The organism is Pedobacter petrophilus, assembly GCF_009674725.1.
In the GTDB taxonomy this organism is placed as follows: Bacteria; Bacteroidota; Bacteroidia; order Sphingobacteriales; family Sphingobacteriaceae; genus Pedobacter; species Pedobacter petrophilus.
The window spans coordinates 1-90,870 of the sequence record NZ_WKKH01000018.1 but is presented as its reverse complement, the minus strand read 5'-3'; the positions used below and the strand labels follow the sequence as shown (position 1 = coordinate 90,870).

Annotated in this window: 59 protein-coding genes; 43 read left to right on the top strand and 16 right to left on the bottom strand. The window is 37.3% G+C overall.

Features of this window, described 5'->3' with window-relative positions; all coding sequences use genetic code 11:
* The 4 genes from GJU39_RS24295 to GJU39_RS12955 form a co-directional block, all read right to left on the bottom strand.
* Positions 1–155 (bottom strand): transposase (locus tag GJU39_RS24295; protein WP_154281226.1); only part of this gene is annotated, 155 nt, incomplete at its 3' end.
* A gap of 37 nt (positions 156–192) precedes the next feature.
* The gene (locus tag GJU39_RS12965) at positions 193–498 is read right to left on the bottom strand and encodes a hypothetical protein (protein ID WP_154281225.1); all 306 of its coding nucleotides are present in this window, start codon (positions 496–498) and stop codon (positions 193–195) included.
* Between the two features lie 4 nt (positions 499–502).
* Positions 503–937, bottom strand: coding sequence for a carboxymuconolactone decarboxylase family protein (locus GJU39_RS12960; protein ID WP_245227866.1), 435 nt, complete (start codon positions 935–937; stop codon positions 503–505).
* A 29-nt stretch (positions 938–966) separates the two neighbouring features.
* Positions 967–1,413: a DoxX family membrane protein gene (locus GJU39_RS12955; RefSeq protein WP_167515689.1), complete on the bottom strand. Its 447-nt coding sequence runs from the start codon at positions 1,411–1,413 to the stop codon at positions 967–969.
* 355 nt (positions 1,414–1,768) lie between these two features.
* Here GJU39_RS12955 and pdxR point away from each other — a divergent pair, with 355 nt between their 5' ends.
* Positions 1,769–3,235 carry a MocR-like pyridoxine biosynthesis transcription factor PdxR gene (pdxR, locus tag GJU39_RS12950; protein ID WP_154281222.1) on the top strand — a complete coding sequence of 489 codons (1,467 nt, stop codon included), beginning with the start codon at positions 1,769–1,771 and terminating at the stop codon, positions 3,233–3,235.
* A gap of 23 nt (positions 3,236–3,258) precedes the next feature.
* On the opposite strand, the gene GJU39_RS12945 is transcribed toward pdxR, so the two are convergent.
* Positions 3,259–3,678, bottom strand: a complete 420-nt coding sequence (locus tag GJU39_RS12945) for a cupin domain-containing protein (protein ID WP_154281221.1) — start codon at positions 3,676–3,678, stop codon at positions 3,259–3,261.
* A 120-nt stretch (positions 3,679–3,798) separates the two neighbouring features.
* Between GJU39_RS12945 and GJU39_RS12940 the strand changes: the two genes are divergently transcribed.
* The 4 genes from GJU39_RS12940 (at position 3,799) to GJU39_RS12925 (ending at position 6,786) form a co-directional block, all read left to right on the top strand.
* Positions 3,799–3,945, top strand: coding sequence for a hypothetical protein (locus tag GJU39_RS12940; protein ID WP_154281220.1), 147 nt, complete (start codon positions 3,799–3,801; stop codon positions 3,943–3,945).
* Positions 3,946–4,160: 215 nt separating this feature from the next.
* Positions 4,161–4,553, top strand: a complete 393-nt coding sequence (locus GJU39_RS12935) for a transposase (RefSeq protein WP_209437642.1) — start codon at positions 4,161–4,163, stop codon at positions 4,551–4,553.
* Between the two features lie 305 nt (positions 4,554–4,858).
* Positions 4,859–5,026: a hypothetical protein gene (locus tag GJU39_RS12930; protein WP_154281219.1), complete on the top strand. Its 168-nt coding sequence runs from the start codon at positions 4,859–4,861 to the stop codon at positions 5,024–5,026.
* A 737-nt stretch (positions 5,027–5,763) separates the two neighbouring features.
* On the top strand, positions 5,764–6,786 hold the full coding sequence (locus GJU39_RS12925; protein ID WP_154281218.1) for a LacI family DNA-binding transcriptional regulator: 1,023 nt from the start codon (positions 5,764–5,766) through the stop codon (positions 6,784–6,786).
* Between the two features lie 222 nt (positions 6,787–7,008).
* Here GJU39_RS12925 and GJU39_RS12920 read toward each other — a convergent pair whose 3' ends face one another.
* The 3 genes from GJU39_RS12920 to GJU39_RS12910 all read right to left on the bottom strand — a co-directional run bounded on the left by GJU39_RS12920 (position 7,009) and on the right by GJU39_RS12910 (position 12,910).
* Complete coding sequence (locus GJU39_RS12920) at positions 7,009–10,347, bottom strand: DUF5107 domain-containing protein (RefSeq protein ID WP_154281217.1); 3,339 nt, start codon at positions 10,345–10,347, stop codon at positions 7,009–7,011.
* A gap of 12 nt (positions 10,348–10,359) precedes the next feature.
* Positions 10,360–11,703, bottom strand: coding sequence for a sugar porter family MFS transporter (locus GJU39_RS12915; protein ID WP_154281216.1), 1,344 nt, complete (start codon positions 11,701–11,703; stop codon positions 10,360–10,362).
* A gap of 304 nt (positions 11,704–12,007) precedes the next feature.
* Positions 12,008–12,910 carry an AraC family transcriptional regulator gene (locus GJU39_RS12910; protein WP_154281215.1) on the bottom strand — a complete coding sequence of 301 codons (903 nt, stop codon included), beginning with the start codon at positions 12,908–12,910 and terminating at the stop codon, positions 12,008–12,010.
* Positions 12,911–13,233: 323 nt separating this feature from the next.
* On the opposite strand from GJU39_RS12910, the gene GJU39_RS12905 reads away from it, so the two are divergent.
* From GJU39_RS12905 to GJU39_RS12870, 8 genes are all read left to right on the top strand, one after another.
* Positions 13,234–14,547: a Gfo/Idh/MocA family protein gene (locus GJU39_RS12905; protein ID WP_154281214.1), complete on the top strand. Its 1,314-nt coding sequence runs from the start codon at positions 13,234–13,236 to the stop codon at positions 14,545–14,547.
* Between the two features lie 116 nt (positions 14,548–14,663).
* Positions 14,664–15,626, top strand: coding sequence for a hypothetical protein (locus GJU39_RS12900; RefSeq protein ID WP_154281213.1), 963 nt, complete (start codon positions 14,664–14,666; stop codon positions 15,624–15,626).
* 122 nt (positions 15,627–15,748) lie between these two features.
* Positions 15,749–16,591 carry an alpha/beta hydrolase gene (locus GJU39_RS12895; protein ID WP_245227864.1) on the top strand — a complete coding sequence of 281 codons (843 nt, stop codon included), beginning with the start codon at positions 15,749–15,751 and terminating at the stop codon, positions 16,589–16,591.
* A gap of 42 nt (positions 16,592–16,633) precedes the next feature.
* Positions 16,634–19,189 (top strand): glycoside hydrolase family 38 C-terminal domain-containing protein, encoded by a 2,556-nt coding sequence (locus GJU39_RS12890; RefSeq protein WP_154281211.1) that lies wholly within the window; start codon positions 16,634–16,636, stop codon positions 19,187–19,189.
* 99 nt (positions 19,190–19,288) lie between these two features.
* Positions 19,289–21,868, top strand: coding sequence for a beta-L-arabinofuranosidase domain-containing protein (locus GJU39_RS12885; protein ID WP_154281210.1), 2,580 nt, complete (start codon positions 19,289–19,291; stop codon positions 21,866–21,868).
* A gap of 506 nt (positions 21,869–22,374) precedes the next feature.
* Positions 22,375–24,573 carry a GH92 family glycosyl hydrolase gene (locus GJU39_RS12880; RefSeq protein ID WP_154281209.1) on the top strand — a complete coding sequence of 733 codons (2,199 nt, stop codon included), beginning with the start codon at positions 22,375–22,377 and terminating at the stop codon, positions 24,571–24,573.
* 253 nt (positions 24,574–24,826) lie between these two features.
* Entirely contained in the window at positions 24,827–25,999 is a 1,173-nt protein-coding gene (locus GJU39_RS12875) for a hypothetical protein (protein WP_154281208.1), read from the top strand.
* Between the two features lie 98 nt (positions 26,000–26,097).
* A complete protein-coding gene (locus GJU39_RS12870) occupies positions 26,098–27,237 on the top strand; it encodes a hypothetical protein (RefSeq protein ID WP_154281207.1) in 1,140 nt (379 codons plus the stop codon).
* 109 nt (positions 27,238–27,346) lie between these two features.
* Here GJU39_RS12870 and GJU39_RS12865 read toward each other — a convergent pair whose 3' ends face one another.
* The 4 genes from GJU39_RS12865 to GJU39_RS12850 form a co-directional block, all read right to left on the bottom strand.
* Positions 27,347–28,312, bottom strand: coding sequence for a hypothetical protein (locus GJU39_RS12865; protein ID WP_154281206.1), 966 nt, complete (start codon positions 28,310–28,312; stop codon positions 27,347–27,349).
* A gap of 152 nt (positions 28,313–28,464) precedes the next feature.
* On the bottom strand, positions 28,465–29,526 hold the full coding sequence (locus GJU39_RS12860) for a hypothetical protein (RefSeq protein WP_154281205.1): 1,062 nt from the start codon (positions 29,524–29,526) through the stop codon (positions 28,465–28,467).
* Between the two features lie 105 nt (positions 29,527–29,631).
* Entirely contained in the window at positions 29,632–31,677 is a 2,046-nt protein-coding gene (locus tag GJU39_RS12855) for a glycoside hydrolase family 31 protein (RefSeq protein WP_209437641.1), read from the bottom strand.
* A gap of 217 nt (positions 31,678–31,894) precedes the next feature.
* Positions 31,895–32,839: a hypothetical protein gene (locus GJU39_RS12850; RefSeq protein WP_154281204.1), complete on the bottom strand. Its 945-nt coding sequence runs from the start codon at positions 32,837–32,839 to the stop codon at positions 31,895–31,897.
* A gap of 355 nt (positions 32,840–33,194) precedes the next feature.
* Between GJU39_RS12850 and GJU39_RS12845 the strand changes: the two genes are divergently transcribed.
* From GJU39_RS12845 to GJU39_RS12770, 16 genes are all read left to right on the top strand, one after another.
* Positions 33,195–37,385: a hybrid sensor histidine kinase/response regulator transcription factor gene (locus GJU39_RS12845; RefSeq protein WP_167515687.1), complete on the top strand. Its 4,191-nt coding sequence runs from the start codon at positions 33,195–33,197 to the stop codon at positions 37,383–37,385.
* Positions 37,386–37,496: 111 nt separating this feature from the next.
* Entirely contained in the window at positions 37,497–38,318 is an 822-nt protein-coding gene (locus GJU39_RS12840) for a sugar phosphate isomerase/epimerase family protein (RefSeq protein WP_154281202.1), read from the top strand.
* 69 nt (positions 38,319–38,387) lie between these two features.
* The gene (gene rbsK, locus GJU39_RS12835) at positions 38,388–39,299 is read left to right on the top strand and encodes a ribokinase (RefSeq protein ID WP_154281201.1); all 912 of its coding nucleotides are present in this window, start codon (positions 38,388–38,390) and stop codon (positions 39,297–39,299) included.
* 11 nt (positions 39,300–39,310) lie between these two features.
* Positions 39,311–40,096 carry a phytanoyl-CoA dioxygenase family protein gene (locus GJU39_RS12830; RefSeq protein ID WP_154281200.1) on the top strand — a complete coding sequence of 262 codons (786 nt, stop codon included), beginning with the start codon at positions 39,311–39,313 and terminating at the stop codon, positions 40,094–40,096.
* A gap of 112 nt (positions 40,097–40,208) precedes the next feature.
* Positions 40,209–41,210: a multidrug DMT transporter permease gene (locus GJU39_RS12825; protein WP_154281199.1), complete on the top strand. Its 1,002-nt coding sequence runs from the start codon at positions 40,209–40,211 to the stop codon at positions 41,208–41,210.
* Between the two features lie 344 nt (positions 41,211–41,554).
* On the top strand, positions 41,555–43,855 hold the full coding sequence (locus GJU39_RS23905; RefSeq protein WP_167515686.1) for an SUMF1/EgtB/PvdO family nonheme iron enzyme: 2,301 nt from the start codon (positions 41,555–41,557) through the stop codon (positions 43,853–43,855).
* Positions 43,856–43,881: 26 nt separating this feature from the next.
* Entirely contained in the window at positions 43,882–44,607 is a 726-nt protein-coding gene (locus tag GJU39_RS12815; RefSeq protein WP_154281197.1) for a GntR family transcriptional regulator, read from the top strand.
* Positions 44,608–45,145: 538 nt separating this feature from the next.
* On the top strand, positions 45,146–46,441 hold the full coding sequence (locus tag GJU39_RS12810) for a DUF4861 family protein (RefSeq protein ID WP_154281196.1): 1,296 nt from the start codon (positions 45,146–45,148) through the stop codon (positions 46,439–46,441).
* A complete protein-coding gene (locus GJU39_RS12805) occupies positions 46,438–47,646 on the top strand; it encodes a glycoside hydrolase family 88 protein (protein WP_154281195.1) in 1,209 nt (402 codons plus the stop codon). The genes GJU39_RS12810 and GJU39_RS12805 overlap by 4 nt, the downstream gene beginning before the upstream one ends.
* A gap of 28 nt (positions 47,647–47,674) precedes the next feature.
* A complete protein-coding gene (locus GJU39_RS12800) occupies positions 47,675–48,124 on the top strand; it encodes a GlcG/HbpS family heme-binding protein (protein WP_154281194.1) in 450 nt (149 codons plus the stop codon).
* Positions 48,125–48,204: 80 nt separating this feature from the next.
* Positions 48,205–50,577, top strand: coding sequence for a heparin/heparin-sulfate lyase HepB (gene hepB, locus GJU39_RS12795; RefSeq protein WP_154281193.1), 2,373 nt, complete (start codon positions 48,205–48,207; stop codon positions 50,575–50,577).
* Between the two features lie 86 nt (positions 50,578–50,663).
* Complete coding sequence (locus GJU39_RS12790) at positions 50,664–51,656, top strand: aldo/keto reductase (RefSeq protein WP_154281192.1); 993 nt, start codon at positions 50,664–50,666, stop codon at positions 51,654–51,656.
* Between the two features lie 3 nt (positions 51,657–51,659).
* On the top strand, positions 51,660–52,760 hold the full coding sequence (locus GJU39_RS12785) for a bile acid:sodium symporter family protein (protein WP_154281191.1): 1,101 nt from the start codon (positions 51,660–51,662) through the stop codon (positions 52,758–52,760).
* A gap of 209 nt (positions 52,761–52,969) precedes the next feature.
* Complete coding sequence (locus GJU39_RS12780; protein ID WP_154281190.1) at positions 52,970–56,179, top strand: SusC/RagA family TonB-linked outer membrane protein; 3,210 nt, start codon at positions 52,970–52,972, stop codon at positions 56,177–56,179.
* Between the two features lie 25 nt (positions 56,180–56,204).
* A complete protein-coding gene (locus tag GJU39_RS12775) occupies positions 56,205–57,677 on the top strand; it encodes a RagB/SusD family nutrient uptake outer membrane protein (RefSeq protein ID WP_154281189.1) in 1,473 nt (490 codons plus the stop codon).
* A gap of 208 nt (positions 57,678–57,885) precedes the next feature.
* Complete coding sequence (locus tag GJU39_RS12770; RefSeq protein WP_167515685.1) at positions 57,886–59,700, top strand: endo-1,4-beta-xylanase; 1,815 nt, start codon at positions 57,886–57,888, stop codon at positions 59,698–59,700.
* Between the two features lie 99 nt (positions 59,701–59,799).
* Here GJU39_RS12770 and GJU39_RS12765 read toward each other — a convergent pair whose 3' ends face one another.
* Positions 59,800–60,651 carry an AraC family transcriptional regulator gene (locus GJU39_RS12765; RefSeq protein ID WP_154281187.1) on the bottom strand — a complete coding sequence of 284 codons (852 nt, stop codon included), beginning with the start codon at positions 60,649–60,651 and terminating at the stop codon, positions 59,800–59,802.
* Positions 60,652–60,926: 275 nt separating this feature from the next.
* Here GJU39_RS12765 and GJU39_RS12760 point away from each other — a divergent pair, with 275 nt between their 5' ends.
* The 10 genes from GJU39_RS12760 (at position 60,927) to GJU39_RS12715 (ending at position 74,448) form a co-directional block, all read left to right on the top strand.
* Positions 60,927–62,786 (top strand): heparinase II/III domain-containing protein, encoded by a 1,860-nt coding sequence (locus tag GJU39_RS12760; protein ID WP_167515684.1) that lies wholly within the window; start codon positions 60,927–60,929, stop codon positions 62,784–62,786.
* Between the two features lies 1 nt (position 62,787).
* Positions 62,788–63,318: a gluconate 2-dehydrogenase subunit 3 family protein gene (locus tag GJU39_RS12755; protein ID WP_154281185.1), complete on the top strand. Its 531-nt coding sequence runs from the start codon at positions 62,788–62,790 to the stop codon at positions 63,316–63,318.
* Between the two features lie 14 nt (positions 63,319–63,332).
* Complete coding sequence (locus GJU39_RS12750) at positions 63,333–65,009, top strand: GMC oxidoreductase (RefSeq protein ID WP_154281184.1); 1,677 nt, start codon at positions 63,333–63,335, stop codon at positions 65,007–65,009.
* Between the two features lie 15 nt (positions 65,010–65,024).
* The gene (locus GJU39_RS12745) at positions 65,025–65,930 is read left to right on the top strand and encodes a sugar phosphate isomerase/epimerase family protein (protein WP_154281183.1); all 906 of its coding nucleotides are present in this window, start codon (positions 65,025–65,027) and stop codon (positions 65,928–65,930) included.
* 248 nt (positions 65,931–66,178) lie between these two features.
* Positions 66,179–67,387, top strand: coding sequence for a glycoside hydrolase family 88 protein (locus GJU39_RS12740; protein ID WP_154281182.1), 1,209 nt, complete (start codon positions 66,179–66,181; stop codon positions 67,385–67,387).
* Positions 67,388–67,423: 36 nt separating this feature from the next.
* On the top strand, positions 67,424–68,242 hold the full coding sequence (locus GJU39_RS12735; protein WP_154281181.1) for a sugar phosphate isomerase/epimerase family protein: 819 nt from the start codon (positions 67,424–67,426) through the stop codon (positions 68,240–68,242).
* Positions 68,243–68,266: 24 nt separating this feature from the next.
* Complete coding sequence (locus GJU39_RS12730; RefSeq protein WP_154281180.1) at positions 68,267–70,045, top strand: endo-1,4-beta-xylanase; 1,779 nt, start codon at positions 68,267–68,269, stop codon at positions 70,043–70,045.
* 14 nt (positions 70,046–70,059) lie between these two features.
* Entirely contained in the window at positions 70,060–71,451 is a 1,392-nt protein-coding gene (locus GJU39_RS12725) for a sugar porter family MFS transporter (RefSeq protein ID WP_154281179.1), read from the top strand.
* Between the two features lie 183 nt (positions 71,452–71,634).
* Positions 71,635–72,516: a phytanoyl-CoA dioxygenase family protein gene (locus tag GJU39_RS12720; protein WP_154281178.1), complete on the top strand. Its 882-nt coding sequence runs from the start codon at positions 71,635–71,637 to the stop codon at positions 72,514–72,516.
* Between the two features lie 27 nt (positions 72,517–72,543).
* The gene (locus GJU39_RS12715) at positions 72,544–74,448 is read left to right on the top strand and encodes a right-handed parallel beta-helix repeat-containing protein (RefSeq protein ID WP_154281177.1); all 1,905 of its coding nucleotides are present in this window, start codon (positions 72,544–72,546) and stop codon (positions 74,446–74,448) included.
* Between the two features lie 120 nt (positions 74,449–74,568).
* On the opposite strand, the gene GJU39_RS12710 is transcribed toward GJU39_RS12715, so the two are convergent.
* Positions 74,569–75,024: a hypothetical protein gene (locus GJU39_RS12710; protein WP_154281176.1), complete on the bottom strand. Its 456-nt coding sequence runs from the start codon at positions 75,022–75,024 to the stop codon at positions 74,569–74,571.
* Positions 75,025–75,138: 114 nt separating this feature from the next.
* Positions 75,139–77,250, bottom strand: a complete 2,112-nt coding sequence (locus GJU39_RS12705) for an alpha-galactosidase (protein ID WP_154281175.1) — start codon at positions 77,248–77,250, stop codon at positions 75,139–75,141.
* A gap of 441 nt (positions 77,251–77,691) precedes the next feature.
* Between GJU39_RS12705 and GJU39_RS12700 the strand changes: the two genes are divergently transcribed.
* Together GJU39_RS12700 and GJU39_RS12695 are read left to right on the top strand one after the other, a co-directional pair.
* Positions 77,692–78,411 (top strand): FadR/GntR family transcriptional regulator, encoded by a 720-nt coding sequence (locus tag GJU39_RS12700; protein WP_154281174.1) that lies wholly within the window; start codon positions 77,692–77,694, stop codon positions 78,409–78,411.
* A 701-nt stretch (positions 78,412–79,112) separates the two neighbouring features.
* Positions 79,113–81,662, top strand: coding sequence for a glycoside hydrolase family 3 C-terminal domain-containing protein (locus GJU39_RS12695; protein ID WP_209437640.1), 2,550 nt, complete (start codon positions 79,113–79,115; stop codon positions 81,660–81,662).
* A 614-nt stretch (positions 81,663–82,276) separates the two neighbouring features.
* Here GJU39_RS12695 and GJU39_RS12690 read toward each other — a convergent pair.
* Complete coding sequence (locus tag GJU39_RS12690) at positions 82,277–86,452, bottom strand: two-component regulator propeller domain-containing protein (protein WP_154281172.1); 4,176 nt, start codon at positions 86,450–86,452, stop codon at positions 82,277–82,279.
* Positions 86,453–86,644: 192 nt separating this feature from the next.
* On the opposite strand from GJU39_RS12690, the gene GJU39_RS12685 reads away from it, so the two are divergent.
* Together GJU39_RS12685 and GJU39_RS12680 are read left to right on the top strand one after the other, a co-directional pair.
* A complete protein-coding gene (locus GJU39_RS12685; RefSeq protein WP_154281171.1) occupies positions 86,645–88,468 on the top strand; it encodes a hypothetical protein in 1,824 nt (607 codons plus the stop codon).
* A 155-nt stretch (positions 88,469–88,623) separates the two neighbouring features.
* Entirely contained in the window at positions 88,624–90,720 is a 2,097-nt protein-coding gene (locus GJU39_RS12680; RefSeq protein ID WP_154281170.1) for a glycoside hydrolase family 2 TIM barrel-domain containing protein, read from the top strand.
* The last annotated feature ends 150 nt before the right edge of the window (positions 90,721–90,870 follow it).

Genomic DNA, 90,870 nt, shown 5'->3' with positions numbered 1-90,870 from the left:
GGACTCTGTTTGGGCTCCGACTCACGCTGTCTCCATTTACTCAGAAGGCTATCGTTTATTCCAAGCTCATCTGCAACCTCTTTCACCGATCCTCGGCTATTAGATAAATCTATAGCCATTTTTTTGAAGGAATCATCAAATACTCGTTTGCTCATATAATCAAATTTAAAAGTTTCTAGTTAAATCTGACAACTAAATTCCTCCAGTCAAATGTAGCAACTCCACTTTACCCCGGCATTCGGAAAAGGTAAATAGATCGTCAACATAGATTACCGGTCCAGTACGTAATAAATTCATAATACGGTAACCGATAAATGCCCCGGCTTTAGTATTGTCTGCATTAGGAATAAAAACTAATTCAAAACCTTCCTGAGTAATCATTTGATAAACATGATCAACCACTTTTTCTGGATCTAAGCTTTTACGGAATTCCAGGATTGCTTCCTTACAAAATTCAATATCCGCTTTAGTTTGCGCTTTGAGGCATGTTAAGGTCATGTGCTTAAGATTTATTATTTACCGGGTGCATATTCAGACCGACGCCAAGCCTGTTCCATGAATTAATATTGATCGCTGCCGTGATCAGATAGACTGTTTTTTGCTCACCGAATAGTTCGATGGACTTATTGTAAACCTCGTCACTGATACCATGGTTTCTGATTTGCGTAATTTCTTCAGTGAGCTGCAAAATGACTTGTTCTTCTTCGGTAAACCACTCCTTTGCCTCGCGCCAAGCGCTTAGCACATAAATACGCTTGGGATCTTCTCCATATTTTATGGCATCATTGCTATGAATATTTAAGCAATAGGCGCAGCCGTTCAATTGGGATGCTCGGAGTTTGATCAATTCCAAATACAGCGGTGGTATCCCTGTCTTTTTGATTAAGGTATCTATTTCCCGCAACAACTTGTAGCTTTCAGGAAATGCTTCGTTCATTTTTAACCTGTTCATATAATTGTTTTAATTTATGCGTTTTTAACTGCGATATAATCATCTATGCTCCATTTATAATGGCCGATTCCCGAAAGGACAAGGGCGGCTCCCGTGAAAACAAATACAGGGTAAGTGAAAGGCGCGCCAATGTTTAAAAATATGGCCATGCATAGGCCAAAACCAAGAGTCAGGATAGCTGCCCCTAAAGCGATCTGCTTGATCTTTAAGCCGACAATCAGACATATGCCAAACACTACTTCAGAAACTGTAGCGGTCAATCCCATTATATTAGCATATGGTCTGTTTAGAAAGGGCATTAAAATATTGGAATAATCAATAAAATGTTTCCAGTCGCCCCAGGCAACTCCACTCGAACCATGAGCACCCATCCAGCCTAATCTGTCCATCACAGGCAGTAAAAAGCCAAGGCTAAGCGCAATGCGTAAAAATAACTGGGCGATCCCTGAAGAATTTTTCATTTGTTCTATTTTTAGAAATAGCAAAGTTAAAGGACGTAAATTCATGTTTGGGGTACCAGTCGATTGGAATCAGGTGGTCCAGTTAATAAATCCGATAACTGGAACATCGGGATTGCTCGTTAATTGAATTTTAAACGCCTGCTTTTAGAATGAATACGGTAACTGGCTCAGAAGGGGATCACCAAAAGCCGAACCAAACTTTAGTATACATTGGACTCTTTTCTAAAGAACAATTAAAACACAATTGATTCAGTCTTTGCAAAGGATATTTAAGAAATCAATAAACGTTTAGGACAGTATTGATATAAATTGTATTTTTATTGCATACCTGCCAACCAGTTACCTGAAAGTTAATATGCTGCCTTTCCAAAATCTGATCCTTCCTGACAGAGACAAGATTTTTCCTATTTACAAGCAGATCACCAACAGATTGATCAGCCTGATACAAGAGGGAACTATTCAGCCAGGAACCTATTTCCCAGGGACCCGGCAAATGGCACATCTACTGAATGTAAACCGTAAAACAGTGATCAATGCATATGAGGAACTTTTATCTCAGGAATGGATCGAGGCCGTACCCAGAAAAGGCTATCGGGTAATTCCCGAATTACCCGTGATTAAACCAAGATCGTTTCAACCTAGAAATCATTTTATTCCAACTGTACCTAGAGATTTAAAGTATACCAGCTTAGTCTCTCCAGCAGTTGAAGCAAGAAAAATAACTAGTAAAGATATTGTGGTTAATGACGGTTTCCCGGATGTCAGACTGGCTCCCTTTAAAGAAATCAGCGAGGTATACCGCGATCCTGTGAGCAGTAAAAAAATAAAAATGCTGATAGCCCTGCGCGATGACGGTGGCTTAGAGCTGCTTCGGGAAGCAACCAGTATTTTTCTCAACGAAACAAGGGGACTTAATATAAGCAAATCAGATATCATAATAACCCGCGGGGCGCAAATGGCCATTTATATTGCCGCGATGGTGCTATTGAAACCCGGAGACAATGTCGTTGTCAGTGACCCTAATTATTTATTTGCCACCGAGATCATGACAAATGCCGGTGCGAACATTATCACCATTCCTGTAGACCAGGACGGAATTAATGTAGATCAGTTGGAAAAGGTCTTAGAAAAACAGCCGATTAAGCTGTTATATATTGTTCCACACCATCATCATCCGACCACAGTAACCATGTCTGCTAACCGAAGACTGAGATTGCTCCAATTGATTGATGAACATAATCTCTTTTTAATGGAGGATGACTACGATTATGATTTTCATTATAAGAACAGTCCCATCCTTCCTTTGGCCAGTGCCAGTCATAATGGCAAAATTATTTATATAGGGTCATTTACTAAACTAATTGCCCCGTCAGTAAGATTGGGATACTTAATCGCTGCACCCGAAATATTAAAAAAAGCTATCCACCTTAAGCGGCTTATTGACCTGCGGGGCGATACCTTTATGGAATATATGCTTGCGCAGATGATCATTAAGGGAGACCTCAGTCGCCATATCAACAAATCCAACAAATTGTATGCACAACGATGTGATCTTATTTGTGATCTTTTAACCCGGAAACTGAGTCATGCTGTCGAATTTACCAAACCACAAGGCGGTATGTCCGTATGGCTACGATTCAGAGATAAATATCAGATCAACAAGGTGCTTGCTGATGCAGCCCGCAATGGCCTATTGTTGATCGGAACAACTTTTCAAAAAAAAGGTGATGTCAACGATAACGGCTTACGTTTTGGGTTTGCATCTCTGAGCGAAGAAGACATGGAATGTGCTGTTAATATCTTGTCGAAGATCACCAAATAAGCCATAGTTAACCCTTCACCTTATTAATGGGCGGGAGCTATAAATGGCTTCCCTTTAGGTCCAATAAAATATACCAATAGCTTTGCATCTTTTGTTGAATTTAGGTTCTTTGTCCCTTTATGGATTTGATTGGGAACTTCGTAGAAGGCATCTCCCTGCTTGAAACGATGGGTCTTACCATTAAAGTTCATTTCCACTTCGCCTTCCAATACATAGCCAACCGTAGGGATCGGGTGTATGTGCGCTCCAGAAACTTCACCTGGTGCGATGGTTACCACTATTACCGTAATTTCCTGGTTTTTCAAATCCGTGGTATTGATCAATTGTTTGAAAATCACCTTGGCCGGTGTTTTAGTTACGTTTACTGATTTTGAATCATGTTGTGCATGTGCTGTTACAAATCCTGCGCACATTGCTAAAATGATTAATGCGATCTTTTTCATAGTTAATGATTTAATGTAAACTCAATTATTTGAATGTGGCAGCAAAGTTAAAGCACTGCATGATGTCTGAATGGGTCCAGTAACGACGATGGCTAGGGTCCAAGAATCCAGAACCAAACTTTGGGAGCTGTAGAAGGGATGGGTGCATTTTCCGCTGAATGGCCCGATGGAGAGGAGCTAACAGATATGCTATTTTTCTATAATCAATTGGCGGAATTGCTTAACCTAAGCTATGTATTTACCCAAAAATTTGAGCAGGATAAATAGCGTCTTTAATCCCTCATGAGGATCAAATAGAATTTTGTTAGTGATTCGATTATCTAGGATTGTTGTTAAAAGCAAGTAACTAAGAGCCTGTTTAAAAATAGTTTGATTTTTTTGTTTATGAGCATAAGTTGATAAAAAAGCTACCGCTAAGTTGGGGAAAACATATTAATTGTGAATCACTACAAACTCAATTAGATATGACTTATCCGACCAACATGAGCGATAGCCAATGGCAATTTATAAAAAAGACCTTGAATTTGTGTAGTCGCAAGCGGAAGTACAGCCTTAGGATAATATGGAATGCCATCCACTACCTTGTGAAAACAGGTTGTCAATGGCGGATGCTGCCCAGCGATTTTCCAAATTGGCAACTTGTTTATTATTATTACAAAAAATGGTCTGACCTGTGCCAATTGGACATTCTCTTAGAAAAACTATGTGAAAAGGTAAGGTTCGGGCTGGGCCAGAATGCAGAGCCAAGTTTGGGCATTCTTGACAGCCAAAGTGTTCGTTGGGGGAACAACAAGGCGCTAAATAGTTTTGACGGCAACAAAAAAGTAAAAGGGATAAAAAGACATGTGGTGGTTGATAAGAAAGGTTTTTTATAGCCATAATGGTTACGGTAGCGCATGTACATGATAGTAAGGCGGTTATGTTATTGATGCGGGTGCTTAGGGATTTTCTTTGTAGCATCAAGATCATAATTGCCGATGGCGGTTATAGAGGAGAAATTGGACAAACCGATTAATTTACCCCCTTTGCACCAATTTTAATTATTTGTAAGCTCATTAAGAAATAACCTTTTACGACAAGAATATTTTCGGCAAGATAGGGTCAATTGACAGCGGTTTATCCATTTACAGGGGACTCACTACTTGAAACAAAAGAAATAAACGGTTATGTGAAATATAACATGGTCGATAAGGAGCAGAATAAAAATTACAATAGCAAACGCCCGTTTTCAGCAAGCAACCTATATTACAATGATCAAAAAGATACCTATAACTTTCCGATGGGACAGCCAATGAATACACTGGGGATACCAAAAGAATTACAGCAAGTGGTTTTGAGCAGATCCTAAGAAAATAATATGCAAAAAATTGCATGGGCTGCCCGCTGAATTAGTCACTAGTCTTACGTAACACGTTGCTCAATAAATTTTTCTACAATTGGAGTACAAAATTGCAGTAGATGGTTCATGAAAATAAATCGATGTCATGTACTCCGTATATGTTTCTAATATGTATTTAAACGGTATGCTAAAATGAAAGCACAGAAAGAGAGATGAGGATTTAAATTTTATTAAAGTAATTACAGTGCAGTTTATCCTGAGCATTTTTGGCTTCATCATGCAGAATGCTTGAGGGTTTATTGAAACTAATATGGGTATTAGCATTGAGAAAAAAAATGTTTTGGTGTAATTACATATCTCTAAACATACCAGTTCAATATAGAATATGTTTAAAGTTAATCAATTAGATATGATCTGAGCTTCAGTAAACTGATCGAACTTCGTTCTTATAAACAGTTTGTTGTTAATTAGCGAGACTGACTTGGAACAGGTTAATATACGCTGCTCAATGATTAGATGGTATATTGCTCTCACCAATTAAAAGGCTTTGTAAGTAAAACCTTCTAAAGTAGCTATCCCATCTATTGTCTATATATAAACCTTCGCAGAAACACGAACTAAGTCGATTAATAATGATATTAGTATCTAAAAAAACTAACTGGCATTCTTAAATTTGAGCCAACCAATGAGCGCTTTCAGGTCTGCCGTTCTTTTAAAAAAAATGATATATAAAAATTTAGCGCAACATGGTTAATAAAATTTCGATGAAAGATATTGCGATAAAATGTGGGACATCAATAACGACTGTATCTTTTGTCATCAATGGAAGAGCAAACGAGAAAAAAATTAGCGAAACGATGACTGCCAAAGTAAAGAAGGTAATCACGGAATTGGGCTATCAGCCACATTCCATGGCGCAGGGACTTAGGACGGGGAAAAGTAAAACTATAGGATTTCTGGTTGACGATATCTCCGAGCCATTTTTTAGTGGAATCGCTAAATATTTAGATGAAAAGGCAACGGCTAGCGGCTATAAAATACTTTTCTGTTGCACAGGAAATGACCCTAAAAAGGCCTCTGAGCTTATTTCCATGCTTAACGATAGGAGTGTAGATGGCTATATAATTGCTCTTGCGGAAGGGGTAGAGCAGGAAATAAGTAAACTACTCGAAAAAAACATCCCCATGGTACTCTTTGACCGATATTTATTGGACCTTAATACCGATTATGTTATTGTAAATAATATAGATAGCACGTATGCCGCAACAATCCATCTTATTAAAAATGGTTATTCACGAATAGCGTTTGTCGGGCCTCAAACTACTCAGCAGCAAATGATCGATCGTTGCACGGGCTATCAACGTGCAATAAAAGATTATGGCATGGTTGAAAGGGTTATATACCTTTCCAGTCCAATAGAACACGGAGGAGGGTTTTGGGATATAATTAAAGGAAATGACAAACCAGATGCATTTCTTTTTGCAGCCAATTATATTACCATGCAAGCTCTGCGTCTCCTCATATCAATAGACCCAAAACTTTTAGAGCAATTTGCTATGATATCCTTTGATGATATCGAGATCCTCCAATTTTTGCCAGTACCAATTACCGCTATCGTGCAACCTCTCGAAGAGATTGCCGTAGGGATAATGGACATTCTGTTGACCCGACTGGGTGAGTCCACTCAAGAAGCTAAAATACACAAAATTATATCTACTAAGATGATAGTTCGGAAGTCTTCCGTTAATAGGAATGTTGTCAGAGCATAGTCGTAAATTCATATTGAATAACATTCTGCTTGGCCAATATGCTAGACAGAATAGCAAGTTCCATTAAAAAAGTAAATATTAAATGTTTAAAAATTACTACTTACAGCTTTTCCTTTCTTAATTATCTTTAAGAATATGGTCCGCACGGAGACAGTAGCTTGACCATGTGAATAGTTAGTAACAGTCGTTTTCTATTTTGATGGTGATTAGGTTTTCCTGACCTTACAGCTCATTTTTTGTGACAGATAAATTTGTGAGTAAATTATAATGTGATTTTGCACCACTGTTCATTTCGTCAATGGCTAATATGTTTTCAAAAAATTCTTCAGCCTTTTTGTTTTCGCCTATTCCATAATACCCTAAACCAGCAATATATAGACAGTGAATTTTGTTATTGATATTCAAATCGGTTTCAAAAATCAATAAATCAGGTAGCGAAACCGCGAAATAATCTAAAGTTACTTCCTGTGCCATATTTCGCTCTCCATAATTAACTAATTTGTTAAATATATTCTCAGCTTTAGCTAATTGCCCTAGTTTAACCCATGCACAACCTTGATAAAATATTTTATCTGGCCGCTGATCATTATAAAACAAGGCAATCCCTGGTTCGTCTTGACCGATAGTGGCTTTTCCCCAAAATTGCTTAGCTTTTTCTTTCTCCTCCAAACCTAGGTAAGCACAGCCTAGCCAATAAAAAATATCGTTTTCTTGTGCTCCAGGAAGTTTCCCTTCTCCCAAGTTTTCTGGATAAAACTGTGCCTTTTCTAAAAGACCAATGGCTTTGCTATAATTTTTTTCAGTAATATTTTGCTTGGCTATTTCTACCAAAGCAAAAATATATTGTTCAGCAACTTTTCCTTCGCCGCCTTCCCAAGGATGAAATTTACGACCCTTGAGTAAATCATAAGCTTTTTCATAGTTGCCCAAAATGTTTTGGATACTTACTATTTCTAAATAAAGATCATCTCTCTGCTCAGCAACTACTTGATTTTTCATTAAAAATTCTAATCTTGATTTTGGAGTTCTATTCAGTCTTTTATAAAGCGAATCTAATTCCATCAACACCCTCGGATCTTTAACATTTAATGCAAAGGCTTTTTCATAATAACTAAGGGCATCAATTTCATTATGCATTTTGTTATAATAAGCCAGACCTAAATTCCGGTTTACAGTAGCAAATTCAGGATCTAATTCTGCTGCTCTTTCCCATAAAGAAATTGCTAAATCATATTGTTGCTTATCGTAATATAAATTTCCTAAATAGTATAAAGCTTTACCATCTTTTGGGTTGTTTTCAATTGCTGCATTTAAAACTAAAATATCCTGTAGGCGATTAGGGAAGCAATAAGCACTAGCTGCATTAGCGGCCTTCTGAAGGTGCTTAACCACTAATTCTTTATCATTTAACTGCAAATAAGCAAAAGCAATATAATAATTAATCAGAGGTTCATCCCAGTTTTTAAATGCAACTAATTCCATAAAATCAATGGCTTTTTGATATTCACCCATACCAAAATAATCAATGGCATACTCAATGGCATTATGCGATGTTTGTCCACTTAATTTGATAAGCTCTGCTTTTGTTTCACTGGCATTTTGATCTTCCCCAGCTTCTTTTGCCAATAAGTAACGCTCATAGCGGGCAGTCAAGTTAAATAAATCTTTTTTTAAAGCTTGTTCAATTAATTCGAGCGCTTGTTTTTTAAATCCTAGTTTATTTAAAGCAGCAGTTTTTATCACATAAGCTTTACCGTTTCGGGCATTTCTATCAATAGCCCAATTAATATGTGGTAAACAATCCTCAAAATTGCCTTTTACGAAATCAATTTGGGCAATATAGTAATAGGCTGAATCTTGATAAGCCTTATCCCAACTAGCCTTAAAGAAATTAGCGTAAGCTGCATCCGTTTCATTAAGGAACAATTGTGCTAGGCCTAAATTATAATAGGGTTCGCAATTGTAAGGATTTGGGTTTCGACTGGTAATTGTTGCAACAGCATTTTTAAAATAAGGAACACTTTCTGCAAATAATCCTTTTTTAAAATACCAAAGGCCAACTGCATTATTGTTTCTAATGTCACTTGGATTTCTTTTCAAAGCTTCCAAATAATATGGCATTGGCCTAAAAGTAGCGTGGCGATATTGCTCTAAATGTTGACCCGTTAAAAATAGTTCTTCTGCACTTTCTATTTCGTCTGGTTGCAATGCCGGCTTTGCAGCTTCAGGCAATTTCTCTGAGCTTTCATCATCGCTAGGGTTGTGTTTTAATATTTCTTTACCATCTTTTTTAAAGATATAAACCTTAAACTCTTTAATATCTACTTGGTTTAAAAATTCAATTTCCTCTATAAATACGTTTTCAGGAGATAATTCCAGTTTTTTGCTTAAACATATTTCCTCACCCTTAATCAGGTTAATTTTTAATTCCTGTGTTGAGGTAACGAATATTTTTACTGTTACTATATTTCCTACGGCATCAATACTTAGCAAAATATCTTTAGAGGCATTTTTAACTACGCCCAGCTCGCGGTATGGCAGAAAATACTGGGTAAATATTTTCTCTTCAAAAGGTTTTAACCAAGTAAAATCTGGTTGGTTATCGGTAAAAACTCCCGCCATGAGTTCGATATAGGGCCCATCTTCATCAGTTAAATTTCTATCCCAAGCAAGCCCAAAATCTCCATTTCCCCATGTCCATTGCTTTTTGCCTGGGGATACATGGTGATCTGCGATATGGAGCATGCCTGCCTCAATATCATGCTCATAGCCTCCTAAAAAATTATACTTGGAATTTACCGCCATGTAAGATGTTGGCACTGGAATATTCTTATAGTTAGAAATATCAGTTCCTGGAGAATAATCTACTTTGTAATAAGTACCTGTTGCGATTGGAAAGCTAGAAACATCTCTTTTTCCATGATCGAAAACTGCGTTCACATCAGGAGGAAATACCGACTGGTAGTCATCATGAACTTTAACTGCAGGATTTGCCCACCACAAAAAGGTTTGAGGTGTACTTGTTAAATTGCTCAATTTGGCATTAATTTCTAAATATGCCTTATCAGGATGTAGTGTAAATCCTGCCATACCTTTTGTGTGGAACATTTTTTCTATTTCATTTACCCAAATTGTTTTGCTTCCATCTTCATTTTCTTCAATAGCATATCCTACAGCCTCATAAGTGCTCGGCCTATGATGTTGTGGCCAGTTAAATTCTATACCACCAGAAATCCAAGGGCCACACAATCCCACCAACGCAGGTTTAATTACTTGATTATAATAAACAAAATGTCTATTCTTGATTTTATCAAATGCCATTTGAACCCTACCTCCAAGTTCAGGCAAAATCATTATTTTCAAATATTTGTTCTCTAGGTAAACAGCATTGTATTCTTTATCAGCTTTTTCATCGAAAATTTTTTCTATCACTGGGTTTGGATAAACCACCCCACTACTTCCCTGATATACACGTTTTTCAAAAAACATAGGGTTCTTATCAGGTTCGCCAACCTCGTATGTCGGAATGTTAACTTTTTCAGTCCAAGCCTTTACGTTCATATTAAATCTTAATTAATGTCCGATGAAATTATTCTCCAGTTCTTCCAATGTCTGCCCTTTGGTTTCTTTTACTTTACTACGCACAAACAAAAACCCGATTACACAAATGCCAGCATAGATGTAAAAAGGAGTATAGGCACCTAACTTACTGGCCAAAATTGGAAATGTAAAAACAAGTAAAGCATAAGACAACCATAATGAGATTACTGCCACTGATGTAGCCGCACCCCGAATTTGTGTCGGAAATATTTCGGAAATTAGCACCCATGTAACTGGGCCTATTGTCATAGCGTAAACTCCAATTGCAGCCAATAGTGGCCAAGCTGCTAGTGGAGATTTTGTTTGTAGCAAAAAGCCACTTATGATATATAAAATTGCCAATCCTAAGCAACCTAATATCATTAATGGCTTACGACCCAACTTATCTACTTGCCACATGGCTAAAAGCGTAAAAACCAAGTTAACTATGCCTATAAAAACGGTTTGTTTTAATTGGTCGTCAGTAGTAAAACCTACACTTTCAAAAATAGTGGTCGTAAAATTAAATACTACGTTTATACCACAAAACTGTTGAAATACTGCCAATCCAATTCCTACAAATACCGCTGGCAAAACCGCTTTCTTAAAAACGGCAGCATAGCTGAATTTTACGGAGACGCCTTTTAAAGAATTTTTAATGTTGGTTTCTGTTTCCTTTACAAAATCGCTATTGCCTATTTTAGCTAAAATAGCTGCTGCTTTTTCATTTTTACCTTCTTTAAGCAACCATCGTGGGCTTTCTGGCAGCCTAATGATTCCCAATAAAAATATACCTGATGGTACTGCTCCAAGCCCAACCATCCATCTCCAAGCGTCTGGTCCGTTATTTCTTAGAGCGTAATTAACTAAATTAGTAATTAAGATGCCAATAACTATAGTAAGCTGATTGATGGCCACCATACGCCCTCTTGTACTTGCAGGAGCTACTTCTGCTATGTATATTGGCGATAACATGGAAGCCATTCCTACACCTATGCCCGCAACAAAACGTGCAAAGACAAACAGGTCCCTATTATGTGAAAACGCCATTGCCAAGGAAGAAATAAAAAAAATTGATGCAGCTAGCATTAAGCCTGGCCTACGGCCATATTTATCTGAAAATGATCCAGCAACTAGGCAGCCAATTACACAACCTAATGCCAATGAAGCAGTTGCAAAACCTTCCCAATAGGCGTTAAAGGAAAATTGTTCTTTTAAAAAGGGAAGCGCACCGGCAATAACTGCAAAATCAAATCCAAAGAGATAACCTCCAAGTGCCGAAATAAAGGAAATGAAAATGATATAACGAGTGTTAAACATGGGGTTGCTTTTGTTCATAACAATAAATTAATAGATGGTTCTTGATACAATAGTAAAGATATAAAGGTGCTTAATCAATGGACTTAAATCTTAACATAATAGACAAAATTATCATTCAGGTTATTTCCAAAACCCATATAATATCAATGTAAGTACACGACAAAAATTAAACCACGTAGATATGAGTATTGATATATGAGTATTGAGACAAGATGCAATTTACATCAAGCTAACATAGGAGGCTAATACTAAAAATTGCCATTAACAAAAATGTTCGATATATCTTTTAAGCGATCAATTAACATCAATTAAGTATTTCAGGTCATCTAACAGCTGTTTTTTGTTCTCGATATGTTGATGGAGAACAGCTCATTATTTTTGTAAATAAGCGAGAAAAATAATATTGATCTTCAATGCCTAACCTTAATGCTATTTCTTTGATCCTGAGATCCGTAAATTGTAAAAACTGACAAGCTTTCTGTATTTTAAGGTGATTAAAATATGCTACAGGCGGAAAACCAGTTTTCTTTCTAAAAACTGCAGAATAATTGCTTGGTGAACTGTTTACGTGTTCTGCTAGTTCCTTTAGGGACAGTGACTTGAAAATATTTTCTTGCATCAGTTGAATTGATAAGTCAATAATGTCGGGCGTGTCAAGCGCTAGATTAGGTGTAAATTTTTGGTTGAATAAAAAAGAGCCTAAAAATTGAGGGAATAATAGATTCACATAGCTAATATTTTCGAAACTATAACCTTTCTCCAAGTTTTGGTATAACTTGTTAAACAACTCAATTCTACTATCCGTGAAAGGAACACTCGCTTTAAAAGACCCAAATTTATTATAGATCTGCTTTATAATTTCATCTGTTTGTTCACCTTTAAAATGGCACCAATATATGGTCCATGGGTTTTCAATGTCTGTCTGATAGGCGTGAGGTTTTCCAAAAGGGATTACAAAAAAATCTCCTGGGTTAATGGTGTACTTGTTTTTATCAAGTGTTACCTGGCCCTTGCCTTCCACACAATAAATTAAAATATTTTGTTCAACTCCAGCTCTCTTTCTATAATGAAATTTGGCTTTCGGATAATATCCAATATCTGTAATGAAAGCCTTATCTATGATCTTGTTCTTAATGCAGAATTGGTTGATTATGGATTTTGGAAGAACGATGGCCATTTGACCTTCAAAACCATCCTTTTTAAAATTCCCATGTATATTCTTCATCTATCAATGTTAGAAAAATGTTTTAACAAATCAAGTTTTTGTTATACCCTATATTCTAGCTTTTGTTCATTTTTTTTAGACTGTTTGAGCTTCGAATAAGCTAATACAAATTAAAAATTGCAACCATATACTCCCATGCAATTTTTAATTTGTATTAGTTCATGTATAAGCTGTGTAACAATATGTAGTTCACGTACCTTATGTAATACAAAAGAAATTGAATTTCAGAAAGATGGAATTACAATAAAAGGATTATTTTTGGTTTACCAATTATTTGGGGCGCCAATTATAAACTTTAATAACCAAATTAGAATCAAACTACGATGAACAGGAGAAAATTTGTAAAAGATACAGCTATAGCAACAGCTGGAATAACTATTCTTAATTTCCCTGTTTTTGGGAAAAACGCACCCAGTAACAAAGTACAGTTAGCAGTAATGGGTTTAAACGGAAGGGGCTCTTTCTTGGCAAGCAGTTATGCTAAGCTTGAAAATGTGGAGATCGCCTACATTTGTGATGTCGAAGAAAAAGCGATACAAAAAGGCTTCAACGCGCTTGTTAATGAGAAAAGAAAGCCAACTTTGGTAAGGGATATTCATGACTTGGTTAAAAAGACAGATTTCGATGCTTTAATTGTAGCGGCTCCAGATCATTGGCATGCGCCAGCTGCACTTCTTGGTGTTGCGAACAATAAACATGTTTATGTAGAAAAACCATGTGGCCATAATGCGCATGAGGGCGAATTGCTCGTACAGGCAATGTCAAAACACAAAAAATTAATTCAAATGGGCAACCAGCGCCGTTCGTTCCCTACAGTGATGGAAGCGGCTAATCTATTGAAATCCGGAATTATCGGGAAACCTTATCTTGGGAAAGCATGGTATGTAAATAATCGTAAATCTATTGGTCATGGTGATATTATTCCTGTGCCAGCTACTTTGGATTTCAACTTATGGCAAGGACCTGCACCACGATCTGCCTATAAAAGTAATTTAGTTCATTATAACTGGCATTGGTTCTGGAACTGGGGAACGGGCGAAGCTTGCAACAATGGTACCCATGAAATTGATGTTTGCAGATGGTTTTTGGGCGTAGATTTTCCAACAAAAGTTACTTCTGCTGGCGGACGCTATGCATTTAAAGATGACTGGGAAACACCAGATACGCAAATTGCCACTTTTGAATTCGGCAAAGAAAAGGCAATAACTTGGGAAAGCAGAAGTTGTAATCAATACCCAGTAGAAAAAAATAGTCGGGGTGCAACAATTTATGCCGAAAACGGAACATTAGTTTATGATGGGGCGGCGGGAAGCAAATTTTACGATGCTGATAATAAACTGATTAAAGAAATTAAATCTGATAGTAAGGCTGACGCTAACAATCTTTTAAGCTCAACTGCGAGTTTAGACCTTTATCATTTTCAAAATTTTGTTGATTCAATCAGGGGTAATGCTCAGCTTAATTCACCGGTTTCGGAAGCTTATAAAAGTGTGCTCTTGTGTCATTTGGCAAATATATCGCAAAGAACAGGTGATACCTTGCACTGTAATGCTGCAAATGGCCATATTATTAATAATAAGGCCGCGGAAAACCTGTGGTCTAGAAAATATGAAAAAGGCTGGGAGCCTAAAGTTTAAGGTATAGAAACTAAGCGTATTATTAATTTAAAAAGTATAAAAAATAAAAAATGATTTCAATAAATAAACCCGTTTTTAAGCAAAAAATAGTATACATAGCGGTAATAATATCAGTTATGTTCACCTTTAATAATTCTTATGGGCAGGGAGCTAAAGGAAGTTCAAAAGGGAAGCCCGCCAAACCCGAACTTATTTTTCAATCAGGATTTGAGGGCACCTCGAAAGTTATACCTTTTAAAGGGTCTGATAATGATATTATTGGAAAAGATACCAAGCTAAATGGAAAAAATGATTGGGTAGCAGACTTGGAGAAGATTGGTGGAGGACAATTTAACTTACAATACACTGGTGGCGATTCTACCAAAAGGATTGCCCAGATTATCCCCGAACCTGGAAACATTAAAAACAAGGTGTTGATGTTTAGTATTAATGATAGTTGGTTAGCTTCTGAAGGGCAGCAAAAAGCAAGGGTACAAGCCAATATTTACGGTATTAAAAAAGGATATAAAGAATTTTACCAATCTGTTAGGATGTTTATTCCGGCCGATTTTAATGTACTTAGAAGCTTTCCTGAGCCAATAAAATGGTTAACCATTTCAGAATTCTGGAATAACGAATGGTGGGTAAGCACAGAAAAATACGGTTTCAGGGTAACATTGGGCATAGGTAAGCCTAAAGCTGAAGAAAGTGATTTTAACTTTATTCTCAATGGCGAAAATGCTGGTCAGAAAGAAGTTTGGAAGGCTGATAACACAGCCATTAAAGTACCTGTGGGAAAATGGTTTACCATGGAATATTATTTTAAAGACGGAGATGCTCAAAATGGAAGATTTTATATGGCCATAACGCCTCAAAATGGTAAAAAACAAGTAGTATTTGATGTTCACAACTTTACACATAACACTACTGATATGAATTCTGATGGACTTACTGGTTATAATCCAATGAAATTATACACGTCTAAAGAGTTGGTTGCTTTTGGTAAGGCACACAACACCCCACTACGCATTTATTGGGATGATTTTAAATTATGGAAAAATAAAACACCAGAGAGTCAAATGGCTAACGGTAAAGATTAATCCCCATCTATCCAGTAATCAATTGATAAGTCTCTAAAATATAACCAATCATGCTAAAGCACTGTACGTTTTTCCTCTTACTTTTAACATCGTTTGCAGCAAATAGCCAAGCAATTATTCCCTTGTATACAAGCAGTATACCCGGTGCTAAAAGTTCATCAGTAATAGAAAAAATCGAAACTACAGCTGATGGTAAAGTGCAAGTTACGGGAGTTACCGTTCCCACGTTAACGATGTATCTTCCAGAGAAAGAAAAAGCTAATGGTGCTGCTATAATTATTTGTCCGGGTGGTGGTTACGGTTTTTTGGCCATGTCTTTAGAAGGATATAGCTCGGCGCAAGAATTTCAAAAAATGGGTATAGCCGCTTTTGTGTTAAAGTACCGTTTGCCGAATGATAACATCATGGAAAATAAAGAAACTGGTCCTTTGCAAGATGCCCAACAAGCAATAAAACTTATTCGCAGCCAGGCTAAAAAATGGAATATTGATACCGCAAAGGTAGGAGTAATCGGTTTTTCTGCAGGCGGACATCTGGCATCTACTTTGGGTACACACTTTGACCGTCCGGTAGTTCCAAATTTATCAAGTGTTAGTTTAAGGCCAAATTTCATGATGCTACTTTATCCCGTTATCAGCTTTGATCAAACTATCGCCCATTTAGGTTCTCGCACTAAATTAATAGGAAATTCGCCTACGGCAGCTATGATTAATACTTACTCAAACGAAACGCAGGTTACTCCACAAACCCCGCCTACTTTTATCGTGCATGCGAGTAATGACGGTTGGGTGAAGGTAGACAATAGCCTAATTTTTTATCAGGCACTGCTCAAAAACAAGGTGCCAGTAGAAATGCACTTATACACTAAAGGTGGCCACGGTTTTGGACTTAACAATAATAGTACAAAAGACCTTTGGATAGACAGATGCCACAACTGGTTGTTGGCAAGCGGTTTTATTAAATAAGTTCAGCTATCGTTATAATTTACATCCACATCTTTATTTGAAATGAAATATACCCTTCTACTTTGTTTTTTGTCAACCATTGCTTTTGGTCAGCAAAAAAAGATTTATATCGCCTTAGATGATCATACCGACTATGTGTGGACAGGTGATGAAGAAAAATATAAAAACACTTTTTTAGAAACACTCGATTATTATATCAAGCTTAATGATTCTACTGCTAAACAGCCCTACGCTTATCAAAATAAATGGAATTGCGATGGCTCTTACTGGGTGTATACGTATCAGAAAAACAAAAGCCCCGAGCAGTTTAACAAGCTAATTACCCAAATAAAGGCAGGCCAGATTACCGTGCCGTTAAATTCGATGATTGTTTTAATGGGTGCTGCACCAGCAGAAGCGACGTTAAGAGACATGTACTATGCAGGATCATTAAAGCGCAAATACGGCCTTGATATGCCTTTGGTATTAAATATGGAAGATCAAGTGCTGCCCTTGGGCTTGTCGTCTTTATGGGCAGGATCAGGGGCCAAATATTCCTGGAGGGGAGTTTGTGCATGTGCATCAAAAGTAACTGGGCTCGAGACCAGAAAAAATCAGATGTATTGGTATAAAGGGCTCGATGATCAGCAGGTTTTGATGAAATGGTATGCCGTTAACCCAGCTATAATTACAAAAAGAAAGGATCATCGCTACTTTATGGGTACTTATCTTGAAGCCTTTAATCCAGAACACGCAGTAGAAGATTGTAAAGATTTAATGCGCGATACCAAAAATTACCCGTATTCAATTTCAGGAGCTTTTGGCAAAGGAGGCGACAGTCTTAAAACCCTTACTAATACCTTCCCTAAAATAGCCAGAGCAAAAACTGATGCCGATTATCAGGTTATTGTATCTAACGAGATAGATTTTTTTAAGGATTTTGAAAAACAATATGGTAACAAACTACCGTCTGAAACTTTTTCTTATGGCACTACCGAGTGGGGAAACAGTTTTGCTTCTCTGGCCGAAGTTTCGGCTTCAGTAAAACGGTCAGTTGAAAAGTTAAGGGCCGCGGAAGCTTTGTACACCCTTGTTGCTTTAAAAGACAAAAAGTTTGCCTCAAATCTGGAGGACATGAAGGAGAAAGCATGGTTTGCCTGTGGAATGTATTTTGAACACGACTGGACAGCCGACGGCCCATACATTACCCGCAAACAACGTGCAGACTGGCAGCGCAAAGTTGCGGCACAGTTAAACAGTTATGTAGATACGCTGTATAGCCAATCTAGTAAAAGACTAGGGGAGTTAGTTACTAAGCAAGCCAACGGAAATGAAGCGTTTTATGTATTTAATCCGCTAAGCTGGAAAAGAACAGATTATAGTGACTATTTATATCGAGGTAATGCCAATGTAACCGTAATTGACAAAACGAGCATGAAAGCGGTGCCTTCGCAAATCATTATGAAAAAGAATCAATCTTATTTACGGATCCTGGCTTCAGATGTGCCTTCGCTCGGCTATAAAGTTTTTGAAATTAGAAAAAATACAACCACAACCTGGAAAAATGGCTTAAGTGCAGCTGGTAATACCATTGAAAACGAATATTATAAAATTACCCTGACTGCCCAGGGGGTTGTAACCAGATTATGGGATAAGCAGAACAAAAAGGAATGCATTAAGCCTTTTAAGAAAATGTATTTTAACGATCTGGGGTCAGGTTTAGCGGACGAAGGCGAGCCGATAAGGATTGAAAACAGAGGCCCAGTTTCTGTTACGCTAGTGGCATCATCTTACAAACCCATTAAGCATACCTCTAAAATAACGTTATTTGCAGGCAACGAGCGGGTTGAAATAGAAAACTACATCACCCAAAACCTAGATGCCAAACCAGTTACCTATTCATTCGCATTAAATATTGATAAACCAGAAACCTGGCATGAAGAAGCTGGTGCTATTTTAAAAGCGCAAACAGTAGCTAAAGGCGGGCATTATGCCGATAGTATTTGTCGGTTAGACTGGTTGGCGATGAACCATTTTGCGGATATGTCTGATAAAAATTATGGAATGGTGTTATCAAACCGCGAGGCCTATTTTATGAAAACGGGAGAGAGTAGCGTAAGTAATTTTGATGATAGTACCGCATTAATCAAGGTATTGGCCGCTGGACAAATAGATGAGGGCCTAGGCATCATAAATCAGGATGGAGATTCGTATTTTGAAAACTTTCTCGCTTTAAAGCCTCATACAGGAAGTTTTAAGGCTGCTGATGCGATGCGTTTTTCTCTTCAACATCAAAATCCTTTAGTGTCACATCAAATTACTGGTGGCTCTGCTTATCCTGAAAAACAATTCTCTCTTTTTTCTATATCAGACCCAAATGTACTGGTATGGGCATTAAAACCCGCGGAAGAAGGGATTGATAAAGGCATTGTAATGCGGGTATGGAACCTGGCAAATGAAGAAATAAATTACGCGATAAAAGGTAATACTTCAATTTTAAAAGCGAGTAAGATTACCCATATTGAAACAGATGACGAGCCGATTAAAACAGGTGAAAATGACTTGAAAACTGTAATTGGGCATAACCGAATACAAACATACAAGCTGTTTTTAAAGTAAAAAAAGGTGGCTGAACAAAATTAGTACCAATAGCTAAACGCAAAATTTAATAAATAGCTAGACGTTAAAGATATTACGTCTAATAACCTTAATTCACAAATGAAAAAATATACGCTACTGCTTTTTGTAATTTCTATTTTCATCCTACAAGCACACGGTCAGGGGCTGTTACTGAATGGTAAATGGAAGTACAATTTTGCCGATAAAAAGAATTACTCGGATGCTGATTTTGATGACAAAGCCTGGAAGGAAATTAGCGGAAAACTGTCTTGGACAATGGCTGAACTACCAAAAGAAAGTCCGATAGTGTGGCTAAGAAAAACGGTAGTAATACCATCAAGCCTTAAAAAGGAACTCAATAAAACAGGTGCATTGGCCTTTTTTATTGGACAGACCGACCAAACCTATGATGCTTTCTTTAACGGCAAGCTTATAGGAACCACCAAATCTGGCGATACCAGAAAAGGGTATTTGGTTAATCCTGCACAAATTAAATGGGATGAAGAAAATACATTCGCCATACGGATGAAGCACTGGTGGAGCTATAATACCTTAGAAGGAATGCCGGAGTTTGGGGCTGCGCCGCCTGCTCAAATGTTTGTTTTTACGGTTGGTGCAAAAGGTATAACCAACAAGCAACAGGTGAGTAATAAGGAGATCACCTTCACCTGTACTGTTCAAAATAAATCAGAAAAGGCTGTTGATGGGATAATAAAAGCAGATTTTTTTGATCTGGATCATGTAAAACTCAGTTCTTTAGAAAAAAAGGTAAAACTGAACAGTGGCAGTAATACCGTTGATTTTGTTTTTAAATCTACATCTCCATTTCTTAAAATAGAATACGCTGTAGTGGTGCCAGAATATCAATATACCGGACTATGGAACGATGAATATGGCTATAAAAATATCCCATACCATGTCGCGTTTCCTGTAATTGCAAATAAAGTAGGCGAAGAGTTTAAACCGGCCGCGTTAAATAACCAGAAACTAACAGGCTGGTTAGGCGACAAAATGAAGGTCAATATAGAAAAGCGATTATATCGGATTGACGAAGATAAAATACTAGGATCATTTATTAACCGGCCAGGCAACCATCCATGGATAGGAGAGCATATTGGCAAATTTTTGGAAGCTGCCTGTAACTCCTATGAAAATACCATGGATCCTGCTTTGAAAATACAGATAGACCGTAGTGCACAAAAATTGATCGCAGCGCAGTTAAGCGACGGCTACCTGGGTACTTATGCCATGGATAATCATTGGACAGGATGGGATGTTTGGTCACACAAGTACGATCTTATCGGGCTTTTGAAGTATTATGAAATTTCAGGTTTTAAACCAGCATTAAAGGCTGCCGACAAAATAGGCGATTTACTATGCCAAAAATTCGGCACTGCAAAGGGACAGAAAAATATCTTAAATGCAGGTGGGCACGTTGGCATGGCAGCTACCTGCATTTTAGATCCAATGACAGACCTTTACCGTTTTACCGGGAATAAAAAATACCTGGATTTCTGCTATTATATTATCAAAAGTTTCGATGAACCAAAAGGGCCACGAATAATTTCGACGCTCGGAACCTTGGGTCGGGTAGATAAAACAGCTAATGGTAAAGCTTACGAAATGCTTTCAAATTTAGTTGGTGTTATAAAACTGTATAAAATTACAGGCGACACCTATTATTTAACACCAATATTAAATGCTTGGAAAGACATTGTGGCTAATCGCTTGTACATTACAGGTACATCTAGCTCTAAAGAACACTTTATGGATAACCATTTGCTGCCTGCCGAAACTGAAGACAATATGGGAGAAGGCTGTGTTACTACTACTTGGGTGCAACTAAACTACCAGCTCTTCTGCCTAACAGGTAAAATAGAGTACCTAAACGAATTGGAACGTTCTGTTTATAACCACTTAATTGGGGCTCAAGATCCACATACTGGTTTTGTAAGCTATTACACACCTCTTATGGGTAAAAAAGCTTGTATTGATTATCAGTCCTGCTGCGCTTCTAGTGTGCCTCGCGGCATAGCCATGATCCCGCTTTTCGCAAACGGAAAGATTAAAGGTGCACCTTCTTTCTTTTTATATCAGCCAGGTGTTTTTAAAACTAACTTGGATAATAAAGAAAAAACCTCGGTTGAGTTTACTACCCAAACCCAGTTTCCTACAAACGGAAAGGTAAGCATTGTTGTAAATCCTGCCATAGCCAGACAGTTTGCTGTTCAATTGCGTAAGCCATATTGGGCAGATGATTTTACTGTTTGGGTAAATAATAAGAAACATAAAACTACCTCAACCGATTTTGCAACGCTTGACCGAGTGTGGAAGAAGGGCGACAAGATTGACATCACTTTTAACATTGCAACCAAGGTGTTAAGCGGAAGCATTAGTTATCCCGGAAAAATTGCCATTCAGCGAGGCCCGCAAGTTTTGGTAGTAGATAACATGCTTAATCAGAAGGCTTCAGCAGATATTCTACTAAATGGAAAACAAATTAAGTTAAATGCGGTGAGTTCAGTTTTGCCAGCAGATTGGGCAGGCAATCAGGCTTATGAGGTCTTAGGAGCAGCGAACGGTAAAGAACAAAAATTAATACTAGTGCCATTTGCAGATGCAGGCCAAACGGGTGGAACTATAACTACATGGCTTTCTGATAGAAGTAAAATGAAATAGTATTTCAGTTATATGACCTGTAAACATAATACTACTGTCATATTGGCGGCAGTATTATGTTTACAGGTATTCTATTCTTCTTAATCTTATTGTGATTTTTCTTACCTAAAATTTTGCGCCTTTATTACAGAGAGGACATCAATGTCATAGAACCGTAGTGAAAAGAAATTTGGCTTTTGACTAATTACAGCAAAAAAAATATCCATATCAGCAAATTTACCTCAAAGCAAGTGCCGTAATTTGAGATTAATAAGTCTCTATTTAATAGTATAGACTTAAAAAATTAAATCGGTATAGCCTATAACTATAGCCGTAATTGTAACCAAATATCAATCATGCATAATTATCCAAGTGCTAAGCTAATAGAAATATTCCCTATGTACTTATTTACAAGAATGAATTTGAGCGTACAACGCCATCATTTCTAAACGTAGCTACAGTCAGCATTTTACCATCTCAAAAAAATATAAAGATAATAACAAGCAACAATTAATTGACTACAAATTATGATGATTAAAAAGTTAAGCACTATGGGTATTGGGTTGTTAATATCCATTCAAAGCTTTTCACAAACTAAACTGGTAAACTATATTGACACCAAAATAGGAGTGATTGATACTCGAGGAAGCAATTGTATCATTGGTCCGCAACTACCTTATGCAAGTATCAGCCCATCTCCGCAAACTATAGACGGAGATCATGATGGTTACCATCCAAATCGACCTATCAGAGGGTTTGGTCAATTGCATGTAAGCGGTACAGGCTGGGGAAAGTACGGCCATTTCCTGATTTCTCCTCAAGTAGGACTTGCTGTAGCTCCAGATAAGCACGATTCTCCTAAATCAAAAGAAATTACCACGGCATACTACTACCAAACTAATTTAGACCGTTATAACATTGTTGCTGGCGTTGCGCCCACACATCATGCTGCATTATACCAGTTTACATACCCTAAAACAGATAGTGCTTACATAGTTTTGGATGCTACCCAAAGCATTGCAGATTTTATACCCAAGCTAGGTTATAAGTTTAGAAAATGCGACGTAGAAATACTGCCTGAAAAAAATCAAATTCGTGCATCCATAGAATGTTCAGGAGGTTGGGCTTATGGCTATTATAAACTTTATTTTATTGCACAGTTTAACAAGTCATTTTCTGAAAGTGGCGTATGGAAAGACAATACATTGAAAAAAGGTGAATATGCCATGTCTTTAGATAAGGATGAAGGGCAACGTGTTGGAACATTCTGCCGCTTCAAAACTCAACAGGATGATAAAATTTTGATGAAAGCTTCTATTTCCTTTTCGGGATTTGAAAATGCTGAAAAGTACCTCAATAATGAAATTAAAGGATGGAATATAGAAGATGTGGAAAAAGCGGGTATGCTTGCTTGGGAGAACAAGCTGCAGCATATTAAAATTGAAACCAACTCTGAAGCACAAAAAAAGATTTTTTATACCGCAATGTATCATACCATGATTCAACCCCGTGATCGTACCGGCGACAATCCAAATTGGAAAAGTAACGCTCCTTATTGGGATGATAATTACGCCTTATGGGATACCTGGCGTTCGGCCTTCCCCTTGTTCATGTTAATTGATCAAGATATGGTTCGTGGTAACATTCAATGCTTTGTAGATCGCTATAAACATAATGGTGCTGTACGTGATGGCTTTGTAGCTGGCATTGAAATGGAGGAAGAGCAAGGTGGGAATGATGTAGACAATGTAATTGCCGATGCCTATGTTAAAGGCCTTAAAGGTGTAAACTGGCAAGAAGTTTATGGGTTGGTAAAATATAATGCAGAAAAAGAACGTAAGGGTTTAGTTGCCCGCAATCAACAAAATCCGGAATATAAGGCCAACAATGGCCGCTATAAAGAATTGGGCTGGATTCCTGAATGCTTTAACAGTAACTCTAACACGCTTGAATATGCGTATAACGATTTTTGCGTAGCACAATTAGCCAAAGGTTTAGGGGAAACCGCCGATTATGAAAAATTCATTAAAAGAAGTAAGGGATGGACAAATCTGTGGAACCCTAACCTAGAAAGTGATGGCTTTAAAGGTTTCATTGATGCTAAAAAAGCCGATGGATCATTCATCAATCAAGATGCTAAAATGTGGGGGAAATCATGGGTAAACCCATTTTATGAGGGTACATCATGGACCTATAGCTATTTCGTTCCGCATGATATAAACCGTTTGATAAAATTGGTTGGTGGAAAGGAAATGTATGCTAAACGACTTGAATATGGAATGAATAACAAGCTTATTGACTATGGAAATGAACCTTCATTTTGGGCTTTGCGTTCGTTTAACCACGCTGGGCGACCAGATCTAACCTCTAAATGGGTACACTGGATATTAAATAAAAATTACGACACTACCGGCTATACCGGCAATGATGACACCGGGGCGATGACTTCGTGGTATATTTTGTCTGCCGTGGGTTTATTCCCTAATGCTGGTCAGGATATTTACTACCTGAACGCACCACTTTACAAAAAATCGGTGATAACGTTAAGCAATGGAAAAAAGTTAAGTATAAGTGCAAATAATTTATCGGCTAAAAATATCTACATCAAATCATGTAAGGTAAATGGAAAGCCATGGAACAGTTCTGTTATTAGGCATAAAGATATTGCAAATGGCGCTACTATAGAATTTGAATTGGCAGCACAGGCGGGTAATTGGGGCAAATAGTATAAAATTTAATAATTAACAGGATATAACTATGCAAAGAGAAAGATGCAAATAGATTGTCTTGAACACATCAATAAGCAGATAAACATTGATAATTAAAGAATTTCGGTCTTTTTTAATCTATGAATTTTAAGTTAATAGTCATTTGCTTTTTATTGATAACATTTCATTCAATATTCTGATTTAAGTTAGGATAGAATGAATATGATAACAATTTACTAATAACAACCTAACCAATTATAAACCAAAAATTATGAAAAAGAAATTCTTTTTTAGCAGAATTTACGCTGTAATATTGCCAATGGCATTATTGAGTGCTTGTTCAAAAAATGCAGATCCTGAGGCAAGTTTAGCTTCTGAAGGTAGTAAATCTGCAAAAATAGTTGCCTTGGGTAGTAATGCTACAGAAATAGCTGCTACCCCTTCTCTCGTGTTTCAGTCGGGTTTTGAGCCTGGCAGTGGTAATACCAATTACCCCCAAATAGCTGCAAACCCGACTGGCCAAGGTGAGGATATTTTAGGTAATACCCTAGGCTTAACATCAAGCGATTGGACTTATCATTTAGAACTCAAAACGCCGGTGAAATATAAGCTCTTCCGAATTAATTATGAAGGGGGAACGTATACCGATCGCCAAGCGCAAATAATAACCAACCCTGTAAAAAATGTAAACAGCAACAACAGCAACACGGTATTGAGATATCGGCTTACTAATGCTACAATACCCGAAGGTAATTATATGAAAGGACGTGTGGCAGCCGAATTATTTTCTCAATCACTTGCACCTGGTGCTACAACTGCAGATAAAGCAGTAGCTTCTAATGTCACGGAATATTATCAAAAGGTTAAGTTTTACTTACCAACTGATTTTGATCTCTTACAGTCTTCCACGTTTCCTTTACCTTATACAGGCGATTGGTTATTATTATGGGAATTCAGAAACCATATACCAACAACTACTGGCAAAGATTCTCGAGTAGCAATATATGTCACACGAGCCAATAATACCAGTACAACAAAGTTTCACTTTATTATGACTTGTGATGAAATGGGTGTGGGCGGGCCACCTGTAAATATTTGGAAAGATGAGAATTTCAATTATACAATAAATTCTGGCAGATGGCTAGAAGCGGAAATTTACCTGAAACAGGGTGTAGGTAGTGCAGGTAGAAACTACTTTGCAATGCGCAATGTAAATGCGAATAATACTGGTACTTGGTACAAACTCACCGATAAATATGCTACCAATATTCATCACAATAATACAAACCCACAGGGCTGGAATGGATGGAATCCAATGAAGGTATATTGCAGTGCGCCTGTTCTTCAACCTTTTCAAAGTGCTGGCAAATCATTTGTAATGTATTGGGATGATCTTGAAATTCAAGAAAACAAACTTCCTACCCCTGGCGCTATAGCACCTTAAAATGTATGGTGTTAAATAATAAGAAGGTGACTTGCTTAAAGAAACTTTCTTTTATTAATGGTATAGTAAACTTAAAAAATAGATTACGATCTAATATTATGACAAAAAAACCTTTACTTTTTGCTATTCTTTTACTTACAATGGTATATTCATGTAAGAAAGGAACAAAAACGGCTATTGTTGTTACACCACCAATTGTTACGCAACCTCCTGCAGTATCTAAAGCAGAGGAATTTATATTTCAGTCTGGATTTGAGCCAGGAAGCACTGCCAATACTAACTATCCACAAATAGTGGCTAACCCAACTGCTCAAGGAGAGGATATTAAAGGTAATACCACAGGCTTGATGAATAGTGATTGGATCTATGATTTAGAAACAAAAACGCCAGTAAAATACAAGCTTTTCCGTATGAATTATGAAATGGGAACTTATACCGATCGAAGAGCCGAAATAATTCCAAATTCTGCTAAGGATGTGGGTAGCAACAATAGCGACAACATATTAAGTTTTAGGCTTACTAATGCTGTAATACCGGCAGGGTACACAAATAAAGGTCGTGTGGCTGCAGAACTATTCTCACAATCGCTTGCTCCTGGTGCCACAACGGCAGATTTGGCCGTATCATCAAACATCAGGGAATACTATCAAAAAGTTAAGTTTTATTTACCAAACGATTTCAATCTTCTTCAAGCCTCTACTTTTCCAGTGCCAAACGCAGGTGATTGGTTGCTATTGTGGGAATTTAGAGATCATGTACCCACCACCACAGGGAAAGACTCAAGAATAACGATTGATATTACTAGGCCAAACAATTTAAGCACAACAAAATTTAATTTTGTAGTTAGCTGTGATGAAATGGGTGTAAATGGTGCACAACCACTAAATATATGGAGTGTGCAGAACACCAATTATAAAATACCAACTGGCAAATGGTTGGAAGCAGAAATTTATATTAAAGAAGGTGATGCTGGTACAGGCAGAACTTATTTCGCAGTTCGTGAGGTAAATGCTACCAATACAGGTGTTTGGAATAAGTTGTGTGATAAATATGCAACTAATATCCATCGCAATAATACCAGTCCTACGGGTTATAATGGCTTTAACCCGATGAAATTATACTGCAGCGAGGCTGTGGTTAAACCTTTTCAAGTTGCAGGTAAATCTCTACAGGTATATTGGGATGACTTGGAAATGTACGAAAACAAACTTCCTAGCGTGGGCGCTATAACGCCATAGCAGTAGGTAAATCGGCTGAAAGGTATAAATTCCCGGTTGCGCAAGTTGCCGGGAATTTTATTGTTTAATCGCTGTTCTATTATGAAGCGGATTCTTCGATTGAAGAAAATTATGGCCTTTTATTTTTCCAAAACTTAAAATCATCCCAATACACTTGGAAGATGCCATTTCTAGCGTTCATCTGATTTACCATGTTATTAGAGGTATAAAGTTTAATTGGATTGATGTCTCCAAGCCCGTCCGGATTGGGGTCATCTGGATGGCAGGTATCTTCTTTAAGGTCATAAACTACCGTTTTAGTGCCACCATCTGGTGTAACTGCAAAATAAAAGCGTCCGTTTCCTTTGTTACCATCTTTGATATAATACTCTATGGTCATCCATTTACCAATAGGAGCTTGAAAACCGGTGTTAGATTTTTCCCATACGGTTACAAATCCGCTTACTAATTTCTGGGCTTCAACTTTGAAAAAGAATGGAGAGCCAACGGTGCCAGGAGCAATTTTGCTAAGCGTAACACCAAAACGGAAAGGATAGGTAGCCCCAGGATTCCATTGCGCATTATTCCAAAACTCAAATAGGGTAATCCAATCTCCACTTGCTGGGTATGCAGAATTAACAAGCTTGTTAAAGTCTGTAGGTATAAATAGGCGTACAGATTGGTATACTTCCTTCAAATCGGTATTGCCGTAAATATCCATTTGTATTCTGGCTTTTTTATCGAAAACAATTCCATTTACCGTATACTGAGAGCTTGCCGGAATGGCAATATGAGGTGTAAGTAATTTATAATTAAGCACTTTGTTGCTCGGGTTTAATGGTTCTGCTACAATTCTGGCCCTACGCTGGGTACTATCACCTTCTTCATAGTAATTTCTTACATAACCAACGTTCGGATGGTTTGCGAAATCAGTTACCCAATCATTCTTTGTAGAGAACGTAAGATCTTTACCTCTAAATTCATCCATCTGCGCATTAGTTTGTATGATGGTAGTGTTTTCAAAACCAGAGTTAAATATCAACTCTGAAGTTGGTACAGGACTGATGTCAATTGGATTAATAGGTGGTGAGGACACTAGTGGACTGTTTTTTTTGCTGCATGCAAAGAAGAAGCACATGGATACTAACAAAAAAGAATATTTTTTCATGATATATTTGGTTTTTTATAGCTGATCATATTTATTGTTTACTAAGCTTTATTAAAAAAGTACAAGCAATTTTTAAATTATTAAGGTTGCTTATCTCTCCAAATTCTAAAATTATCCCAAGATACTTGTAACGATTGAGGATTAGTACCTGCTTTTACAGCGTCTATAATAGTTTTAGAAGTATATAGTTTCATGGCGTTCCAACTTTGCACACCGTCTGGATTAGGATCACCTGGGTGCTGTGTCCAATTGTGATTAGTGCCGGTTGCATAATCAAATATTACTGTTTTAGTACCGCCATCTGGCGTAACAGCCATATAAAACTTACCATTATTACTGCCTGCTGTACCTTCTTTAAAATAGATGTCAACAGTCATCCAGGTGCCTAGTGGTACAACAAATGTAGAGGAAGAATTTTTCCAAACGTCTTGAAACGAACCGCTAACATCTTTTTGAGCACCTGCTTCAAAGTTAAAATTTTGCAAGTTTGCAGATTTCTTTAAAGTTATCCCTATTCTAAAAGGAAAATCATCTCCCCAGGTATTATTGTTCCAAAGTTCAAATAAGGTAAGCCAATCATGTGGATCGTATGTTGGGGTAGGTGGGACTAGTCGGTTTGGGTCATCTAAAATTTTCTTGAATGAGCTGTAATGAAGTTTCATTCTTACGCTTTGGTAAAACTCTTTGAAATATCCGCCAGTAACTGGGTCCTTAAAGCCATCAATTTCTACCTGTACTCTGGCTTTTGGCGGGTTTGCCGCAATGGTGCCGTTAGTAATAATGTATTTTAGAATGTTATTGGTACTGTTATCATCTGTTGTTATTACAGCTTTGCGGTCTGTAGATGTTCCCCCTTCGTAATAAAAGCGAAAGCTTTTTCCAAAATTTGAAGTTGTCCAGTCGTAGGGACTAACATTAATGCCGGTAAGGTCATCACGTTGTGGATCTACATAAGAAATAGCTGAATTGTTAAAATCTGATGACGCAACCAGTGTGCCTGTGGTGCTTAGCAACTGAAGCTGGTTTTCTGAAGTGCTGGATGAAGAGGCAGTGGTATTTGCTACCTCTTGGTTTTTCTTGCAACTGCCCATACATAATATTAATGCAGGAATAGTTAGCACTATTAAAAAAGAATTTTTCATACTTTGGTTTAATTAATAATTATTTGGTTAAAAAAATATTTTTAAATTGCTTGTACTCGTAACTTTCTTTTTATAAATTTTTTTATCGAACTCAGTGTAATACTTTTATTGAAATAAATTAACGGTAATCACTTGCTTTATCGTTGTACTTGGAATAGTAACAACGCTTGCATTTAAATCTTTTCGCCATACTACTTTCCTACTTTTCCCATTTACTTTGGCACCTTTCATCACTACACCAAGTAGCTCTATTTGATAGGCCCTTTTTAGCGGTTGGTCTTTATAACCTTGGCCGGCAACAGCATCAATGGTTATATCCGCTCCGTTCTTCGCTTGCAAATAATACAGGTTATTAAATGCATTTTTGCCCTTTAAATAATCGGTAGAAACACCATCATCTTCATAAAGCGTAAACATGTTCTTTTTACCCTCTGTTCCTGGATAGCATCGTATAACCAGGGTATCAAGCTTTGCGGTTGCCATTCGTTGGCGATAAGGTTGCATTGGCAAAGGGTAACCGCCTTTAACAAATAAGGGAGACTCATTAATATCTGCACTTACATCTTGTGTTGTACCTCCTTCGTATTTTTTATGGTTAAAGATATTAAACCAAGTATCACCTTCTGGAAACCAAACTTTTTGGTTAGCAATTAAATCTTTTCCTGTTCCGGGAGATACTATCGGGGCAGAGAGTAACAAGTCGCCAAATAGGTATTGTTGCGGATTATTGTACGCCTCTTCCTTGTCGGGATACTCGATATACATTCCTCGGTTTAAGGGGATTGTTTGACTATGGCATTGCCAAACGCTTGAATAGATGTACGGCATTAATTGCGAGCGAAGATGATAGACCTTTCTCATTGCTATCTCAGCCTGTTCGCCCCAAAGCCAAGGACGCCTGTCTAATTTTGAATCATAAGTAGAATGTATTCTTAATGATGAATTGGTAAGTCCGAATTGTGTCCACCTCACGTATTGTTCCGGATTACGGTCGCCAAAAAAGCCACCAATATCATGCGCCCAAAAAAAGCATCCAACGTTACCGCTATTGGTGGTAAAAGGCACTTCAAATTTCAGCAATTCCCAGGTTGATTTTGCATCACCAGAAAATTGTATAGGTGTACGGTGGCTTCCCCATCCCGCCCAACGGCTAAACAGAAGTCCTCGTTTGTTATCACGTTCTGAATTTTTAAAGTAAAGGTTGTTAAGCCAAGGTAAGTGTCGTAAGGTGCGGTAGCCCAACACATAAGGCATTTCCATATCTTGTTGCCAGTCTAGCCACCAAAAATCTACCCCCATATTCTCTAAAGGCTGCTGAGCATACTTAAAAAAGTTTTCCGTGTACTTTTTATTTCCGGCATTAAACAACAATTCTTTTTTACCCGTAGTGTCTTCGCCCATAGCTTTCATAAAATTAGGGTATTGATCTTCGTGATGGCGGATCCCATCATGAGGGTGATCATTCAGGGCAATAGCCAGACCGTCGTCTTTTAACTTATTCAGCAGACCTTGAGGATTGGGAAATAGTTTTTTGTTCCAGCTGTAGCCCGTCCATCCGTAAGAATCTGTATTGCCCAATCCAGTTGTGGCATCTTTTTGAGTATGCCAGCCCATATCCAATACCATTACATCAAGCGGGAAATCATGTTCCTTATATCCCTTAACTATTTCTAAAAACTCATCTGCCGAGTAATCCCACCAGCGGCAATACCAGCTTCCATGAATATATTTACGATTCATAGGCACTTCACCACTTATGGTAGACAAGGCCTTGAGTGCCGTTTTATAATCATTGCCATAGGCGAAAAAGTAAAAATCGGACAGGTGATTTACAGAACGTTCGGCAATCCATCCATCTACAAAAATTTCTTTTCGGCTATCATCAATTAACTGACAACCGTTTCTGGATAATAAACCATTGCTAGTAGGAACTTCGCCCGTAATCTGATCAAGCGTAATCAGGGTTCCACCAAGGTTTTTATTATCCTTTTTATGCATCGCCCATTCATAATTTTTTGGCTTATTAAAAACGGTAATACGGATGTTAAGGTTGCTGAGCGGGTAGCCATCATCTATAAATTTTACTACCATTCTTTTGGTAGTAATGGTATACTTGTTTCCGTCTTGTTTAATCTGAAACTCATTGCTCAAGGCTGAGCGATTATGTGCAAAAAAAGAGTATTGTCTACAAATTTGTCATCCAAGGCATATTCCATTCGGATAAGTTCGGGGGTAATAACCGTGAATCTAGTTTTACCGATAACGATGGGATTAGTGCTTTGGGCAGTAACCTGGCTACCCATAAAAAATAGAAGTAAAAACAAAAACCTGTTTTTCATAAAGTTTATTTGTAAATTTTAAAGTGTATTTATTGTGGGCGTTTATTCTTCCAGAGTTTAAAATCGTCCCAATAAATCTGGAGTGTTTTCCCCTTAGATTTCACATAGGCAACAATTTCTGGTGAAGTATATAATTTCATCGGGTTATATCCTGTTAATCCGTTTGGAGCTGGATCAGTGGTCATGTGCGTAAAATTATGCACATCATAAACCACTTTTTTCGGCTCACCATCTGGGGTTATGGCTAGATAAAAACGGCCGGTTTCTTTATTGCCTTCTTTAAAGTAGTATTCCATGGTAAACCATTTTCCTATGGGTACTTTTACGTTTGTATTGTTATACCGCCAAACTTCTTTTTGGCCTGGGTCTTCGGCATTTAATAAAAAGTTTAAATCTGTTTCATTAGGATCTAGTTTGCCAATACACAAGCCATTCCTGAAACCATATTTCTCTTCTTTTACCCACCATTCGTTATTCCAAAATTCTGAAAGTGTAAGCCATGTTATTCTTTTAGGGTAATCTCGAAGCACTGCAAAATCGTTAGAAAGAAATACTCTTACCGACTGATAAAATTCTTTGAAACCTCCCTTGATGCCATATAGATTTGTTTGTACCCTTGCTTTTTGAAGTCCCAAATCTGCTGTCCATGAACCATCCAGCCAAAACTTAAGTACATGGTTGTTAGGGTTGCCTGGCTCTGGTACAACTTTAGCGTAGCGTTTAGAAGAATCGCCACCAGTGTATTGAACCTCCAGTATGCCACTTTTAATTACTGGTATAAGATCTTTATCCCAGTCGCTATTCCTTAGTTTTGCTCCCTTGCCAGCTAACCGTTCTATTGAAGCGCCATAATCTTTAGTACCAGGTATTGGCACAACTCGGGTTGTCCCTTCAAAATTTGATTGAATGATTAACTGGGGTTTCAGCTGTTTATTTTTTACCTCCTGCGCCCATGATGTGATTGAGATCATCATACCAATAGTTAAGCTGCAACTCGTTAAGAAAAGGGTTTTTTTCTGGGATGTATGTTCGCTGCTTTTGGCAAAAAGCCCTGAAAGACAGCAATCTAAATACTTGAGGTTAGTTGTCCCAGCACTCGATTGAGCTGAGGTTAATGCCTCCGGTTTTTGTATCATGTTTAGGTTTATAATTTTTATAAATGGTTATACTACAAATGACCAAATTTAAAATTATACCTTGTTGCTTGATTGGTCATTTTTGTAACTGTATTAGCTTATAACGTTCAAAAAACACGACGAGTGGTTTGTATATGGGCATCGCACCAAGTTATTTTCAGTATTTTAGCCTTAAAATCTGTTTAAAATGTTAATGAGCAAAAAGGTCCTTTGCAAAACAATTTCACTGGTATATAGTAGGCTCGTTTTCCATATATATATTATACTGTTCTTTTTTGCCAATGCAGGTATTGCTTCAGCTTCCTATCCTGAACTTAAATTTAGAGTGATTGAAAAAGGGCTGTCAAATAGTAAAATAAGATGTGTTTTTCAAGACAGTAAAGGTTATATATGGATAGGAACGAGTTATGGCTTGAGCCGATATGATGGCTATCAGGTTATAAATTACCTACCGGATGTAAACAATAAAGGCTCCATAAGCAATAGCTTTATTAATGGCATTTGCGAAGATAAAGACCATAATATTTGGGTTGCAACAGGTTTTGGACTAAATAGGTTTAACAGAAACTCAAATACATTTACTCGTTTTTTGTACAATACCAAGAATGCAGGCCGATTAAGCAATAATAACATCCGAACTGTCTTTGTAGATGATAAAGGAAATTTATGGATAGGTACTGCGGGTGGTTTGAACCTTATACAATTTGGAAAAAAGCGAATAGACAATTATAGCGCTTACACTAAAGAGGCAAAGAACCTTAATGGCATAAATTGTATTTATCAAGCTAGCAATAAAACGCTTTGGGTAGGCACGGATGGAAATGGGCTGTATCAATTATTTGGCCGTACTTGGAAGTTGTTTAATAGAAGTAATGGCATTTCCAGTAATTTCATTACTGCAATTTGTGAAGATAAAAACCGCGATCTATGGGTAGGGACAAAAGAGGAAGGAATATCAGTTATTAATAGTACAAAAGGATCTGTCAGGCAGTTTAAAAAAAATGAAAACAAGCTAATCGGTTTGCCAGAAAATGAAGTTCTATGTCTATTTAAAGATAGTAAAGGTGATTTTTGGGTTGGAACAGTAAATGGTGGGCTCAGTGTATATAGTTTTACGACCAATAGCTTTACCCATTACAAAAGTGATCCGTTTTCTAAAACAAGTCTTCCTCAAAAAAGTGTATCCGCTGTATTGGAAGACAAGCAGCATAATTTTTGGGTGGCTACAGGTGGGGGGCTATGCGTTTACAGTCCCGAACGGTATAAATTCAATCTGGTTACGGCCCTTCCGCAATCGAACAGTTTATCTCATAAAAACGTAAAAACTTTTTATGAAGATAAAGACGGTTTAATTTGGATAGGGACAGACGGTGGAGGCATCAACATTTGGAATCGAAAGGATAACACGTATAGGGTATATCGTAATAAATTGGGTAATTCAAGTACTCTAGGGTCCGATGCGGTACTTCATGTCTATAAGGATAAACAAGGAACTATTTGGGTTGCAACATGGGGAGGGGGGCTTAATCGGTTTAACCCTAAAACAAACAACTTTTCTCGTTTTGTTCACCAGCCCGCAGATACAAACTCCATCGGTTCTGATGACGTATGCCAGCTATTTGAAGATAGCAGGGGGCAATTATGGGTGGGTACTGCGTACGGCGGCTTATCGGTTTTAGATAGAAAAAAAGGCATATTTAGGCTTTTTAAGGGGCCAATTAATCAAAAAACAAAATTTGAAGGCAAAAGTATCAGCCGGATACAGGAAGATAAAAATGGGGATTTATGGATAGGAACAGACGATGCAGGTTTATATTGCTATTCTGAAAAAAATAAATCGTTAACTAGTTATTTTAATCCGAACTCTAATACCAAAATTTCGTTCTATGAACCTGTTGATGTGGTTTTTAACGATTCTAAAGGACGATTATGGATAGGGCAAAACAGTTTAATGCTGTTTGATTTTAAAACCAGAACATTTAAGCAACCTGCATTAAGCGCTAAATTCGGTAAAATCATAATTTTAGAAATTATGGAAGATTTGAAGGGAAATTTTTGGATCAGTACAAATAACGGCCTTATCAAATACAACCCTGATCAGCTTTTCTTTAAACGATATTCTGAAGCAGATGGATTGCAAGGTCTTGAGTTTTCTAGAAATTCTAGCTTAAAAACCCGAGATGGCAAAATGCTTTTCGGAGGAACTCAGGGCTTTAATATTTTCCATCCCGATAGTATTTCTAACAGCAGTAATGTAGCACCTGTATATTTTACCGATTTCCAAATATTTAACAAAAGTGTAATAGCATTTGGCGATAATTCGGTTTTAAAAAGTCCAATTAGTGAAGCGAAGGAAGTCAAACTAGCCTACGATCAATCATTATTTTCTTTCGACTATGCATCTCTCAATTATATCGACCCAGAAAAAACGCAATATGCTTATTATCTTGAAGGCTTTGACAGGGCATGGAACTTTGTGGGAAATCAGCGAAAAGCAACGTATACGAATTTAGATCCAGGAAAATATGTTTTCAAGGTAAAAGCAAGAAATGCCGATGGTGTTTGGGGTACAAACGAGGCATCTATAAATGTTATTATTGTTCCACCATTCTGGATGACCTGGTGGTTTAAGTTGTCGGGAGTATTGGTTTTGATGGCAACACTGATTTTCTTGCTTCAACAAAGAAGGAAAGTAGAGCTTAAAAAAATAGATGAAGTAAAAAAGGAAGAGATTCATCAATCTCAGCTTCAATTTTTTACCAATATATCTCACGAATTACGCACCCCGCTTACCTTAATACTAGGGCCACTTCAACGAATAATGAAAGAGGGAGGTTCTGAAACGTTGAAGAACTCAACTCAAATTATGTACAGAAACGGCATGCGCCTGATGGGTTTGATCAACGAAATTATCGATTTCCGTAAAGCAGAAACAGGTGTTTTAAACCTAAAGGTTACAAAGGGAAATTTAGCTCAATTGATTAATGATTTAGCTGCAGACTTTTCTGAAAAAGCAATTGAGTTAGGGATCAATTTTAAAGTAAATATTCCTGTAATAAACGAAGATTTATGGTTTGATAAACAGATCATAGAAAAAATCATCATCAACCTGTTGCATAATTCTTTTAAATACACTCCGGCTGGAGAAACAGTAACAATTGAAATCTTTTTTGCTATTGCAGACTTAAAGCCATCGTTTGAAAATGAACTGATTTTAAAAAGCAATTATAAAGCAGCCGAATATGTTTACATCCGTGTGGCCGATAACGGGATAGGCATTTCCAAACAATCTATGAACCATTTGTTTGAGCGATATTTCCGGATTACTCAATCGCACTTAGGCTCTGGCCTTGGCCTAGCTTTTGTTAAAACCCTTACGTTTTTGCACAAAGGGGAAATTTATGTATACAGTGAAAAGCTTAAGGGTACGGAAATTAGCATAGCAATCCCAATTGGTAAAAAAGAGTATAAATTATCAGAACTGTGGGACGAAAATAATGAAGAAAGTACCGTTAAACTAGAAAGCCTGGAGTATAAAAACGAATTGTATTTTAAAAAAGATATCCTAATAAAAGGAAACCTAGATTTAGCGCTGCCAAGGGAAGCAAAAACCTTACTTATTGTAGAAGATAATGATGAAATAAGGGCTTTTTTAAGGGAGTGCTTAGCATTGCATTATCATATTTATGAAGCTGTTGATGGTCTGGAAGGACTTATTAAAGCAAAAGAGCAAAGTCCGGATCTTATTCTTAGCGATGTGATGATGCCCAAAATGGATGGGATTGAACTTTGCCGTTTGCTAAAAGAAGATTTGGAAACGAGTCATATCCCTATTATTTTATTAACAGCCAACGATACTCCCGATACAAAGATTAGCGGTGTAGGGTTTGGCGCCGACCATTATTTTAGTAAGCCGATTGATATAGATCTTTTATCGCTCACTATTAAAAATCTTTTTGATCAGCGACAAAAAATAAAGCAGCGTTACTTGAAAGACTATAAGGTGGAGGTAAGGGAACTTGTACACTCTGCTAAAGATAAGGAATTGATGGACAAACTTTTGGCTATTATAGAACTACACATGGAAAACCCAGATTTGAGTGTGGATATGATTTGCAAGGAGATAGGAATGAGCAAAACTAAACTTGGTACAAAAATTAAAGAAATAACAGGACTTGCCATTATTGAGTTTGTAAAAAATGTACGCCTAAAAAAAGCAGTTGAGATTATGACCTGTGAAGCAGTTTCGGTAGGAGAAGTAATGTATCGGGTGGGTATTTTATCGAAATCATATTTTTCTACTGTTTTTAAAAAGGAATATGGGGTTAGTCCTAGTCAATTTTTGCTTGATATAGACCATAGCATTAAGAAAGGAAAAGGTTAAATTTGTTATTTATAATCTTGTAAATCAATAATTTAATTATTCTTATTATAATAAGTGTTGTATGTTTCATTAAATATATATAGCTTTGACTTATTATAATAAGCTAACCAAATGCAGTTAAAGACCTTTCGCCATTTATGGGGAGTTACAGAACCATTTGAATCGGCATTTTCGAAAATCAAAGAAAATGGCTACAACGGGGTAGAGTTTAAAAGCGTTCGAGCATTGGAGCATGTAGGCTTTAAAAAACTACTTTCCAAGTATGACTTTGAATTTATTGCCCAGATTCACACGTATGGCGAAACCGTAACAGAGCACGTAGCCTCTTTTAAAGAATTGATACAACAGTCATTACCTTTAAACCCTGTTCTTATCAATAGCCAAAGTGGAAAAGACAGTTGGACAATGAGCCAAAAACACGAGTTTTTAGCACAAGCTTTAGCATACGAAAAAGAAATAGGAATACCTGTTGCACATGAAACGCATAGGGGCAGGATAACTTATAATCCATGGGATACCAGAGAGCTATTGCTGTCATTTGCTGAGCTAAACATTTGCTGCGATTTTAGTCATTGGGTTTGTGTTTGTGAGCGTTTAATTGAATCAGAAATAGAAATTATACAGCTTTGTGCAGAGCGATGCATACACATCCATGCACGTGTAGGATATGAACAAGGGCCACAAGTACCCGATCCACGAGCACCAGAATACCAGCAGCATGTTGAAGCGCATGAAAAATGGTGGGATATGATCTGGCAAAAACAATTAGCTAAAGGGATGAGGCAAAGTACCATTGCTCCCGAATTCGGCCCTCCAGGTTATCATCATACATTGCCCTTTTCTAATACTCCAGTATCTAATTTATGGGAAATTTGCGAATGGATGAACGAAAGGCAAAAAGAACGATTTAAAAAAGTAACAAATATATTTTAAAGGTAGAAAGGTATAAATCTTAGCAAGATCTAATATCTCATTTCTCAAATCTTATATCTAATTAATTAAATGAAGAAAATATTAGTGATAGGTAGTTACAACGTGGGTTTAAGCGTAATCGGAGATAAAATTCCATCGCTTGGAGAAACAATTATGGGCAGTAGGTTTGATATGGGACCAGGTGGAAAGGGATCTAACCAGGCTTTAGCGCTGGCCAGACTTGGAGCCGACTTAAAATTTATGTGTTGTATTGGCGACGATACATTTGGCAAGGACGCCTTAGCGCTGTTTAAAAAAGAAAACTTAGCGACAGATGCTGTAAAAGTGATTGACGATTGCCATACTGGTGTAGGACTTATACTCATTGATAATAAAGGCCATAATGCCATAGGTGTGGTTGCGGGTGCAAATTCTCATTTAACCATTGCAGATTTGCACGCCAATAAACAACTGTTTGAAGAAGCTGATTTTTTACTGATCCAGTTGGAAAACAATTTAGACGTTGTGGAAGAAGCGATCAGGATTGGCCATTCAACAAATACAACTGTAGTGTTTAACCCAGCTCCAGCTCAGGCCATTAAGCCTGAAATACTCGCTTTAGTGGATTATATTACGCCCAACGAAACCGAAGCTAGTATCATTTCTGGAATAGCAGTTACCGATCTAGAATCGGCCTATGCCGCAGCAGATGCGCTAATCAGTAAAGGGTCTAAAAATGTAATTATTACACTGGCGGAATGTGGCAGTATTCTGCTTTCGCAAGATAAAAAGCAACATTTCCCAGCTAAAAAAGTAAAATCAATCGATTCTACGGGTGCTGGCGATGCCTTTAACGGTGGACTAGTTTATGCATTGTCAACTAATCAGCCTATTGAAGATGCGATTGATTTCGCTTCAAAAGTGGCTGCGCTAGCTGTAACAAAAATAGGCACGGTAGCTGGTCTACCTACTTTAACCGAAGTAAACAATTTCAATAGCTAAAATTTATCATCATGTTACAATCACCAGAAGTAATCGCAGATCCTAATTTTAAATTATTCAGTCCAGCCGATAAAAAGATATTTAAAGAAAGTGGATTTATACTGGTTAAATCTTTGTTTAGTGCAGTAGAAGTGGCTAAATTAAAAACCATTGCGCAAGCAGATATTAATCCAGAAGAAGTACTGGTTAAAGGTGACCAAACCGGAAACCTTACCAAACTTAAAATGTGGGATAAGCCTGGAGAAGATATTTACGGCATGTTTTCAAGAAACGAAAGGGTTGTTGAAAACGCAGAAATTTTGCTTGGCGAATCAATTTACGTGTATAGTGCGAAAATGATACTCAAAAATGCCAAAGAAGGTGGGGCTTGGGAGTGGCATCAGGATTATGGATATTGGTACAACTACGGTTGCTTATTGCCAGATATGTTAAGCTGTACCATTGCAGTAGATAAAGCAACTAGGGAGAATGGATGCCTTCAGGTGTTAAGAGGTTCGCAAAAAATTGGCCGTATAAATCACGATCGCATCAACGAACAAACTGTGGTAGACGAAGAAAGATTACAAGAAGCAATTAGTAAATATGAATTGGAATATATGGAGATGGAACCTGGCGATGCCTTGTTTTTTGACGGAAATATTCTTCATCGCTCCGATAGTAATAATTCTGATCATGACCGATGGAGCCTTATCGCCTCATACAACACAGTTGCAAACAAACCCTATAAAAAAGTGAGGGATTATGGGAATTTTGAACCTTTGCTAAAGGTATCCCGCAAAGCGATTATGGAATTTTAAACAAATGCCTAATTACATTATAGAATTAAACCAAGCAGATATGAGTATTGAGACAGGATGCAATTTACATCAAGCTCACCTCAATAATTAACCAAATTTAAACCTAAACCAAATGTATACTCCAGAAAGTTATACCATCTCTGTTATTTTATGTTTTGTTGCCATGTTTGCCTGGGGATCCTGGGCAAACACTCAAAAACTCGCTTCAAAAACTTGGCGTTTTGAGCTTTTCTATTGGGATTACACCATCGGTATTTTATTGTTTTCCTTGGTCTTGGCCCTAACGCTGGGTAGTTCAGGCAGCCATGGGCGGTCTTTCGCCGATGATTTCGCTCAGGCAGGCTCAGGCAGTATTGGGTCTGCCATGTTGGGAGGACTGATTTTTAATATTGCAAATATTTTATTAGTGGCCGCTATTGCTATTGCAGGCATGTCCATTGCTATAACTATTTGCGTGGGTATCGCTTTAGTATTAGGTGTGTTTATCAATTACATGGCATCCCCGGTCGGCGATCCGGTTTATCTCGCAGTTGGCGTATTTTTAGTTGCACTGGCTATTATAACCAGCGCTTTCGCTTACCGTAAAATGAATAATGGCTCGCATCAAACTTCTGCCAAAGGCATTGTATTAGCGGTAATTAGTGGTGTTTTAATGAGTTTTTTTTATCGGTTTGTAGCCAAATCAATGGCAGTAAATCTAATTACTCCAGAAGCGGGACTTCTTAGCCCTTATACTGCTATATTCTTTTTTTCACTAGGAATCTTCGTCAGTAATTTTATTTTAAACACAGTGATTATGAAAAAGCCCTTTGTGGGCCAACCTGTAAGTTATAGCCAATATTTTGAAGGCACTTTAAAAACTCATTTAATAGGTGTGCTTGGAGGTTCGATATGGTGTATAGGCATGTCTGCTAGTATTTTAGCAGCAGGAAAGGCAGGTTTCGCTATCTCTTACGGTTTGGGACAGGGTGCAACAGTGGTCGCCATTTTATGGGGTATTTTTGTATGGAAAGAATTTAAAAATCCTCCGAAAGGAACTTTAACCTTATTAAGCCTTACCATTGCTTTTTATGTGTTTGGACTTATCGCTATAATCGTTTCTAAAATAGTCTAATAATATATCATCTCATTCCCTTTTTAATAATCTTTACGATGGAACATAAAAATCTAACATTTAAACTGCTTATATGCTTTATTTTGCTTATTGCAGCCACTGAACTCCATGCACAAAATAAGCAATCAGATTACCTCCGTTTCCCTTTCTCTCAATATGTAATAAATGCCGATATGTGGGATGGTACAGCTAACTGGAAGTACTCAGAAACCTTAGAACATAGCGAATCTGTTATCTTACCTCCTAAACCAGGCGAAAATTGGAACGATTGGTACAAAAAAATGAAAGATTATCAATCATTTGTAAGGGCACATACCAATGATACAACGGCTTATTTTATCGAGTTGATTCTTGATAAAACCAGACAGACCACCATAAACTTTAATAAGGTAGCTTTCGATATGAAGCTAGTGCCTTCAGAAAAAATAGTGATAGATGGAATGATAGATGCTAAGGCAGGTAAGGCCAAGATATTTATCGATTTCGCATTAAAGAACAAAGGGGAAGAAATTTCAAATCCAGTTAGGCGGGTATTCCATGGGACCGAATATTTTATGGCGGATAAGAAAATGGCAAGGTTTAGCCAAACACTTTCAGTGCCCAAATTTAACACTGATAGTTTTTCTATAGTGCCCTTTGTACGTGTAGAAGCGCTTGATGATATGATTGCAAAGGTAAATATACGTTCATTGAATTTGTCGCTGCCATCTAATCCAGACCGTGTAAAAAGATATAATGAACTGGCTATAATGTTTAATCCTAAATCAATTGCATTAGACAGGCAATTGTATGACCGGCCTGAAATGCAATGGCTCAAAAAGAATTTTATTATGGGGTTTGCATTTATGTGGGACAAGGATTTTTATGATAACGAAACCGGCAAGTATAAGGTAAAAGAGTACTGCGATAAGATGAAAAAGGAATTTGGAGGTTTCCAATCGGTAATGATATGGCATAGCTATCCTAATATCGGTATCGACGAAAAAAACCAGTTTGATTATTTTTACAATATGCCCGGCGGTATACCTGCTTTAGCCAATATTGTAAAGGAATTTCATGATAACGGAGTAAAAGCAATTCTTATCTATAATCCTTGGGACGTAGATACCAGGCAAGCTGACAAAACTGATTTCAAAATTTTTCCGGAAATAATTGGTAAAACCGATGCCGATGGGTTGTTTATGGATGTTGGCACCTATGGGATGGAGTTTCAGCAAGAGCTGGATAAGTATAAAAGAGGTGTTACGGTTGGCCCTGAATTGAGTCCGCTGTTGCAATGCGCACAAGGGCCTAACGCCGTTACCTCTTCATGGGCACAAACCGTAAAGCCAATCAATAATCAAGGGGTGCTTGCCTTGAAATGGATCATTCCAGATCATTTGCAGTTAAGGATCAATCGTGGTAAAACCGACCGCCAGAACGACCTTGCTTTTACATGGTTAAACGGCCAAGGGGCGATAGTTTGGGAAAACCTATTTGGAATAATGAATAAATGGAACGCCACAGATCGTCAGACCATCCGTAAAATGAACGCCATTTGGCAACAATACTATCCTTTATACACCTCTGATTCATGGAAACCATATTTGCCTACAAACAATAAATCGGTAAATATATCATCCTGGGAAAACAGCGAAACTCGAATTTGGAATGTCGTTGCCGATGCTCCATTAAAAGGTGTTAAGGTAGAATTTGATGCAGATGAGCATCACATGCAGTATTATGATTTATGGACAGGAAAAAAATTAGCCTTGGTTAATGGTAAAATCAGTGTAAGTATAAATCGATTAGGTTGCGTGTTAGGTCTTAAAGGTAAAATGCCTTCTAAAGAAATTTTTGCTTTGCTAGCTAAGCAAAAGGCGGAAGATGCAAAACCGCTTCCTGTAAATGATAATTATGCTAAAGTCTTGTTCTTAAAGAAAGCAAAAACGCCTAGTGCTGTAGTTGCAAATAAAAATTATATCGCCAATTTATTGAAGGTTAAGGGTGCTAATTACCACTTTACCGTTAAACATGCACAGCGTGAAGGTGATTGTTACCCAGATGAGGACGCAGTGAATGAAACCGAATATAAATTTGTGAAAGAGAATGGTTTCAGCTTTATTATTCATCACCAAAATCAGGTATTGCCCAATTACCAAATCATGCCTAAGGTGGTTACTAATGGAGAGTTTGAAAATTTCATAAACAAATCAGGCTATACGCCAACAAATACTGATAACTATTTGAAACATTGGAAAGGCACTAAATGCCCAGATGCCATTAAAAACGAACCCGTTGTGTATGTTTCTTTGGAAGATGCAAGGGCATACGCCGCATGGGCTGGTATGCGCTTACCCACAGAATGGGAATGGCAAGCTGCAGCTGAAACCCACGGGACAAGCTTTGTATTTAATAAAGTATGGGAATGGAATGAGAGCGAAAGGTTTGACGGTAATAATCGCTTTGTAACCCTCCGCGGCGGCTGTGAAACTTGGCAGTTGAGCACATCTAGGTGGTACTTTGGCGGTGGAACAAGTTATTTTAAAGCTGCTCCAGGGGGTAAACAGCCCATTGATTTTCATTGCAAATATTTTTTGATGTACCCAGGTTTAGATCGAGCTGGTACACTTGGTTTTAGATGTATGATGAACGCTAACCAATAGCTCTTTAATTTTTGTTAATATTGTAAATGGCTGATAAAAATATTAGGATTCCACAATATCGCCAGCTTTATGAAACCCTGCGTAAACAAATCAGTAATGGGGTTTATAAAGCTGGCGACTTGCTTCCGTCAGAAAGTGAACTCAATATCGCTCACTCGGTAACACAACCAACTATTAGACAGGCTTTGGCCTTATTGGTTAATGATGGCTATATAAAAAAACATCATGGCAAGGGAAGCATTGTACAAGAATTGCCAACCGGGCTGGGTATTCTATCCATAGAAGGCCGCTTAGCTAATTCAAACAGTAATGTAGAAAACTTATTGACAAAAATTATCGACGGCCCTAGAATTACATCATGGCCAGATGTTATGCCTTTTACTCCAACTCAGCAAGAATTGGAAGACTCTTGTTTCTACATTGAAAGGCAGAGAAGTGTAGCGGATACCGTTGTCTTTTATGAGTTTCTCCATATCCCAAATCATAATTTGCCACGCTTTGCTTCCAGATCCTTAGCAAACAAATCTTTATACGAGCTATTACGAACGCATTATAAAATTGAGATAAAAGGTGGAGAGCAAAAAATTTGGGCAATTTTAGCAGATGATTTGGTGAGCCATTACCTAGAAATTGATGCCGGTAGCCCTGTATTACGCCTGGAAAGAAGAATTGATACCAATAGAACCGATTTTAGCATTTATACTTCATTATATGCAAATACCGAGAAATATATTTTGCAAGGTTTAATTTAACTCAGGCAAAACACAAGTGTTGATTTTTTAAGCTAGCGGGTTCAACAATATTTTTATAAATCGATTTAATAGTCTCCAATAAATCAATTCTTAGCTGCTCAAGCAAATAACAGAACTGATAATTTTGGCCATTTTAAACCATAATCTGGTTTTCGAATAAACGTTTCTTGGCAGAAGAACGGGCGCGGCTTATAACTTACCCATCGTTAACAAGCACTCTGCTATTCCACTTACCTATGATATGGCCTTAACTACTTTTGGGCTAAACTTCAAAAACATGCCTTCTATAAGTCTTATGATGTCTCTTTAGAAAAAAGAAGCATTATAGCTATGTTAAAAAAGAAAATAATTTTCTTGAATTGTTTAAAATTGTTTTTATATTTGGTTAACAAAAAATTGGTTAACCAAATATAATAGACTTCATTTTTTGCCAACCCAATTTTTTAAGCAAAATACTTTTGTACTCCAAATAAGAGACGCAAATGTATTTGCTTAATAAGTGATTAGGTAAAACCAATGGAATCAAAAACCGAAAAACATGAAAGGTTACAAGTTTCGTTTGCTGATATTTTATAAGCTGATATTTCAGGATTTTTTTATAAAACGTGTTTGTTTACCAATTTTGATCATTTTGGTAGCCACTCAGGCTTGGTCACAAGCCAAAATACCTCAACACTTAATCATTATTGAAAATGACCAAAGCTTTAAAAGAGAAGGTGAAATTATCTGTATCGAAAAAAGTAAACTAAAAAATATGCCTTCGGGCTTTTATCCGCTAATAAAGAAAGCAAATAAAACTTTAACAAGCCAATTGATAGATAAAGATGAGGACGGAAGATGGGATTGCTTATTAATAGAAGTGAATCTCAATGCTAACTCAAAAGATACATTGAAGATGGAATGGGTAAAAACGATTGATGAAATCTCTTTTCCGCAAGTAACGAATATCCGCTTTAGCAAAAAAAGTAAAAATGCACTTCCTGAAAAGGAAATTGAGTATTTAGAAAGAAGTCGGGGGTTTACACAGAACATCGCTGATCCGGTTTATCAGCTAGAAGGTCCGGGAATTGAAAATGATAAAGTGGCTTTCAGAAGTTTTTTTGATAAACGAAATGGTAAAGATATCTATGGTAAAGTCTTATCAGAACCTATTTTAAACCGCGTAGGTTTGGTTGGTAGTTGGCATAAGCTTCAAGATTGGGGTATGGATATTTTACGTACTGGCAATTCATTAGGGGCAGGTGGTTTAGCGGTACAAAAAAACGGAAACCTTTATCGTCTGGCTGATGCTGATAAAACCACTTTTCGAGCGATTGCTGAAGGATCTTTATACGCAGCATTTAAACTAAATTTTAAGAAATGGGACGCTGCTGGCAGATTAAAAAATGGCTTTGAAAAAGTCTCCATCATAAAAAGAGATTATTTTTATAAGAATGAAATTAAGTTGAGCCTTGCTGACAATGAATATCTGGTTACCGGAATAGCTAATTTTGAAGGTGGCGAGGCGGTATTAAAAAACCATAATTCCGAATACAGTTCTGTGTTTACTTATGGGGATCAGGCCGATGGCACTAAAACCAAATTGGGACTGGCCATTTTATTTCCGGCAAGTCAATATGCAAGTCATGCCACCACCAGCTCATCAGATAGTATCCCAAATACTTCCTATGTAGCACTTAAACCTCAAAAAAATAAAACTTATAACATCTATTTTATCGCCTGTTGGGAAAAAACGGACCCTCGTTTCTCTACCAAAGCAGGATTTGAAAGCTATATCCAAGAAGTTGCAGACAAGTTGAATAACCCAATAAAAACAAAAATTTTATATAAATGAAAAGAAAAGAGTTTACAGAATTAGCCTTGGGTTTAACTCTAGGCGGCCTCCTATCGCCGCTTTTAAGTGTAGGCAAGCAAACCGAAAATTTTTATGATAAGTCTGTATTGAGTGCGGATGGTTTACCGAATATGCTTCCAGCTAACCTGAAACAAATGGTGAAAAATACCCTAAAGGCAGAGTTTAAAACGGTTAATACCGACTGGGATGGCACCATACAGATAGAAGGCTTGCTCCGGTTTGCTAATCGAGGTTATAAGGAAGGGTTAGACTACTCCAAAAAGTGGTTTAATTTTCATGTAGAGCATGATTCTAAATTAACCGACGAGCAATATTACAAACAATATGAAGGACCAAAGGCAAGGATACTGCGAGACGGCCCGTTAACATTTGTTATTTATTCGGCTAACCTCGGCGTAGCATTTCCAGTACATGAACTGTATAAACAAACCCGCGATTTAAAAGCCAAGCAAGTTTGCTTCGATGTAGCCGATGCCATTTTACATTATGCTGCCAGAGATAGGTTTGGAATGCTTGCTCATGACGACTATAATTATATGGATTTCGCCATACCTGATACTGCTTACTGGGCAACAAGGGCTAACGCAATTGCTGCATCGCTATGTACTGATATAGCTGTGGCCAATATGTATTGGAAACAATCTATCTATCAGTTAAACCAAGGTATCGAGTATTTTTTAGACGTTAAAAAAGGAATTGTACGTACCGGTTTATTTAAGGGAGAGCCTGCTAAAACCTATTGGTGCCGCTCTCAGGGTTGGTTAATATGGGCTATAAGTGGGTTATTGCGCTATCTGCCAAAAACACATCCAGAGTTTAAAAGAGCTGCAGCAGCAATGAAGGTTATTGCAGATGGGACTGTAAAATATCAAAGTAAAAACGGTGGCTTGCATGTATTGGTTGATGATCCTTCTTCTCCTGAAGAAGTTACCGGTATCGCAATGGTTGTGGCATCTGTAAAAGAAGGAATGAGAAATGGTTGGTTGCCGCCTATATATAATGATATGTGTAATAAGGGTTGGGAGTTTATTAAAAAGAGTGTGGATGAAAAAGGAGTGGTGCATAATACCTATACAGGTTGGGCCGTAACCGCCGAAGAGAAAAAGGTGAATTTGATGGATGAAAAATTCCGTGGCTTTGTGCCTGGCATTATCATGCTTGCCGCAGACGAAATGACCCGATAAGCAAAACCTCAATATTTAGAAATAAAACATGCCATTCAATATTTTATCTGTAACACTAGAAGAAGCCATGCAAGGCGTCAATCAAATCATAACCAACGCCAGCAAGGATGGAGGTAACCCCGTAGCGGTTGCGGTAGTTAACGCCTCTGGGCATTTAATAGCATTTCAGGCGATGGATCATGTGGTGCCCGCAAGTATCAAGCTAGCCCAAAGCAAAGCGTATTCTGCGGTAGTAGGCCAAAAAGATACCATCAACTGGGCATCCTTTCCCAAAAATGAAAAAACAGTTGATTTTGATATGCGCAATTGGACGGATGAAAATTTTACTGGATTTACAGGTGGTGTGGTCATTATGCATAACGGGCAGGTAATTGGCGGCATAGGCGTAAGCGGCAGAAAAGGTAAGAAGGGCGATGGTGATTTGATGATGCAAGACAACGAATTAGCGGAATATGGAAGAGACAGTTTCTTTTTGTAATAGAAAACAATAATTAATATCCTCACTATAACCGCCGTACCATAAAAACATCAATAAAAAAATCAAAATGAAACCTGCTAATGCATAATATTAAAATACTACTAACTGCAGTTGCTTTTGCCATCGGATTAGCTGCGCATGCACAGAAAGTATTAGACGCACATCCAGGATATGTGGATCCCTATATTCATGCTATTGATACAAATAAAATTGTTCAAGTTAAATATCCACCCTTAACCAAAAGGGATGGCTTGGGCTTGGATATCCCCAAGCCACCCCACGAACACCCTCGTTTGTATTTTAGAAAATCAGACATTGCGAAGCTAAAAGAAAATGCGGCAAACCCTTTGTTGTCGGGTTGTTTAGATAGCATCAGGAAACAGGCTCTTAGGCCTACCGATGGTGAGCTAAAACAAGGTGTAAGGCACAACATAGATTTTAAAGTGTTAAGTGCAATTGAATCAAAAGCTTTTTTGTATGCGTTTGACCATCATGTTCCATCGGGAGAAGCAGCCGTGGTTGCCATACAAAACCTGAATAAGACCATCATCATTGATTATAATAAAGCCGACGTTTGCAGAGACATCGGTAATGCCATACATACCATGGCTGTAGTATATGATTGGTGCTATGATTTAATAGGCGATAAAGAAAAAAAAGTCCTCATCACACAAATGGAATCTTTGGCAACAAAACTAGAAGTAGTTTGGCCAAAATTAGTGCAAGGATCCATTGTGGGACATGGGGTAGAGGCACAGTTATCAAGAGATATGCTTTCTTGCGGCATTGCTACTTATGATGAAAAACCCGAGATATACAACTTGGTAGCGGGTAGGATATTTGCTGAATTTATCCCGATTAGAAATTTGTTTTACCCAGCTTCTTACCACCACCAGGGAAGTGCTTATGGACCTTACCGGTTTAAGTACGATTTGCTTTTTACCCTCCTTTTTGATAGGATGGGGTATCCAAACGTGGTAAGCAAGTCTCAAGCTAACGTGCCGTATAAATGGTTTTATACCCGCAGACCCGATGGACAGGTATTTAGAGATGGCGACGATTTTAACGAGTTGTTCATCAAATTCGGCGACTATTGGAGCATGGCATCCGATGCGCTTACGGCAAGTTATTTCAAAGACCCCGTTCTTATGAGTGCGGCTATTAAAGGAAAACTGATTGGCAAAGACCCCCTATACGATCTCTTACTCATAGACCCCAATGTATTGCCAAAAGAAGACATGCGTTCTACGCCCCTAACAAAATACTTTAAAGAGCCCTTGGGCACCATGGTGGCAAGAACAGGTTGGGAAGCTGGCATAAACTCAAATGCAGTAGTGGCTGAGATGAAGATAGGTGCCTATAATTTTACCAACCATCAACATTTGGATGCGGGCAGTTTTCAACTTTATTATAAAGGGCCTCTTGCGGTTAACTCGGGCATTTACCAAGGCACCACAGGAGCCTATGGCTCAGCGCATTTTAAAAACTATTATCAACGTACAATTGCTCATAATTCAATGCTTATCTACAAGTCTGATGAAAAGTTCACCTGGCATGATAATGAGGTAGTGAACGATGGTGGGCAGCAGTTTCCCAATGGTGCGGCAGAACCCAAAAACCTCTCAGATTTTCTTGCAAAAGATTATAAAACAGGTGAAGTACTGGCACATGCTTTTGGCCCTGATACCATAGCCCCCGAATATACTTACCTAAAAGGAGAACTTGCAGAAGCTTATAGTAATAAAGTAAAAAGCTTTAAGCGCTCTTTTGTGTTTTTGAACCTTAAAAATATAGGTGTACCTGCAGCTTTGATTGTTTTTGATCGCGTAGATGCTTCCGATAAAAGCTATAAAAAATCTTGCTTATTGCACTGCGTGGAAGAGCCTGTAATCCAAGGGAATATTACCATGGTAAAACGGAGCGACAAAGGGTACAATGGTCAAATGATCAACACTACTTTATTGCCATTGATTCAAAACCTTAGTATACAGAAAGTTGGTGGCAAGGGAAATGAATACAACGTGAACGGAAAAAATTTCCCTCAGCAAATTGTTGCGGCAAATAACTCTGGAGATAATGCCGCATGGCGAATAGAGATTTCGCCTAAGGATGGCAACAAGGTGGATAATTTTTTGAATGTGATGCAGGTGATGGATTATGGAAATGCCAAGCCACTGTTGGCCGAAAGGGTAGAAACAGATCGATTTGTAGGCACTACAATCGGTGATAGGATGGTACTGTTCAATAAAAACGGAGACCTGGCTGCAACTGCCATCAATTTAAAAATAACTGCTAAGGGAACAACCAAGGTGTTAATTGCCGATTTGGCAAAAGGCAATTGGAGTATCAAGTGCCTAAGCAATAGTAAAAATTCTATAAATGACCTGTACAATAAAGATGGCTTGCTGTATTTTAATGCAGGGCAGGGTGAGTACATAATCAAAAGAAAATAAAAATTGAGTAGGTGAGGCTAACCTAAAAACGCCAGCTCTATTTATCTCAACTAAATATTAAAGCATCAATATAAAAAAATAATAAAATGGATAAGAAGCAATTACCGGGCACAAACATTATGCTTTCGCCTATTACTTATGGCGCGTTCGCAATAGGAGGCTGGTTTTGGGGCGGAGCCGATGAAGGCGATGCAATTAAGGCAATTGAAGCTGCTATAGAAAACGGAGTAACCACCATTGATACCGCTCCCGTTTATGGCATGGGGCATAGCGAAATTGTGGTTGGAAATACCATTAAGGGCAAGCGTGACAAAGTGCAGCTGCTTACAAAATTTGGGATGATATGGGACGCCGAGAAAGGTGATTTTGCTTTTGAGAGCAAAGACAATCAGGACAAACCTGTTAAAATATATAAGTTTAATGGTAAGCAAAGTGTTATCGACGAATGTGAACGAAGCCTTAAGCGTTTACAAACCGATTATATCGACCTTTTCCAGATGCATTGGCCAGAAAGCACCACGCCTATAGAAGAGACCATGGAAGCATTGGAAATATTGAAAACGCAAGGTAAAATTCTGGCGGCTGGAGTATGTAACTGCCCAGTAGATTTACTGGAAAGAGCCAATGCTGTTTTGCCAATAGCTACAAATCAGGTAGCGTATAGTATGGTTAATCGGGGTATTGAAAAAGACCTGGTACCTTTTTGCCTAAAGAATGGTATTGGTATTTTACCACATACATCCTTACAAAAAGGACTTTTAACAGGTAAAATAAAACCTGGGCATGTTTTTAACCATGGCGACCACCGCCCTAACACACCTTATTTTAAAGAGCACAACCATAAGGAAGTGATGAAAATGCTGGATGCCGTAAAACACATAGCAGATGAAAGAGACATCAGCCTTGCACAATTAGCACTTAATTGGACTATGAGGCAACCCGCGGTTACTTCAGTGTTGGTTGGAGCACGTAATGCTTCGCAGATGTTAGAAAATGTAAAAGCAGCTTCTTTCATATTAACAGACGAAGAAATCAATAACATTAATAATGCTTTGCTTCAGATAGATTTAATACTTTAAAAAATGGGCATCACCCTAAAAAAAATATCCCTACTGGCAACGGTAGCCATATTAATAATTGCTACTTACTTATTTTTAAGTCATAAACTTGTGGAAGGAGGCTTGTTTTTAACCGTATTTTGGCTGCTTCTGGCATTTACCATGATGCAGTCGGCCAAATTTAAAAAATTCGCTTATACAGTTTTCATCCTTGCTTCGGTAACTGTTGCTATGACTTTTCCTGAATATTTTATCACCTTAGGCAGCTTTCAACTAAAAAACCTCATTGTGCCTTTGCTGCAAATTATTACTTTTGGAGTAGGTTGTACCATGGGCTGGCGCGATTTGTCTGGCGTGTTTAAAATGCCTAAAGCAGTATTGGTTGGCGTGCTATGCCATTATACCATTATGCCTTTTGTTGGTTTTACCATAGCCAAAGCATTCGGCTTTCCGCCAGAGATTGCGGCGGGGGTTGTTTTGGTGGGCTGTATGCCAAGCGGATTGGCCAGTAATGTCATCGCTTTTATTGCAAAGGCCAATTTAGCTTTATCGGTCACCATTACTGCAGTTTCTACGCTGCTAGCTCCACTAATGACCCCACTATTAATGAAATTTTTAGGAGGTCAATTTGTGCCAGTTAGCTTTTCTGCTATGTTTCTGGATATATTGAAACTGGTAATCATACCTATTTTCCTCGGCGTTTTTGTAAACCATTTTTTTCATAAAAAAGCAGTGTGGATAGATCATGTAATGCCCAAAATTTCTATGGCCGGCATCGCTTGTATCATTATAATAATTACGGCTGCAGGTAGAAACAATATGTTACATATTGGCATTACGTTGGTGGTTGCCATGTTTTTACACATGACCGCTGGAGTGTTTTTGGGTTATTGGGGTGGTCGCTTATTTGGCCTGTCAAAATTAAACAGCAGAACAATAGCTATTGAAGTGGGGATGCAAAATGGTGGCTTAGCATCTGGAATTGCAGTACAGATGGGTAAAATTGCAACGGTGGGTTTAGCCCCTGCAGTTAACGGGCCTATTATGAACACCACATTTTCTCTGCTAGCAACCTATTGGGGAAGTAAACCTATTGAACCGCGTCCAGAAGAATCTGTTGTTTAAGCTAGAAGCATCTTTTTTATTTAAAAATACAGGAATGAGTAAAAAAAATACTCATTACAGCAACCCTGATTAGCTTACTATTCTTCCATTTGCTTAAATGAATAAGTGAGGAAATTACAGTGAATGCCTCATTTTAGTTTAAAAACCAATCCAATAGTGCTATAACAAGCATCTGAAATAACCAAATAATTAACCAAATAATTTAAAGTATGAAAAAATTTGCCTTTCGTGATCCACGTATTCCAAAAAGTGTATTGTTTAAATCCTTTTTGTGTTTACTAGTAGTTTCTCTTACTGCATCGCTGTTAAACATACACGTAAAAGCAGCAGTAAATCCCAAACTAAAAATAACCTCAAGCAAAGCTGTTATAACTGTTTCTGGTAAAATAACTGATAGTAATAATGAGACACTTCCAGGGGTTAGTATTAAAGAAAAAGGCACTCAAAATGGGGTTGTATCAACAAATAATGGCGATTTTAGTATCAATGTATCTTCAGAAAATTCGGTATTGGTTTTTTCTTATATCGGTTTTGAAACACAAGAGATATCTGTTGGAAAGAATACCAAGTTAAATGTTGTTTTAAAATCAGAAAGTAAATTACTTAACGATGTAGTGGTTATCGGCTATGGCTCTGTTAAAAAAGGCGATGTAACAGGTTCAGTATCTTCGATAAAAGCAGCTGATTTTAAAAACACACAGCTAACCTCAGTTAGTCAGGCTTTACAAGGTAGGGCTGCGGGTGTGCAGGTAACCAATAGTGATGCCACTCCTGGTGCTCGGCCAAACATCAGGATACGAGGAAATAATTCATTAGGAACAAGTAGTGAGCCTTTATTTGTGGTTGATGGATATCCGAGTAATGAAGATTTAAGTTCTTTAAATCCAAACGATATTGAATCTATGGAGATATTAAAAGATGCTTCTGCTACAGCTATCTATGGTTCTCGTGGCGCAAACGGAGTAATATTAATTACCACCAAACGTGGAAAAGCTGGGCAGTTGAACATTAATTTGGAAGGTTACCATGGAGTTAGTTCAGTTACTAAAAAACTTGATTTAATGAATGCCAGGGAATATGCGGAATATAAAAATGAGGTGATTAAAAACCTCACGCCGACGGCTGCGCCTTTTGCATCACAGGCTTTATTAGATTATTTTTCTACCCACACCACTAACTGGCAGGACGGACTTTTTCAGTCAGCACCAGTATCTAGCGCACAATTAAGCATAAGTGGAGGTGAAGAAAAAACCAAATTCCTACTAAGTGGAGAGGTATTTCAACAGGACGGTATAGTACGAAAAACTGGCTTTGAAAGAGGGAATTTACGTTTCAACTTGGATCGTCAGATATCTGATAAATTAAAATTCGGTTTAACTTCCGTTTTAGCCCATACACTTGGTCATAACACGCTTGTTAATACAGCTGGAGGAACTCAGGGTGGCGTAATATTGAATGCTCTACGTATTAATCCTTCCATACCTGTAAGTGGACCAATTAATGGCTATTCTTACGGTAATGGCATCATAAGGGATGATTTCTCTGTAAGTTATTCTGGCAATGTAGACAGATTGGGTAATCCTGTAGCTTATTCTGAAAGGGTAACTAATGACGCCTATCTAAATAGGGCACAAGTAAGCATGTTTGGAGAGTATGATATTTTAAAAGGATTGAAGCTTAAAGTGCTTGTTGGAGGCGAATCTGCAAGCGGAAGGCAAAACTTTTTTGCGCCGAGCGATCTTTATGAAGAAGCTGGTAACAAAGGCTCTGGTAGTAAATTTAACCGGATTACCAGAAACTGGTTAAATGAAAACTACCTAACTTATACCAAAGATTTTGGATCTAAATATTCAATTACAGCATTAGCTGGTGTATCTTTTCAAAAATTTAATAACGAAACTAGTACCGCTAGTAGTGCCGGAATATTTTCAAATGCTTTTGAGGAGAATAGTTTAGGTGCGGGGCCAGCACAAAAAGCATTTTCTTTCGCAGATCAAAATCAGCTACAATCATACTATACACGTATCAATGGGAAACTATGGTCTAACTTATTACTAACAGCAACTTTAAGGGCTGACGGATCAAGTAAGTTCGGTGCTAATCACAGATATGGGTACTTCCCATCGGCAGCCATAGCTTATAAGCTTAAAGAGTTGCCTATGCTTAAAAAATTAGATATGATATCTGATTTAAAAATACGAGCAGGCTATGGGGTAACTGGAAATCAGGAAATTAATCCTTATCTATCAAGGTATGGGTATGATTTAGCTTCATCAAGCAATAATCCAAGTGCAAAAGATGGCAATGTAGTTTTCGGAACTACCAAGCAAGTTGCCGCTGCTGCCTCTCAAGTCTCAAATCAAAATCTTCAATGGGAGCAAACGGCAGCTTTTAATGCCGGAGTGGATGTAAGTTTATGGTCTGAGCGATTGCTCTTTACTATTGATTATTATAATAAGAAAACCACTAATCTATTATGGCAAGTAGCATTACCTGCAACAACTGGCTTTACAAACGCTCAGGAAAATCTAGGCTCCATTAGTAATAAAGGGTTAGAACTTTCCCTTTCAGGAAAACCTATAAGCACTACAAACTTTAAATGGAATTCGTCATTTAACCTTGCAACCAACAGAAATAAAATTTTATCCCTAGGACTTGAACCGTTTCGGAAAATAGGGTCAGGTGAGTTTGAAGCACTTATCTCCAGAGAAGATTTTATAATTCTTCAACCTGGCCAAGAATTAGGGAAATTTTTTCTCTACACATTTGATGGCATCTGGCAATCACAAACAGAAATCAACAATAGTAACTTTAGTAACGCCTACAAAGCCACACTTAAACCTGGTTTTGCCAAATATATAGATATTAACAATGATCAGAAAATAGACCAGGGTGATAAGAAAATAATGGATGGATCAGCATATCCAAAATTCGTTTTTGGCTTTACTAACACCTTCTCTTATAAAGGATTTGAACTGAATGCTTTTTTACAAGGGCAGCAAGGCAATAAAATTTTGAACCTGAATAAATACTATTTAGAATATGAGGCAGCAAATAATAAAGGAAAAAGTGTGCTTAACAGGTGGAAAGGCGAAGGAACAAGCAACACGCTTACCGCTGCAGGTTCCGAAACTAGCAGATTGCTTGCAGACGATTTCCTTGAAGACGGAAGCTACATAAGGCTAAAATCGCTTTCCTTATCTTACCAAATAAATGATAATAAATGGTTAAAGGGAGCTAAAATAAATTCTTTACGCCTATATGTTACTGGTACTAACCTAGGCGTTATTACCAAATATACTGGTTTTGATCCAGAGGTTAATTCATATGCTTCTACCAGACAATTTGTACAAGGAGTAGACCAGGGAGCTTATGCAGTTGCACGGTCATTTATATTTGGAGCAAAATTTGGATTTTAGTATAAACGCTTAAAAAGAAAATGAAATGAAAAATATATTTAAAATTTTAATATTAATATTTTTTGTATCGATACAAACCGGATGCAAGAAATTTTTGGACGAAAAACAATTCTCCAGCCTAGACTTAGCCACATTTCCTAAATCTGAAGAAGATTTACGAGTATTGGCAAATGGGCTTTATATTATGTTTGAGGCCAATGAAGGCTATGGAAGAAGTAATTTGATACTTACTGATATATTTAGCGACGAATTGACAACAATAGCAACAAGTGGGCCTAGATATGAAATGCAGAATCATTTAATCACTCCTGTGAATAGTGAAATTGATCAATTTTGGGTGCGTAATTATATTATTATTTCTCGTGCTAACGTGATTATTAAACAAGCTCCTTTATCAGGGTTGTCTGATGCTGTTATTAACCCTTACCTTGCCGAAGCACGGTTTATACGGGCGCACTGCTATTTTGAACTCGTAAAAATGTTTGGAAATGTACCTCTTGTTTTAGAATCATTTACCGAACTGGAAGATCTGAAAGCACAAAAGCCTAGCAGAACGGAACAAAGCTTAGTTTATAAACAGATAATTGAAGACTTTAAGTACGCAGAGCTAAATTTAAAAAAGGAAGCTCAAATCTCGTCAGGTTACAAGGGTACAGCAAGTTCTGGTGCGGCTACTTCTTTACTCGCAAAAGTATATCTTACACGTGCTTACATGCCTTTTAAAGAAGCAGATGATTTTCAAAATGCAGCTGCAGCTTGCGAAAAAGTTATTAATTCTAAGGAGTATAATTTATTTCCTAACTATTCAGATGTATTTAATGTAACTAAAGAAAATGGGATAGAGCATATTTTCTCTATCCAATTTGATCAAGCACCGAATCGTGCAGGTGGCATGACCGGATTTCTGGTTGATGGTCTTGTTTATCCTAACTCATTTGGCTCTTTCCCTGCAGAACGTAAATTTTACGATTCTTTTCCAAGTACAGATGTTATTAGGAAGAAATTCAATTTTTACGATCAGGGTGTAGGTATAACTGGTACTCCCTACAATTATTTAACCACTCCAACAACTAATCCTTTTTGTGCTAAATACAGGGATGATGCATTGGCTTTAACGACCTTTAACGATCGTTGCAACTTTCTTATCATCCGCTATGCCGATGTTTTGTTAATGCATTCAGAAGCCTTAAACCGTATTAATCCAGCAGACCCCAATAAATACATTGGCATAAACAAAGTAAGATTTCGCGTAAACCTTGGGCTTCTTTCTGGCTTAGATCAAAATGCATTTGAAAATGCCGTTTTAGACGAACGCCATTGGGAGTTTTGTTTTGAAGGGAAACGCAGAGATGATTTAATACGTATGGGCAAGTTAGTGACTGTATTAACCGCCGCAGGATTTACTAATATTAAAGATTTTCATCGCTATTACCCTGTACCTCAACCGCAGATTAACCTTAATACTAATTTGTTACCTCAAAATAACGGGTATCAATAACAAAATAAAAGCCGGTGATTTCGCCGGCTTTTATTAAATATACTGACTTGTTACGACATAAATTAAACTACATAGATGTGAGTATTGAGATATGAGTATTGAGACAGGATGCAATTTGCATCAAGCTAACATGAGGGCACATAGACACCGAACTATGTGGGTCTATGTGACTATTTGGTTAATACTAAAAATTGTCAGGTATATAACCATGAAAAGGAAAATTACGCGCTTACATTCCATGCAGAAAATGAAATACAACCATCTTTTAAAGCTAATAACCGCTTTTTTTCTCTTTAGTTCAAATCTGGTTTTTGGGCAAGTAAAAATAGGGGACACATTACTCCGTGGCATAAACTCGCTAACAAATACTAAAGAATTTTCGGGTATAGAAACTGTAACTGTAAAAGATCAATTATTCACATCTGCCCTTAAGGTAAATACCTACAATATACCTGTTGGTACTAAAGAATACATATTAAGAGCACCAGTAAATAATAAGGTTAATGTTGGCGATGTTATGTGGCTATCATTTAAGGCAAAATGTATTCAAAGTAAAAGAGAATCTGGAGAGGCAGTTATAGAAATCTCATTAGACCGTACTGTTAATGGCAAATATGAATGGCCGCCTATCCTAGAGCGAGGCATATCAATAGGTGCTAAGTGGATAAGTTTTCAAATACCATTTATTGCTTCTAGAAACATAGCTTCTGGTGAACTATCATTTGTTTTAAAATGTGGAGCTGCAGCCCAGATTTTTGAATTTGGCGATTTAACGCTTATCAACTATGAAAAAACTACCAAATATAGCGACTTACCTCGCAGCGTGGTGCATTATGATGGAGATAGTCCTGATGCCCCATGGCGAAAGGCAGCTGCAGAGCGCATAGAAAAATATCGAAAAGGCAATTTGCAAGTTCTCGTGTTAAACAAAAACGGCAAACCTGTACAAGGTGCAAGTGTGGAGGTACACTTAAAAAAGCACAGTTTTGCTTGGGGAACTGCTTCAAATTCATCTATCTTATTAGATACAGTTAGTGCAGACGCAAAAATATACCGCGACACCTTAGTTAAGTACTTTAATGAAGTAGTTTTAGAAAATGAAATGAAAGCCAAGTATTGGCAAAAATATGACCACAACAAAACGCTATCAGCAACAAAATGGTTAAAACAGCAAGATATTAAAATAAGAGGTCATGTTATGGTTTGGCCATCTTGGCAACATTCACCTCATTTGTTACCCTTAAAAAATGATACCAGTGCACTTCAAAAATCTATATTGGCAACAATAAAGGATCAAACAACAGTAATGAAGGGGCAGTTTACAGAATGGGATGTAGTTAACGAAACATATAATCACCATGAATTGGTTGATTTATTAGGTAATAATGCCATGCTTAACTGGTTCAAAGCAGCGAGAGTTGGAGCGCCTGGCGTAAAATTATTTCTAAACGATTATACCATGTTTCGACAAGATGGAAAAGGTTCTCCCAGTGAAACATTTTTTGAAAATGCTAAGTTTTTGCAAGCGCATGGAGCTATAGACGCCATTGGAGAGCAAGGACACATTGGTAGCACTCCTCCCGCAATCGAATATGTTATAGCTAAGCTAGCTCATTTTTCAGAGTTAGGATTACCGATTCAGATTTCTGAATTCGACATTACAAGTGATGATAATGATTTTAAGGCACGTTATATGAGAGATTTTATGACGGCAGTATTCAGTAATCCCAATACAATTGGTTTTGTACAATGGGGATTTTGGGAAAAACAGCATTGGATTTCAGCCTCTGCACTTTGGGATAAAAATTGGAACATTAAGCCCCAGGGTCAGGTTTTCACAAACCTTGTGAGCAATGTTTGGTCAACCCATGAAAAAGGGATTACCGATAAGGACGGTAAACTACAAGTTCGTGGATTTAATGGAGCATACGAGATTTTGATAAAGAAAGGTAATAAAGTAATCAAAAAACAGACTAAATTAACAGCTAAAGGTGAAGTTGTTACTGTCATATTGGATAACTAAAAGTTATTAAAAGGTTGCTGCAAATCATAACCTCTGGGTTGTCGGAAAAGTAACAAGCACTAAATTACACAAGAGATAGTTGTTTCAAGGGGAATGCTGCTACAAATTTCTAATTATTTTTTTCCGATAGGCAGATGGCGTAACTTGTTTTAGTTTATAAAACTGTTTATTAAAATTCTGTAGTGTTTGAAAGCCACTTTCGAAACAAACCTGATTAATGCTTTTATCTACATTTGCCAAACTTCTACAGGCGTAACCGATTCGTACTTCATTTAAAAAGCTGATGTAAGTTTTTTTTGTGCATTTTTTAAAATAACTGCAAAATGCAGGAACGCTCATATTGCCAATGCTTGCTACTTCCTGCAGTTCAATTGGTCTTTTAAACGAGCAGATAGTAAAGTCAAAAATCTTATCAATCTTATCATTGCTTTTGGGGTCAGATTGTCTAACCATACCAGTCGACAGTAGGAGGTAATCAGTTACTGAAGCTATAATATTTAGACAATTACATAAACCAATTACACGTTGAAAGCCAACTGTATGCTCCAATTCTTTAATTAAGGCAGTTAGTGCAATCTTGCTTGAGTTCGAAACTTTTAATCCCTTCGCTGAAATAGCAAATAATTCTCTGATAGGGGAGCATTCGTCGGCTAAAAAGAAGTCTTCCCCCCAACAGTCCTCTCGAAATTGGATCACGATGGCACTTGTTATTAAATCTTTCTCCCGCTTTTGAAATGTATGTGGAAGATTTTTTCCCAAGAAAAATATATCACCTGTTTCAAACCCTCCAATATAATTACCGATAAAACTCATCCCAGAGCCTTCCGTAAATAATATCAACTCGTATTCTACATGATGGTGCCACGGTACTTCAAAATCAGGCGTGCGGTAAGATCTGCTCACAAACGAACTATTTTCTGTTAAGGGTAATTTTTGAACAATCGGCTTCATAGCATAATTACAATGTATTTTAATTCTAAGTGCTAATTTTATTTAGCATTTGATTAATATAGTTTCTAAATTAAATAAAATAAGAATAACATTTCACCTTAAGATGGTTTATTTTTATAGTTTATCAGGTAATATATTTACACCCCTGGAACCAAATCATACCAATAAATAATATTTATCACCTCATGAAAAGAAGGAACTTCACGGATTTAATAAAATCAGCACTAAAAACCTATCACCTTATTATTAGGGAGATATTTAATATGATTTATAGGATGAAATTTTTTGTTTCACTTTTCTTTATTTTCTATGCGGGTTTATGCTTTGGACAGGTTAAACTTCCGGATAGTATTTTATCTACTTTAAATACCGGCCATCCTAGGTTAATGTTAAAATCGATTAAAGACTTTGAAAATTTAAAAGTAAATATTACAAAAGATGAATTTCTTAGAAAGGTTAGCAAGGTATTGATACACCAAGCAGACTCTTTGCTTTCTGCGGATACTGTTAAGTATGTTCTGGCTAACCAGTTGGGCGGACAGTTGTTGGAGGTGAGCCGTACTGTTTATAGGCGGGTATACGTTCTTGCTATGGCTTACCGATTAACCGGAAATAAAAAATATGCTGCAAAGGTCTGGGGCGATCTTTATTCTGCATCTCGTTTCCCCGACTGGAACCCATGGCATTTTTTGGATACATCGGAAATGCTTCACGGATTTGCCATAGGGTATGACTGGCTGTATGAAGTTTGGACGCCCGAACAACGTAAAATCATCAAACAGGCCATAATTGATAAAGGCTTATTAAGGGCTTACATGGGTTACAGCGGCTTGGAGAATAAGCACTTGGTTAACTGGCCAAAAGCAACCAGTAACTGGAACCAGGTTTGCAGCGGCGGCGTAGGTTTGGCAGCTTTAGCTATTGCCGATGAAGAGCCCAAGCTTTGCAATTACCTAATTGGGCAGGTAATACAGCATATACCCCATACCATGTTAAAGTTAGCACCTGACGGGGCAACCGACGAAGGGCCAGGTTATTGGAAGTTCGGAACACAGTATAACGTGGCCTTGATAGCGTCATTAGAAACGGCTTTAGGTACAGACTTTGGTTTGAGCAAGATAGAGGGATTTTCAAAAACTGCCGATTACTTTTTAGCTATGGGCAGTAACAGCGGTAAGCCATTTGATTATGCCGATTGCTGGACGGACTTGATTCAATCGCCCGAACTCTTCTGGTTTGCTAAAAAATATAATCAGCCATTACTTGCAAGCTATCAAAAACAACATCCAGAATATAATGTCCGCGAGTTACTATGGTATGATGCGAGTTATGTTGGTGGTAAGGAACTGCCGCTAGATAATTACTTTCGAGGAGCCGAAGTAGCAACAATGCGTTCGTCGTGGAGTGACCCTAAGGCTTGGTTTGTCGGTTTTAAGGGCGGTTCTAATACAGCAAGTCACGGGCACCTGGACATTGGCAATTTTGTTTTAGAGCGGAATGGCAAACGTTGGGCGATGGATCTGCAACATGATACTTACGATTTGCCCGGTTACTTTGATATAGCTACTGGCCAGCGATGGACTTATTACCGGATGAAGGCGGAAGGTCATAATACCCTGGTGATGAACCCAGGTAAACAGCCCGATCAAAATACTAAAGCCTCGACTAAAATTGACCGCTTTTTATCCAGCAAATCATCAACTTTCGGGGTAAAAGATATGACGAATGCGTATTCCCCTAAAGTTGAATCGGCCATACGCGGTATAGCCTTGCAGGATAAAAAACAGGTGCTAGTTCAGGATGAGGTGCTTGCCGCAACGCCAGTGAAGGATTTGTATTGGTTTATGCAAACAGCAGCAACTATTCAACTTTCTGCAAATAAAAGAATAGCGATATTGACTTTGGATAATGAAAAACTTAAAGTCCAGATTGAAAGCCCTGAGAACGCGAGCTTTGAAATACTAGAAGCCAGGCCGTTGTCGCAATCCATACAACCACAACGTGAAGATCCAAATAAGGGTATCAAAAGATTAACTATCCACTTAAAAGACGTAAATAAAACCACCATTGCGGTTGTGTATAAAGATGAAGGAGATCACTCAGATACTATTATTAAACCTTTAAAAAACTGGTAACATGAATAGAAGGGTATGGATTAAGCAAATAGCCATTGTTGGTGGTGCCATATTATTGATACCTGCCTGTCAGGATGATAGGGGTGCCATTTCCCTTAAGCTAAAATTCATCAGGATTAGCGACAAGGAAGAAAGTTTACTTTCTGGGGTAGTAGAAACAATAATTCCCGAAACGGGTACCTATGGGGCAAAAAAGCTAAACCTATATCATTTTTTGTTAAAAATGATGGATGATTGCTATGATGATAAACAACAAGAAATATATGTTAAAGGCTTAAGGCAACTGAACAACTATTCAAGAGAACAGGCGGGCAACTCTTTTAATAAATTAACTCATTCCGATAAATTAACAATATTAAGGAGCATAGAGAAGGGAAAATCCATCGAAGATTTAAAATATTTTTTAGCAGAAACACGAAAGTGGGTTATAAAAGGCTATAATACCTCGGAGTATTTTATGACTAAGATTATCCCGTATGAGTTGGTTCCGAGTCGTTTTCATGTTTGTGTAAAAATATTTTCGGTTTCTTAAATAGATATGTAAAAATGTATGATGCGATAGTGATTGGTTCAGGTATGTCTGACGGTTGGGCCGCCAAAGAGCTTACAGAAAAGGGCTTAAAAACGCTGATGATTGAAAGTGGCCGCAATGTTAAGCACATTAAAGATTATCCTACAACAAATATGTTTCCTTGGGAATTTGCCCACCGAGGTACAGTGCCTTATAGTATAAGTAAGGAATATAAAATACCTAGTAGAAATTATGTGTTTGATGAAAGCACTGTGCATTTTTTGAAAAAGGATGCTGTACAAGAATACATACAAGAAAAACCTTACGACTGGATAAGGGGCAATCAGGTAGGCGGCCGGTCGCTTTTATGGGCCAGGCATACGCAAAGATGGAGCGACTTCGATTTTACCGGTCCGCTACGTGACGGTTTCGCAGTTGACTGGCCTATGCGCTATGCAGATATAGCACCCTGGTACAGCCATGTCGAAAAATTTATCGGCATAGCCGGAAACCGCGATGGATTGGCGACCTTACCTGACGGTGAATTTTTGCCACCTTTTGAAATGACATGTTTAGTAGAACACTTGCGTGATGTGGTAGGGCGTAATTATAAAGACAGGAATGTTATTATAGCGAGGGTGGCGCATTTGACCAAACCTCAGCCAATACATATACAACAGGGAAGAGTTAAATGTCAAAATCGGGATCTTTGCGCCAGAGGATGTCCTTTCGGTGGGTATTTTTCTAGCAATTCATCCACCATTCCCTGGGCCCAAAAAACGGGTAACCTCACTCTGCTTGCAGAATCGTTGGTGCATTCTATAATTTACGATGAGCAGACTAAGAAGGCTAAGGGTGTGAACGTGATCGACATCAATACCAAGAAAACTACGACATACTATGCCAGAGTTATTTTTGTAAACGCATCAGCACTCAATAGTAACCTCATTCTGCTTAGTTCAATTTCTGCAAGGTTTCCAAACGGTCTAGGGAATGATAGTGGATTGTTGGGTAAATATGTTGGTTCGCATAATTATAGAGGAAAAGTTACCGCCGAATACGATGGACTAAAAGAATTCGGTACACAGGGACGCCGACCGACAATGAGTTTTATGCCCCGTTTCAGGAATATTTACACGCAAGAAACCGATTTTTTAAGAGGTTACAATACTGTGATAGGGTCGCAAAGAGGCCATACTGATTATGGAAATGATTATGGTGAAAACCTAAAAGCCAATATTGATAATAAAATGCCAGGTAAATGGAAAATTTTCGCCCAAATGATGGGAGAAACTATTCCGAAAATAACAAATAAGGTATCACTTGATCCAATAAAAAAGGATAAATATGGACTGCCACTGCTGAGGGTAAATGTTAGTTATGATGAGAATTATGAAAAAATGATATTAGATTTTTTTGGTCAGTTTACAGACATGTTTACCAAGGCCGGTTTCACCAATATTGAGTCGATAGATACTAAACATAATCCAGGTAATGAAAACCATGAGATGGGCGGAGTAAGGATGGGAAAAGATCCCGAAACATCATTACTAAATCAATGGAACCAGCTTCATCATTGTAAAAATGTTTTTGTTACCGATGGTGCATGCATGACCTCTACATCATCACAAAACCCATCGCTTACCTATATGGCACTTACCGCTCGGGCTGCAAACTATGCGGTATCAGAACTTAAAAACAATAATCTATAACTAGTAACGGCGACGATGGAACAGATCAACAGAAAGAAATTTATCAAGTATTCGGGAATAGTGTTGGGTGCGTTGTCTTTGGCTTATAAATTACCCGATGCTGTAATAAAGGGTCCTAAACTATCCTTTTCTACACTTGGTTGCCCCAAATGGGATCTTCCGCAGATACTTGATTTTGCCTCAAAATACGATTATCAGGGAGTAGAAATAAGGATAATTGCCGGGGAACTCGACCTTAACAAATCACTCTGGTTCAGCGAGGCGAATATGGCCTCTACAAAACGTATGATTAGTGATAAGGGTTTAATCATAACAGATTTAGGCTCGTCGGCGCACATGCATTATAATGCCAACCCTGACAGGGACAAGAACTTTGACGAGGCCAAAAAATATATCGACCTAGCGCAGCGTTTAGGTAGCAAATATGTGCGGGTATTTCCTGAAAAGCTATTGAGCGGCGAAGCACGAAAAGCTTCGTTAGATACCATAGCCACAAACCTTAAACTACTTGGAAATTATGCTAGTCAGGTGATGATATTGCTGGAATCTCATGGTGAACTAGTGGAAATGAATGAGTTGCAGTACGTGATGCAACAAGCAGAAAACCACAACGTGGGTATGATATGGGATATTCATAATATGTGGGCGGCATCTAAACAGTCGCCTGCAGAAGTCTGTAAAAAATTAGCAAAATACATTAGGCATGTGCATGTTAAAGATGCTAAAGTAATTGATGGTAAAGAACATTATGTATTGCTAGGGAAGGGTGACGTTCCGTTAAAGGAGGCTTTTGATAGCCTGAAGCAGGTAAAATATAAAGGTTTTTACAGTTTGGAATGGGAAAAGCTGTGGCACCCTGAATTGGAGGAGCCCGAAATTGCCTTAGCCCAATATCCAGATGCTTTAAAACGATATTTTTAATTTAGCGTATTGATGTTGATTTTTGGATACTTTTTATCAATAAAAGTATCATTGCCCCGAGTGCTACTGAGATTTCGAAAGCTTTAAAAAAGTGCTATTTTTATTTACCATTTGATTAAAATAGTTTCTAAATTAAATAAAATAAGAATAACATTTCACCTTAAGATGGTTTATTTTTATAGTTTATCAGGCCATATGTTTACGCCCCTGGAACCAAATTAGACCAATAAATAATAATTTATCATCTCATGAAAAGAAGGAACTTCGCTGGTCTATTATTGACAGCCACAACAGGTGGTGTTTTAGCGCCTTTACTTGCTAAAAGCACTCCTGATCTAAAAAGTTTAGAGGTAACTCCCTTGGTAGATACGGGTTTACCTAAAAACTTACCTGCAAATATTAAGGAGTTGATACAAAATGTTTTAAAGCAGGAATTTAGTGTGGTAAATACGGATTGGTTTGGCTCTATACAAGTAGAGGGTCTGCTTCGTTTTGCAAATCGGGGATTTAAAGAAGGATTTGTTTTTGCGGATAAATGGTTTAAATATCACGTAGAAAATGACGGAAAATTAACTGATGCTGAGTATTTTAAACAATACGAAGGGCCAAAAGCAAGGATCTTGCGTGATGGACCTCTAACATTTGTTATCTATTCGGCTAACCTAGGTGTTTCGTTTCCAGTGCATGAGCTATATAAAATAACTAAAGATCCTACCGCAAAAAGAGTGTGTTTTGATGTTGCAGATGCGGTTTTGCATTATGTGGGTAGAGACAGGTTTGGTATGCTTGCGCACGATGACTTTGACTATATGAAGTTTACCATACCCGATTCGGCTTATTGGGCTACACGTACAACGGCCATTGCGGCTACACTATCTACCGACCCTAAAGTGGCCGATATTTATTGGAAACAATCTCTTTTTCAGCTAGAAGCAGGGATAAAACATTTTTTAGATAAAGATAAAAAATTAGTAAGGACAGGTTTGTTTAACGGCGAAAATGCAACAACTTATTGGTGCCGTTCGCAAGGCTGGTTATTGTGGGCTATTGCTGGTTTACTGCGTTATCTTCCCAAGAGCCATCCCAAATTTAAAACGATTGCTGCTAGCATGAAAATTATTGCAGATGGTATAAAACAGTATCAGAGCAAAAATGGAGGGTTACACGTTCTTGTTGATGACCCTTCAACACCTGAAGAAGTAACCAGTATTTCAATGGTTTTATCTGCATTAAAAGAAGGTGTGCGTAAGGGATGGATTCCTAATGAATACGATGATATGTTCGCCAAAGCATGGTTATTTATACAAAAAAGCGTAGGCGAAAATGGTAATATTCACAATGCCTATACAGGCTGGGCTGTGCCAGCCGAACAAAAGCAGGTTAATAAAATGGACGAACGTTTTGTGGGTTTTGTGCCAGGAATTATCATGGTAGCAGCTGATGAGATGACCAGATAACGATAGCATCATTACCAAAAAAATAAATAGCAGAAAATGAAAATTAAATACTTCTGTCCCCGCTGGGGAGCTGAACAAATCTCTTGGAATGAATTCTGCTCGATGGTAAAAAACGCTGGGTACGATGGTGTAGAAGCGGGGATGCCGATTAATGAAATAGAAAAAATACAGATGGGCGATGCCCTAAAGCAGCACGATTTGCTTTTGGTGGGTCAGTATTATCAATCGTTTGAAAAAGATTTTACACAACATTCCGAAAGCTTTAAAAAGTACCTATACAAACTTGCCAGTTTAAATCCAGTATTAATAGATTCACAAACAGGTAAAGACTATTATACTGCAGAACAAAACCGGCAGCTTTTTGAAATGGCTGAGGTAATATCAAACGAAACCGGAATTACCATTGCTCACGAAACCCACCGTAACAAGGCTTTATTTGCAGTGCGTATTGCAAAAGAATTGCTTATAGCCAATCCCGAAATAGTAATTACCGCCGATTTTTCGCATTGGTGCAACGTATCGGAAAGTTTGTTGGAAGATCATAACGACGCTATAGAATTGGCCATAAGCCGTGCCGTACATATTCATGCCAGGGTTGGATACAGCCAGTCGGCACAAGTTTCAGATCCCCGATCACCACAATGGACAACCGAGTTGCAAACACACTTAAATTGGTGGGATGCAATTGTAAAATACAGAAGGAGTGAGGGTGCAGATTTACTCAGCATTTCGCCTGAATTTGGCCCATTTCCTTACATGCCAGCAATTCCTTATACAGCAATGCCGATAGCTAATCAATGGGATATTAATGTGTACATGATGAATTTACTTAAGCAACGCTATCCAAACAATTAAAATAGGGTATCAAAAAAAATTAACATGATAACAGGGAGAATTACCTTAAATAATACAAAAACGCTAATTAGCATAATTGCACTACTTACCTTAACACACTCTTCATGGGCTCAAACTAAAAATGGAGATGTGTTATTGCCTGATGGTATTAAGTCGTTTAATACATCTCAAAATGTAGAATTAACTGCCGTTGAGGGCCAATCATTTAAATCTGTTTTAAGGGTGGGTGCTATTGAGCAAAAACCTACAGTGATTATTCTCAAATCGGTTATTAATGCTGAAATTAAAAATGGAGATGTACTTTGGTTAGGGTTTAAAATGCGTACCCTAAAAAGCAAAAGGGAAACAGGCGAAGCTTTTATAGAAGTAAAACTCGATCGCACAATAAATGGCAAAATAGAATGGCCGCCCTTATTTGAACGCGGTATATCATGCGGTCAGCAATGGACAACTATAAAAGTGCCAATCCTTGCCTCAAGAGACGTTAGTAAGGGAGATTTATCGCTGACAATATATTGTGGCAATATGGCTCAGGTTTTTGAAATTGCAGATCTAGATTTAAGAAATTACAAACAAACGGTTCAAATTACCGAGCTTCCGCGTAGTGTAGTTCATTATGATGGAGATAAACCCGATGCTCCCTGGCGAAAAGCTGCTGCAGAGCGCATAGAAAAATACAGAAAAGGAAGTTTGACGGTAAAGGTAATTGATAAAAACGGTAAGCCCGTGCCCGGTGCAACCGTAGCTGTAAAAATGAAAAGACTGAATTTTGTTTGGGGAACAGCAGCAAATTCAAAAACCCTTTTAGATACACTTAACCCCGGTTTAAAAAAATATCACGAGACGTTGTTCCGATACTTCAATCAGGTAGTGTTCGAAAATGAATTGAAGTGGAAATACTGGCCGCGATATGACCATAATAAAACTAAAGACGCTGTGCGCTACCTGCGGGCAAACAATATAACCACCCAGGGTACAGTAATGATATGGCCATCGTGGCAACACTCACCAACGTGGTTAGCCGACATTAAAAATGATACTGCTGCACTTCGTAAAGCAGCTATCGATAATATTAATGTGCAAACCAGCGAAATGAAGGGCCAATTCTCCGAATGGCATGTACTTAACGAGCCGTATGCACATCATGATATCATTGATTTATTGGGGCGTGATGTAATGATCGATTGGTTTAAAGCCGCAAGAAAAGGTGCTCCGGGTGTAACGTTATTGGTAAACGACTATACCATGTTTCATGATGAAGAAGCTAGTGAGTCTTTTTACAAAACTGTACGGTTTTTAAAGGAAAAGAAAACACCCGTAGATGCCATTGGCGAACAAGGCCATATTGGGGGAACTCCACCTTCAATTGATTATGTAATAGCCCGTTTAAATCGTTTTGCCGAATTGGGGCTTCCCATACAAATTAGCGAATTTGATATAACCAGCGATGATGATGATTTTAAAATGAATTATACCCGCGATTTTTTAACCGCTGTATTTAGTAACCCCTCTGTAACAGGAGTAACGCAATGGGGCTTTTGGGAAAAACAACATTGGATTCCTGCAGCAGCATTATGGGATAAAGATTGGCGGTTAAAACCTAACGGACAAGTATTCACAAACCTGGTTAGTAAAACATGGGCAACAAATACAGATGGACGTACAAACAGCAAAGGGATTTATAATGTAAAAGCATTTAACGGCAATTACAGCATTACCGTAAAAAGCGGATCGAGACAAACAGAGCAACAAGCAATTTTAACAAGCAACGGTAAAACAATAACTATCAAGCTTAAAAATTAATATAACAAGATAATATGGCCAATACAGCGAGTACCTTTTCTCAAAGCAACACTAACGCCTCTTATCCATTCAATCAGCTTTACGTGGTAATGATAAGTTCCATATCAGCTTTAGGTGGTGTTTTGTTTGGTTTTGATACCGCCATTATATCCGGCACCATCCCATTTATAAAAGGCTTTTTTCAGTTAGATGAATTGATGCTAGGCTGGGCAGTAAGTTCTATATTAATTGGTTGTGGCTTAGGGGCATTGATGGCTGGGAAACTGGCCGATGCGCTTGGGAGGAGAACAGCCCTGTTTTTCTGTGCCTTTTTATTTGCAGCTACAGGTATCGGCGTTGCATTTGCCAATTCGTTAATAGAGTTTATCATCTTCAGAATTGCGGGCGGCATAGCAGTAGGCGCAGCTGCCATGGCTGTACCCATGTATATTGCCGAAACAGTGCCTGCTTTGTTTCGGGGTAGAATGGTTTCCCTATATCAATTGGCAATAGTTTTGGGTATTTTACTTGCTTATGTGGTAAATTATACCTTAGCAGATCTAGGCGAAAATAGTTGGCGATGGATGTTTGCATCACAAGCCATTCCGGCTGTACTATTTTTTGTTGCACTGTTCTTAGTACCCGAAACTCCCCGTTGGCTTGTTCAAAATAACAAAAAGGACAAAGCATATACCATACTTTCAAAAACTGGGGGCAAAGCTTATGCCGAAGCAGAAATACTAACCATTAGCAGCAGTTTTAGCCGTGAGATTGCAGGTAATTTAAAAGATCTGTTTCACGCAAAGTACAGCAAAGTGCTTATTATGGGCGTATTGATTGCCATATTTCAACAAATAACAGGCATTAATGCTATCTTATATTACGCCCCTGAGATTTTCAAAAACACAGGTGTAAGTGCATCCATCGCTTCTATGCAAACCATCGCTATCGGTGTTACCATGCTGGTATTTACTTTGGTAGCTATATGGCTGGTAGATAAAGCTGGTCGTAAAAAATTACTGCTTACCGGCTGTGCCGTTATGGCGCTTTCACTCTTGGCAGTAGCCGCTTGTTTCTACCTCAATTTTTATCAGTACTACTTAGTGCTTATATTTTTATTGGTCTATATAGCTGGTTTTTCTGCCAGTTTAGGCGCCGTTACCTGGGTTATTCTTTCAGAAATTTTCCCTAACCGTATTCGCGGGCTGGCACTTTCTTTTGCTACATTGGTTTTATGGCTAGCAGATTTTGCGGCAAGTTTTTCCTTTCCCATTTTAAATAAACACTTAGGAACCTCGGTAACACTTTCACTGTTCGCTCTATTTTGCATAATCTACTTCTTTTATATAAAAACTAGTATCCCAGAAACTAAAGGAAAAACACTCGAAGAACTCGAAACCCAATTAATAGGCAAGTCAGATGATTGATGAAATTTGGGCGTTTATTGATAAATTTCCATTGTTATTGGTATCAATGAGCTCGGCAAAACCTCGGTTTAACACGCTTTCCACGGTATCTTTTTGACCCCCAAAAGCCAAAAAGGATACCGTTTCTCCCCGTAGCTATCGGGACGTTAACATAACCCACTGTACGCAAAGAACAATAATATTATGACCAATCAAGATCAGTTTATACAGCACAGAAATATTACCGAAGAGAATATTCGCTTTTATCAGAATTACGGCTTCCTCGTTGCAAAAGGTTTATTTTCGCCTATAGAAGTAGAAGAACTTAAGAACGACACCGCAAAAATTTTTAAGGGCGATTACGGACAGGTAGACGGCATGCTTCCCGTGGGCGAAAATGAAAGTGACGCAGACATTTTAAAGAAATATGTGGCTATCCATTTTCCCCATAAAATTTCCCCGGTGATAAAAAATTATCTCTCGCACAAGGCTGTTATAGATGTTTTAACTAAAATAGTGAGCCCAAATGTAAAGTGCATGCAGTCTATGTTGTTTGTAAAAGGACCTGGAAAAGCTGGGCAGTCTTGGCATCAAGACGAATTTTATATTCCCACCCGAGATAAATCTCTGATAGGAGTTTGGATAGCTATTGACGATGCAAGTGTGCAAAATGGATGTTTGTGGGTTATTCCGCAAAGTCAAAAACCCGGCTACATTATGCCAAGGGCCGAAAATTCTAGTAATGAATACGCAGATGTAGATACCATTGATGTATCCAGTTATCCCTCAGAAGATATCATCCCTTTAGCAGCAAAAAAAGGTGATGTGGTATTTTTTAACGGGTATCTTTTGCACAGCTCTCTCCGTAACAAAACGGATGATAATTTTAGGACAGCTCTTGTTAATCATTACATGAGTGCCGAAAGTATGTTGCCATGGGATCAAGACGGAAAATTTCCTTTAACAGAAGATTTAAGAGATATCATGATGGTGGCAGGTGCAGATCCTTATGCTTACCGGCCTATTGTCGACTTAAATAAACCCTATTTGAGGCCTGAAGTATTAAAAATTAAAACCAGTTTATAAAGGTAATCATCTTAAAATTAATTAATTATGAACAAGCTGACCGTATGTTTTTCAATTTTAGTACTAATTTTTGCTACAAAGGGCTTTTGCACTGAATATCATGTTACAAAAAAAGGAAACGATGCCAATAGCGGTACAGCTGCAAGTCCTTTTAAAACGATAGCTGCAGCAGTAAGAAAAGCTTACCCTGGAGATACTATTACAGTTCATGCTGGTACCTACCGGGAATGGGTTAATCCCTTGCGAGGAGGCGAAAGCAATACAAAACGAATTATTTATCGTGCTGCAATGGGCGAAAAAGTGCAGATTAAGGGTTCCGAAGCAATATCTGATTGGAAAAAAGAGAAGAATATATGGAAAGTAACCATTCCTAATTCGTTTTTTGGCGATTACAATCCATACAAAGATTTTATAGATGGTGATTGGTTTTTAAACAAAGGAAGGGTGCACCATACCGGTGAAGTATTTTTAAATGGCAAATCACTTTACGAAAAAGAAACACTTGATAAAGTACTTAGGCCAGTTGCCGATAAAAATAATATAGATCCCATCGGTGCAACCTATACTTGGTATTGCCAAAGCGATGAACAAAGCACAACTATCTGGGCAAACTTTCAACAGGCAAATCCCAATACAGAATTAATTGAGATCAGTGCCAGAAGAACGGTATTCTATCCTGACAAACCTGGGATTAATTTTATAACCATTTCTGGCTTTACTATTAGTCAGGCAGCCACCCAGTGGGCAGCTCCAACTGCAGAACAGATTGGTATGATAGCCACAAACTGGAACAAAGGCTGGATTATTGAGAATAACATCATCAGTGATTCTAAATGTAATGGTATTACCCTCGGTAAAGATCGCACTACTGGACATAATGTTTGGGGAGCAGACCAAGGAAATGTTAATCGCGACGGTAATATCCATTACATTGAGGTGGTTTTTAATGCATTAAGAAACAACTGGACTAAGGAAACTATTGGTTCGCACATTGTAAGAAACAATCAGATTTTTAATTGCGAACAAACTGGTATTTGCGGTAGTATGGGTGCAGCTTTCAGTATTATTGAAAATAACCATATTTATAACATCTGGCAAAAAAGACAATTTGAAGGTTGGGAAATTGGAGGAATAAAATTTCATGCACCGATTGATGCAACCATCAGAAAAAACAACATTCACAACTGTGGCAGAGGAATGTGGCTAGATTGGATGACGCAGGGAACAAGGGTGAGTAGCAATCTGTTTTATAATAATGACCAGCAAGATTTGTATATAGAAGTAAACCATGGACCATTTGTAATCGACAACAATATTTTTTTATCGCCTGTGGCTATTCAAAATCAATCAGAAGGAGGAGCCTATTTGCATAATCTTATTGCAGGGGAAGTACTGGTAAGAAATGACCTTAACCGCTTTACACCTTATTTTTTACCTCATTCTGTAGCTATGAAAGGACTTACAACCATTTTTGGTGGGGATGATAGGGTTTACAACAATATTATTATTGGCGGTAGTAACCCTGAAGCTAAATACGGCATAGAGGGCTACAACAATGCTAAACTTCCAGTATGGATAAAAGGCAATATCTACTATAAACAGGCTAAGCCATCTAATAAAGATGAGAATTTTGCAACCAGTACGGCTAACCCAGAAATTAAAGTGATAGTGGAAGGTGGAGATACATTTTTACATTTTACAACTGATAAAGCCTATTTTGAACAAAAAGTGCAATTGATTACTACTGAATTATTGGGTAAGGCCAAAATACCTAAAGCAGCTTTTGAAAATCCAGATGGTACAGCTCTGATAATGGATACAGATTACTTTGGAAACAAACGTTCAGATGGTAATATACATGCTGGCCCTTTTGTAAACTTGAAATCTGGTAAAGTATTCGTAAAGGTTTGGATGGCAAAAAAGGCAATTTGAAGGTTGGTAAATAGGGGGGGAAGTTTGCCCTCTACTTATAAACTAAGCTTGCCTTTACAGGATACATGATGTCATTGTTCATTTGCGCTAATAGGCCTTTATCTGGTTCTCCATCGCGAATTAAATATCGGTAGCTTGAAGTATAAGTGCCACCGGGTTCGATGAAAAAAGGCACATTAGCGACTGGTGCAAAACACCAGTAAGGCATAACAAGGGAACTCTGATAGGTTGCGGATAATTTAAATTGGAAGGGAAACCAAACACGGTAAGTGATGCAATACCGCCATCTATTAAGCAATACGCCGAAACATACGAAGCTGGCGGACCTTTAGGGCTTAGCGCGTCGGGCAGTATAAATAAAAGCTTTCCGCCTGCATTTTGCTGTACTACGGCATCATGTTTAGTTACTTCATTCACTAATTTATACGAAAGGGATGCCAGGTTTTTCGGTAAGTTTACCTCAACAATGGAATGGTTTCTGGCAAAATTTCTGGCATTAACTTTTATATAGATTTCTTGTGCATATACTGGGTTTAAAAGTAAGGTAAGCGATACAATCGCAAAGAAAGTGTACAAGAATGGGTCAGGCGTTTTATCATGTTAAATATCATTAGCTTAGTATATTACGCTGGTGCTGTTTTTTCTGGTTACCAAGGCTTGCGCAATTAAATAGTAGTTTCTTCATTACAATTATTTGTTTTTAATCACCTGGTATTGGTACATTATAAAACTGTTTTTAGCTGTTAGGTTAAATGAGATTTTGCCTTCTTTATCTACCATGAATTTTTTAACCGGTTCATTTGTGAAGATGTTTTTACATTGTATAACGGTAGTGGGGGGCAAAAATACAGCAACCTTGTTTTCTTGATCAGGATGGTCTTCGCGGAAAACCAAAAGGTATCCACTTTTATTGTTTATAGATTGAAATCCAGTCCACGCTTGTCCAGATGGTTCATCACCAATCGGCAAAACTGTTCCCTGATGAAAATCAGCCTGAATCTCCTTGTATTTTTTAATCGTGTTAGCAGTCTCAAACGCTTCTTCAGGTAAACCTGTTCCTTCCATCCAGGCAAGGGGTTGCCCAGCCATGGTGATGGCAAAAAGATAATTGAATGAATAATTTGACGGTGAAAACTTATCGTTGCCATATTTATCCTGATTGCGCCATTTATTTAAAAATTCTACCTGTATTTTTTGGGTTGGAGTATATTTAGAAAGCATCCAAAGGTTTCTAAGCGTCCAGTAGGGATAATAATTCTGCCAGTCGGTATATCGGTTTTCTAGAAAGATATTTCCATATTCGTTAAAATAGAAATAGCCTCCGCGGCGACCAGCAGTTACGTCGAGGTTAAAAGATATAGCGCCGTTTGACTCAGCTACCACTTTATCAAACAACTTGCGTAAGTTGTTCTCAGCGGTTTTATTAGGGATGTTTACCCCATCAATTTTAAATACTTTTATGCCATCATTTTTATAAATATTAAGCAGAGCTTCGGCATCTTTCTCCCAGTCGGCAAAATTATTTTGAATGCTCGGGTTAAACCAGAGGCATATTTTAACGCCTGATTTGCGTCCAGCATCTACAAGGGGTTTTAGTCCATGGGGATATTTTTTTACATCTGGTTTCCAATAATCGGGATTGCTCCAGATATTTTTGAATGAACCACCCCAGAATGCCGAGTTGGCGCTGCGTCCAGTTTGCCAGCCATCATCAATCTGAAAATGGGTAGCCCCCAATCGTGCCGCTGCTAGTATTTCTTTTAAGCAAAAAGCCTCGTTCACTTTAGTATCCCGCCCACGGTCTCCCCAAGTGTTCATCATCACCATATTATCTTCTGCTGCTTTGTTTAATCGTTTCAGCTTTTGATATTCGTGCAGGTTGGTATATTTATTTGCACCATTACCAGCATACAAACCTATTGCGCAACTGTAGGTTTTGGTCCATTCTTGTAATGATAAATCACTAGGCTCTATGCCTAATCCTATTACTTTAAACTGCCCGAAATTTGTGATGAAATCTCCACCTGGGTATGCCAACTGGATATTGGAACAAGGTGCTTCTTTTAAAATGAAAAGCCCTTTGCCTGCTTCCTTGTTATCGGCGAACAAAATATTGCCCTTGTAAATTTCTGATTTGTATGATAATCCTTTATAGGGTTTTACAAGAGTATTGTTGCGGTCGGTAACGTCTAAAAAGTCGACCACCTCTAGTGCCCAATGCTTTCCAGATAAATTAAGTTGGTCTAGTATGGGCGGGTCATTATCGGCTTCCGCATGATTGATGTTTTCGATATTCTTTAAATCGGCAACATTAGTATTTGATTTTGACCATTTCCCTCTCGCAACACCTTTAAGGTAGGTATCGCAAGCAATAACAGGGCAATCGGCATATAGTCTAAACACCCGTTTTAGACTCATGGAATCTATATCCAAAGAAACTTCTGCTTCAAAATATGCTGGGTGTATCCCATTAGAAGGCACTTTCCTTTGTAGGTATTTTCCATTTTTTGATTTATTGGCAGAATTGGGGATGTATAAGTCGGGGGTTAAACCTGCGCTTTTCCAAGGCTGGTTATTTTTTTTATCATTGAATTCGCATGTTTTTAGATTCCCTCCATTCCATAAAAATACCCTCTCAATGGTCGAATTGCCAATTCTCAAGGTGTCATTACGGAGAATGGCATAAAATTGATTTGAAGAACTCTTACTGAGATATTCATTTTTTTTTTGTGCGGATGAAGACAAAACTGTCAACCAGAATACAAAATAACTAGCTAGGAATAATAAAATCTGTTTTGGCATTAGGCAGAAGGTGTTATAAGTTCAAGATTCATTTTATACAGATTTAGAGTCTGTTTAAAATTTATCTAATAATTTGTTTATGCTTTTTTTTGACTGCAACATCGTTATGTTTTCTAGAGGTAGAAGCGCTGCTATCTCTTCAAAAACAAGCCTTGTTTCACTCAAAAACATGTAATAAACATTTTTACAACATAAATTTAAACAGGCTCTAAGGTTTAAGAATTATTGTTTTTAAACCAAAAATTGGTATACCAAAAGTAATCTGATTATTTAAATATCCAAATTTTACTTTTTTTCAGCATATTTTAGGAGAAGTAAGTTTGTTATAATCATTTGGAAAATAGTGTGTTAATTTTAAATAAAAAAAACAAGGTGAAAATCTGTTATCATAATTTTTATTTTTAAGTTTGGAGAACCAAAAATTGGATTTTCAAATTAACAATGAGTGATATCTTAGAAAACTTCAGTACCATCAAACTCGAATCACCAGTTGACGTCATTATCAAGCGACTGAAAGAAATGATCTCTTCTGGGATATTAAAGCCTGGAGATCGCTTGCCTGCTGAGCGGATTTTAGCTGAGAAATTTGGTATTGGAAGAAGCTATGTACGACAAGCCATTATGAAACTTGAATTTTATGGCATGCTCAAAACCTTACCACAAAGCGGAACAACTGTTTCTGGTCTTAGCTTAAAAATTATTGACAGTATTTTTACAGATATTATTAACTTCAATACTCAAAGTTTTGCTTCCTTAATAGAGGCGAGGTATTACCTGGAAATCAATGCTGCAAAGTTAGCTGCGATGAGAAGAACACAGCAAGATTTAGATTCGCTAGCACAAATACTTGCTGATTTTGAAGAAAAAACCTTGAAAGGCCAAAGTGCAGTTGATGAAGATATGCTGTTTCATATCAAGATTGCAAGTGCCACTAAAAATGCTGTTTTTGATTCGATGATCTTAATCCTAATTCCAGATTTGATTAAAAATATTGTGGAGAAGAAAATCTGTAAAGAAGATAGAGGACAAACTTCTATAGCAGAGCACAAAAAAATATTTAATTCAATTAAGGCGGGCAATGCAGATGCAGCAGGAAAAGCAATGGCTGAGCACTTAAATGAGATTTTTGAAATCAGCAAGCAGGATTCATTCGGAGCATAAGTCCTTCGGCAACAACAAACCCTCTAATTGCCATACACTCATCCAATCTTTAAACTAACAATCACTTTTTTAAAGGTTAATTCGTTAATTCTGATCTTTTCGGGTCAATGCCAAATGTTGTGGGGAAATTCGAAATTAAAAATAATCATTAAAAGGAGCCCTTTGGAGGTCGTGGGGTAAATGTTACCCTAAAGTTCGGGGACCCTAGGGACTGCCTAAGTATAATTTCTTTCCTTATCATTGTTTAATATCATTGCTTAACATTATGGCTTAATAGTTTAGGATAAGACACCTGCTAAGCCATCTGGATAACAGCTAGGACTATTCTAGGAGTATGCTAGGACTCTGTAGGACTAAAGTCCAATAAAAGGCTTAACATACCCCAATGAAAGGCCTAGCTGTGTAGCACGGCGACCGAAGAATGCATACACCATAGCGGTAACAAGAAAGATCCTTTTTACTAACTATTTTATTATTAGAACAACTAGTTAATGAAGCTTAGCGCTATCATAACAGGGGATAATTTTAATTATATTTTCTTATAATTTTAAAGTTATCAGTACTCCGTATCCTTCGCTAGAATGTATAGTATTTAAATATCATTAAAATTAACTACTTATTTCATGTTTAAAAGAAACATCCTACTATTTGTTCTTTTTGTAAGTCAATCATTCCTGACACAACTATCATTTGCACAAAAAATGCAAATCTATAAAAATTCAAAATTATCAACTGAAGAAAGAGTAAATGATCTCGTTTCTAAACTTACGCTTGATCAAAAAATAAAGTTGCTACAATATAAAGGTACCCCGATTAAAACAAAGGATTTAGACATACCTGCATACAACTGGTGGAATGAATGTTTACATGGGGTTGCCAGGGCTGGTAGAGCTACTGTTTTTCCACAAGCTATTGGCTTGGCTGCAACATGGGAGCCTTCTTTTATAGAGAAAGTATCATCTGCCATTGCTGATGAAGCTAGAGCAAAGTATGATTACTTCTCGTCTAGAGATAAAAGAGGAATGTATCAGGGGTTAAATTTTTGGACGCCCAATATCAATATCTTTCGTGATCCAAGATGGGGAAGAGGAATGGAAACCTATGGTGAAGATCCATACTTAACAGGAACTATAGCGACTTCATTTATCAGAGGTTTACAAGGAAATAACCCTAATTATTTTAAAACCATAGCTACCGTTAAGCACTTTGCCGTACACAGCGGGCCCGAGCAATCTCGTCATAATTTTAATGCGGAGGTAAGTGACCGTGATTTTTTTGAAACTTATACGCCAGCTTTTAAAATGGCCATCCAGGATGCTGGAGTTTATTCTTTGATGTGTGCCTACAATAGCTTTAGGGGAGAGCCATGCTGTGGAAGTTCCTACCTCCTAGTGGATATTTTACGTAAAAGATGGGGTTTTAATGGTTTTATAGTAACAGATTGTGGTGCTGTAGATGATTTTTTTAAAAAGGGAACACATCAAATAGTACCCACTGCAGAAGAGGCAGCTGCGCTAGCCATAAAAGCAGGAGTAGATTTAGAATGTGGAGATATTTTTAGTGCCCTTGATAAAGCAATTGAAAAGAAGCTGGTAACAGAAGCCGAACTTGATGTTGCCATAAAACGCTTGTTTACCGCCAGGTTTAAGTTAGGGATGTTTGATAAAGCAACAGATAATCCTTATGGAAATATCCCTTATAGCGTAGTAGAGAGTGAAGGTCATCAAAAACTGACTTTAGATGCAGCAAGAAAATCTATTGTTTTACTAAAAAACAGCAATAATTTACTTCCTTTAAATAAAAGTCTTAAAACCATAGCAGTTATTGGTCCAAATGCCAATGATGAAGAAGTGATGCTAGCTAATTATAATGGATTTCCATCAGAAATCATTACTCCGTTAGAAGGAATAAAAAGGAAGATGCGTGGCGCAAAAATTCTTTATGCAAAAGGTTCTTCACATGCTGAAGGTGCTCCATCATTGGATATTATTCCTGCTCAGTTTTTTTATCAGGACAAACAAGGACTTAAAAAAGGTTTGTTTGCAGCTTATTATGGTGATAGTAGTTTCAAGGGGAAACCTATTTTTAACCGAGTTGATAAAGAAATAAATTTTAATTGGATGGACAATCCGCCAATTAAAAGCATGGATGTGGAGAAATTTGCAGTTTCATGGTCAGGTTATGTTAGAGTTCCAGAGACAGGAGTAATTAACTTTAATATGTTTGGAAGTGAACAGTATGAATTTATGATAGATGGAAAGCGGCAGTTCTTCTTTTCAAGTATTTATAGCCCAGGATATAATTCTGCTAGTTTAAACTTAAAAAAGGGCGAATTACATAAAATTGATGTTAAATACATTAGCCGTGGCCCAAATGCACAACTAAAGTTATCGTGGAACCTTCCTAATCAAAACCTAAAAGCAGAGGCCATAAGAATTGCCAAACAGGCTGATGTTGTAATTATGTGCCTAGGGCTTTCGCCAAGATTAGAAGGGGAAGAGATGAACGTAAAGTTAGATGGTTTTGAGGGTGGAGACCGAACAAAAATAGGATTACCTAAGGTACAGCAAGACTTATTAAAGGAGATTAAAGCTTTAGGGAAACCTGTGGTGTTGGTACTGTTAAACGGTGGTGCATTAGGCTTGAAATGGGAAAATGAAAACCTGCCCGCTATTGTAGAGGCATGGTACGGAGGGCAAAAAGGAGGTGAGGCAATTGCAGATGTGATTTTTGGTGATTATAATCCATCAGGAAGACTACCTGTTACATTTTATGCTTCAGTAGATGATTTACCTGCATTCGATAATTACAATATGGAAGGCAGAACCTACAAATATTTTAAAGGAGAACCAGTTTATGAATTTGGTTACGGATTAAGTTACACCAAATTCTCTTATGATAAATTTGAAATTAAAAATTCTTTTAACTTAAACGATGAAGTTAATTTAAGTGTAGAGGTTAAAAATAATGGAAATTTGGAGGGTGATGAAGTAGTTCAGGTATACTTGAAGCATTTGGATTCAAAAGTTCCTGCCCCACTAATTTCATTAAAAGCTTTTAAGAAAGTTCATTTAGGGAAAGGGGAAAAGAAAACTGTTATTTTTAAGCTCAAACCCTCAGATTTTTCAGTGATTATGGAGAATGGCGATGCGGTGATCAATCCAGGTAAGTTTGAAATTGCTGTAGGAGGTGGCCAGCCAGGAGATAAGAACTTAAATGTGTTTAATAAAATAATTGAAATGAATAAATAACAGAAGATTAAATCCTTGATGATCAGAATTAAGAAATAAATAAAAAAATAGGTTCATGGTAACCTGTTTTTTTATTTAAAAGGAATTTTATTATCGAGATGAGAGGGCAGACGCATTAAAATTAAACAATTAGCAAAGGAGAATTACACAGTTTAAAGGGTTATAGCGCGTAGTTATCACGCTACGAAGCAGAAAGTGGTCTAACTCTAGATGCTGTACTTTGATTTTGCCCTTCGCGGGCTGCGCTTTTCTTTTCCTTGATGAAAAGAAACAAAAATCAAGGACTTGCATGAATTTGTGAAAAAATTCGACTACTGTCCGGGAAATGATTTTTTTAGGCCATTGATCGAATCTTTATCCCAAGGGCTAAAATCATTTTCAACCGAGAAGCGGGTTCGCTGATTGGCCAGTTTAGTCGTTTTTTTCTACAAATACATGCTAGGCCCGATAGCATGATGCATAACCCGCAGTTCATGGACAATGGATTAATTTATTAAACACGGAGGAAAGGAGAATTATAAAGCTCAGCGCTCTTTGCGAAAAACTTGGCGCTCTCTGCGTTTAATTTTAATGAGTCTGCCCTGATTGTTGAGGTTTCAATAGCGCTAAAATCACTATATTTTTCTATCTAGTTGCTGTTGAAATTTTGAAGGAGTCATTCCAAACTCTTTCTTAAATGCTGTGGTAAAATAAGAGTGAGAAGAAATACCTACGCGATACATCACCTCTGTTATAGAAACGTCTTCATTCGTCATGATCTCCATAGATTTTTTTAACCTAATGGTTCTAATGAATTCATTGCTGCTTTGGCCGGTAATGTCTTTGATTTTTTTATAGAGTTTACTTTTACTCACGCCAATTTTCTTACTCACATAATCAATGTTCAATTCTGATTCTTCTAACTTCTCTTCGATAATACTCAAAAGTTGATCCATAAAGTCTTTATCTTTTGCAGAATGTACTAAATCTCTCACTTCAACTTGGTAATCTTTTAAGTAACGTTCTTTAATTTTTTGTTGTTGATTAAACTGGTTTTTAATAGTTTCTAATAATAATTCTGTGCTCACTGGTTTGCTGAAATAATAATCAGCACCAGATTTTACACCTTGTAAACGAGACTCAAGGGCGTCTTTAGCTGTTAATAGAATGAAGGGGATATGCCTGGTTTCAAAATCATCTTTAATAAAACGGCAAAATTCAATACCATCCATTACGGGCATCATCACATCACTAATAATTAACGCAGGTGATGCTTCTTTAGCTTTCTTAATTCCCTCATTACCATCTTTTGCAACAATAACATAATAGTCTTTCTCGAGTACTCCTCTAAAGAAATCACGCAGTTCATCATTATCATCCACAAACAAAATGCAGGATTTGGTTTTATTCGCTGCTTTTAAGGGTTCAACTTGTTGCGTGAATTTATACAGATGTTCTAAATTGGGCTTTAAATGAATACTTTCTATCTGCACCCCAATATCGTTGTTTTGATAAGTCCAAAGCTCATCTATATTGTAATCTTTTTCATTGCAAGGTATAGAAATTACAATTTGAGTACCTTTATTAATTTCACTATAAACATGAATACTTCCTTTATGAAGAAATATTAAACTCTTTACAAAAGCTAATCCTATTCCAGTGCCTACGTGTATAGCTGAAACTCTAAAATAGGGTTCAAATAAATGCTGGAGAGAGTTTTTAGAAATTCCCATACCTGAATCAGAGATGATGAGGTATAAATAATCTCTACCAACGTATGTATTCTCCATTTTCACATTTGCTTCATAATTTGGAATAAAGTCTTTGATGTTTGTTGTTAACTGGATGTGAATTTTACCTTTATCAGGCGTGTATTTAAATGCATTATTTAAGATGTTCAAAATGGTTTTTTCCAATACCTGACGATCATACCATAATTTCGAAAATTCTTTTTCCTGGTCAAGTTTAAAATCTATGTCATGTAAAATAGCTTGATCTTTAAAGTCATCGGCAATTTCTCTCATAAAAGCAGAAAAGTTACCTGGCATTACTCTTAGTTTTAAAGCCCCCGATTCGGCCTTTCTGAAATCCATTAATTCACTAATGAGTTGTAAAAGCCTGTTCGCATTACGGTTAATGGTATGGAAATGCCTTATAAATAAGGAATCCTCATTCATTTTAAAAACCTGTTCTAATGTGCCCATAATAAGGGTAAGAGGAGTTCTAAATTCATGAGAGATGTTAGTGAAAAACTGCAATTGTACCTGATGAAGTTTTTCTTTATTCTCTTCATGGATAACACGAAGTTCTTGCCTTCTTTTAAAATAGAGTATAACAAATATGCTTACCGAAATTAAAATAAATCCTAATGTTTTAAACCACCATGTTAAATAAAAAGGAGGGGTAATCACAATGTTAACAAAAGCTGGCTTTGTATTCCAAATACCTTTCGGAGAACTTGCTTTAACATAGAAAGTATACTTGCCGGGGTCTAAATTGGTATAAGTCGCTCTACGTAAATCTCCAACATAATTCCAGGTTTTATCAAAGCCCTCTAGTTTGTACGCATAATTTGTTTTTTTGGGTGATACGTAGTTAAGGGCAGCATAATCAAATGAAATTACAGACTGATCATAACTTAACACTACACTTTTATTGTCTTTAATATATTTAGCAATTGTTGTTTTGTCTTTTCCTGAATTGATACTTTTATTAAAGATGGAAAGATCTGTGATACATATAGGGTAGCTGTAGTCAAAAGATTTAATGCTGTCTGGATAAAAAGTGTTAAATCCTTCAAAGCCACCGAAGTACAACTCTCCTTTACTAGACATAAAGGCAGCATTCTGACCATATTCTAAGCCTTGCAATCCATCAGCACGGGTATATCTTTTAATATATTTGGTATCAGGATTAAAAGCTATGATACCATTGGTGGTTCCCAACCAAAGATTTCCTTTTTTGTCCTCAATGATAGATTGGATTTGTTCATTAACTAAATACGGATGTTTAAAAAAGGTTGAAAATTTCTTTCTTTTCTGATCAAAAAGGAAAAGGCCTTTTTTACCAATCCAAAGTCTATTTTTATGATCTGTATATATTGCCCACACTACATCTGCCAAATCCTGGTGGGTATTGTTAAAATAATGGACAAAAGAATTCTTATTAGCTGTTAAACAATTCAAACCTCCGTCAAGTGTGCCAAACCAAACATTACCATCATTATCCTGATGAATACTTTCTACATATATGCCAGTAAATTTTGATTTTCCATCAGCAGCATAAATAATTCGCTTAAACTTCCCTGTTTTAGGGTCAAAAGTATTTAAACCACCGTAAAACGTTCCCACCCAAAATAGGCCAGTTTTATCTTCACAAATAACATAAGGGTAATTAGAACTGATCGTAGTTTTATCATTTGTATCGTGTAGGAAACGATAGAATTCTTGTTTGCCTTCATCATAACGGTTAAGTCCACCACCCCAGGTGCAAACCCAGATAGTGCCATTTTTATCTTTCATGAGATCAAGAATAGCATCAGAACCAATAGTTTTCTTATTGGTTGTAGAAAATCTCTTTTGAGTAAATGTGCTAGTTTTACTGTTAAACACATTAATACCACCTCCATCACTACCCACCCAAATTTCTCCTTTATCGGTTTCTATAAATGCCTTTACATCATTATATGCAAGTGCACCGTTCCAAACTCCTTTAGTATAATTTTTGAAATTTGTTATTTTAGGAGAGTAAGTATTAACGCCTCCATGATGTGTTCCAGCCCAAATATTTCCTTGTGAATCTTCTAATAAGCATAAAGCTGTTTTACTAGAGAAAGACATGGGTTGCCTCAGGTCATTTTCAAATCGATTAAATATTTCAGAATGCTGAAGCTTTAAATTTAGTCCGCCATTTTCAGTTCCAATCCAAGCATTTTTCTGATTATCAAAAATTATACTTCTAATTACATTATTAGATAAGCTTTTGGTATTATATTGCTCATTTTGATAATGTTTAATGGTATTTTTTTGAGGGTCAAAAACAAAAAGTCCTTTTCCGTTCGTCCCTAACCAGATGTGGTTTTGATTATCTTTTTTTATCGTAATTACTCTACTGCCATCTAATTTTGATAATGCTGAATTAGAAGGTTGGTTGATGAACGATTTGGTTTTTTTATTAAATTTTTTAACTCCTGCGCCATCAGTCCCTAAATAGAGGTTATTAAATTCATCTTCATTTATACTATTTATTTTGTCTTCAAGTGATTCTCTCTGCGCATTTGGATTCCGGAGGTAAGTAATGAAATTATTCTGTTTTTCATTATACTTGTTCAAACCAAAATCTGTTCCTACCCATACGTCACCATTTACATCCAGGTATAAAGTGTACACAAGATTATTGCTAATGCTCCCTTTTTTTTTAGGGTCATGAATGTATCGTGTAAAGCTATCAGTGTATCTATCATATAGATTTAAACCATAACTAGTTGCGACCCAAATTCTGTGCTGCTTATCTTCTAAGATATAATTAATAAAGTTGCTGCTTAAACTAGACTCATTATGAGGTTCATTCTTATAAACCGTCACGTTATACCCATCAAACCTATTTAATCCATCCTCTGTTCCCAGCCAAATGTAGCCCTGACTATCTTGAAAGACATTGCTAACCGTACTACTAGATAAGCCCTCTTCCCGTGTAAGATATTTGAACTTCACTTTATCTATTTGGGAAAAACCTAATAAAGGAATGAACCAAATAATTAAAAAAGCAAAAATCTTTATTAAGTGCGAGAAATAGCTAAAACGAGAATACATCGGTTAAATTTGGATCTTTTAATTTATGCTAAAATAAAGGTTTCCTATCTAATTAGGAATTGTTTAAATCTCTTTATTGCGTTGTACTCTAAACGTTCCTGTTAATTGTATAATCTCTAGTTAAGTTTTTAAACAATTTGCTGTACGCAAGTTAAATCTCAACATATTAACCCCTAATCTATTCGCTGTTTCATGTATTTTTTTCTAAAGCGTAACATTCTTAAAATTAACATCATTTTAGTGTTGCTCATTTCTTTTAACGCAGCGCCTGTATTCTCTCAAAAGCAAACTTATTGGAATAATAAAACTCAGCTAATTCCATGGAGAATGCCTTTTAGTGTTCAAAAATCAAAGCTTAAAATGGTTGATTTGGATAAAGATGGAGACCCTGACCTACTATACTACACCGTTAATAAAGATATACCTGTAGTTTGGATAGATGATGATGATGATATGATATGGACAGCTGTAGAGGGTGATACAGATAGTGATTGTCTTTTAATAGATAGGAATAAGGATGGAATTTTTGCCGGGCCATTAGATTTTAGTATGGATTGGTGTGATGAAGATGGGGATGGTAAAGCCGATTTGCAGGTAATTGTTAATAATGGAGCTATTACAAAAAGAAATGCCTTTGATTTTGATTCTGAAATTATGTACGTATTAGATACAGATAAAGATCAGATCATGAATTATATTGATTGGAATGCCATATCTATGCTTGCTTGGGAGCATAATGGCCAAGCCAATTTTTTTGAAGATTATCATGGAAATACGTCTTTTATAAAAACCCATGCCTCAAGTTTTAGGATTGAGGATTTGAAATTTGGATGGGAAAACCCATTTCTTTTTTATGATAACGATGGAGACCATCTTTCAGAAATGGCAATTAGATTTTTAAATACACCTACTTTTCGACCTGCCGATAATTTAAACCCACTTTTTAACAACATCAATAAAGAGTATGACCTCCATTTTAATGGATTGATGGATTATGTAGGTATTACTTGGGATTTGGACAATGATAATGGGCCGGGAAACGAGTTTGATTTTGACATGAGCTTGCTGCTAAAAGGGAAGGGCTTTGATTATTCTAAGCAGATAAATAGATTTAAAACCTTAAAAGGCATAGGAAAACAAGCTGATTTTTTATTCTATGATAAACGTTGGAGAGCATTAGATGAACTGATTTTTCCAAACCGAGAAAATGCATGGGATTTAACCTTTAAAAAGGGAGATTGGAACTATTGCAGCCTGGTTTTCGATGAAGATGATGATTGTAACCGGTGGGAAAGGGTTGAATTTTATGAGCCTAAAGACCTATTTAAAATGGGTAAAAGTAACGGTGGTTTAGATAACAACCCACAGGCAGATGTAATTGGTGATAGAGGGGAATTTGATACCGATTTTTCTGGAAAAGGGAAACTTTATGTAGGAGCCTTTGATGGTAAAATTCATTTAAATGGAGCGGAGTGGGGCGCTTGGAGAGTTGATCAGCTTGCAAATTCGTTTCAAGGTTATGGCGGATTATACGACAGATGGAAAGGTAAGGGAAGGATGCAAACAGAGCCAGACAAGTTTGCGCTATTAAAATATGAGGATACAGATAACAACGGATTTTTTGATAAAATTCTTTATGATCTTGATGGAGATAAGATATTTGAAGATAGCGTTTCATTTACGAAGCTCGGTATTGATGATCGACAAGCAACAATGGAAAGTGAGTCTTTTACTTTAAAAAATGGTCAGGAAATTTTTAAAACAATTACCGAAAATAACTGGAAAAGAGCTCAAGAGGCTATCGCCCTTTCAGAAAAAATTGGGCTAAGCACCCACTGGTATAGCTTTTACAAAAGTCCGCTTAGCCTTCATCAAAAATATGAATATGCTTATTGGCTTAATTTTTACATCTATAAAGACATGAGAGAACTTTACATGCAAAAGGGCAACAATAAGCTGATTAACAAACTCGATAAGGCCTATTACAGCGGGAAATGGGAAATCATGAATAAATAAAAATCTTAATAACTATAAATAAAACCTAAGTACACTACAGAAATTAACCATGTAGATATGAGTATTGAGATATGAGTATTGAGACATGATGCAATTTACATCAAGCTAATATAGGAGGCATATAGACACCAACTACGTGGGTCTATGTGGCCTATGTGATCAATACTAAAAATTGTCATGTACTAAAAAATAAACCATACAACATACAAATTCATACAATAACACCTATTAAAATGAAACAATTTCAAAAGCAAAGTATAATGATAACAATTGCTGTTCTGTTAATGTTTGCAGGTTTTCTTAATCAATGCTTCGGGCAATCAAATGTTTTAACTACACCTGGCTCTTTTTCTATTGGCGTAAACTACTGGGCTTCACACGCAGGTACACATACTTGGCGTGATTGGAGACCAGATGTAATAGAAGCTGATTTTAAACAACTTTCTGAAAACGGAATCAAAGTGCTAAGGGTATTTCCATTATGGCCAGATTTTCAACCTATTCATCAAATATATGCCGGGGAGGGAGAAAAAAAATACATAGGATTTAAAGATGGTCCTTTGCCACAAACACCAGAGGGTTTAAATGGAATGAGTGAAGAGCAATTGCAACACTTTAAAACCATGGCCGATTTGGCCAGTAAATATAAACTTAAGTTAGTTGTTGGGTTAATTACCGGTTGGATGAGTGGACAGTTATATGTTCCACCTGCTTTGGAAGGAAAAAATATTTTAACAGATCCTGAATCTTTATACTGGCAACAGAAATTCGTTTCAACATTTGTAGGTAGGTTTAAAAATCATCAAGCTATTCTTGCTTGGGATTTTGGCAACGAATGCAATGTAATGGAAAAAGTGAAAAATTTTCAACAAGCTTATGTTTGGTCGGCCTTACTATCAGGCACTATTAAAAGCATAGACCCATCAAGGCCCCTTGTATCTGGTATGCATAGTTTAAGTGCTGCAAACAATGCCCCATGGCGTATTATTGACCAAGCAGCTACCACTGATGTATTGACAACCCACCCTTATTCTTTATGGACACCCTACGCAAGTTATGACGGCATTAATACCATGAGAACCATTCTTCATGGCGCAGCAGAAACAAGAATGTATGGTGATATTGGAGGGAAGCCTGCATTATTGGAGGAAACTGGTGTAATGGGTCCAATGACGGGTGGGGAGAACGAGAAATCGGCATTTGCCAGAACCGCATTGTTTACGAATTGGGCTTATGACTGTCGCGGTACTTTTTGGTGGTGCGCTTATGATCAGTTAAAACTTAATTACCCTCCTTATGACTATGCCTCAGTAGAAGCTGAATTGGGGTTGATTAAGGAAGATAGAACTACAAAGCCAGTAATTAAGGAGTTTAAAAAATTTAGTGAATTCTTAGGTAAATTACCCTTCGAAACACTTCCGCAACGAAAAACTGAAGCTGTTTGTATTTTAACAGAAGGACAAGACAGTTGGCCTGTGGCTTATGCAAGCTTTATTTTGGCCAAGCAAGCGGGGTTCGATTTTACCTATCAAAAAGCTGGACAAGAACTTAAGGATGCTCCATTATACCTTTTACCTTCTATTAAAGGGATAGATCCAGTGTTCAAAGATTATTGGTCTAAATTGTTAGAGAAAGTAAATAAAGGTGCAACGCTATATATTTCAATAGATGATGCATACTTGCCAACTATTAATGACCCCTTGGGAATTAATATATTGACCAATGTTTCTAGAAGAGGGAAACTAAATTTTAACTCAACCAATTTGTTGTCCTCCAGCTTAAACTTTAGCACCTCAGCAGATAGAAAGTACACTATTGATAGCAAACAAGCGAAAGTTTTTGCAAAGGAAGAAGATGGTAATCCTGTTTTTTTAATGTCAACCTACGGAAAAGGAAAGATTTTTCTTTTAACTTTTCCTTTAGAAATGAATGTTGCTGAAGAGGTTGGTTCTTTGGATGCAAACGCCCCTTCATACAGAGAATTGTATAAAATTATTGCAGAACCTTTGATTAGTCAACGAGTTATTAACCAAAACAATGCACAAATAGGGGTAACTGAACATGATTTATCGAAGAATGAAAAATTGATTATTGCCATCAACTACAATCCAGAAGCAGTAAGTACAGAAATGACCATTAAAAAAGGATGGGAATTGAGTAACACCTTGTATGGATTAAAACCAGAGAACGCTACTTTAAAAATAAATGGGAATGATGCTGTTGTTTGGGTCGTAAAGTCTAAAAATCCATAGTGTATTAAATATTTTTTTCGATATTTTGAGTCTGTGTAAAATTTATCTAAATAATTTGTTTATGCTTCTTTTTGACTGCAACATCGTTATGTTTTCTAGAGGTAGAAGCGCTGCTATCTCTTCAAAAACAAGCCTTGTTTCACTCAAAAA

Coding starts and splice junctions, on each gene's coding strand:
- GJU39_RS12965 (WP_154281225.1), bottom strand. CDS start 498: ATGACCTTAACATGCCTCAAAGCGCAAACTAAAGCGGATATTGAATTT.
- GJU39_RS12960 (WP_245227866.1), bottom strand. CDS start 937: ATGAACGAAGCATTTCCTGAAAGCTACAAGTTGTTGCGGGAAATAGAT.
- GJU39_RS12955 (WP_167515689.1), bottom strand. CDS start 1,413: ATGAAAAATTCTTCAGGGATCGCCCAGTTATTTTTACGCATTGCGCTT.
- pdxR (WP_154281222.1), top strand. CDS start 1,769: ATGCTGCCTTTCCAAAATCTGATCCTTCCTGACAGAGACAAGATTTTT.
- GJU39_RS12945 (WP_154281221.1), bottom strand. CDS start 3,678: ATGAAAAAGATCGCATTAATCATTTTAGCAATGTGCGCAGGATTTGTA.
- GJU39_RS12935 (WP_209437642.1), top strand. CDS start 4,161: ATGAGCGATAGCCAATGGCAATTTATAAAAAAGACCTTGAATTTGTGT.
- GJU39_RS12930 (WP_154281219.1), top strand. CDS start 4,859: ATGGTCGATAAGGAGCAGAATAAAAATTACAATAGCAAACGCCCGTTT.
- GJU39_RS12925 (WP_154281218.1), top strand. CDS start 5,764: ATGGTTAATAAAATTTCGATGAAAGATATTGCGATAAAATGTGGGACA.
- GJU39_RS12920 (WP_154281217.1), bottom strand. CDS start 10,347: ATGAACGTAAAGGCTTGGACTGAAAAAGTTAACATTCCGACATACGAG.
- GJU39_RS12915 (WP_154281216.1), bottom strand. CDS start 11,703: ATGAACAAAAGCAACCCCATGTTTAACACTCGTTATATCATTTTCATT.
- GJU39_RS12910 (WP_154281215.1), bottom strand. CDS start 12,910: ATGAAGAATATACATGGGAATTTTAAAAAGGATGGTTTTGAAGGTCAA.
- GJU39_RS12905 (WP_154281214.1), top strand. CDS start 13,234: ATGAACAGGAGAAAATTTGTAAAAGATACAGCTATAGCAACAGCTGGA.
- GJU39_RS12900 (WP_154281213.1), top strand. CDS start 14,664: ATGTTCACCTTTAATAATTCTTATGGGCAGGGAGCTAAAGGAAGTTCA.
- GJU39_RS12890 (WP_154281211.1), top strand. CDS start 16,634: ATGAAATATACCCTTCTACTTTGTTTTTTGTCAACCATTGCTTTTGGT.
- GJU39_RS12885 (WP_154281210.1), top strand. CDS start 19,289: ATGAAAAAATATACGCTACTGCTTTTTGTAATTTCTATTTTCATCCTA.
- GJU39_RS12880 (WP_154281209.1), top strand. CDS start 22,375: ATGATGATTAAAAAGTTAAGCACTATGGGTATTGGGTTGTTAATATCC.
- GJU39_RS12875 (WP_154281208.1), top strand. CDS start 24,827: ATGAAAAAGAAATTCTTTTTTAGCAGAATTTACGCTGTAATATTGCCA.
- GJU39_RS12870 (WP_154281207.1), top strand. CDS start 26,098: ATGACAAAAAAACCTTTACTTTTTGCTATTCTTTTACTTACAATGGTA.
- GJU39_RS12860 (WP_154281205.1), bottom strand. CDS start 29,526: ATGAAAAATTCTTTTTTAATAGTGCTAACTATTCCTGCATTAATATTA.
- GJU39_RS12850 (WP_154281204.1), bottom strand. CDS start 32,839: ATGATGATCTCAATCACATCATGGGCGCAGGAGGTAAAAAATAAACAG.
- GJU39_RS12845 (WP_167515687.1), top strand. CDS start 33,195: ATGAGCAAAAAGGTCCTTTGCAAAACAATTTCACTGGTATATAGTAGG.
- GJU39_RS12840 (WP_154281202.1), top strand. CDS start 37,497: ATGCAGTTAAAGACCTTTCGCCATTTATGGGGAGTTACAGAACCATTT.
- rbsK (WP_154281201.1), top strand. CDS start 38,388: ATGAAGAAAATATTAGTGATAGGTAGTTACAACGTGGGTTTAAGCGTA.
- GJU39_RS12830 (WP_154281200.1), top strand. CDS start 39,311: ATGTTACAATCACCAGAAGTAATCGCAGATCCTAATTTTAAATTATTC.
- GJU39_RS12825 (WP_154281199.1), top strand. CDS start 40,209: ATGTATACTCCAGAAAGTTATACCATCTCTGTTATTTTATGTTTTGTT.
- GJU39_RS12815 (WP_154281197.1), top strand. CDS start 43,882: ATGGCTGATAAAAATATTAGGATTCCACAATATCGCCAGCTTTATGAA.
- GJU39_RS12810 (WP_154281196.1), top strand. CDS start 45,146: ATGAAAGGTTACAAGTTTCGTTTGCTGATATTTTATAAGCTGATATTT.
- GJU39_RS12805 (WP_154281195.1), top strand. CDS start 46,438: ATGAAAAGAAAAGAGTTTACAGAATTAGCCTTGGGTTTAACTCTAGGC.
- GJU39_RS12800 (WP_154281194.1), top strand. CDS start 47,675: ATGCCATTCAATATTTTATCTGTAACACTAGAAGAAGCCATGCAAGGC.
- hepB (WP_154281193.1), top strand. CDS start 48,205: ATGCATAATATTAAAATACTACTAACTGCAGTTGCTTTTGCCATCGGA.
- GJU39_RS12790 (WP_154281192.1), top strand. CDS start 50,664: ATGGATAAGAAGCAATTACCGGGCACAAACATTATGCTTTCGCCTATT.
- GJU39_RS12785 (WP_154281191.1), top strand. CDS start 51,660: ATGGGCATCACCCTAAAAAAAATATCCCTACTGGCAACGGTAGCCATA.
- GJU39_RS12780 (WP_154281190.1), top strand. CDS start 52,970: ATGAAAAAATTTGCCTTTCGTGATCCACGTATTCCAAAAAGTGTATTG.
- GJU39_RS12775 (WP_154281189.1), top strand. CDS start 56,205: ATGAAAAATATATTTAAAATTTTAATATTAATATTTTTTGTATCGATA.
- GJU39_RS12770 (WP_167515685.1), top strand. CDS start 57,886: ATGAAAAGGAAAATTACGCGCTTACATTCCATGCAGAAAATGAAATAC.
- GJU39_RS12765 (WP_154281187.1), bottom strand. CDS start 60,651: ATGAAGCCGATTGTTCAAAAATTACCCTTAACAGAAAATAGTTCGTTT.
- GJU39_RS12760 (WP_167515684.1), top strand. CDS start 60,927: ATGAAATTTTTTGTTTCACTTTTCTTTATTTTCTATGCGGGTTTATGC.
- GJU39_RS12755 (WP_154281185.1), top strand. CDS start 62,788: ATGAATAGAAGGGTATGGATTAAGCAAATAGCCATTGTTGGTGGTGCC.
- GJU39_RS12750 (WP_154281184.1), top strand. CDS start 63,333: ATGTATGATGCGATAGTGATTGGTTCAGGTATGTCTGACGGTTGGGCC.
- GJU39_RS12745 (WP_154281183.1), top strand. CDS start 65,025: ATGGAACAGATCAACAGAAAGAAATTTATCAAGTATTCGGGAATAGTG.
- GJU39_RS12740 (WP_154281182.1), top strand. CDS start 66,179: ATGAAAAGAAGGAACTTCGCTGGTCTATTATTGACAGCCACAACAGGT.
- GJU39_RS12735 (WP_154281181.1), top strand. CDS start 67,424: ATGAAAATTAAATACTTCTGTCCCCGCTGGGGAGCTGAACAAATCTCT.
- GJU39_RS12730 (WP_154281180.1), top strand. CDS start 68,267: ATGATAACAGGGAGAATTACCTTAAATAATACAAAAACGCTAATTAGC.
- GJU39_RS12725 (WP_154281179.1), top strand. CDS start 70,060: ATGGCCAATACAGCGAGTACCTTTTCTCAAAGCAACACTAACGCCTCT.
- GJU39_RS12720 (WP_154281178.1), top strand. CDS start 71,635: ATGACCAATCAAGATCAGTTTATACAGCACAGAAATATTACCGAAGAG.
- GJU39_RS12715 (WP_154281177.1), top strand. CDS start 72,544: ATGAACAAGCTGACCGTATGTTTTTCAATTTTAGTACTAATTTTTGCT.
- GJU39_RS12705 (WP_154281175.1), bottom strand. CDS start 77,250: ATGCCAAAACAGATTTTATTATTCCTAGCTAGTTATTTTGTATTCTGG.
- GJU39_RS12700 (WP_154281174.1), top strand. CDS start 77,692: ATGAGTGATATCTTAGAAAACTTCAGTACCATCAAACTCGAATCACCA.
- GJU39_RS12695 (WP_209437640.1), top strand. CDS start 79,113: ATGCAAATCTATAAAAATTCAAAATTATCAACTGAAGAAAGAGTAAAT.
- GJU39_RS12690 (WP_154281172.1), bottom strand. CDS start 86,452: ATGTATTCTCGTTTTAGCTATTTCTCGCACTTAATAAAGATTTTTGCT.
- GJU39_RS12685 (WP_154281171.1), top strand. CDS start 86,645: ATGTATTTTTTTCTAAAGCGTAACATTCTTAAAATTAACATCATTTTA.